Source organism: Rhodococcus koreensis, from assembly GCF_017068375.1.
Lineage (GTDB): Bacteria > Actinomycetota > Actinomycetes > Mycobacteriales > Mycobacteriaceae > Rhodococcus_F > Rhodococcus_F koreensis.
The window spans coordinates 1,094,226-1,208,610 of the sequence record NZ_CP070610.1; the positions used below are offsets into that span (position 1 = coordinate 1,094,226).

The 114,385-nt window shown below is 64.4% G+C and carries 104 protein-coding genes and 19 pseudogenes (2 of these 123 only partly in view); 73 read left to right on the forward strand and 50 right to left on the reverse strand.

Going from position 1 to position 114,385, the window contains the following annotated elements; genetic code table 11:
• Positions 1–77: pseudogene (gene recD2, locus JWS14_RS45890) on the reverse strand (SF1B family DNA helicase RecD2); it reaches 2,169 nt to the left of the window's first position.
• 268 nt (positions 78–345) lie between these two features.
• Between recD2 and JWS14_RS45895 the strand changes: the two are divergent.
• Positions 346–618, forward strand: coding sequence for a hypothetical protein (locus JWS14_RS45895; protein ID WP_206016994.1), 273 nt, complete (start codon positions 346–348; stop codon positions 616–618).
• Between the two features lie 662 nt (positions 619–1,280).
• Here the strand turns inward: JWS14_RS45895 and JWS14_RS45900 are convergent.
• Both JWS14_RS45900 and JWS14_RS45905 read right to left on the reverse strand, forming a co-directional pair.
• On the reverse strand, positions 1,281–2,618 hold the full coding sequence (locus tag JWS14_RS45900) for a DUF1254 domain-containing protein (RefSeq protein WP_206016813.1): 1,338 nt from the start codon (positions 2,616–2,618) through the stop codon (positions 1,281–1,283).
• A gap of 189 nt (positions 2,619–2,807) precedes the next feature.
• Positions 2,808–3,194 carry a hypothetical protein gene (locus JWS14_RS45905; protein ID WP_206016814.1) on the reverse strand — a complete coding sequence of 129 codons (387 nt, stop codon included), beginning with the start codon at positions 3,192–3,194 and terminating at the stop codon, positions 2,808–2,810.
• Between JWS14_RS45905 and JWS14_RS45910 the strand changes: the two genes are divergently transcribed.
• A complete protein-coding gene (locus JWS14_RS45910; protein ID WP_206016815.1) occupies positions 3,179–3,538 on the forward strand; it encodes a cysteine hydrolase family protein in 360 nt (119 codons plus the stop codon). The genes JWS14_RS45905 and JWS14_RS45910 overlap by 16 nt on opposite strands.
• A gap of 187 nt (positions 3,539–3,725) precedes the next feature.
• Here the strand turns inward: JWS14_RS45910 and JWS14_RS45915 are convergent, their stop codons facing one another.
• Positions 3,726–4,646, reverse strand: a complete 921-nt coding sequence (locus tag JWS14_RS45915; protein ID WP_206016816.1) for a LysR family transcriptional regulator — start codon at positions 4,644–4,646, stop codon at positions 3,726–3,728.
• A 236-nt stretch (positions 4,647–4,882) separates the two neighbouring features.
• On the opposite strand from JWS14_RS45915, the gene JWS14_RS45920 reads away from it, so the two are divergent.
• The 12 genes from JWS14_RS45920 to JWS14_RS45975 all read left to right on the forward strand — a co-directional run bounded on the left by JWS14_RS45920 (position 4,883) and on the right by JWS14_RS45975 (position 17,403).
• Positions 4,883–5,896, forward strand: coding sequence for an LLM class flavin-dependent oxidoreductase (locus JWS14_RS45920; RefSeq protein ID WP_206016817.1), 1,014 nt, complete (start codon positions 4,883–4,885; stop codon positions 5,894–5,896).
• 106 nt (positions 5,897–6,002) lie between these two features.
• Positions 6,003–7,205 (forward strand): homogentisate 1,2-dioxygenase, encoded by a 1,203-nt coding sequence (locus JWS14_RS45925; protein ID WP_206016818.1) that lies wholly within the window; start codon positions 6,003–6,005, stop codon positions 7,203–7,205.
• A complete protein-coding gene (locus JWS14_RS45930; protein ID WP_241031826.1) occupies positions 7,198–8,322 on the forward strand; it encodes an alpha/beta hydrolase family protein in 1,125 nt (374 codons plus the stop codon). Before JWS14_RS45925 ends, JWS14_RS45930 begins: the two co-directional genes overlap by 8 nt.
• A 31-nt stretch (positions 8,323–8,353) precedes the next feature.
• The gene (locus JWS14_RS45935; RefSeq protein WP_206016820.1) at positions 8,354–8,974 is read left to right on the forward strand and encodes a cysteine hydrolase family protein; all 621 of its coding nucleotides are present in this window, start codon (positions 8,354–8,356) and stop codon (positions 8,972–8,974) included.
• 55 nt (positions 8,975–9,029) lie between these two features.
• Positions 9,030–10,721 carry an FAD-dependent monooxygenase gene (locus JWS14_RS45940; protein ID WP_206016821.1) on the forward strand — a complete coding sequence of 564 codons (1,692 nt, stop codon included), beginning with the start codon at positions 9,030–9,032 and terminating at the stop codon, positions 10,719–10,721.
• 176 nt (positions 10,722–10,897) lie between these two features.
• Positions 10,898–12,394 carry a 3-oxoacid CoA-transferase gene (locus tag JWS14_RS45945; protein ID WP_206016822.1) on the forward strand — a complete coding sequence of 499 codons (1,497 nt, stop codon included), beginning with the start codon at positions 10,898–10,900 and terminating at the stop codon, positions 12,392–12,394.
• 139 nt (positions 12,395–12,533) lie between these two features.
• Positions 12,534–13,643 carry an alcohol dehydrogenase catalytic domain-containing protein gene (locus JWS14_RS45950; RefSeq protein ID WP_206016823.1) on the forward strand — a complete coding sequence of 370 codons (1,110 nt, stop codon included), beginning with the start codon at positions 12,534–12,536 and terminating at the stop codon, positions 13,641–13,643.
• Positions 13,644–13,724: 81 nt separating this feature from the next.
• On the forward strand, positions 13,725–14,039 hold the full coding sequence (locus tag JWS14_RS45955; protein WP_206016979.1) for a WhiB family transcriptional regulator: 315 nt from the start codon (positions 13,725–13,727) through the stop codon (positions 14,037–14,039).
• A 146-nt stretch (positions 14,040–14,185) separates the two neighbouring features.
• Positions 14,186–14,824: a 3-isopropylmalate dehydratase small subunit gene (leuD, locus tag JWS14_RS45960; protein WP_206016824.1), complete on the forward strand. Its 639-nt coding sequence runs from the start codon at positions 14,186–14,188 to the stop codon at positions 14,822–14,824.
• Between the two features lie 137 nt (positions 14,825–14,961).
• Positions 14,962–16,308 carry an MFS transporter gene (locus tag JWS14_RS45965; protein WP_206016825.1) on the forward strand — a complete coding sequence of 449 codons (1,347 nt, stop codon included), beginning with the start codon at positions 14,962–14,964 and terminating at the stop codon, positions 16,306–16,308.
• 36 nt (positions 16,309–16,344) lie between these two features.
• Entirely contained in the window at positions 16,345–17,082 is a 738-nt protein-coding gene (locus tag JWS14_RS45970; protein ID WP_206016826.1) for an SDR family NAD(P)-dependent oxidoreductase, read from the forward strand.
• A 75-nt stretch (positions 17,083–17,157) separates the two neighbouring features.
• Positions 17,158–17,403, forward strand: coding sequence for a hypothetical protein (locus JWS14_RS45975; protein WP_206016827.1), 246 nt, complete (start codon positions 17,158–17,160; stop codon positions 17,401–17,403).
• A gap of 85 nt (positions 17,404–17,488) precedes the next feature.
• On the opposite strand, the gene JWS14_RS45980 is transcribed toward JWS14_RS45975, so the two are convergent.
• Positions 17,489–17,923 (reverse strand): hypothetical protein, encoded by a 435-nt coding sequence (locus JWS14_RS45980; RefSeq protein WP_206016828.1) that lies wholly within the window; start codon positions 17,921–17,923, stop codon positions 17,489–17,491.
• Between the two features lie 266 nt (positions 17,924–18,189).
• On the opposite strand from JWS14_RS45980, the pseudogene JWS14_RS45985 reads away from it, so the two are divergent.
• Positions 18,190–18,932 (forward strand): annotated as a pseudogene (locus tag JWS14_RS45985) (IS256 family transposase); the annotation flags it as partial.
• A gap of 36 nt (positions 18,933–18,968) precedes the next feature.
• Here JWS14_RS45985 and JWS14_RS52275 read toward each other — a convergent pair.
• Positions 18,969–19,755: pseudogene (locus tag JWS14_RS52275) on the reverse strand (IS110 family transposase); the annotation flags it as partial.
• Positions 19,756–20,134: 379 nt separating this feature from the next.
• Between JWS14_RS52275 and JWS14_RS45995 the strand changes: the two are divergent.
• From JWS14_RS45995 to JWS14_RS46005, 3 genes are all read left to right on the forward strand, one after another.
• Positions 20,135–20,560 carry an RrF2 family transcriptional regulator gene (locus JWS14_RS45995; RefSeq protein ID WP_206016830.1) on the forward strand — a complete coding sequence of 142 codons (426 nt, stop codon included), beginning with the start codon at positions 20,135–20,137 and terminating at the stop codon, positions 20,558–20,560.
• 39 nt (positions 20,561–20,599) lie between these two features.
• A complete protein-coding gene (locus JWS14_RS46000) occupies positions 20,600–21,406 on the forward strand; it encodes an SDR family NAD(P)-dependent oxidoreductase (RefSeq protein WP_206016831.1) in 807 nt (268 codons plus the stop codon).
• Positions 21,407–21,560: 154 nt separating this feature from the next.
• The gene (locus tag JWS14_RS46005; RefSeq protein WP_206016832.1) at positions 21,561–21,776 is read left to right on the forward strand and encodes a hypothetical protein; all 216 of its coding nucleotides are present in this window, start codon (positions 21,561–21,563) and stop codon (positions 21,774–21,776) included.
• Between the two features lie 547 nt (positions 21,777–22,323).
• On the opposite strand, the gene JWS14_RS52280 is transcribed toward JWS14_RS46005, so the two are convergent.
• Entirely contained in the window at positions 22,324–23,064 is a 741-nt protein-coding gene (locus tag JWS14_RS52280) for a ParB/RepB/Spo0J family partition protein (RefSeq protein WP_476748566.1), read from the reverse strand.
• Positions 23,065–24,291: 1,227 nt separating this feature from the next.
• A complete protein-coding gene (locus tag JWS14_RS46015; RefSeq protein WP_420855170.1) occupies positions 24,292–25,779 on the reverse strand; it encodes an MFS transporter in 1,488 nt (495 codons plus the stop codon).
• A 433-nt stretch (positions 25,780–26,212) separates the two neighbouring features.
• Between JWS14_RS46015 and JWS14_RS46020 the strand changes: the two genes are divergently transcribed.
• Positions 26,213–26,650 (forward strand): nitroreductase family deazaflavin-dependent oxidoreductase, encoded by a 438-nt coding sequence (locus JWS14_RS46020; RefSeq protein WP_206016833.1) that lies wholly within the window; start codon positions 26,213–26,215, stop codon positions 26,648–26,650.
• 643 nt (positions 26,651–27,293) lie between these two features.
• Here the strand turns inward: JWS14_RS46020 and JWS14_RS46025 are convergent.
• From JWS14_RS46025 to JWS14_RS46060, 8 genes and pseudogenes are all read right to left on the reverse strand, one after another.
• Positions 27,294–27,470: a hypothetical protein gene (locus JWS14_RS46025; RefSeq protein WP_206016834.1), complete on the reverse strand. Its 177-nt coding sequence runs from the start codon at positions 27,468–27,470 to the stop codon at positions 27,294–27,296.
• Between the two features lie 93 nt (positions 27,471–27,563).
• Positions 27,564–28,022, reverse strand: coding sequence for an acyl-CoA thioesterase (locus tag JWS14_RS46030; protein WP_420855171.1), 459 nt, complete (start codon positions 28,020–28,022; stop codon positions 27,564–27,566).
• A gap of 14 nt (positions 28,023–28,036) precedes the next feature.
• Positions 28,037–28,342: a hypothetical protein gene (locus JWS14_RS46035; protein WP_206016835.1), complete on the reverse strand. Its 306-nt coding sequence runs from the start codon at positions 28,340–28,342 to the stop codon at positions 28,037–28,039.
• Between the two features lie 92 nt (positions 28,343–28,434).
• Positions 28,435–28,890, reverse strand: coding sequence for a MaoC family dehydratase (locus JWS14_RS46040; RefSeq protein ID WP_206016836.1), 456 nt, complete (start codon positions 28,888–28,890; stop codon positions 28,435–28,437).
• A 43-nt stretch (positions 28,891–28,933) separates the two neighbouring features.
• Positions 28,934–29,356: pseudogene (locus JWS14_RS46045) on the reverse strand (SDR family oxidoreductase).
• Positions 29,357–29,371: 15 nt separating this feature from the next.
• Complete coding sequence (locus JWS14_RS46050) at positions 29,372–31,168, reverse strand: acyl-CoA dehydrogenase (RefSeq protein WP_206016837.1); 1,797 nt, start codon at positions 31,166–31,168, stop codon at positions 29,372–29,374.
• A 32-nt stretch (positions 31,169–31,200) separates the two neighbouring features.
• Positions 31,201–31,932: an SDR family NAD(P)-dependent oxidoreductase gene (locus tag JWS14_RS46055; RefSeq protein WP_206016838.1), complete on the reverse strand. Its 732-nt coding sequence runs from the start codon at positions 31,930–31,932 to the stop codon at positions 31,201–31,203.
• A 20-nt stretch (positions 31,933–31,952) separates the two neighbouring features.
• Positions 31,953–33,170, reverse strand: a complete 1,218-nt coding sequence (locus tag JWS14_RS46060; protein WP_206016839.1) for an acetyl-CoA C-acetyltransferase — start codon at positions 33,168–33,170, stop codon at positions 31,953–31,955.
• Positions 33,171–33,347: 177 nt separating this feature from the next.
• Between JWS14_RS46060 and JWS14_RS46065 the strand changes: the two genes are divergently transcribed.
• The 4 genes from JWS14_RS46065 (at position 33,348) to JWS14_RS46080 (ending at position 37,617) form a co-directional block, all read left to right on the forward strand.
• Positions 33,348–33,983, forward strand: coding sequence for a TetR/AcrR family transcriptional regulator (locus JWS14_RS46065; RefSeq protein ID WP_206016840.1), 636 nt, complete (start codon positions 33,348–33,350; stop codon positions 33,981–33,983).
• Positions 33,984–34,312: 329 nt separating this feature from the next.
• Entirely contained in the window at positions 34,313–34,738 is a 426-nt protein-coding gene (locus JWS14_RS46070; RefSeq protein ID WP_206016841.1) for a nuclear transport factor 2 family protein, read from the forward strand.
• Complete coding sequence (locus JWS14_RS46075; protein WP_206016842.1) at positions 34,735–35,745, forward strand: NADP-dependent oxidoreductase; 1,011 nt, start codon at positions 34,735–34,737, stop codon at positions 35,743–35,745. The genes JWS14_RS46070 and JWS14_RS46075 overlap by 4 nt, the downstream gene beginning before the upstream one ends.
• An 831-nt stretch (positions 35,746–36,576) precedes the next feature.
• Positions 36,577–37,617, forward strand: a complete 1,041-nt coding sequence (locus JWS14_RS46080; protein ID WP_206016843.1) for an NAD(P)-dependent alcohol dehydrogenase — start codon at positions 36,577–36,579, stop codon at positions 37,615–37,617.
• A gap of 34 nt (positions 37,618–37,651) precedes the next feature.
• Here JWS14_RS46080 and JWS14_RS52065 read toward each other — a convergent pair whose 3' ends face one another.
• A complete protein-coding gene (locus JWS14_RS52065; RefSeq protein ID WP_206016844.1) occupies positions 37,652–38,278 on the reverse strand; it encodes an integrase core domain-containing protein in 627 nt (208 codons plus the stop codon).
• Positions 38,279–38,346: 68 nt separating this feature from the next.
• Here JWS14_RS52065 and JWS14_RS46090 point away from each other — a divergent pair, with 68 nt between their 5' ends.
• The gene (locus JWS14_RS46090; protein WP_206016845.1) at positions 38,347–38,538 is read left to right on the forward strand and encodes a hypothetical protein; all 192 of its coding nucleotides are present in this window, start codon (positions 38,347–38,349) and stop codon (positions 38,536–38,538) included.
• Positions 38,539–38,836: 298 nt separating this feature from the next.
• On the opposite strand, the gene JWS14_RS46095 is transcribed toward JWS14_RS46090, so the two are convergent.
• Positions 38,837–39,115 carry a transposase gene (locus JWS14_RS46095; RefSeq protein ID WP_206016846.1) on the reverse strand — a complete coding sequence of 93 codons (279 nt, stop codon included), beginning with the start codon at positions 39,113–39,115 and terminating at the stop codon, positions 38,837–38,839.
• A gap of 150 nt (positions 39,116–39,265) precedes the next feature.
• Between JWS14_RS46095 and JWS14_RS46100 the strand changes: the two genes are divergently transcribed.
• Positions 39,266–39,958 carry a VOC family protein gene (locus JWS14_RS46100; protein ID WP_206016847.1) on the forward strand — a complete coding sequence of 231 codons (693 nt, stop codon included), beginning with the start codon at positions 39,266–39,268 and terminating at the stop codon, positions 39,956–39,958.
• A 210-nt stretch (positions 39,959–40,168) separates the two neighbouring features.
• Here JWS14_RS46100 and JWS14_RS46105 read toward each other — a convergent pair.
• Positions 40,169–40,327 (reverse strand): annotated as a pseudogene (locus tag JWS14_RS46105) (helix-turn-helix domain-containing protein); the annotation flags it as partial.
• 56 nt (positions 40,328–40,383) lie between these two features.
• On the opposite strand from JWS14_RS46105, the pseudogene JWS14_RS46110 reads away from it, so the two are divergent.
• From JWS14_RS46110 to pntB, 9 genes and pseudogenes are all read left to right on the forward strand, one after another.
• A pseudogene (locus tag JWS14_RS46110) lies at positions 40,384–40,572 on the forward strand (acetyl-CoA acetyltransferase); the annotation flags it as partial.
• A gap of 12 nt (positions 40,573–40,584) precedes the next feature.
• Entirely contained in the window at positions 40,585–41,343 is a 759-nt protein-coding gene (locus JWS14_RS46115) for an SDR family oxidoreductase (protein ID WP_206016848.1), read from the forward strand.
• Positions 41,309–42,007, forward strand: a complete 699-nt coding sequence (locus JWS14_RS46120) for an HAD family hydrolase (protein ID WP_206016849.1) — start codon at positions 41,309–41,311, stop codon at positions 42,005–42,007. Before JWS14_RS46115 ends, JWS14_RS46120 begins: the two co-directional genes overlap by 35 nt.
• The gene (locus JWS14_RS46125; protein ID WP_206016850.1) at positions 42,004–42,768 is read left to right on the forward strand and encodes an SDR family oxidoreductase; all 765 of its coding nucleotides are present in this window, start codon (positions 42,004–42,006) and stop codon (positions 42,766–42,768) included. The genes JWS14_RS46120 and JWS14_RS46125 overlap by 4 nt, the downstream gene beginning before the upstream one ends.
• 37 nt (positions 42,769–42,805) lie before the next feature.
• Positions 42,806–43,834 (forward strand): phosphotransferase family protein, encoded by a 1,029-nt coding sequence (locus tag JWS14_RS46130; RefSeq protein WP_206016851.1) that lies wholly within the window; start codon positions 42,806–42,808, stop codon positions 43,832–43,834.
• Entirely contained in the window at positions 43,834–45,069 is a 1,236-nt protein-coding gene (locus tag JWS14_RS46135) for an acyl-CoA dehydrogenase family protein (protein WP_206016852.1), read from the forward strand. The genes JWS14_RS46130 and JWS14_RS46135 overlap by 1 nt, the downstream gene beginning before the upstream one ends.
• A gap of 5 nt (positions 45,070–45,074) precedes the next feature.
• Positions 45,075–45,206 (forward strand): hypothetical protein, encoded by a 132-nt coding sequence (locus JWS14_RS51345; RefSeq protein WP_259376155.1) that lies wholly within the window; start codon positions 45,075–45,077, stop codon positions 45,204–45,206.
• Entirely contained in the window at positions 45,203–46,723 is a 1,521-nt protein-coding gene (locus tag JWS14_RS46140; RefSeq protein ID WP_206016853.1) for a Re/Si-specific NAD(P)(+) transhydrogenase subunit alpha, read from the forward strand. The genes JWS14_RS51345 and JWS14_RS46140 overlap by 4 nt, the downstream gene beginning before the upstream one ends.
• Positions 46,724–46,728: 5 nt before the next feature.
• Positions 46,729–48,147 (forward strand): Re/Si-specific NAD(P)(+) transhydrogenase subunit beta, encoded by a 1,419-nt coding sequence (gene pntB / locus JWS14_RS46145; protein ID WP_206016854.1) that lies wholly within the window; start codon positions 46,729–46,731, stop codon positions 48,145–48,147.
• A gap of 142 nt (positions 48,148–48,289) precedes the next feature.
• Here pntB and JWS14_RS46150 read toward each other — a convergent pair.
• Positions 48,290–48,676 (reverse strand): annotated as a pseudogene (locus tag JWS14_RS46150) (MBL fold metallo-hydrolase); the annotation flags it as partial.
• Between the two features lie 188 nt (positions 48,677–48,864).
• On the opposite strand from JWS14_RS46150, the gene JWS14_RS46155 reads away from it, so the two are divergent.
• The gene (locus JWS14_RS46155) at positions 48,865–49,482 is read left to right on the forward strand and encodes a TetR/AcrR family transcriptional regulator (protein WP_206016855.1); all 618 of its coding nucleotides are present in this window, start codon (positions 48,865–48,867) and stop codon (positions 49,480–49,482) included.
• A gap of 297 nt (positions 49,483–49,779) precedes the next feature.
• Here the strand turns inward: JWS14_RS46155 and JWS14_RS46160 are convergent, their stop codons facing one another.
• The 12 genes and pseudogenes from JWS14_RS46160 to JWS14_RS46205 all read right to left on the reverse strand — a co-directional run bounded on the left by JWS14_RS46160 (position 49,780) and on the right by JWS14_RS46205 (position 58,357).
• Complete coding sequence (locus JWS14_RS46160; protein WP_206016856.1) at positions 49,780–50,697, reverse strand: alpha/beta hydrolase; 918 nt, start codon at positions 50,695–50,697, stop codon at positions 49,780–49,782.
• Between the two features lie 266 nt (positions 50,698–50,963).
• Positions 50,964–51,389, reverse strand: a complete 426-nt coding sequence (locus JWS14_RS52070; protein WP_206016857.1) for an enoyl-CoA hydratase-related protein — start codon at positions 51,387–51,389, stop codon at positions 50,964–50,966.
• 17 nt (positions 51,390–51,406) lie between these two features.
• Positions 51,407–51,634 (reverse strand): annotated as a pseudogene (locus JWS14_RS52075) (enoyl-CoA hydratase-related protein); the annotation flags it as partial.
• 15 nt (positions 51,635–51,649) lie between these two features.
• Positions 51,650–51,841, reverse strand: coding sequence for a hypothetical protein (locus JWS14_RS46170; protein WP_206016858.1), 192 nt, complete (start codon positions 51,839–51,841; stop codon positions 51,650–51,652).
• Positions 51,838–52,659, reverse strand: a complete 822-nt coding sequence (locus JWS14_RS46175; protein WP_206016859.1) for an MBL fold metallo-hydrolase — start codon at positions 52,657–52,659, stop codon at positions 51,838–51,840. Before JWS14_RS46175 ends, JWS14_RS46170 begins: the two co-directional genes overlap by 4 nt.
• Before the next feature lie 467 nt (positions 52,660–53,126).
• Positions 53,127–53,574 (reverse strand): annotated as a pseudogene (locus tag JWS14_RS52080) (MBL fold metallo-hydrolase); the annotation flags it as partial.
• Between the two features lie 204 nt (positions 53,575–53,778).
• Positions 53,779–55,563 carry an AMP-dependent synthetase/ligase gene (locus JWS14_RS46180; RefSeq protein ID WP_206016981.1) on the reverse strand — a complete coding sequence of 595 codons (1,785 nt, stop codon included), beginning with the start codon at positions 55,561–55,563 and terminating at the stop codon, positions 53,779–53,781.
• 73 nt (positions 55,564–55,636) lie between these two features.
• Positions 55,637–55,873: a hypothetical protein gene (locus JWS14_RS46185; RefSeq protein ID WP_206016860.1), complete on the reverse strand. Its 237-nt coding sequence runs from the start codon at positions 55,871–55,873 to the stop codon at positions 55,637–55,639.
• Between the two features lie 112 nt (positions 55,874–55,985).
• On the reverse strand, positions 55,986–56,471 hold the full coding sequence (locus tag JWS14_RS46190) for a tautomerase family protein (RefSeq protein ID WP_206016861.1): 486 nt from the start codon (positions 56,469–56,471) through the stop codon (positions 55,986–55,988).
• A gap of 2 nt (positions 56,472–56,473) precedes the next feature.
• A pseudogene (locus JWS14_RS46195) lies at positions 56,474–56,758 on the reverse strand (tautomerase family protein); the annotation flags it as partial.
• A 54-nt stretch (positions 56,759–56,812) separates the two neighbouring features.
• The gene (locus tag JWS14_RS46200) at positions 56,813–57,730 is read right to left on the reverse strand and encodes an alpha/beta hydrolase (protein ID WP_206016863.1); all 918 of its coding nucleotides are present in this window, start codon (positions 57,728–57,730) and stop codon (positions 56,813–56,815) included.
• A gap of 111 nt (positions 57,731–57,841) precedes the next feature.
• Positions 57,842–58,357, reverse strand: a complete 516-nt coding sequence (locus tag JWS14_RS46205) for a tautomerase family protein (protein ID WP_206016864.1) — start codon at positions 58,355–58,357, stop codon at positions 57,842–57,844.
• Positions 58,358–58,688: 331 nt separating this feature from the next.
• On the opposite strand from JWS14_RS46205, the gene JWS14_RS46210 reads away from it, so the two are divergent.
• The gene (locus JWS14_RS46210) at positions 58,689–59,048 is read left to right on the forward strand and encodes a hypothetical protein (protein WP_206016865.1); all 360 of its coding nucleotides are present in this window, start codon (positions 58,689–58,691) and stop codon (positions 59,046–59,048) included.
• Positions 59,049–59,480: 432 nt separating this feature from the next.
• Here JWS14_RS46210 and JWS14_RS46215 read toward each other — a convergent pair whose 3' ends face one another.
• From JWS14_RS46215 to JWS14_RS46230, 4 genes and pseudogenes are all read right to left on the reverse strand, one after another.
• Positions 59,481–60,140, reverse strand: coding sequence for a TetR/AcrR family transcriptional regulator (locus JWS14_RS46215; protein ID WP_206016866.1), 660 nt, complete (start codon positions 60,138–60,140; stop codon positions 59,481–59,483).
• A gap of 520 nt (positions 60,141–60,660) precedes the next feature.
• Positions 60,661–62,448, reverse strand: coding sequence for an AMP-dependent synthetase/ligase (locus JWS14_RS46220; protein WP_206016867.1), 1,788 nt, complete (start codon positions 62,446–62,448; stop codon positions 60,661–60,663).
• Between the two features lie 368 nt (positions 62,449–62,816).
• Positions 62,817–63,704: pseudogene (locus JWS14_RS46225) on the reverse strand (crotonase/enoyl-CoA hydratase family protein).
• A pseudogene (locus tag JWS14_RS46230) lies at positions 63,637–64,696 on the reverse strand (NAD(P)H-dependent flavin oxidoreductase). The pseudogenes JWS14_RS46225 and JWS14_RS46230 overlap by 68 nt, the downstream one beginning before the upstream one ends.
• 306 nt (positions 64,697–65,002) lie before the next feature.
• Here JWS14_RS46230 and JWS14_RS46235 point away from each other — a divergent pair.
• The 5 genes from JWS14_RS46235 (at position 65,003) to JWS14_RS46255 (ending at position 69,634) form a co-directional block, all read left to right on the forward strand.
• On the forward strand, positions 65,003–65,929 hold the full coding sequence (locus JWS14_RS46235; RefSeq protein WP_206016868.1) for an MBL fold metallo-hydrolase: 927 nt from the start codon (positions 65,003–65,005) through the stop codon (positions 65,927–65,929).
• 139 nt (positions 65,930–66,068) lie between these two features.
• On the forward strand, positions 66,069–67,184 hold the full coding sequence (locus tag JWS14_RS46240; RefSeq protein ID WP_206016869.1) for an alcohol dehydrogenase catalytic domain-containing protein: 1,116 nt from the start codon (positions 66,069–66,071) through the stop codon (positions 67,182–67,184).
• Positions 67,185–67,192: 8 nt separating this feature from the next.
• Positions 67,193–68,671, forward strand: a complete 1,479-nt coding sequence (locus tag JWS14_RS46245) for an NAD-dependent succinate-semialdehyde dehydrogenase (RefSeq protein WP_206016870.1) — start codon at positions 67,193–67,195, stop codon at positions 68,669–68,671.
• Between the two features lie 291 nt (positions 68,672–68,962).
• A complete protein-coding gene (locus JWS14_RS46250) occupies positions 68,963–69,109 on the forward strand; it encodes a hypothetical protein (protein WP_206016871.1) in 147 nt (48 codons plus the stop codon).
• An 81-nt stretch (positions 69,110–69,190) separates the two neighbouring features.
• Positions 69,191–69,634, forward strand: coding sequence for a hypothetical protein (locus tag JWS14_RS46255; RefSeq protein ID WP_241031830.1), 444 nt, complete (start codon positions 69,191–69,193; stop codon positions 69,632–69,634).
• A gap of 460 nt (positions 69,635–70,094) precedes the next feature.
• Here the strand turns inward: JWS14_RS46255 and JWS14_RS50855 are convergent, their stop codons facing one another.
• From JWS14_RS50855 to JWS14_RS46270, 4 genes are all read right to left on the reverse strand, one after another.
• Complete coding sequence (locus tag JWS14_RS50855; RefSeq protein ID WP_241031831.1) at positions 70,095–70,307, reverse strand: hypothetical protein; 213 nt, start codon at positions 70,305–70,307, stop codon at positions 70,095–70,097.
• A gap of 119 nt (positions 70,308–70,426) precedes the next feature.
• Positions 70,427–71,170, reverse strand: a complete 744-nt coding sequence (locus tag JWS14_RS50860) for an MFS transporter (protein WP_241031832.1) — start codon at positions 71,168–71,170, stop codon at positions 70,427–70,429.
• 531 nt (positions 71,171–71,701) lie between these two features.
• Positions 71,702–71,977, reverse strand: coding sequence for a hypothetical protein (locus tag JWS14_RS46265; RefSeq protein WP_206016872.1), 276 nt, complete (start codon positions 71,975–71,977; stop codon positions 71,702–71,704).
• Positions 71,974–72,777 (reverse strand): MBL fold metallo-hydrolase, encoded by an 804-nt coding sequence (locus tag JWS14_RS46270; RefSeq protein WP_241031833.1) that lies wholly within the window; start codon positions 72,775–72,777, stop codon positions 71,974–71,976. Before JWS14_RS46270 ends, JWS14_RS46265 begins: the two co-directional genes overlap by 4 nt.
• 390 nt (positions 72,778–73,167) lie before the next feature.
• Here JWS14_RS46270 and JWS14_RS46275 point away from each other — a divergent pair, with 390 nt between their 5' ends.
• Positions 73,168–73,785: a TetR/AcrR family transcriptional regulator gene (locus JWS14_RS46275; RefSeq protein WP_206016874.1), complete on the forward strand. Its 618-nt coding sequence runs from the start codon at positions 73,168–73,170 to the stop codon at positions 73,783–73,785.
• A 157-nt stretch (positions 73,786–73,942) separates the two neighbouring features.
• On the opposite strand, the gene JWS14_RS46280 is transcribed toward JWS14_RS46275, so the two are convergent.
• Positions 73,943–74,221, reverse strand: a complete 279-nt coding sequence (locus tag JWS14_RS46280) for an alpha/beta hydrolase (protein ID WP_241031834.1) — start codon at positions 74,219–74,221, stop codon at positions 73,943–73,945.
• 630 nt (positions 74,222–74,851) lie between these two features.
• On the opposite strand from JWS14_RS46280, the gene JWS14_RS46285 reads away from it, so the two are divergent.
• A complete protein-coding gene (locus tag JWS14_RS46285) occupies positions 74,852–78,331 on the forward strand; it encodes a serine/threonine-protein kinase (protein ID WP_206016875.1) in 3,480 nt (1,159 codons plus the stop codon).
• A gap of 289 nt (positions 78,332–78,620) precedes the next feature.
• On the opposite strand, the pseudogene JWS14_RS46290 reads toward JWS14_RS46285, so the two are convergent.
• Positions 78,621–79,473 (reverse strand): annotated as a pseudogene (locus JWS14_RS46290) (ParB/RepB/Spo0J family partition protein).
• Positions 79,473–80,186: a ParA family protein gene (locus JWS14_RS46295; RefSeq protein ID WP_206016876.1), complete on the reverse strand. Its 714-nt coding sequence runs from the start codon at positions 80,184–80,186 to the stop codon at positions 79,473–79,475. The pseudogene JWS14_RS46290 and the gene JWS14_RS46295 overlap by 1 nt, the downstream one beginning before the upstream one ends.
• 14 nt (positions 80,187–80,200) lie before the next feature.
• Here JWS14_RS46295 and JWS14_RS46300 point away from each other — a divergent pair, with 14 nt between their 5' ends.
• Complete coding sequence (locus JWS14_RS46300) at positions 80,201–80,818, forward strand: hypothetical protein (protein WP_241031835.1); 618 nt, start codon at positions 80,201–80,203, stop codon at positions 80,816–80,818.
• 45 nt (positions 80,819–80,863) lie between these two features.
• Complete coding sequence (locus JWS14_RS46305; RefSeq protein WP_206016877.1) at positions 80,864–81,313, forward strand: hypothetical protein; 450 nt, start codon at positions 80,864–80,866, stop codon at positions 81,311–81,313.
• 99 nt (positions 81,314–81,412) lie between these two features.
• Here JWS14_RS46305 and JWS14_RS46310 read toward each other — a convergent pair whose 3' ends face one another.
• On the reverse strand, positions 81,413–82,009 hold the full coding sequence (locus JWS14_RS46310) for an Rv1733c family protein (RefSeq protein WP_206016878.1): 597 nt from the start codon (positions 82,007–82,009) through the stop codon (positions 81,413–81,415).
• A gap of 295 nt (positions 82,010–82,304) precedes the next feature.
• On the opposite strand from JWS14_RS46310, the gene JWS14_RS46315 reads away from it, so the two are divergent.
• Positions 82,305–82,499, forward strand: a complete 195-nt coding sequence (locus JWS14_RS46315) for a hypothetical protein (protein WP_206016995.1) — start codon at positions 82,305–82,307, stop codon at positions 82,497–82,499.
• Between the two features lie 107 nt (positions 82,500–82,606).
• Here JWS14_RS46315 and JWS14_RS46320 read toward each other — a convergent pair whose 3' ends face one another.
• Both JWS14_RS46320 and JWS14_RS46325 read right to left on the reverse strand, forming a co-directional pair.
• Positions 82,607–83,098, reverse strand: a complete 492-nt coding sequence (locus tag JWS14_RS46320; RefSeq protein ID WP_206016879.1) for a hypothetical protein — start codon at positions 83,096–83,098, stop codon at positions 82,607–82,609.
• Between the two features lie 229 nt (positions 83,099–83,327).
• Positions 83,328–84,272: a phospholipase D family protein gene (locus tag JWS14_RS46325; RefSeq protein ID WP_206016880.1), complete on the reverse strand. Its 945-nt coding sequence runs from the start codon at positions 84,270–84,272 to the stop codon at positions 83,328–83,330.
• Positions 84,273–84,533: 261 nt separating this feature from the next.
• Here JWS14_RS46325 and JWS14_RS46330 point away from each other — a divergent pair, with 261 nt between their 5' ends.
• The 5 genes from JWS14_RS46330 (at position 84,534) to JWS14_RS46350 (ending at position 88,438) form a co-directional block, all read left to right on the forward strand.
• A complete protein-coding gene (locus JWS14_RS46330) occupies positions 84,534–84,764 on the forward strand; it encodes a hypothetical protein (protein ID WP_241031836.1) in 231 nt (76 codons plus the stop codon).
• Positions 84,765–84,896: 132 nt separating this feature from the next.
• The gene (locus JWS14_RS46335) at positions 84,897–85,067 is read left to right on the forward strand and encodes a hypothetical protein (RefSeq protein WP_206016881.1); all 171 of its coding nucleotides are present in this window, start codon (positions 84,897–84,899) and stop codon (positions 85,065–85,067) included.
• A 241-nt stretch (positions 85,068–85,308) separates the two neighbouring features.
• A complete protein-coding gene (locus tag JWS14_RS46340; protein ID WP_206016882.1) occupies positions 85,309–85,653 on the forward strand; it encodes a hypothetical protein in 345 nt (114 codons plus the stop codon).
• Positions 85,650–87,641, forward strand: coding sequence for a hypothetical protein (locus JWS14_RS46345; RefSeq protein WP_206016883.1), 1,992 nt, complete (start codon positions 85,650–85,652; stop codon positions 87,639–87,641). Before JWS14_RS46340 ends, JWS14_RS46345 begins: the two co-directional genes overlap by 4 nt.
• Positions 87,641–88,438, forward strand: a complete 798-nt coding sequence (locus JWS14_RS46350) for a hypothetical protein (protein WP_206016884.1) — start codon at positions 87,641–87,643, stop codon at positions 88,436–88,438. The genes JWS14_RS46345 and JWS14_RS46350 overlap by 1 nt, the downstream gene beginning before the upstream one ends.
• A 197-nt stretch (positions 88,439–88,635) precedes the next feature.
• On the opposite strand, the pseudogene JWS14_RS46355 reads toward JWS14_RS46350, so the two are convergent.
• The 4 genes and pseudogenes from JWS14_RS46355 to JWS14_RS46365 form a co-directional block, all read right to left on the reverse strand.
• Positions 88,636–89,024: pseudogene (locus JWS14_RS46355) on the reverse strand (helicase associated domain-containing protein); the annotation flags it as partial.
• A gap of 59 nt (positions 89,025–89,083) precedes the next feature.
• Positions 89,084–89,179: pseudogene (locus JWS14_RS50865) on the reverse strand (phosphatidylserine/phosphatidylglycerophosphate/cardiolipin synthase family protein); the annotation flags it as partial.
• A 19-nt stretch (positions 89,180–89,198) separates the two neighbouring features.
• Positions 89,199–89,354, reverse strand: a pseudogene (locus tag JWS14_RS46360) (IS6 family transposase); the annotation flags it as partial.
• A gap of 72 nt (positions 89,355–89,426) precedes the next feature.
• A complete protein-coding gene (locus tag JWS14_RS46365; protein WP_206016885.1) occupies positions 89,427–90,614 on the reverse strand; it encodes an NAD(P)/FAD-dependent oxidoreductase in 1,188 nt (395 codons plus the stop codon).
• Between the two features lie 1,029 nt (positions 90,615–91,643).
• On the opposite strand from JWS14_RS46365, the gene JWS14_RS46370 reads away from it, so the two are divergent.
• The 22 genes and pseudogenes from JWS14_RS46370 to JWS14_RS46470 form a co-directional block, all read left to right on the forward strand.
• A complete protein-coding gene (locus tag JWS14_RS46370; RefSeq protein ID WP_105424010.1) occupies positions 91,644–92,096 on the forward strand; it encodes a MaoC family dehydratase in 453 nt (150 codons plus the stop codon).
• 1,993 nt (positions 92,097–94,089) lie between these two features.
• A complete protein-coding gene (locus tag JWS14_RS46375; RefSeq protein WP_206016886.1) occupies positions 94,090–95,157 on the forward strand; it encodes an ABC transporter ATP-binding protein in 1,068 nt (355 codons plus the stop codon).
• A 407-nt stretch (positions 95,158–95,564) separates the two neighbouring features.
• Positions 95,565–96,482: an MlaE family ABC transporter permease gene (locus tag JWS14_RS46380; protein ID WP_206016887.1), complete on the forward strand. Its 918-nt coding sequence runs from the start codon at positions 95,565–95,567 to the stop codon at positions 96,480–96,482.
• Between the two features lie 43 nt (positions 96,483–96,525).
• Positions 96,526–97,356: an MlaE family ABC transporter permease gene (locus tag JWS14_RS46385; protein ID WP_206016983.1), complete on the forward strand. Its 831-nt coding sequence runs from the start codon at positions 96,526–96,528 to the stop codon at positions 97,354–97,356.
• Positions 97,357–97,360: 4 nt separating this feature from the next.
• A complete protein-coding gene (locus JWS14_RS46390) occupies positions 97,361–98,452 on the forward strand; it encodes an MlaD family protein (protein WP_206016888.1) in 1,092 nt (363 codons plus the stop codon).
• Entirely contained in the window at positions 98,449–99,462 is a 1,014-nt protein-coding gene (locus JWS14_RS46395) for an MlaD family protein (protein ID WP_206016889.1), read from the forward strand. Before JWS14_RS46390 ends, JWS14_RS46395 begins: the two co-directional genes overlap by 4 nt.
• On the forward strand, positions 99,459–100,460 hold the full coding sequence (locus tag JWS14_RS46400) for an MlaD family protein (protein ID WP_206016890.1): 1,002 nt from the start codon (positions 99,459–99,461) through the stop codon (positions 100,458–100,460). The genes JWS14_RS46395 and JWS14_RS46400 overlap by 4 nt, the downstream gene beginning before the upstream one ends.
• A gap of 1 nt (position 100,461) precedes the next feature.
• Positions 100,462–101,493, forward strand: coding sequence for an MlaD family protein (locus JWS14_RS46405; protein ID WP_206016891.1), 1,032 nt, complete (start codon positions 100,462–100,464; stop codon positions 101,491–101,493).
• Complete coding sequence (locus JWS14_RS46410; RefSeq protein WP_206016892.1) at positions 101,490–102,509, forward strand: MlaD family protein; 1,020 nt, start codon at positions 101,490–101,492, stop codon at positions 102,507–102,509. Before JWS14_RS46405 ends, JWS14_RS46410 begins: the two co-directional genes overlap by 4 nt.
• The gene (locus JWS14_RS46415) at positions 102,506–103,471 is read left to right on the forward strand and encodes an MlaD family protein (RefSeq protein ID WP_241031837.1); all 966 of its coding nucleotides are present in this window, start codon (positions 102,506–102,508) and stop codon (positions 103,469–103,471) included. The genes JWS14_RS46410 and JWS14_RS46415 overlap by 4 nt, the downstream gene beginning before the upstream one ends.
• Positions 103,472–103,537: 66 nt before the next feature.
• On the forward strand, positions 103,538–104,263 hold the full coding sequence (locus tag JWS14_RS46420) for a hypothetical protein (protein ID WP_206016893.1): 726 nt from the start codon (positions 103,538–103,540) through the stop codon (positions 104,261–104,263).
• A gap of 734 nt (positions 104,264–104,997) precedes the next feature.
• Positions 104,998–105,855: an SDR family NAD(P)-dependent oxidoreductase gene (locus tag JWS14_RS46425; RefSeq protein WP_206016894.1), complete on the forward strand. Its 858-nt coding sequence runs from the start codon at positions 104,998–105,000 to the stop codon at positions 105,853–105,855.
• 439 nt (positions 105,856–106,294) lie between these two features.
• Positions 106,295–107,117, forward strand: a pseudogene (locus JWS14_RS46430) (IS701 family transposase); the annotation flags it as partial.
• A 526-nt stretch (positions 107,118–107,643) separates the two neighbouring features.
• Positions 107,644–107,853, forward strand: a complete 210-nt coding sequence (locus JWS14_RS46435) for an SDR family NAD(P)-dependent oxidoreductase (protein ID WP_241031838.1) — start codon at positions 107,644–107,646, stop codon at positions 107,851–107,853.
• Positions 107,843–108,628 (forward strand): hypothetical protein, encoded by a 786-nt coding sequence (locus tag JWS14_RS46440; protein WP_206016896.1) that lies wholly within the window; start codon positions 107,843–107,845, stop codon positions 108,626–108,628. Before JWS14_RS46435 ends, JWS14_RS46440 begins: the two co-directional genes overlap by 11 nt.
• A 111-nt stretch (positions 108,629–108,739) precedes the next feature.
• Entirely contained in the window at positions 108,740–108,910 is a 171-nt protein-coding gene (locus JWS14_RS46445) for a hypothetical protein (protein ID WP_206016897.1), read from the forward strand.
• A 105-nt stretch (positions 108,911–109,015) separates the two neighbouring features.
• Positions 109,016–109,324, forward strand: a pseudogene (locus JWS14_RS46450) (IS701 family transposase); the annotation flags it as partial.
• A gap of 164 nt (positions 109,325–109,488) precedes the next feature.
• A pseudogene (locus tag JWS14_RS50870) lies at positions 109,489–109,934 on the forward strand (DDE-type integrase/transposase/recombinase); the annotation flags it as partial.
• 441 nt (positions 109,935–110,375) lie between these two features.
• Entirely contained in the window at positions 110,376–111,140 is a 765-nt protein-coding gene (locus JWS14_RS46455) for an SDR family NAD(P)-dependent oxidoreductase (RefSeq protein ID WP_164065114.1), read from the forward strand.
• 55 nt (positions 111,141–111,195) lie between these two features.
• Entirely contained in the window at positions 111,196–112,347 is a 1,152-nt protein-coding gene (locus JWS14_RS46460) for an acyl-CoA dehydrogenase family protein (RefSeq protein WP_105417938.1), read from the forward strand.
• A gap of 25 nt (positions 112,348–112,372) precedes the next feature.
• On the forward strand, positions 112,373–113,161 hold the full coding sequence (locus JWS14_RS46465) for a crotonase/enoyl-CoA hydratase family protein (protein WP_206016898.1): 789 nt from the start codon (positions 112,373–112,375) through the stop codon (positions 113,159–113,161).
• 81 nt (positions 113,162–113,242) lie between these two features.
• On the forward strand, positions 113,243–114,385 hold the 5' portion of the coding sequence (locus tag JWS14_RS46470) for a thiolase family protein (protein WP_164065116.1). 27 nt of this gene lie beyond the right edge of the window; 1,143 of the gene's 1,170 nt are visible here — the first part of the coding sequence; it begins with the start codon at positions 113,243–113,245; the stop codon falls past the right edge of the window.

The window sequence follows — 114,385 nt, forward strand, 5'->3', positions numbered from 1 at the left end:
GCGTAGGTGATCCGCTCCAGCACCCCCTCCAGCACCGCCTGGGGTGCGGCATCGGGCGAAGATCGCGCAACGGTCATGGTCATCATTGTGCCGAGCGCAACCGACACGATCAGCCGTGGCGCCCGGCCCGCCAGGGCTCCCAGATCCCGGCCGGAGCTCGCCCCTGCACCGAAGAAGTCCCACGCCGAGACCCACGAGCGTGCCGTACGGATACCTCGGGACCGGATCCGCCAGCACGCACGCCCGAAGATCGCAGCCCCTCGCTCTGACGAGAGAGCTCGCCACTGGCACCGCCGCCACTGGCACCGCCGCCACTGTCGGCGGCGAAACGGTTCCTCGGCGCAGGTGGTCTCCGTCTACACGCACCGCGACTACCGCCGCCCCGAGCCGGGCGTGCACCGCTCGAAACAGCGGTCGCACAAAGGCGGCCGACCCCTCGACTGCTTCGACACCCTCCTCCCCGACCTGGACAGCAAGGCCGGATTCGTCGCGGTCGCCCGATTGGGCTGGAACGACGAGTACGCACCCGACGGCTGGGACTACACCACTTTCCGGCAATTCAACGACGGACGGCCGGACGTGGTGTGCATGTGTCCTGTGCCAGCGAATCGTCCTTGAAGCCGGCGCCTGGACCTGGGGTGAGGAATCTTGAGTGGCGAACTGGCCGTGGTCAACGCCCTTGTTGGACCGGGGGACCCGGAGGATTTCGCCATTGGATCTTGCTTGAACTGGCGTTCTCAGCGGTCAGTTATTCGGGCATCCTGATTAAACGCAGAGAGGCCGATCGAGCCAGGTGGGCGGCGCTCTTGACGAGAGCGCCCTGGCCGCCAGGGTCCCTCTAGCAGATGAGATGATCTCGAACCGAGCAAATTGCACTGGCGAGACGTGCCTGGATAAGCAAGATTCAGTGGCGAAAAGGAAGATCGGCTGTCACCGGACAGCATGGCCTACGACCGAAAGACGGTCGACTCGACCTGCCCTGTAGTTTCCACTGTTCGGTGTCACTCCTCTGCGGATCTGACCTGCGGATTCTCGACGGCGTGTCAGTGCCGGATTCTCACGAACTTGTCGGGATCCTCAGCCCGGTCGCTTTCCTCTGGCGGTGAACGGGCGGTGTGCGGTCTGGGGCTATGGCCAGGCGGCGACGCGGCCCTCATGCCATCCTCGGGGATGGCAGGAACGTGGTTGTCGGTGACGGTGGAACGGCTCGGCGGGCGCGGCGAGGACCGGGCGGGTCGCGGATTGTCGGACTTGCCGCAGGCCCTGGTCGTGGTTGGGTTCTAGTCGTCGATTCGGGTGATGGCCGGGACGGCGTATGTCCCATCGAGGACCGCTGGTGCCGGTTCGTACATTCGGAGCACGGGCCGGAATGCGCCAGCCGGGGCGGGCAGCCAATTCGCCCGCGCGGTGGGGTCGTCGGGCTCGGTATGGCTGATGGTGATGGTGATGCCCCCGGTGTCGTCGTGGACGATTCCGGGGGTGCGGTCGCCGAGCGAGTACCGGTCGATCGGGTTGTCGACGAGGTAGAAATCGGGCACCGAGTACATCGTCAGGGACCAGAAGGCGCCGACCGGCGGGGTGGGGGCCAGCCGCAACGTGTAGCTCGATTCCCCGGTCAGTTGCCGGCCCTGGTCGTCGACGTAGGTCATGATGTACGCCGCCTCGTAGGGGTGATTGCCCCACAGGCCGCCGCGGGCGGCCGCGGCCCGTTCGATGATCCGCAACCGCGGATCGGCGATCTTGAATCGGGGATCGTCGAGGGTGCCGACCTCGAAGAAGTCGAGGTTGTAATCGAACGCGTGGAAGGTCAGTTTCCAGCCGTCGACCTCCGGGCTCGACCCCTTGGTCAGTGCCCGCTCCAACATGTCCTGCCCTCGCAGCAGGCCTTTGCGCAGCGCGTCCGCCAGCGGCCCATCCGAGGAGTAGGGGGTGGCCGGTCCGGGCGTGCCGATGCCCAGGGGTGCGAAGGATTCCTGCAGTGCCCGGTCTCGGTGGGCGGGTGGGAACGCCTGTGACCAGAGGCGGAGCTTGTCGTAGAACAGCAGATCGTCTGCGACGGCTGGGTCCGGTGACGGGATCCCGGGTGGGGTGGCGGTCGGGTCGAGGACCTGCAACGTCGTCGCGTCCTGCAATGCGTGCACCGCGGTGAGGTCGTCGTCTCCCGAGCAGGCCCACCGGCCGACGATGGACCCGATTGTGGTGGGGAATCGGATCACCGTCGTACCCGCCGGCGCGGTGGCGTCCCAGTCCGCGGGAACCAGCAGGAAATCGCCGGCACCGGTGCCGGTCGCGCGGTGCCCGACGTAGGCGAAGTTGTCGGTCCACGCGTCCACGAACTGGAGGACGTAGTAGCGGCCGCCGGTGTCGGGCACGTGCAACAGGATCGGGCCGGCGGACAGATCGATCTGGCCCATCGAGTACAGGGTGTCGTTGTTGATGGTGACGAAGGTGTCCGCCGGTCCGGTCAGGGTGCGGGCGTGGCTGAAGGTGTTGAACGGGGCCGCCGGGTTGGCTCCGACGCCTTCCTCGACATACCTGCGGACCTGGTCCAGGTTGAACACCAGCGGGAAACCGTAGATGTAGGCCTGTGCAGCGAGATCGGACAGTTCCTCGTTCATACGCGTTCCCCTTCTGCCTGCAAGCAGGCGGTTTCCGGCGTCCGCCTGCCTGCGGAGACCTATCGACCCGGCCGCAACCCAGCGTGCCCTAGCTGCTCCGGCCGAGCCTCATCCGCCAGGGGTGAGGCTCCGGCGCCCGACAGTGGAAAATGCCGACAGTGAGCGAAAGCCCTATCGAGGCCGTATTCGTCAGGGCCTGTCGGCGAAGAGAAGTCGCGCCGCTGTGGCGATGGTGTCGCGGATCTGCGCGAGGTCACCGGATCCCGAGGTCAGGTCGAGCAAACAGGTGGTCAGCACGTGCCCGAGCACCAGCGCTCGCTGCTCGGCGTCCTCCCAGCCCGGGTCCGCCAGTGCCGAACGAACAAGCTCGACGAACAGGGGCCGCCACAGCCCAATTCCCATGCCCGCGGTGTTGCTGTGGATCGAACTCATTCCGGCGTCGAGGAGGTTGCGGTCCTCTGCCGCCCAATCGATGAGCCCGGCGAAGGCGGTGGCTATCCGCTCTGCATCGGTAAGTTCGGCGTCGAGTTCGAGCGTGCGCAGGCGTGCGATCGTCTCGAGTGCCCACTCGGCCATCAAGTGCTGAGCCAGTCCGTCTTTCGATCCGAAGTACCTCGGCGTTCCCGAACACGGCGCTCGACGCCATCCTGCGCCGCCGCCAGATCGACACCGTCCTCTTCACCGGCGTCGCCACCAATGTGACCGTCGAGTGCACCGCACGAGACGCAGTGAACCTGGGCTACAACGTCATCCTGGTATCGGATGCCTGCGCGGCAGCCACCGACGAAGCGCACGACGCGACGCTCGTCACCTTCTCATTGCTCGGAAAGGTCACCTCCGCCCGCGACATCCAACGGGCGCTGCAACGACACGAAACCGGACAGGACGCAGCGCTGACAGGGTCGCCCGCCCTGGCCTAGCCGGCACAGTCCACAGACGGATCCGGCAACAACGCCACTCGGCCGGGACGGTGATCGCCGTCCCGGCCGATCTGTGTCGGTGACAGTCTCGCCCCCGGCCCTTCGGCCCGGACGTGGGTCGCTGCGCCGCTTCGCAACGCGGACCCGGGCGCAGCCTGTCCGCCGGGGCGTGCGGGTCGCCGGTCGTTTAGAACACCAGGTCGGGCGGGTCGTCGAGGAACGTGAGCCGGCAGAAGTCGATCAGTGCGTGAGCGCGTCTGGTCAGCCGCGTGTCGGACATCCAGGCGAGGACGACTTCGCGTTCGGTGGTGGCGTCCTCGATGGGGCGCGCTGCAACCGGTCGGCCCTCGTAGCTGACGTCGATCGGCCACTGCTGGACCAGGATCGAATATCCGATACCTCGGGCGACGAGGCTGCGGACGACCTCGATGTTGGAACTGAAGTGGCGGATCCGGGCCGTGAGCCCGACCGATTCGAGTAGCTGGGCTGCGTTGCGTGCGCTGGGAACGTCGAACATGATCAACGGCTCGTCCGCCAGGTCGGCGAGCTTGACCTCACGCTGCACGGCGAGCGGATGATTTTCGGCGAGAATGACATACGGCTTGCTCGTGCGGATGACGGCGCACTCGAGCCCCGGGGGTAGGTCTTGTTTGTAGAGGAAGCCGATCTCGCATCGTCCGTCGCCGATCGCGTCGAGCACGACATCGGCCGAGCCCTCGATCATCTGCACCGTCAGGGCGGGATATTGTCCGGCGAATTCGTCGAGGACGGGCGGGATCAGAAACGGCGCGAGGGTGGAGTAGCACCCCACCGACAACGTGCCCGCGACGTCGTTCTGCGTCGTGCTCGCGCTGCCTTGTAGTTCCTCGGCGGCCGCCAGGATGCGCCGGGCATCGGCGAGTGCCCGGTTGCCCGCCGCGGTCAGGGTGATCGCCTTGGCCTTGCGGCGGATGAACAGCTGGACGCCGAGGCGCTGCTCGAGTTCCTTGAGTGCCATCGACACGGCGCCGGCGGTGGCATGGGCGCGGGTGGCTGCCGCACTGATCGAGCCCTCGTCCGCCACTGCAATGAGGTATTCGAGCTGGTGGAGCGTAAATCGCAGAGACATCAATTTTCCTGAAGGCAGAGGTCGATCTTTTTAGATTTACACACTTTGAGGGCTGTGTCACTGTCGTAATGCCAGCTAAACCAGTGGCGACCGTCACAACCCCAACGGATGTGCGTGGCACCTCACCCCCGCTGCTTGGCAGCGCCCCGAGATGCCACTCCACTCGCTCGACACCGCTCCCGCACGGGGCGTTGCCGTCCGTGCCGAGGCCACCTACCTCACGAGGAGCATGATTAATGGAGATTAACTGCGTCTTCGCGCCGGCCATCTCGACGCCGGAGCACATCGTCCTGGCCGAAGAGCTGGGCTACACCCGGGCATGGGTGTACGACGTCCCCGTCTCGTACGCGGACACCGGCATCACGCTCGGCGCCGCGGCGGCACGCACCAGTACGATCCGGCTGGGCGTCGCGGTGTTCACCCCGCACCTGCGGCACCTGACCATGAACGCAGCCCTCATCGCACACCTGGCAACCGTGGCGCCGGGCCGCTTCGATGCCGGTGTCGGAGCCGGATTCACCAGCTCGACCTACCTGAACCGCAAACCCTCCCGGTGGGCGGACGTCGAGGCCTACATCGTCGCGTTGCGCGAACTGCTGGCCGGTCGCGAGGTCGAGTGGGAGAACGCGATCGTCAGCCTCATGCACAGCCCCGCGTCCGGCATCACTTATCCCATCGACGTGCCCATGTGGGTCGCGGCGCACGGGCCGAAGGGCTTCGGTGTCGCGAAGCGACTCGGCGCCGGTGTCGTCACCAACCCCACGCACGGGGACCATCCGGTTCCGGTGGACGGGCCATGCCAGCTGCTCCATTACGGCACCGTCCTCGACGACGGCGAGGCCATCGACTCCCCGCGCGCCATGGACGCCGCCGGCCCCGGGGCATCGCTAGCCCTGCACATGGGGCAGCACGGACCGCTCGCCGGAATGCCCGAGGCGCAGGGGTACGAGGCCGCGATCGCCGCGATCGACGAGCGCCACCGCCATCTCGAGCTCTACCGCGGACATTTGATGGCACCGAATGCGACGGACCTGAAGTTCATCAATGCTGCGGTCATCGAGCGTGGCACGACGACCGGGACCCGCGAACACATGGCACGTCACCTCCGCCGACTCGAGGACGCCGGCGCCACGGCCATCCTCTACCAACCTGCCGGCTCCGACATCCCACGCGAACTCAGGGCGTTCAAGGAAGCGGCCGAGATGCGCCACGAGAGCACCCTCGATACACCCGAGACACAACCGGTCTGAGACCTGGCATCGGCGGACTGTGTCATCCCGCCGTCTTCGACCGCCGCACCGTCACCGCGACACCACTCCGGCTCCGTCCGGACCGACAGAAAGAGCAACCACCCTCATGCCTTACTTCACCCAAGTCGGTCACGTTCCGCGCAAGCGCCATGTCGCATTCCGCCAACCGGACGGCTCACTGTATTGGGAGGAGCTGATCGGGGAAGACGGCTTCGTCGGCGACACCTCGCTGCTGTACCACCGCAATCCGCCGAGTGCGCTGACTGCGATCGAGACCGTCGAAACCGCAGACGAGGGCCTGCACCCGAACCAGCCGCTCTCACCGATCCACCTGACCCCGCACAGCCTGCCGATCAAGGGCGACGCGGTCCTGGACCGAGTGTTGTTGCTGTCCAACGACGATGTGCGCATCTCCTATGCCGTCGCGACCGAAGACAGCAGCCTGTACAAGAACAGCACCGGTGACGAACTGGCCTATGTCGAAAGCGGCAGCGGCGCCCTCGAAAGCACCTTCGGGCGGATCGAGATCGTCGAAGGCGACTACGTCATCGTCCCGACCTCCACCATCCATCGGTGGACCGTCCGCGGCGATGACGAACTTCGGTTGCTGTTCGTCGAAGCGCGCGGGCACATCGATCCGCCGAAGCGCTACCTGTCCGAGCGTGGGCAGTTCATCGAGGGCACCCCCTACTGCGAACTCGACATCCGACGCCCCACCGAGCTGCTCGACGAGTCCGGCTCGGATGTGCCCGTCATCGTCCGGACCCGCACCGGGCTGACCCGCAACGTCCACAAACACCATCCCTTCGACGTGGTCGGATGGCACGGCGGCATGTACCCGTGGAGCTTCAGCATCCACGACTTCGAACCGATCACCGGCAGCCTGCACCAGCCGCCGCCGATGCATCAGATCCTCGAAGCCCCCGGCTTCGTCATGTGCAACTTCGTCCCGCGGCTGCTCGACTACAACCCGAACGCGGTACCGATCCCGCCGTTCCACTCCAACGTCGACAGCGACGAAGTCCTCTTCTACGCGAAGGGACAGGCCAAGACCCGGCAGGGCACCGGCGTCGGGCTCGGATCGATCACGGTCCACCCGGCCGGCTTCATCCACGGCCCGCACCCGGGCAACGTCGAACGAGCGCTCGGCGCCGCCCGCGCCGACGAATACCAAGTCATGGTCGACACCCACCGGCCCCTGCAGCTGTCCGCCGCTCTCAAGGACTGTGTCGATCCGGAATACCCATTCACCTGGGCAAACCTGGAAGAATCCAACGCAGGCGCACGGAAGGTGCCCAGTGATGCGTGAGCTGCTCCCAGTTCCGATGCAGGCCGCGATGGGCGGCGACGTCTACTCCGGCATCGCCCGCGCCTCCGGCACACTCTGGTGCGGCCGCGAGCGCGCGACCGAGGGCCGGCGTTCGGACACCGTGCTGGTGTTCTGCCATCCGAGCTCGAATTTCGTCGGCCACTACGCCCTGGCACCCTGCGCGGAACTCGGGATGGATGCGGTCGGAGTCGTCACCCGCTACGCCGGCAACGACACCCAGGTCATCCTCGAAAACTGTGTGGCCGACCTGGGTTCGATCATCAAGCACCTCCGCGAGACCGAGGGTTACGAGCGCATCGTGCTCGTCGGCAACTCCGGTGGTGGCGGTTTGGCCGCCCTGTACCAGGCCGAGGCCGAGAACCCGAGCATCCGCGACGCCCCCGGCGGCGGAGGCACCGACCTCACCCGCGCCGAACTACCGCCGGTCGATGCCCTGGTGATGCTCAATGCACACGCGGGCCGCGCCGACCTGATCCAGGGCTGGCTCGACCCCGCGATCATCAGCGAAGACGACCCCTTCCGGCGAGATCCGGAGCTGGACCTGTTCTCCGGTCGCACTGTCCCCCTCGATCCGGAGTGGGTGGCCACCTACCGGGACGCCCAGGCCCGCCGGATGACGCGCATCACCGACTGGGTCAAAGCGCAGCTGACCGAGCTGACCGAACGCTACGGCACCGACGTCCCGGATCTGCCGTTCCGCGTCCACGGGACGTGCGCGGATCCACGATTCGTCGATGTCACCCTCGACGCCTCCGATCGTGAGCCCGGGTCCCTGTGGGGCGATCCGATGTCGGCGAATCTTCGACCGGTCACCCTGGGAAGCTTCAGCACCCTGCGATCCTGGCTGTCCCAGTGGAGTGTCGCTGACACGAACGGATATGGCCCCACCTGCCTCGAGCGGGTGAGTGTGCCCGTTTTCGTCGCCTATGGAACCGCAGACCGCGGATGCTTCCCATCCATGGCGTCCGCTCTCTATGCGGGTGCACCGCATCCCCGCAAGGAACTGCTCGCTGTCACCGGCGCCGGACACTACTTCGATGGCCGACCCGACCTGGTGTCCGACACGCTCGCTTCGATCATCAAGTGGCTCGACTGATTCGTCGAGAACCAAAGGTAGGAGAAAATTCATGGAACTACAGGCAGCCTCCACCGCCGTGATCGCCGTGCATCTGCAGGGTGACATCGTCTCCGCGGACGGCGCTTTCGGAGACTTCTTCGCCGCCGCCGCCGCCTCACGCGATGTCGTGGGTGTCAACAACGCTCTGATTGCCGACGTCCGGGCGGCGGGCGGCACCGTGATCTACACCCGCGTCGCCTTCCGTCCCGATTTCAGCGATCTCGTCGTGAATTCGCCCTTGCTGGGTCTGGTTGCGCAGACCAAGTGCCTTGTCGACGGCAGCGAGAAGGCGGAGATCTTGCCGGAGATGACATTCGCGGACGGCGACTTCGTCGTCACTCACCAGCGGTTGGGGGGATTCTCCGACAGCGGGCTCGACCTACTGCTCCGCAGCCGAGGAATTACCACGGTGCTGTTGACCGGCGTCGCGACGAACATGTCCGTTGAGAGCACGGCGCGGCAGGCCTCCGATCTCGGGTACCGAACAGTCGTCGTATCCGACGCGTGCAGCGCCTCCGACGACGACACCCACCTGGCCGCACTGAATAGCCTCGGACTTCTCGGTGAAGTCGTGACGAGCGCCGACGTACGCGAGGCCCTGCACGTCGCCGAGGCAACATCGACCGCGTGACCGAAGAGCTGCCACGCACCGTCCCGGCCCAGCCACTTTCGATAGCGAGAGAACAATGAGCATTCCGTCCACCCCTTCACATTTCGACGTTGTCATCGTCGGAGCAGGACCAACCGGCGCTGCCCTGGCGGGCGACCTCGGTCAGCGAGGTGATTCGGTCCTCCTGCTCGAGCAGGGCGACGGTGTCGTGCACGATGCACGCCTGCACGCGATCAGCATCCGCACCATGGAACTCGCACGACGCTGGGGCATCGAGGACGAGTTGCGGCACTGCGGATGGCCGCTCGAACACCCCCAGGACGTGGTGTGGGGCACCAGCCTTTCCGACCCTGAGCTCGCCCGCATCCACTGGCCGGCCATCGCCGACATGGTGCCCCCGTCGACGAGCCCGACCTTCGCGCAACGTTGTCCGCAGAGGTGGTTCAACGAGATCCTGCTGCGGTTCGCCCAGCGCCAGCCCAGCGTCACCACGCACCTGCAGACCCGCGTCACCGAAGTCACCCAGACCGCCGACACAGTCACGGTGACGGCCGAGGGCGACGACGGGCAGGCCACGTCCTTCACCGCCGTCTACCTCGTCGCCTGCGACGGCGCCCGCAGCAATATCCGCCGGGGACTGGGCATCGACACCGTCAAGTCCTCGGTGTGGGGCACCTCCGCCGAAGCCATCATCCGCAGCCCGCAGATCAAAGCCCTTCCCCTGGCACAAACCTTGGGCCGGTTCACCGTGGTCGAACCCACGGGGATGTCGATCTCCCTGCTTCCCTTCGACGGCCTCGACCAGTACCGCATCACCGTGATGGTGGGAGACGGGGAGATCACCAAGACGGATATACGTGAAGCGGCACGCAACATCGCGGGGACCGACGTCGAGATCGACTTCGTGACCGACATCCTGCCGTGGTCGAACCGCGAAACGGTCGCAACCCGATTCCGGGACGGCCGGGTCTTCCTCGCCGGCGATGCCGCGCACACGATGCCCACGACCGGCGGTCTGGGGATGAACACCGGCATCCAGGACTCGTTCGACCTGGCATGGAAACTCGACGCCGTCCTGCAGGGGTGGGCCGATGACCGGCTGCTCGACAGCTACGACCCGGAACGCCGCGCGTGCGTCGCACAGTCGTCCTCCCTCGCCAGCAGCATCTACCAGGACTGGGTCCACACCCGCACGGGCCACCAACAGTTCTGGGACCGCATCAGTGTGGGCGGTCCCGACGCCGAACTCGCCCGACAGCAATTCGGCGAGAGCGTGGTACACACTTTCCGGCGGGAGTTCAACAACATCCCGGCATCGCTGGGATACCGCTACGAGGGATCGCCGGTCTGCATTCCGGATGGGACGCCCGCACCACCGCTCAACTTCGACGAGTACACGCCCACCGCACGACCCGGTCACCGGGCACCTCACGTGTGGCTCGCGCCGAACGTATCCACCCTCGATCGCTTCGGCCCGACCTTCACCCTGCTGATCATCGGGCGCAATGCCAGCGCCGCTGATGCGATGGCCATCGCCGCCAGTGAACGCTCCATCCCACTGTCCGTCGTTGCCGTCACCGAGCCCGAGGTCGTCACTGCTCTGCGGGACGCCTACGAGCAGAACTTCGTCCTGGTCCGCCCCGACGGACACGTGGCCTGGCGCGGCGACGCACTCACGCCGGAGCCCGGACGCATCCTCGACATCGTGCGGGGTGCCGCAACGGTCGAGACCATCCCTGCTGACCAGAACGACTACGTCAGCCGCTGATCGACGCACACTCACTCGCTGGCGTCGGCGTCGACGGGCTGATGCCCAGCCAGCACGGTGACCGAGGCGCCGCCTCCTGCCATGCCCAATGTGCGGAACACCGCGTCCGATCCCTCCCGTAATTCTCACACCACGCTCCCGCACCGGGGCGCCCCGAACAGAAGAGGTCGTTTGCTATGGACAAGGTCGTCCGCACCGCACAGGAAGCAATCGAGGGAATCGGTAGCGGTGATTCCCTGTCGGTCGGGGGATTCGGGCTGTGCGGAATTCCCAGCGTCTTGATCGACGCGCTCCTGACGACGGGCGTCGACAACCTCGAAGTCGTCTCGAACAACTGCGGTGTCGACGACTGGGGGCTGGGGCTACTGCTCAACGAAGGACGCATCCGGCGGATGGTCGCCTCCTACGTCGGCGAGAATAAGGAGTTCGAACGGCAGTACCTGCAAGGCGAACTCGAGGTCGAACTCGTCCCCCAGGGCACCCTCGCCGAGAAACTCCGGGCCGGCGGCTCCGGTATCCCCGCATTCTTCACCGCAACCGGGGTCGGCAGCCAGGTCGCCGAAGGCGGGCTGCCCCGGCTGTACAACCCGCAGGGCCAGGTTGTGCAACAGAGCCCGCTGAAGACGGTCCAGCAGTTCAATTTCGGCGGACGGACCCGCCCGTACGTGCTCGAGGAAGCCATCACCTGCGACTTCGGACTCGTCCGAGCATGGAAGGGCGATAGGCACGGCAACCTTGTCTTCCGTAAGTCTGCCCGCAACTTCAACCCCTTGGCCGCGATGGCCGGACAGATCACCATCGCCGAGGTCGAAATCCTCGTCGACGCCGGCGAACTCGACCCCGACGAAATCCACCTTCCCGGAATCTATGTCCACCGGGTTCTCCCTCTCACCGAGGACCAGGCGGCCGACAAGCGGATCGAAAAGCGCACCACACGCCCACGGCCGAGCAACGGACCCGTCACCGGAGCAGGTGATACCACAGGGACAACCGCGGTCTCGCCGACGAACGATGCCGCCCTGCCCGGCCTCACCCGTGAACAGATGGCGGCCCGGGCGGCCTCGGAGTTGTCCGACGGGGACTACGTCAACCTCGGCATCGGCCTGCCGACCCTGGTTCCGAACTACGTACCCGACGAGGTCGAACTGGTACTGCAGTCGGAGAACGGGGTCCTGGGAACCGGGCAATACCCGGACGACGGCGACGAAGACGCCGACCTGGTCAATGCCGGCAAGGCCACCGTCACCCTGCGCGACGGGGCATCGATCTTCGACTCCGCGACCAGCTTCGGCATGATCCGCGGCGGCAAGATCGACGCAGCCATCCTCGGCGCGATGCAGGTATCGGCCACCGGCGACATCGCCAACTGGATGATCCCCGGCAAGATGGTCAAAGGCATGGGCGGCGGCATGGATCTCGTCGGCGGCGCCAAGAAGGTCGTCGTCCTCATGGAGCACCTCGCCAAGGACGGATCCTTCAAAGTCGTGCAATCGTGCACCCTGCCGATCACCGGCCTGGCAGTAGTCGAACGCCTCATCACCAACCTGTGCGTCTTCGACATCACCGACCACGGCCTCGTCCTACGAGAGCTGGCTCCGGGAATCACCGTCGACGACGTGCGCGCCGCCACAGAACCCGAATTCACCATCGACCTGCACACCCCGCCAGCGTGACACCGCTCGCCGCAGAACTCCACACACCCGCGGCGATGACGAGCACCCGGCCCCCGCCGCCTAAACCACCCCAGCGCTACACCGCCTGCACCACATCCGCCGAACCTCAGCCCCTCACCCACGACCAGGAGACCGTCCGATGAAAACGACCATGCGAGTCGCCCGCCTTCACGAGATCAACCAGCCGATGGCCATCGAGGAGCTGCCCACCCCGCAACCGCGGGCCACCGATGTCCTGGTGGAAGTGAAAGCCTGCAACATCGTTCCCAACCTCCCCAACGTGCTCGCCTCATACAGCCAGTGGTTTCCGCAACTACCGCTGCCGAAGTTGCCGGCCGTCTTCGGACTCGACACGACCGGCGTCGTCGCCGCGGTCGGGAGCCACGTCACCGACGTGGCGGTCGGCGACCGCGTCTATGTCAATCCCGGCCTCTCCTGCGGGGCGTGCCGCGCCTGCCGCCGGGGTGAGGACCAGAACTGCAACTCCTACACGTTCATGGGGTATTTCGCGTTCGGCCCGGACGGGCAACGACGGTACGACGCCTACCCCTACGGCGGTCTCGGCGAATACCTCACTGCACCGCAACGCAATCTGGTGAAACTGCCCGACACCGTCAGCTTCGAGGAAGGTGCTCGCTTCGGTTACCTCGGCACCGGCTATTCCGCGTTGCGCCGCGCCGGCGTCGGACCCGGGTCGACCGTGTTGATCGACGGCATCTCCGGAACCCTCGGTCTGGGCACCTGCCTGAGTGCGCTGGCGATGGGCGCGACCCGCGTGTTCGGCACCGGCCGCAACGCCGACCTCCTCGAGGACGTCAGGGCCATCGCCCCCGACCGCATCCACGTGCTCGCTGCCGGATCCGGGGACCTACGCAGCTGGACCCGCGAGCACAACAACGGCGAAGGCGTCGACGTCGTGATCGATGCTCTCGGCCCCGGAGCCCCCGCCGAGGCATACCTCGACGCCCTGGGCACTCTACGACGCGGCGGCATCGCAGTTGACGTGGGCGGCATGATGGAGCGCCCGCAGATCGACATGATCTCGGTGATGTGCAATCAGCTCACCATTCTTGGGAGTCTGTGGTTTTCGACTGCCGACGCGCAGGACATGGCCGACCTCGTCGGCACCGGTCAACTCGACCTCTCCATCCTCGAACACCACACGTTCCCGCTGGAGAAGATCAACGAGGCCCTCGACAATCTCCCCGCTCGCCATGGAGGCTTCTCCAACTTCATCAGCATCCCCTGACCTCGCAGGTACCCCGTGCCGCCACGGGGTGTCTGCGCCAACGAACACCGCACCGCGGAAGGAGTTCGCACCGTGCCGGCCTTGCCGACAGCGAAACACCAAGCGTCGACCACAGCCGAGGGCCGGGATTGGCGAAGGCAGGCAGGCTGCTGCACCGCCGACCTGACCCTGTTCTTCCACCCCGTCAACGAACGGGGACCCCAGCGGCAACGGCGCATTGCACGGGCCAAACGGGTCTGCGCCCACTGCCCGGTCCTCGTGCAATGCCGCACACACGCCCTGACCGCGCGAGAACCGTTCGGCATCTGGGGTGGCACGAGCGAAGAAGAACGCAACACCATCCTGGGGCGGGGACGATCCCGGCTTCAGGCGGCGGCCTCACACTGCAGCGCCTGACACCGCAGGTGGTCCCCACACCTCCGCAGAACCGCTTCAGCGACAGCTCCGACGTCATCTGCGCCGCCGATCGGACCTCCGCCTCGGGCTCGCACGGACGATCGGCGGTGCGGGCACGAGCCGACACACCGACACAGGGCAACCACATGGACAAATTCGACACATGCAGGGGCATCGCCGTTCCCTTGCGGCGGGCCGGGATCGATACCGACCAAATCTGTCCCGCCACCTACATGAAGCGGATTACCCGCACCGGCTACGAGGACGCCCTCTTCGCTACCTGGCGAAGCGACCCTGACTTCATCCTGAACACACCCCCGTACCGGACCGGAAATATCCTCGTCGCCGGCCCGGACTTCGGTATCGGATCCTCACGTGAGCACGCGGTTTGGGCGCTGCGGGACTACGGATTTCGCGTCGTACTCTCCCCGCGATTCGCCGACATCTTCCGCGGCAACGCCGGCAAGAACGGCCTGCTCGCCGGTCAGGTCGAACAAGGCGACATCGAGGCGCTGTGGACTGTTCTGGAGGAAGAACCGCACACCGAAACCGTCGTGGACCTCGAAACCTGCACGGTCACCGCCGGAGCACTCACGGTCGACTTCACCATCGACCAGGACAGCCGGTGGCGGCTTCGCGCCGGCCTCGACGACATCGACATCGCCCTGCAACACACCGACCGGATCCGCGCATTCGAAGCGACCCGCCCCTGGTGGCTTCCCCGCACCACCGTTGAAACCACCGACGAGGACCCCACCGTCAGCAACACCAGGCCGGCAACCTGATCCGGTTCCCTCCCCTCCCGTCCCGTCCCGTCCCGTCCGGATCCGGCTGCCACTGCCGATCATCGTCGATCCACTCCACTACCCCGACCGACACCGACAAGCACCTCGCCGACCCTTCTCGCCGCAGAGGATTCCCCATGAACCCAGAATTGACCGCGACCGCCTACCGATCAGGCACCAGAAAAGTCTGGGTCACGCTGATGCCGGTGCTGATCGCCGCATTCATCCTCAACACGCTCGACCGGACCAACATCGGCTTGGCGAAAACCCACCTCGAAGCCGATCTCGGCATCTCCGCGGCCGCATACGGTTTCGGAGCGGGGTTGTTCTTCATCGCGTACTGCACCATGGAGATCCCCAGCAACCTGCTGCTGCACCGCATGGGTGCGCGCACCTGGATCAGTAGAATCGTCATCACCTGGGGACTGGTCTCGACATTGACCACCTTCGTCCAGAACGAGACCGGCTTCTACATCATGCGCTTCCTGCTCGGGCTCACCGAAGCCGGCTTCTACCCGGGCATGTTGTTCTACTTCACCCTTTGGTTCGCACCACGAGACCGTGCCATCGCCATCGGCACCCTGCTGATCGCACCACAGCTCGCGTTGATTTTCGGCTCACCACTCGGTGGTGCGCTGATGCAACTCGACGGCACCTGGGGCCTGCACGGATGGCAGTGGATGCTTCTGCTCGAGGGCATCCCCACCGTGTTGTTCGGATTCTTTCTCTACCGATTCCTTCCCAACGGCCCACGCGAGGCGAAGTGGCTCACACCGGATGAGAAGACCGCCATCATCGCCCACACCTCCGCCGATGAAGCCGAGGAACACTCCGTGTGGAGCGCCGTGAAGGCGGTGTTCTCGAGCGGCCTCCTCTTGACGATCGCCGCAATCTACTTCGTCACCCAACTCGCGATCTGGGGCATCGTCTTCTTCCTGCCCTCGATCGTCGAAAGCTTCGGAATCACCCACTCGGCAGTGATCGGCGCGATCGCCGGCATTCCCGCGATCGGCGCCCTGATCGGCGTGCTGGCCTACCCGAGGCTCTTCCGCACCTACGGCCATCCGATCCTCTTCATCGCCGTCGCCCTCGCGAGCGCAGGCCTTGCCGGGTACTTCGGCGCCCACAGCGGCCCCGTGGGCACCCTCGCCGCGTTCGCGGTCCTGCAGCTGTTCGCCGTGGGTGTGGGCCCCGTGCTGTGGTCCACCGCAATGGACACCATGCACGGCCGAAAGTCCGCGGCCGGACTGGCGATGATCAACTCCATCGGACTGCTCGGCGGCTTCTTCGGACCCAGCATCTTCGGACTCGTCGAAACCTCGAGCGGAACCGCAACCGGCGCGGGCGTCTTCCTCTCCTATCTCTTCATCGCAGCGCTCGTGCTCACCGCAGTCCTGTACGTCCTACTCCGGAACGCGAAAACGCAACGCCGCAACCTCACCCAGCCGGCACCCGAGTACACCCCAGCAGCATCAGACCTCTGACCATCGAGCCGACGCGGCTACACAAGGAGAAGATCAATGAGCAAGAGCGCACTTGTGACCGGTGCCTCGCGCGGGATCGGGCTGGGCATCGCGACCCGCCTCGCCGCACAGGGATACGGGCTGACGATCAGCGCCCGTGACCCCGAGCGCCTCGAGGCGGTCGCGGCGGACCTGAGCGGCGCGGGCGCGAAAGAGGTCGTGGTCGCCGCCGCAGACATGGCCGACCCCGAGTCCGCGGACCGGATCGTCAACGCGCATGCCGAGCGGTTCGGGACCCTGCACGCCCTGATCCTCAACGCCGGCGTCGGTACCGCCGGGACCATCGGGGAGTTCCCGATGCGCCGGTTCGACAAGACCGTCGACGTCAACGTCAAGACGCCGTTCGCGCTGCTGCAGCGGGCCCTCCCACTGCTGCGCGCGGTGGCCTCCGATGACCCCGGTCGCGGCGCGAAAGTGGTGGCGCTGGCCTCGATCACCGGGGTGTACGCCGAATCGGGCCTCGCCGTGTACGGGGCGACGAAGGCTGCGCTGATCTCGCTGGTCGAGACGCTGAACGCCGAAGAGTCGGGCAACGGGATTACCGCCGCCGCCATCGCTCCGGCCTACGTGAACACCGACATGGCCGCATGGATCCACGACCGCATTCCGCCGGAGTCGATGATCGAGGTAGCCGACCTAGTCGAACTCGTTGACGCCCTCCTGAAGATGTCGTCGAAGGCTGTCGTCCCGAAACTCGTCGTCAGCCGAGCGGCTACCGACGGCTACCGAGCCTAGACCGCCATGGCAGTTCGTTGGTGGCGCGGCACAGGCGAACCCGACCGCAGAGACGACGCGACTGAAAGGACACGCGTGAACGCACACGAGCGCGCCATGGTGAACTTCGCCGTGCGGTGGAGCCCGTTCGGAGGTGGCGAACAGTACATCTTCGCCGAGTTCGGCGTTTCGGCGCCAACCTTCTACCGCCGGGTCCTAAAGCTGGTCGAGAGTAGAACGACCACCTACCTCGACTTCGCAGTCAAGGAAGACCTCCGCGCCTATTGCAAGGACAAGCTCTCCCACTACGGGACCTTGCCAGCCCGCAACACGACTGACTGAGCGGTATCGGGGCAATGCAGCGCCGGGCCCCGATTGGATAAGGGCCTTGTCAACTTCTGTCGAGATCTCCTGAACGGGGACTCGCTCATCGTTTCGGGCGCTTGATCGCGGGGTAGCTTCCCATTGGGATTGCCGCGCGGGCGGCGTGGATGTTCATGGTGTTGGGGGTGTAGCCGAGTAGGGCGGCGAGGGATGCGGCGTCGATTTCCTTGCTGAGGTCGTGCAGTGCGGCGTTGCGGGCGGCTCGGATGTCGATGCCGAGTTTTCGGAGTCGCTGCATCAGGGTCTGTTCGGTGAGGTGATGTCCGGCGCGGGTCCCGGGGAAAAGCCAGCGTGATTCGTGGTTGGTCGTTTTCTGGTTTGCGTGGCTGTCGAGGTGTTGTTGTAGGAGGGGAAGCAGGGGTTCGGGCAGTGGGGCCGGGAGGGTGCCGATCCTGACGGTGGGTCCGGGCGGGGTGGTGGTGGTGATGTCGTCGAGAGTGAGTTCGGCGATCCTGCGGACGGGGATGCCGTAGAGCAACAGTAGGAGTGCGGCGATGCGGGTGGACAGGGTGACGTGGTCGGCTTCGATGGTGGTGCGGATAAGTTCGAGTCGCGTGGTGGAGGCGGCCAGCGGGGTGGTCCGCGCTGCGCGGTATCGGATGGTGAATCGTGCTGCGATGCCCGTGCGATGGCGCCACTGAATGAAGCTGCGGATGGTGCGGCGGGTGGTGGTGCCTTCACTGAGGTAGGCGTCGAGGTGTGCTTGCCGCAGGTGGGCGATGGTGGTGTGGTGTTCGGTGCGCAGCCTTGATGATCGACGGCGTCCACTTCGCCGAATCCTGCTGCATCGTGGCCCTCGGGATCGACCTCGACGGGCACAAGCACCCGCTCGCGCTGGTCGAAGGTGCCACCGAGAACGCCACCGTCGTCACCGACCTGCTCGTCGACCTGCGGGAACGGGGCCTCGATGTCACCCGCCCGATGCTGGTCGGCCTCGACGGGTCCAAGGCGCTGCGCAAGGCAGTGCTCGACGTACTCGACCGGCCGGTCATCCAACGCTGCCACTGCACAAGATCCGAAACGTGAAAGTGCATCTGCCACAACGCCTTCGCGGTAGTGTCGGTCGCAGGATGACCGACGCCTACCACGCCGCGTCGGCACTCGAGGCCGAGGCCGCCCTGCGGGCCCTGGCCAAAGAACTCGACCGCACCCATCCCGGGGCGGCGGCCATCCTGCGTGAGGGCCTGGACGAGACGCTCACCGTGCTGCGGTTGGGTGTGCCGCCCACCCTTGCCCGCACACTGCGCTCGACCAACGCGATCGAGTCGATGATCTCGGTATGCCGCGAGCACGCCGCCAACGTCAAGCGGTGGCGGGGCGGTCAGATGGCGCTGCGTTGGTGCGCGGCCGGGATGATCGAGGCCGGCAAGCAGTTCCGCCGCGTCAACGGCCACCTGCACCTGGCGACACTCCGCGCCGCGCTCGAGGCCGAGTTCGCCGAAATTGTCGCACCCGTCATGCACAATGATCAGGAGAACGCAGCCTGATGCTCACCGGGCCGCCACCGAAGTTCCACGGAACTCGGGACATCCTCCGGAACGGACACGGCCCGGATGAGACCAGGCGATGAGCACCGAAGCCGCGACCACCAATCCGACGCCGGGTAACTCCGGCAGTTCCGGTGCGACCGAGCCCACGGCAGAGTCGAGTGCCTTCCTGTTGTCGATCAACTCGGTATCCAGGGCGGATTCGCTTCGCCAGTCGTACCGCCTCCTGCCGGCACGTTTGCATGGTGAGGTCCTCCGACCGAGAACGCCAGGTAGATATCGCATCAATCTGTTTGCGCGTCAGAGCTTTGCGCGCATCGATACCGAGGTCGGTGATCCGGAGCGGGACGGTGAGCGCATTGACTGCTCGGGTCCGCTCGCCGGCCATTTGTTCTCTGGCCACGACCAGGACCCGAAGAGCGGCGCGGGGACCCTCGGCGCGCGGCAGCGGAGCCGGGAGATGTCGACCGCGAGCACCGACCGGGCGATCCGGACGGCGTCGAGTGAGTCGGTCTTGCCGATTCCGCGTCGGTGCGCCGCCGGCATCGCGGCGGGTTCGACGACGGCCAATCCGGAACCGAGGACCCGCTCGGCGAGACCGGCTCCGTAGGAACCGACGCCTTCGATGACCACCAGAGTCGCGTGCTCGCCCACGCGACGACTGATCCATGTCACCGCTCGCTCGAGCCCGGATGGGTTCGTAGGAAACATTGATTTGGTCGACGACTGCACCGGTCGCGGCGGTGACAACCGACAGCGAGTGGGTAGCGGCGTGGGTATCGACCCCGATGACGAACTCGTACTGATCTGCAACGATAGGCATTGCGACGGATCTCCTTCCGAAAGGGTGACGTCGTGTCGGCGTCGGCCCGGGAAGAACACTTCGAGGCAGGCCTGTAACGGGCCACGACCCGCGTACACGGGTCGGGCAGGCTTCTGATCAAGCCACCGAAGCGAGACCGGGTCGGCGTCGCCGTCTCGACCGAGTGGACGGATCCTGGAAAGTGCACCCCGAAAGGGCCATGCGGTTCAGGGGTCACACCCAGTCGCGACGACGACACCGATCCTGCGAGCCGGCCGGCCCCGGGCCAGCCACTACAAACACTTACAGGCGGTTCAGTTTTCCCGCCGCAAAGCCAGACGTGAACTCATCTCTGCATTTTGCTCTGCAGCCAAGACGGATACTGTTATAGTATCCAAAGATGCCCGCTGCCAACACTCAGTTTTCGATCGCCATCCACGTGCTGGCAGCGCTCGCACACTACGAGGGATTTTTCACGTCGGAGCACCTTGCAGGCAGCGTGAACGCGAACCCCATCTTCGTCAAAAGGATCCTCGTCAAGCTCTCGAAGGCGAATCTGGTCGACTCCGCTGTTGGCAAGTCGGGCGGGTACGCCTTGGCGCGAAGTCCAGAAAGCATCTCCCTCCTCGACATCTTTTCTGCGGTCGACCCTCCAAGCACTCCGGCCGTCCATGCCTATCCCATCAACGTGGACTGCGTCATCAGTTCCAACATCAAGGACGTCATGGCCGACGTACTCACTGACATCCAGAAGGCGGTCGAGAGGGAGCTGCGGGAGACGACGTTGGCGAACGTCGTGTCCAGGATCAAGGCCAAGGCCGAGTAATTTTTGACCATGAATAGATACCGATATAGTATCTAAAACATGACTCATTCTATTGAAAAGACTCCCACCGCTGTTCTCATCGGGGTTACTGGAGGATTCGGTCACCCGCTGGCCAAGCTGCTCGCGGACGAAGGCTACCGGCTGGTGCTCGCGGCGCGGCGCGAGTACGACGCCGCAGCGCTGACCGGCCGCAGCGACGAGTCAGCGATCTACGTGCGTGCTGACGTCGCCGATCCTGCGAGCCTCGAGAAGCTGGCGGCGGCGGCATTCGAGCACCTCGGCCGGATCGATGTGGTGGTCAACCTCGCAGGCATCTCGCCGCGCAAAGCCATCGAGGAATACACGCCGGCCGACGTCGACTCAATGCTCGACGTCAACGTCAAGGGGCCCATCTTCGTGACGCAGGCATTCCTGCCGGGGCTCCTCAAGCAAGCCGGCGGCGGCATGGTCGTCCACGTCGGCGGCGCCATGGACGGCCGGGTTGGGCTCCCATACATGAGCGCGTATGCAGCAACCCGCGGCGCGCTGGCGAGCTACGTCCAAGCCTCCAACCGCGAGCTCGCCGGGACCAACGTGACCCTCTCATTCTTCGGACCCGCGCCCGCCAACACCGAGTCGGAGTCCGCATTCTTCGATATGTGGCGCAAGCTGGGCGTCACCCTCGCCGAGCCCGAAGCGGTCGCACGCGAGATCCTCGACACCATCCGCAAGCGACGTCGGGTCCACGTCATGGGCGGAGGACTCCTCAGGATGATGTCGGCCGTCAATGCCGTATCGCCGTCCGCTGCAGACGCGATCGGTCTGCGGCGGATGACCAAGCTCATCAAGCAGCACCATCCACGCTGACCTTGGGTGCGACAGCTGGGACTGCCCCCCCGTTTTGGTTGACGCTTAGGGGTTGCGGTGTTCAGGCCGCTTCTGCGGTCGTGAAGATCATCTTAAATTCGACCGGGGTGAGTTACCCGAGGGCCTGGGGATTGAGGGGACGGGCGAGCAACCGTTGACGATCCTGGCCAAAGACACCATGGGCTTCACCTACGACGGCGTTTCGGTCCCTCTGCATCGCTACGCGCCGGTCGAGACCACTGCAAACGCAACAGAGCCTGCGGCGGACTTCCACTGGCACGTTGACGACTTCGCTCAGGACTGTGTGAATCAGGGCGGCATCTCGAACGTGCTGATGATCCGGCCGCCTGCCCGCGACGAGTCCGCCTAGCCGATCTCACCGCAAGCGACTTCTGCGTCGTCCGTCAGGCGACGCCGGTTACGCGCACGAGCTCCAGAGCACAGTCTGGTGCACCATCGGGTTTCCTTTACGCCTCATATCCAACCATCACAGTGGCGGCTGCGACGGACCATGCAGTGCACTTCTGCACGGAAAAAGTCAGAAGACGACTGCACTCGCGCACAAAACGCCAGCTCGATGTGCAGTCCACTCCTGAAACTGACAAGGTTCGCCGTGGAGCGCCGTTTTCTGGTGTACTGGTATGTCCTTGGCCAAAACGGACCCTGTGACCGCAGAATCGCGCTCAGCCCGTTTTACCTTGTCAGTTGGACTTGGTAGCAGCTAACGAAGCGGATGTTCGCGACCGTTAGCTACTGCTCGCCCTAGAAATAGGTAGACGCAGGCATAGTCGACGAAACGCGCGGACGTCGTCGGAAGCGTTAGGTCGTCGCGCTTTGTGCCGACCGTGGCGTAGCAAAGGATTTCGGTGCTGGGGCTCTTCACCACGCGGTGAAGAGCCCCAGCATCGCGTCCCGAGTCAGTGTCGATCGGTGAGTGCCTGGATGAGTGCGTGCAGTCCGTCGGCGTCGAGACGCCGGAAGATGCGGGTGACCTTCGCGGCGGTTACCGGCACTCGTACCGCTGGCTTATGGCCGTTGTCAGTGGGCGCCGAATCTTGTTCAGTGTCTTGATGTTTTCGCTGGCGTTCGGAGTTCCAGGCCTGGACTTGCTCCTCGGGCGGGACCTGGGCGAGTGAGCGGGCGGTGCGAATAGCGATTTCTCCGTTACGGAGGGCGGTTTGGAGTTCGGGGGTAAGTTGCAGCAGGGCACGTCGCTGGGAAATCCAGCCCTTGGACTTCGCGAGCTTCATAGCCGCCTTCTCGACGGTTCCGCACTCGCCGACCAGGAGTTCGACGGCCTTGGCTTCTTCGATGACGTCGAAGTCGCGGCGGCCGACGTTCTCGATGACCGCCGGCGGCGGAAGGCACCAGCAAATCCCATCAGCAGCAGGGCGGTGTCGCGGCGTTCGAGCACCTCCGACGCCCACCCGGTAACAGCCTGGCGGGCGGCGGCGACGATGGTGACGAGGTCGTCGACCAGGAGCGGGGCACTCTGGCGGCGCGGCCGGTCGCCGTTGGTGGCATAGTCCCGGCGGATCCCGGACAGGGTGGCCGCGACGATCTCGTTGCCCCCGGGGCGGAGTGCCCGCCGCGGCGGTGGTGATGCCCAATCGCGGCGACCCAGCGCGACAGGGTGGCAGGGGAGTAGGCCCGCTCACCGTCCTGGGTGTAGGTGTCGCCGGCGTCGATCAGATACGCGGCCACCACCATCGGATGCGCCGGCAGGGGAGCGTGCCCGTGGGAGAAACACCACGTGACGAAACGCTCCCAGTCCGAGGTGTAGGCGCGGCGGGTGTTCTCCGCCCGCGACCGCTGCATGGTGCCGGCGATCCGCGCCGCCACCTCCTCAGGCAGCACGGGCCCCGCGGGTGCTGTTACCGGCCCGCTCAGGGCCTCGCACCGGTTCGATCGTCACCGACGCAGGCTACCGGGGTGCACCGACACGCTGCAGAGCAAAAACGCGCTGACGTCGGGTTTTGTGCGGATAGCTGCGATAATTGAAATTATCGCAGCCCAGTGCGCACAAATCATGAGTGACACGGAGTGTGCCGTGGAGAGGTGTAGGTTTCCCGAGGTGTGATTCGTCATCGGAATGTCAGATGCTCGACCTGCGAACTCGTCGCGAACTCACGGAGACCTGCCAGGGTCGCGAAATAGCCTGTGGCACTGCCCTCCGGGCGCAAATCCACTCGCGAACCGGACTACTGACATCGCCGTGGCGAACCACCACTGACATTTCGGTGGCGACTCACACATTCCGTTGGTGGTTGTGAGAGGCCGCGCGAAATTGCCAGCAGGTTGACCTGGCGAAACGTCACTCGATGTCAGCGACAGGCCGCACGGAATTTCAGCAGGGGTCGGGCAGGATACGGTCGTTTGAGCTGGGGAGACGTCGAATATGTCCAGCACTGACATTTCGGTGGCGACTCACAGCGCCGGACCACCGACGGCGTCGGAACCGCCTTGATCGTCGGTCCGAGAATGGTCATCCGTGGGATCTGCCAGACCTGGAACTCTTCTCTAACCCCTTCGGGGGTAGGGATTCACCGCAACTGCCGTACACATATCATCTGGCACCTCCCGGCCTGAGTGAAACGGTCTGTCCCGCCGGGCGCGGACACCCCGGCGCACTTGCACACCACGATCGACCGACTTATCGTCCGCCGCGACATCGGAATCCGCGGGCACCCATACTGCGCGGCTTCTCCGAAGAATCGGTTGCCGGTGACGATCCTCGCTGACGCCTCGTCCGAACCCGAGGCTTCACGCGTACCCGGCGACATATTGTGTGGTGAGCCGCAGGAACTGCACATGCCCAACGAAATCCGGATGCCGTAGGCCGGCCATCGCACGCTTTCCTCGGAAGAATCGGGCGACTTCGCCGCTTACTTGTCAGATTGTGCGCACATATCAGGTGACTGCGACGCTTGGGTGGGAAACGCCCTTTCGCCGTCGGGATACACCCTTTCGCGCCGCGGCAGGAACCAGGCGATGGCGAGTGCTCCCAACGCCGCGAGCCCGGCCGCCGCGAAAGCAAGCCGCAAACCAGTTGCGGTGGTGTACTCGTGGCCGCCCGACGCCACCACATTCTGCGCGAGGAGCACGGCGGCGACAGCACTGGCGGTGGAGGTACCGATCGACCGCATCAAGGTGTTCAAGCCGTTGGCGGCACCCGTCTCATGCTCTGGAACCGAGTGGATGATCAGTGTCGGCAGCGCCGCATACGCGAAACCGATCCCGACACCGATGAAGCAGCCGACGAGCACGATGTGCCACACCTGCGCCATCAACACCAGTGCCACACCATATCCGGCCGCGATTGTCGCAGCACCGATGATCAGACTGGTACGGGGCCCGCGGGCGGCGGAGACCCGTGCGGCGAGCGGCGAGACGGCCATCATGATCAGACCGGTCGGGACCATGCACAAGCTCGCCACCACCATCGACTGCCCCAGCCCGACCCCGGTGACAGCGGGCATCTCGAGCAGTTGCGGCAGCACCACCGACGACGCGAACAGGCCGAAACCGACAGCGACCGACGCGAGGTTCGTCAGCAGCACCGGACGACGGATGCTGACGCGTAGATCGACGAGCGGACTACGTGAGCGCCATTGGTAGCGTCCCCAGACCACCAGTACGAGTAGTCCTCCCACGGCGCAGACGAGGGTCGGCGCGGCGGCCCAGCCCCAATCACTGCCCTTGGAGACCGCCAGCAGCAGTCCCGTGAGCCCGACGGCCAACCCGAGTGCCCCCGCAACGTCGAAGCGCATGTCCCGATGCCGTGGACCCGCCGGCACGATCACCCACAGCGCCCCCGCACCGAGGACGCTGAGCGCTCCCGACATCCAGAACAACATGTGCCAGTTGTAATGCTGTGTAGCGAACGCCGACAGCGGCATTCCCACGGCCGCACCCACTCCCAGTGTGGAACTCATCAACGCAACGGACCGGCCCAGTCGCTCGGGCGGGACGGTATCGCGCAGCATGCCGATTCCCAGCGGGATCATGCCCAGGCCGGCACCCTGGAAGGCTCGACCCACGATCATCGGGATAAGGGTGGTAGTCACTGCGGCCAGGAGCGAGCCGACCAGGATCGCGCCGAGCAGGACGAGCGCCACCCTTTTCTTACCGAAGATGTCGCCGAGGCGTCCCGAGATCGGGGTGAATACGGCGCCCGCCAGGAGCGTGGCCGTAACGATCCACGACGCATTGGACGGGCTCGTCGAGAGCAACCGCGGAAGTTCGGGAACGAGTGGAATCATCAGCGTCTGCATGAACGAGCAGATCACGCCGCATCCGGCAAGCGTCGCGGTGATCAGAGCAGGGCTACGGGTACTACCGATGACTGAGGGAGCTAGGACGGTTGCGGACACCGATCACGACCATTCACTTTAATTACTTAGCATATGTATCTTTCTTCCGCTCGTCATGACCTGCCGTAATGACGGGGGCGTGGCACCCGGACCGGGCTCGCCGTTATAGCCACCGCCGCCACGGTAGAGAATGATCACTCTCAAGTCAATACGGTGTGGTGCATCGCGGTGACATGCGCTCTGGTCGCAGTCCACTCGGGAGATGAATAAGCGGTCATCCCTCGGCGCCGCGAATAGTTGACATGAAAGTTATCGCTCTCTATCGTTCGGGAAGCGGCCCTACGGCAGTTTGCTCAAGCAAATCCTGCGCGAGGAGTAGGTCGCCGACAACCAGTAACAATTAAAAATCTAGGCGGTGTCTCGGTCGGGCACGGTCAAGCGATAGGGGCGCAAGTCTTCACGCGAAGGCGCCAATGCAGTAAGGAGATCGACCGTGCCATTGAGCGGTGAGTACGAACCCAGTCCTTTCACCTGGTCACGGGAACAGGCGGAGCAGTATGAGACTTCGGGTGGGAGGGAGGCCGCACTATTTGAAGGGAAACCCATCGTTCTGGTGACTACTGTCGGTAATAAAACGGGCAAGTTGCGCAAGACCCCTATCATGCGTGTGGAGCACGACGGGAAATATGTGCTTGTCGCTTCAATGGGTGGCTCGCCCAAACACCCTGTTTGGTATTTCAACATTGCGGTGAATCCGCGCGTGGAGCTGCGGGACGGGGATGTCGTTCGCGATTATCTCGCCCGTGAGGTGACCGGAGATACAAAGGCGCAGTGGTGGGCGCGGGCTGTGGACGCTTTCCCGCCGTACGCCGACTACCAAGCCAAAACCGACCGAGAGATCCCGGTGTTTGTCCTGGAACCCATCGATTGACGGCCGCAAGCGTTCGGTCACAACGCTCCAGGAGCTACCGTGTGAATGTAGCCGTGGCATAGTTGCGATTGGCTTACGACTCTTTCGACCCGGCCAGTGTTGTGCGTGGACCAGCATCGTCGGGATCTCGGATACCGTGTAGCCGATCGTGTCCTGGTCGTAATTTGCGATTTCCCTTTTACCGCAGCGGCTTTGGTTTCGGCGAGCCAGGTGAGAGCGAGGATCGACAAAGTCTAGTCAATACGGCGTGGTGCCGATCGAGGCGACATGTGCCCTGGTCGAACCACTCGGGAGTCGACCGCGCGACCGGGCGACGGCGCGCTGTGAGCGCCGGCGGTGGGCATGGTCATCTCGGTCTCGATGAACCTGGGCGCAATGGCGTTAACGGTGCACCGAGTTGCGTGCCTAGCCAGGCGCCAACTGATTACGCGCACAGCTCGCCGGATGCGGAAGGCAGACACACCGAAGGATAGACCGACGCACTCGGTCCCTGAGAGAATGCCGGACGGCCCTTGGGTCCGAGAGGCCGGCATCCTCGTGTCCCTGGCAGTAGCGGCGTCCCCGTAGGGAATTCCACGTCAGTCAGGATCCCTCACCGGCTGCAGAGCCAAGCGCTGGGGCGGCCCTCCGGAGCCGCCGCCGCTCATGCTACCCATGACATCGAGCGGTTGACCTCGTCGATGGTCTTGGGACGCTGGGATGCGCCGATGGAGCCGTTCGCGAGAGTGCGGAGTCTGTCCGACGGTGTCAATCCTGACCGGAACTTCGCGGACACCGTTGCGTCGACGGGATCAGGAAGGCACGATCGCTGTTCACTCATTTTTTCTACAACACCTTTGATTCCCCCTGAGGTCAGGGTTTCGTGGCTGCGGCAATCGCCGTGGCCACGAAACCATTCCTGGGATCGCCGCGGCTATCCGGTGGCCGATTCGAACAGTCGCCGCAGCCCGTCAGGGATCGGCACCGGGCGCCTGGTGTCACGGTCGACATAGACGTGCACCCACCGGCCCCGCGCGGCGACCGCCGCCGTCTCGGGCAGCCCGGCAGGATAGAGCCCGAGGTCATAGGTGACGCTGGTACGGCCCAGCCTGACGACACGGATGCCCACCTCCAGGGCCTGCGGGAACTGCAGCTGCTCGAAATACCGGCATCCGGACTCGGCGACGACGCCTACGGCCGGAGCCGCGACCGGGTCGAGGCCGGAGTGCTCGATGATCCAGCCGTTGATCGCTGCATCGAAGAGTTGGTAATACACGGCATTGTTCAGATGGCCGTACATGTCGTTGTCGGACCACCGTGTGGTAGCCACACGGCGCACCGTGAAATCTGCCACGGTAGGGGTTTCGCGCATATCGACCGCCTCAGCGCTCATCTTCATTTCTCCTGTCATGGCGGTCCGCACGAGTTGCGGACGGGTGGGGGTTCTTCCGCGCCGAGCCCGACCTGGGAGCGCACACGCAGTTCGGTGAAGACGTTGCCCTGACAGGGGTCGGGTTTGCCGATCATGGTCCCGATCCAGCAGCCCAGGAATCCGACAGGGATCGATACCAGCACCGGGAAGGTCAGCGGGAAGGGGCATTTCCGCGCCGCCGGCCACACCTGCGGGCCGAGGATGATCAGGGTGACGGTGGTGACCAGGCCGGTCCGGTGCCGATTCCGGTCACCGCGCCGAGGGTGTTGACGCGTTTCCACCCCAGACTGAGCGCTAGAGCCGGGAATTCGCGCTCGCTGCGATCGAGAACGCCAATCCGACGAGCAGCGCGACGTTGATTCCCGATCCGAGCTTAACGGTAATATCGGAAGAGCGGTTCGGCGACGCAGACGGGTTTGTCGGTGGCGCTGCATTCCACGGTCACTGCGGACACGATCTGGACGCCGCCGCTGATGTCCTCGGCCGAGATTATCTCGGCCTCGAGCCGGACCTTCGATCCCGCGGGGACGGGGGCCGGAAACCGGACCTTGTTCAGGCCGTAGTTCACCGCCAGGGACGTGCCCTGAACTTCGAGAACCTGCGCGAACATGACGCTGAGCAATGACAGGGTGAGGTAACCGTGGGCGATGGTACGGCGAAACGGACTTTCCGTGCGGGCCCGTTCCGGGTCGATATGGATCCATTGGTGATCGTCGGTGGCGTCGGCGAAGGTGGCGATTCGGTCTTGGGTGATCTCGAACCAGTCACTGGGGTCCAGTGTGGTGCCGACGAGGCTCTTCAACCCGTCGACGTTGGTGGTGGTGGGCATGGCGGCTACTTCCGGCGCTATTGGCTTGCGGGGTGTGGTGCGGTCAGGTGATGGTGATGCCGCCATGGACGGCGAGTGGTTGTCCGGTGACGTACCCGGCGGCGTCGGAGGCGAGCCGGATAAGGGTGCTGCGAGTTCGGCAGCATCGCCGGTGCGTCCGAGCACCATCCGTGGCGCGAGGCTGTCGAGGTAGCCGTCGTGATACTGGTCGGTCATCTCTGAGGCGAAGAAGCCCGGGCGAACGCGTTGACGCGAATTCCCTTGGGCGAACCCCACTGTTGGGCGAGCCCACGATGCCGGCCTTACTGGCACTGTAGGCGGACTGGGCCGGACCGGCGGTGGTGAGCCCGAGGATGCTGGAAAGGTTGACGATGGAACTCTGAGCGAAGGCCACACCGAGGCCGGACGAGGCGCCGGTGACAATGGCGATGCGGCCGTCGAGGCGGAACTTGTCGAGCACACTCATGTGATGCCTCCCGGGTCAGAACCAGCTGGGGTTCATGTCGAGAGTGGTCTGGTCTCCGCTGGCCAGCAGATCGAGTTGCGGTCCGACCTTGGGTAGCTCGTGGGTGTAGAAGTAGCGGGCTGCCATGCGCTTTCCGTCGTAGAAGTCGCCACTCTTACCCTCGGTGGCGATGAGCTGTTCGAGCCACATCCATGCGATGACCGTGTGCCCGAACGCTTCCAGATAGACGGACGAGTTCGCCAGCGCGGCCGCCGCGTCACCGGCCGCCCACAAGGCGGCGGTGATGTCGACGACCCGGTTCCAGACGGTGTCGAGGGCGTCGGCGTAACCGGTGGCGTCGCCACCGAGAGACCGAGCCCGCGCGATGGTGGCGGCGATCTTCGATCCGAGTAACCGCAGCCCGGCACCGTCGTGCATGATGACCTTGCGGCCCAGCAGATCCAGCCCCTGGATCCCGTGCGTGCCCTCGTGGATCGGATTCAATCGGTTGTCGCGGTAGTACTGTTCGACGTCGTAGTCGCGGGTGTAGCCGTAACCGCCGTGCACCTGGATCGCGAGGCTGTTCGCCTCGAGGCACCACTGCGATGGCCAGCTCTTTGCGATCGGAGTCAGCACGTCGAGGAGCAACGTCGACTGGTCGCCGGTGGCCGCATCGTCGGCCGTGTCGTGTTCGTCCACCAACCGCGAGCAGTAGAGGCCGAGTGCGAGCGCGCCCTCGACGTAGGACTTTTGGGCCAGCAGCATGCGGCGGACATCGGCGTGTTCGATGATCGGCACCGGCGGCGAGGAGGGGTCCTTGGCTCCGAGAGGGCGGCCCTGGGTCCGCACCGTCGCGTAGTCGAGCGACTTGCGGTATCCCACGTAGCCGAGGGCGATCGCGAGGAACCCGACACCGATCCGGGCTTCGTTCATCATGTGGAACATGTAGGACAGGCCGCGGTGTTCCTCGCCGACCAGGAAACCGACAGCACCCGATTTCCCACCGGGGGTGTGGGTGCCGTCGCCGAAAGCGAGCAGGGTGTTGGTGGTGCCGCGGTTGCCCATCTTGTGGTTGAGGCCCACCAAGGTGACGTCGTTGCGTTCGCCGGCGGCACCGTCGGCGCCGGGAAGGTATTTCGGGACGATGAACAGCGAGATGCCCTTGACACCCGGGCCGCCACCCGGTGTCTTCGCCAGCACCAGGTGCACAATGTTCTCGGTGAGTTCGTGGTCGCCTCCGGAGATCCACATCTTGGTTCCGGTGACCCGGTAGCTGCCGTCTTCCTGCGGTACCGCGCGGGTGGTGATGTCCGCCAGCGAGGATCCGGCCTGCGGCTCGGACAGGCACATGGTGCCGGACCAGCGGCCCTCGAGCATCGGACGGACGTAGTCGTCGATCTGCTGCTCGGTGCCGTACTCGGCGAGCAGATTCGCGTTGGCGATCGTCAGGAACGGATAGGACGAGGTGCTGGCGTTAGCCGCCTGAAACCAGGCCATCGCCGCCCGCGCCACCGTGGTGGGCAGTTGCATCCCGCCGACGCTCTCGTCGAATGACCCGGCGATCAAACCGGCCGCCGCGTAAGCGTCGAGCGCCGTCTTGACCTCCGGAATCATCTCGACGGTGCCGTCCGGGCGCATGGTCGGCTCGTTCGCGTCGGCCTTCTTGTTATGGGTGGCGAAATGCTTGTGCGCAAGGTCCGCACTGAGGTCGAGCACCGCGTCGAAGGTGTCCTTCGAATGTTCGGCGAAGCGTTTACGCGAGGTCAGCGCGACCACGTCGAGCCACTCGTAGAGCAGGAAATCGAGATCGCGGCGAGAAAGTACATCAGTCATGAGAATCAGTTCCGTTCGAAAGGTGAGCTCGCTCAGATGGAGATGCCGCCGTCGACCGGAAGGACGACGCCGGTGACGTAGCCGGCTTCCTCGGACGCGAGGAAGCAGATGGCGTCGGCCATCTCGGCGGGGTCGGCGAACCGCGAGATCGGACCGGTGACCTCGGCGATCTTCTCCTTCGGAATGGAGGCGGTCATCCGGGTCGCAGCGTTCGGGGAGATCGCATTCACGGTGACCCCGAAAGCGGCAAGCTCTTTCGCGGCGGTCTTGGTGAACCCGATGATCCCGGCCTTCGCGGTGGCGTAGTTGGCCTGCCCGCGGTTGCCGTGCAGCCCGGTGTAGGAGGTGATGTTGACGACCCGCCCGAATTCCTGGCTCCGGAAATGCGGAACACAGGCGCGGGTGAACCGAAACGTGCCGCCCGCGTGGACATTCAGGACCTGGTCCCAGTCCTCGTCGGTCAGCTTCCACAGCACCTTGTCGCGCAGGATCCCGGCATTGTTGATCAGGATGTCGATCCGCCCGGTCTCGGCGATCACGGTAGAGACAACGTTCTCGACGTCACCGGTGTCGCTGACGTCGGCGGGGATGCCGATGGCTCCGATTTCGCGGGCGGCCTTGTCGAGTTCGTCCTTGTCGAAGTCCACCATGAACACTGTCGCCTTGGCCTCGGCGAAGTGGCGGGCCAGGGCCTGGCCGATGCCGCGGGCGGCGCCGGTGACGATGACGGATTTGCCGGTGAAGTCGTACGTGATGTTGCCCATCGTGTTTCCTGTCCTTCTTCTCAGCTGAGGCGTTCGAGGACCATGGCCATGCCCATACCGCCGCCGACGCACATGGTTTCGACGCCGAACTGCTTGTCGCTGGACTGCAGGTTGTTGAGCAGGGTCGCGGTGATCCGGGCACCGGTCATGCCGAAGGGGTGGCCGAGGGCGATCGCACCACCGGAGACGTTCAGCTTGTCCTCGTCGATGTTCAACTCCCGCGCCGACCCGATCACCTGCACCGCGAACGCCTCGTTGATCTCGAACAGGTCGATGTCGGAGATACCCATCCCGGCGATGGCGAGGGCGCGCTTGGTGGCCTCGATCGGGCCCAGTCCCATGATTTCCGGCGAGAGCCCGGACACCCCGGTGGACACGATCCGGGCGAGCGGGGCCAACCCCAGCTCCTTGGCCTTGGTGTCGGACATGACCACCAGGGCGGCGGCGCCGTCGTTGAGCGGGCACGCGTTGCCGGCGGTGACGGTGCCGTCCGGCCGGAAGACGGGCTTGAGTTGGCTGACCGCCTCGTAGGTGGTGCCGGCGCGGGGGCAGTCGTCGGTGGACACGACGGTGCCGTCGGGCAGCGTGACCGGGGTGATCTCGCGGGCGAAGAAGCCGGCGCCTATGGCCTGCTCCGCGCGGTTCTGCGAGCGCACCGCCCACCGGTCCTGCTCCTCGCGGGTGATGCCGGTGATCTGGGCGACGTTCTCGGCGGTCTGGCCCATCGCGATGTAGGTGTCGGGGACCAGGCCCTCCTCGCGGGGGTCGACCCACTGCTGGCCGCCCTGGGCGAGCTTCTCGGTGCGGGTCTGGGCGTCGGCGTACAGCGGGTTCTGGGTGTCGGGCAGCGAGTCGGAGCTGCCCTTGACGAAGCGGGACACGGTCTCGACACCGGCGGAGATGAACACATCGCCCTCACCGGCCTTGATCGCGTGCAGGGCCATGCGGGTGGTCTGCAGCGAGGAGGAACAGTAGCGGGTGATGGTGGTGCCGGGAATGAAGTCGTAGCCCAACTGCACGGCGACGTTGCGGCCCATGTTGAACCCCTGCTCACCGCCGGGCAGCCCGCAACCCAGGATCAGGTCGTTGATGTCGGTGGGATCGAGCGCGGGCACCTTGTCCAGGGCCGCCCGCACCATCTGCGCGGCCAGGTCGTCCGGGCGCATGCCCTTGAGTGATCCCTTCATGGCGCGGCCGATCGGGGAACGGGCGATGGAAACGATGACAGCTTCGGGCATGAGCACTCCTGATGGGGTGGCGGCGCGGGTATGCGAAATCCCTTGCGGGGAGAGCGGAGAGGCGCGGGGTTACAGCGCAGATAAGATATGCAACAGCATAGTTTCTATGCGCTTGCATATACTGGCGCGATTACAGGACGCCTGTCAACCCCAGTTCCCGAGAGGCCATCAATGCCAATGAGCACACCCCCAGGCCGTGCCATCGATGGTGTGGGAACATCGAAGGCGGCGGCGCGGATTCGCGCGGCCGCCATCGAGGTGTTCGCCGCCAAGGGGTACGGCGCCGCCACTACCCGTGAGATCGCCGCCAGCCTCGACATGAGCCCAGGAGCCGTATACCCGCACTACAAGACCAAGGAATCCCTTCTCTACGCCATCAGCCTCGAGGGCCACCATTCGGTACTGGCGGCCATCACCGCCGCTGATAGTCCCGACGTCGCGGCGCCCGACCGGCTCACGTCCACCGTGACGGCCTACGTGATCTGGCACGCCGACAACCGCGCGAGCGCCCGGGTCGCGCAGTACGAACTACGTTCGCTCTCGCCTGTGCACTTCGCAATCATTGCGGACATCCGCCGGTCCACCACGAAGGTGTTCAAGCGGATCATCGAAGCCGGCGCAACGTCAGGCGACTTTCACCCCTTCGACATCGAGGCCGCCGCGCTGGCGATCACGTCCCTCGGTGTCGATGTCAGCAGGTGGTTCCCCTCCCGCGCCTACTCCGACCCACACATTATCGCGGCTCGCTACGTCGAACTTGCCCTTCGAATGGTCGGGTGTGCCGACCGGCAACCCCTCGACGAACCTTCTTGACATGTGCTGCTGGACTGCAGGATTCGAGAACGGCTGTCGCCGAAGCTGGCGAGACCTGCGCCGGAGAGCAGCCCGGCGTTGGCGTCCGCCTGGATCTCGCGGTGCTCGCCGTAGTCGGTGTCGTCGACCGGGCCAGCCACCACGCCGAACCCGCCGGCGATCACCGAGATGAAGGAGCCGTTCATCCCTCGGCGCCGCGGATCATTGACATGAAAGTGATCACTCTCTATCGTCGAGAAGCGGCCCTACCGCAGTTTGCTCGAGCGCATCCTGCGCGAGGAATACCTCGCCGGCCCGCGAATCGAGCCTCGTTTGAAGGAGAGCACCACATGAATACGCTTGCAGGAGAACTGGCGCGCGCGTTGGGCGATGTCGACGCGATGCAGCAGCTGTACGCCGACGACATCAGCTGGACACTACCTGTCACCCTGGGCCGGATCGGCGGTACCAACGAGGGCAAGGACGCCGTCATCAAGCTCAACAAAATCTCGTTCGGGCCCTACAGCAAGTCCGCGGGCTTCAAGGTCGACATCCATCACGAGTTCGGTGACGACGAATACAGCGTGGCCCGCTTCACCTGCAGCGCGACCGTCTCGGCGACCGATGAGGCATACGTGAACGAGTACTCGCTCTTCGTACGGGGGCGTGACGGCAAGATCACCGAGGTCGTCGAGCACCTCGACACGCTCAAAGTCATGCACTACGAGGGTCTGCGAACCTTCCTTCCGCGCATCTCTGGGGTCGTCGTCTCATGAGCGAGCTGAACCGGCGGTGGCGTGTCGCGGCGATGCCGAGTGAGCGGCTCGAGACTTCGCACTTCGAGCTGGAGACTTCAGACCTTCCCGAGGTGCCCGACGGACAGGTCAAATGCCGAGTGCTGTGGATCTCCATCGACGCGGCACAGCGAGCATGGTTCCAGGGGGCCACGTACCGCGCCGCCATCCAGATCGGCGATACGATGCCCGCGTTCTGCATCGGGCAAGTGGTGCAGAGCCGCTGCGACGACTTCGCGGCCGGCGACATCGTGACCGGACATCTAGGCTGGCAGGACTACTCCGTCGTCGACCCGCACGACCTGCAACGGCTCGTTCCCGCAGCGCCGCTTTCGAATTACCTCAGCGTGTTGGGCATCACCGGCCTGACCGCATACTTCGGTCTGCTCGAGGTCGGTGAGGCGAAGGCCGGAGAGACCGTCGTCGTCTCGGGCGCGGCCGGTGCGACGGGCAGCCTCGTCGGGCAGATCGCAAAGAAGCAGGGGTGTCGTGTGGTCGGCATCTGCGGCAGTCCCGAGAAGCAGAAGTGGCTCACGTCCGAACTCGGATTCGACGCAGCGGTCAACTACCGTGACGATGCGTTTCGGCAGCAGTTGAAAGAGGCTTGCCCCGACGGTATCGACGTCTTCTTCGACAACGTTGGCGGCGCAGCGCTGGACAACGCCCTCAGCATCATGGCGCACCGCGGGCGCGTCGTGTGCTGCGGCGTGGTCTCGCAGTACGACACGAGCACGCCTGTGCGAGGTGCGCGCGGTGTCCCTGGGCTGCTGATCGTCAAGAGCGTCACGATGCGGGGCTTCTTGTACACCGACTACTCCGAGCGGTGGGACGAGGCGCTGCAAGTAATTCAAGGGTGGCTTCAGGATGGCTCTTTGAAGGTGGCCGAGGATGTCCTCGAGGGACTCGAGAAGGCGCCGGAGGGCCTCATCGGAGTTCTCAACGGGAGCAATGTCGGCAAACGCATGATTCACGTGGCCGACCCGGCCTGACTTCGAGCAGACGGATCGGCGAGACGATCGAGCCGTGGTCGAGCGCCTGAGCTTCGCCGAAAACACCGCTGCGGGCTGGCGTCAGAAGCAAGCCAGCCCCGCAGCAGTGTCTCCGCCCCGCTCGTCGTCGGCGCCGAACGGCTCGTCACCGCTGGTGCGCCGTACGGAAAGTAATTCGACGCTCAGCGCAGAGAGAAGGGTTCTCCGCCTTCACACCTCAGGGCGGCGCGACCACCAATGATGAGAAGGCCTCCTGCGGCCCGAGTAGATGGTTTACATTCATGAATTCACACGAGCATCGCAGATGGCGTCAAAGGCGACGCGCCGCATGGGTCGAGGTCGACCGTAAGCGCAAGCATCGCGACACCGAGGCGGAGTTCCTCATCGAGTTCGCCAGTAAGTGGGCACCATATGGGGGCGCTCATGACGAAGAGATCCTCGTTCATTTCGGACTTACAAGGCCCCGCTTCATCGAGCGTTTGTGGCACATCATTCCTGAATCCCACTGCAGCCCCGAGGAGATACTCAGTCTAGCGAACGCGTACCCGCGTCGACGTCACCTGCGAACAAACACTCGTTCACGCTGAGTGCTACCTAGTGCTCGTAACGCTGGGCCGCCGGAATGGCTGGCAAAGGCACCGGCCGACATCGGTCCGGGCCGCGTGACTGGGGCGACCTTGACCGCCAGCGAGCCGACGACGCTGGCGAGCATCTGGCAGTCCTTCTCGGCCCTGCACGCCCGGTGCTCGCCCATCGACGGATGCGCCACCGGTGACGCGACCCTGCCCTACTCACTACCGAACCGACCATCGAAGAAGAAGGAAGATTGCCATGCGTGTTCACGCGTACGCCGCTCCCGCCGCGGGCCAGCCGCTGGTTCCCACGACCATCGAGCGCCGCGACGTCGGCTCCCACGACGTCCTTATCGAGATTCAGTACGCCGGGATCTGTCACTCCGACATCCATACCGTCAACGGCGACTGGGGCGCGCAACCGTTCCCGGTCGTGCCCGGCCATGAGATCGTCGGCGTCGTCGCCGAGGTCGGCACCGATGTCACACGCCACAAGGTGGGTGACCGTGTCGGCGTCGGCTGCATGGTCAACTCCTGCGGCCAGTGCATCAACTGCCGCAACGGCGACGAGCAGTACTGCAGTGACGGCCACGTCCCGACCTACGCCGGCGTAGACCGTGACGGAACCACCACCCAGGGCGGCTACTCCACCCACGTCGTCGTCGATGCCGACTACGTCCTCTCCGTGCCGCAGAGCCTGGACCCGGCCGCCGCAGCTCCCCTTCTGTGCGCCGGCATCACCACCTACGCCCCGCTGCGCCGCTGGGGTGCCGGTCCCGGGAAGAAGGTCGCCATCGTCGGCCTCGGCGGGCTCGGGCACATGGCCGTCAAGATCGCCCACGCCCTCGGCGCCGAGGTCACCGTGCTGTCCCAGTCGCTGAAGAAGCAGGAGGACGGACTCCGCCTCGGCGCCGACGCGTACTACGCAACCTCCGACCGCACCACCTTCAAGCAGCTCGCCGGCCGGTTCGACCTCATCGTCAACACCGTCAGCGCCGCCATCAACCTCAATGCCTACCTCGGACTCCTCGCCGTCGACGGCACCCTGGTCAACGTCGGCGTCCCCGCCGAGCCGCTCAGCCTCAGAGTGATGTCGCTGATCGGCGGACGCCGCAACTTCGCCGGATCGCTGATCGGCGGCATCGCCCTGACCCAGGAAATGCTCGACTTCTGCGCCGAACACGGCATCGGATCCGAAATCGAGGTCATCCCCGCCGACCGGGTCAACGAGGCATACGAACGGGTCCTCGCCTCCGACGTCCGATACCGGTTCGTCATCGACACCGCCACCCTCAACTGACCCAACGTGAACGCCCGCCGGACAACGCGGGCGTTCACCCACACATCACACACCGTACGGAGGGAACCTCTTCTGTCCGCGGCGACACTGGTATCCGCACACGATCCTCGGGGCATGGCACGAACGTGGTGGCTGCATCGACCACCAACTGGGTCACGCCCGCGAGTTCCTCGCAGACAAGGACATTCGCGTGGGCCGACGGGAACCCGACATGGTTTGCCAATCGTCGACTTGGGCGCTGTCGTGCCGATCCCGACGGGTCGAGCCGGGCGCACCTCGGCCTCGTCGGAACCCGGTCTGGCATGTCCCCGATAGTCGGATCACGTCGTTCTAGAGTGACGATTGTGTGAGTTTCAGTCGATCTCGCACCCGTCCACCGGTTGGTGGGTGTGGGTGCAGTGGGGGGCAGCGTACGCCCCGCAAGCGGGAGGGACTCCCAGGCCGGCGTCAGGTAGCCCAGCGACGAGCGCCGGTGCCGATGATTATGGTCGTCCTTGAAGTCCTCGACCACCACCCGAGCTTCGAGCAGGCTCGTCCAGTGGTTCCGGTTCAGGCATTCCTTCCGCAGATTATTGAACGATTCGATGTGCCCGCTGTTCCACGGCGTCCCGGGCGGAATGTACGAAATTCCTACCCGAGCCCTGCAGAACTGCTGCAGCACAGTCGAAACAACTCCGGTCCATTGTCCATCCGCGCACCTGCGGCGGTCCGCCCCACACCGCGAAAGCCTTGTCCAGCTCGTCGGTCAACCGCTGCGCCGTGATCGAACGCTCCACGATGTTCAGCAGCGACTGCCCCGTGTGCTCGTCGATCATCGAGGCGATCTTGATCGCCTTTCCCGTCGATGGTGGAGGCGAACTGGAAATCCACAGCCCACACCGCATGCGGGGTGTCGGCTTCGATCTGCGGGCACGCAGCTGACACCGGACCGTGTGCCTGAGGCGCGAACCCGAAGGCCTTCTTCCTTCCACTGCCGGTGGACCTTCTTCTCGTTCACCACAGCGCGTTGATCGTGCCTCAGGTGCGACGAAAACCATGTAACGGATGCGTGTGGGCGTATTCGCGCAGCGTCGCTCTCGAAGCGGCATCGGCGTCTGCTGGTGTCTGAGCGAGGTGTTCGGGCGTAGGTGGATCGGGCGAGCCCAACCGCACTGCACGCCAATCGCTTCGACATGCTCATCGTGGAGTATGGCGACAGCGCGGCGCTTGGCGGCTGGGCTCAGAATTTTCCCTTCGCTACCTCCCGCAGCGGGTCCTTCTTCAGCTCTGTCTCGGCGAGCAGCCGCTCGAGCTTGTTGTTCTGCTCGCGCAGCTCCTCGAGTTCCTTCGCTGCGTCGGTGTCCATCCCGCCGTACTGGCGGCGCATGTTGTACGGCGTCGCTGCCGACACCTCGAGCTCCGCGGCGATCTCCTCCTGCGTGTTACCTGCAGCAGGAGCTCGTCGGCACGGCGGCTTGCGCACGATGTCCACTGCGGAGTTCCGCTTCCGTCCAGCCATGTTCTCCATCGTCCTATCCGCCAAGTTCACGGGCACAAAGACTCTCAAACAGGGTGGGCCCGCTCACCGGGGACACGCCAGGTCCGTCGCGCGGCGATGAGGGGCCGACAACCCCTTCCGTTGATAGAGAGCGCTTGCTATAGTTCGATTATGACAACTTCCTCCCTGCCCCGAATCCGTCAAGCCGTACTTGCTGCCCACGACCGCGAAGCTGCCGTCAAGGCGCTGCGGGCTCAGCTCCCACTCGGTGACCCCTTCAACGATCCCGAGGTCGCACAGTTCGGAATTACCAACGCGGTCATGCCGCTCGGTGACACGTTCATCGAGGTGATCTCGCCGTCCGAGGAGGGGTCCGCCACCGGCCGCCATCTCGAGCGCCTCGGCGGTGACGGCTTCTACATGGTCATGTTCCAGGTCGACGACATCGCCGCCGCCCGCACGCGAATCGACCAGCTCGGCTTGCGCACCGTCTACGACCTGGAACGCGACGGGGACCACGACATTCATCTCCACCCCGGCGACTTGCCGGGCGCGATCGTGGCGATCGACTCGATGAAGCTGCCGGAGTCGTGGCGCTGGGCCGGCCCGAAATGGATCGCAACGGCACCGGCCGAGCTCGGTCCGGGCCGCGTGACCGGAGCGACCTTGACCGCCCGCGAGCCCGCTGCGCTGGCGAAGACATGGGCAACCGCCCTCGGTGTGGATGCCGATGGTGACCGGATCGCGCTCGACGGCGGCGAGCTCCGCTTCGTCCCGGGCGAGCGCGACGGTATCGCCGCCTTCCACATCGCCGGAGTAACTGCCGACGCCTCGATCGGCGACTTCCACTTCGTGTACGTGTGAACCCGGACACGGCCGGGCCGGCAGCGACATCGGGTCGCGCCGGCACGGCCACGTCGGGTGCATGGCCCGAATGATCGGACTACCCGGCGGCAACGGGCCCGATGGCGCAGCGGACCGGTCGGGACTCGCCGCCATCGACCCCGCGCGCGACAAGAGCGCGGATCTCGTCGTCGATCTCTCGCCGCAGTCGGCGGATCACCGCGAGGCGTCGTCGTGTCCCTCCTTGGAGATCAGGTAGAGCAACTCCTCTTTCGACTTGTGGTGCACGTAGAGCGCCGCCGGGCTCATGCCGGACGCCGAAGCGATGTCACGGGGCGTGGTTCCGTGAAAACCCTTCTCGGCGAACGCGGTGACCGCGGCCTCGAGCAAGCGGGCGCGCGACGTTTCGGCGCGGGAGGGAGCTGTCCCGGCTGCCTCCGCAACGTATCCCGCTGGAAAAGCTCAACGTCAACGGCGGCGCAATCGCCGTCGGCCACCCGTTCGGTATGACCGGAGCCCGCATCGCCACCACGCTCATCAATTCCCTGCAGTGGCACGACAAGCGCTTCGGTGTCGAGTCCCTGTGTGTCGGTGGCGGTATGGGCATGGCCATGGTCATCGAACGTCTGAAGTGAGAGGAAACTGACATGAACAAGCGTTTCGAGGGTAAGACCGCGCTCGTCACCGGAGCGAGCCGTGGTATCGGGCTCGCCATCGCCGATCGGCTGGTCGCCGACGGCGCCCGCGTCGTCATCACGGCGCGCAAGAAAGAGGCACTGGACGAGGCCGTGACCCACCTCGGCGGTCCGGACGTCGCGCTCGCCGTCGCGGGCCGCGCCGACGACGCGGACCACCAGGGCGACGCGGTGCGGCAGGCGGTCGAGACCTTCGGCAGCATCGACTTCCTGGTCAACAACACCGGGATCAACCCCGTCTACGGTTCGCTCGTCGACCTCGACCTGGCGGCTGCCCGGAAGATCGTCGAGGTCAACTGCATCGCCGCGGTTTCCTGGGTCCAGCAGGTGCACAAGGCCTGGATGAAGGACCACGGCGGTGCGATCGTCAACGTGTCGTCGCTCTCCAGCATTCGTACGTCGCCCGGGATCGGATTCTATGGCGCCAGCAAGGCCATGCTGAACTCGCTCACCGAATTGATGGCAGTTGAACTCGGGCCGGACATCCGGATCAACGGCGTCGCTCCGGGCGTGGTGAAGACTCGCTTCGCCACCAAGCTGTACGAGGGCCGCGAGGACGCGGTCACCGAGGGGTACCCGCTCAAGCGACTCGGCGTGCCCGAAGACATCGGCAGCGCCGTCGCCTTCCTGCTCTCCGGTGACGCCGCCTGGCTCACCGGGCAGACCGTCGTGATCGATGGCGGTCTCAGTCTCGCGAGTGTCGGTGAGTAAGCCGGCCCGAGGAGTCGATGCGGTCCTCTTCGATTACGGCGGCGTACTCACCGGTCCGGTGCGGGACTCGATTGCGGCCTGGCTGGCCGCGGACGGAATCGAGCCCGAGTCGTTCTCACGTACGTTGCGCGCCTGCATGTCCCGCGATGCCGCAGACGGCACGCCGGTCCATCGGCTGGAGACCGGTGTGCTCCCGGTCGCGGCTTTCGAGGCGCTGCTCGCGGCAGAACTGCAGACCACAGACGGGCGCGTAGTCACGCCGGACGGGATGCTCAGCCGGCTCTTCGCGGGCATGCAGGCCGACTCGGCGATGTTCGAATTGGTCGAAACCCTGCGCGAAGCCGGTCTCGAGGTCGGCCTTCTCTCCAACAGTTGGGGCAACACCTACCCGCGCGCACGGATCGACGAACTGTTCGATCCGGTCGTGATTTCCTGCGAGGTGGGACTGCGCAAACCCCACGCCGCCATCTACGAACTGGCCCTCGACGAACTCGGCGTACCCGCCGACCGGGTGCTCTTCATCGATGACGCCGAGCCCAACCTGGTCGGTGCGCGAGCAGCCGGCCTCCAATCCTTGCTGCACATCGACCACGCGTCGACGCGCGCCGCCCTGGCCGAACTGGTGCCAAGCCTCAATCCCCACCCCACAGGAGTGCCCGCATGACCACACCCACCACGACCCGGACCGCCATCGTGACCGGAGCGGCCCGCGGCATCGGAGCCGGTGTCGCACAGCGCCTCGCCGCCGACGGCCTCGCCGTTGCCGTCCTCGACCTCGACGAGACCGCCTGTAAAACCGTTGTGGCGGAAATCGAGACGGCCGGGGGCCGGGCACTTGCGGTCGGCGTCGACGTCGCCGACGAGGCGGCGGTGCAGGCCGGGGTCGAGCGGGTCGCCGACGAGCTGGGCGAACCGACCGTCCTGGTCAACAACGCCGGCATCATCCGCGACAACTTCCTGTTCAAGATGACCGCGACCGAGTGGGACTCGGTGATCAGCGTGCATCTGCGTGGCGCTTTCCTCATGACCCGTGCCGTGCAGGGTTACATGACCAAGGCGAACTGGGGCCGCGTGGTCAACCTGTCCAGCACCTCCGCACTCGGCAACCGCGGGCAGGTCAACTACGCCGCAGCGAAGGCGGGGATCCAGGGCTTCACCAAGACGGTGGCCCTCGAGCTCGGCAAGTTCGGCGTGACCGCGAATGCCATCGCGCCAGGGTTCATCGAGACCGAGATGACCAAGGCCACCGCGGAGCGGATGGGCCTGTCGTTCGACGACTTCAGAGCGTTCGCGGTGAAGGAGATCCCCGTCGGGCGCGGCGGCTTACCGGCCGACATCGCGCACGCGGTGTCGTTCTTCGCCAGCGAGGGCGCCGGTTTCGTCTCCGGTCAGGTGCTCTACATCGCGGGAGGGCCGAAAGCATGAAGGTCTTCAACGGCGTCCTCGCACTGGTGGCACCGTGATGGCGACCGCACAGACGCCCCTCGGCCTCGATCTCGACGTCCTCGGCGCGTGGTTCGCGTCCGAGATCCCGGGCTCCGGCAGCGAGCTGCGGGCGACCCTGATCGCCGGTGGGAGGTCGAATCTGACCTACATCGTGACCGACGGCCGGCAGGAGTGGATCGTCCGTCGGCCACCGCTCGGTCATGTGCTCGCGACCGCACACGACATGAACCGCGAGTACCGGGTCATGTCGGCGCTCCAGAACACCGGGGTACCGGTCCCACGGACCTTCGCGTTGTGCACCGATCCTGCGGTGCTCGGCGCGGATTTCTATGTCATGGAGCGGTGCGCCGGTACGCCGTACCGGACCGCGTCCGAGCTCGAACTGCTCGGCCCCGAGCGGACCCGCACGATTTCCGAACGCCTGGTGGACTCGCTCGCCGCGCTGCACGCGGTCGAGCCGGCGTCGGTCGGTCTCGGTGACTTCGGCCGCCCTGAGGGTTTCCTCGGTCGCCAGGTTGCCCGCTGGAAGAAACAGCTCGACGCGTCCTACATCCGTGACCTGCCCGCCGCCGACGAGCTCTATCGCAGACTCGCGGAGACGGTGCCGGCCGAGTCCGCCGCCGGCATTGTGCACGGGGATTTCCGGCTCGACAACGTCCTGGTCGACGACGCCGACCAGGTGGTCGCCGTCCTCGACTGGGAGATGGCCACGCTCGGTGACCCGCTGACAGATCTGGCGTTGATGCTCGTCTACTTCCGACTCGATGCAGACGCCGACAGCGACTCGGCGGGCAATGTGTCGACTGCGCCCGGGTTCCTCGACGAGCGTGCGGTGATCGAGCGGTACTCGCGCGGCAGCGACCGCGACCTCTCCGGGTTCGGCTTCTACCTCGGCCTCGCGGCCTTCAAGCTCGCCGCGATCCTCGAGGGCATCCACTACCGCCACCTCCATGGCCAGACCGTCGGCGACGGCTTCGACCGGATCGGCGAATCGGTCCACCTGCTGCTCGACGCAGGCCTCAACGCACTGAAGGAAAACACCTGATGGAATTCGAATACGACGGACGTACGCGAGAGCTGCGTGAGAACCTGCTCGATTTCATGGACACCCACATCGAACCCGCCGAGGCGGTCTTCCACGGACAGCTGGACGGTCTCGACAACAAGTGGGCGTGGGATTCGGTCCCCGTTCTCAAGGAATTGCGGGACGCGGCCCGAGCCCGTGGGTTGTGGAACCTCTTCCTGCCCGGCGCGGACGGCGCGGGTCTGACGAACCTGCAGTATGCCCCGCTCGCGGAGATCTCCGGTCGGGGCTTGCAACTCGCGCCTGCGGTGATGAACTGTTCGGCGCCGGACACCGGCAATATGGAGGTGCTCCACATGTTCGGCACGGCCGAGCAGAAGGAGCGCTGGTTGCGGCCGCTCATGGACGGCGACATCCGGTCGAGTTTCGCGATGACCGAACCGAACGTCGCCTCCTCCGATGCCACCAACGTCGGTACGTCGATCGTCCGTGATGGTGACGAATATGTCATCAACGGGAGCAAGTGGTGGATCACCGGGGCCATGAACCCGAATGCGCGGATCTTCATCGTGATGGGAAAGACCGACCCGACGGCGCCCCGGCATCAACAGCAGTCGATGCTGTTGGTCGAGCGGGACACCCCGGGCTTCGAGATCCTTCGCGGGATGCACGTCATGGGTTACGACGACCACGAACACGGCGGCCACGCCGAACTCTCCTTCACCGATGTCCGCGTCCCGGCGACGAACCTGATCGGCGGCGAAGGCCAGGGGTTCGCCGTTGCGCAGGCGCGGCTGGGCCCCGGCCGGATCCACCACTGCATGCGGTCGATCGGCATCGCCGAGCGCGCCATCGAGCTCATGTGCGAGCGCGCCGAGGGACGCGTCGCTTTCGGCAAGCCGCTCTCGGACCAGGGCGTGATCCGGGACTGGATCGCCGAATCCCGGGTACGCATCGAGCAATTGCGCCTTCTGGTTCTCAAGACCGCCTGGCTGATGGACACCGTCGGCAACAAGGGCGCGCACACCGAGATCCAGGCGATCAAGATCGCCACCCCGACCACCGTGCAGTGGATCCTCGACAAGGCGATCCAGGTGCACGGCGCCGGCGGGCTCTCGCAGGACTTCCCTCTGGCCGCCATGTACGCAAGCATCCGCACGCTGCGGTTCGCCGACGGGCCCGACGAGGTCCACAAGAACGCCTTGGCGAAGAGCGAAATCCGGCGCCAGTCGGCGAGCCGAGAGGCACGGTCATAGTCGGCATGCGGCAGCAAGTGGAAGAGTTCCTCGCCGAGCACGACCCAGCCGCGGAGGAACCACTGGACTTGCTGCGGTCCCGGTCCGACGCCGCGCTCGTCGGCCTCGTCGACCTCACGGTGGGGGAGACGCGATGATCGTCGGAGTGCTGAAGGAGGCGCGTGCCGGGGAGACTCGGGTCGCGGCAACGCCGACCACTGTCGCCGCGCTGCAGAAGCTCGGCTACCAGGTGGTGGTCGAGCCCGGTGCCGGCGAACCTGCCGGTTTCGCCGACGGCGCCTACGCCGGGGCGGGCGCCGAGCTGAGGGATCCGCTCGCGGCCGACGTGGTCATCGGGGTGAACCCACCGACGCTCGCGCAGCGGGACCGGTTGCAGCCGGGAGCCACGCTGATCGCGATGCTCAACCCGCGGCTGGACGACGAAATCGTCGCGGACCTGGCGCAGCGCCCGATCACGGCGCTGTCGATGGACGCCGTGCCGCGGATCTCACGCGCACAGTCGATGGACGTGCTGTCCTCGATGGCGAACGTCGCGGGCTACCGCGCCGTGGTGGAGGCCGCCCACGAGTTCGGCCGGATGTTCACCGGGCAGGTCACCGCGGCAGGCAAGATTCCGCCCGCGCGGGTCTTCGTCGTCGGAGCGGGCGTCGCCGGACTCGCCGCGATCGGTGCGGCGTCCGCCATGGGCGCGATCGTGCGTGCTTTCGACGTGCGCCCCGAGGTGGCCGAGCAGGTCGCGTCGATGGGCGCGGAGTTCGTCGAGATCGACTTCGAGGCCGAGGTCAGCGCCGACGGTTACGCCAAGGAGATGACCGTCGAGCAGGAGATCGCCACCGCGGCGATGTACGACGAGGAGGCGCGTGCGGCAGACATCGTCATCACCACCGCGCTGATCCCGGGTCGCCCCGCCCCGAAATTGATCACCGAGGAGACCATCGCCGCCATGCGCAACGGCTCGGTGATCGTCGACATGGCTGCGGCCAACGGCGGCAACGTCGCGTTGACGAAGACCGATGAGCGCGTCGTCACCGACAACGGCGTGAGGATCCTCGGCTACACCGATTTGGCAGGCCGGCTCGCCGCCCAGGCGTCACAGTTGTACGGCACCAACATCGTCAACCTGCTCAAGCTGCTCACGCCCGATAAGGACGGGGAGCTCGTCCTCGACTTCGATGACGTCGTGCAGCGTGGCATCACCGTCGTGCGGGACGGCGAGTCGACCTGGCCGCCGCCGCCCGTGCAGGTCTCGGCCTCACCCCGCACGCCCGCCGCGGCAACTGTCCCCGCCGCCGAACCGAAGGCGCCGATGAGCTCGGGCAAGCGGCTCGGCGTCGTCGCGGCCGCGGCTGCGGTCCTGTTCCTGCTGATCGGCGTCGCACCGGCGCAGCTCCAGCTGAACCTGACTGTGTTCGCGCTGGCCATCGTGATCGGCTACTACGTGATCGGGCACGTGCACCACGCGCTGCACACCCCGCTCATGTCGGTGACCAACGCGATCTCCGGGATCATCGTCGTCGGCGCTCTGCTGCAGATCGGCAAGGGTGATACCGCGATCACGGTGATCTCGTTCGTAGCAGTCCTGCTGGCCTGCATCAACATCTTCGGCGGGTTCGCGGTCACGCGTCGCATGCTCGCCATGTTTTCTAGGAGCTGACCGGCATGGACATATCTTCTGCATCCGTGGCGGCCTTTCTCGTCGCCGCCCTCCTCTTCGTGCTTACGCTCGCGGGGCTCGCTCGGCACGAGTCCGCCAAGCTCGGCAACTATTTCGGCACCCTCGGCATGGCGGTCGCGCTGGTCGCGACCACCGCGCTGGCCTTCGATGGCGGTGTCGACGGCCTCGGTGCCGTCCTGCTCGTGGTCGCGGTCATCCTCGGCGCCACCATCGGCATCACGTTGGCCCGCAGGGTCGAGATGACGGGCATGCCGGAGCTGATCGCGCTGTTGCACAGTTTCGTCGGCCTGGCCGCCGTGCTCGTCGGCTGGAACGGCTACCTGCACGTCGAGAACCACCCCGGCGGCCACGAGTCGGCGGTGCTCGAGGCCGCCGGACTGCTCGGCATCCACAGTGCCGAGGTCTTCATCGGCGTGTTCATCGGCGCGGTCACCTTCACGGGCTCGATCGTCGCCTACCTCAAGCTTTCGGCGAGGATCAAGTCGGCGCCGCTGGTATTGCCGGGCAAGAATGTGATCAACCTCGGCGCGCTCGTGGTCTTCGCGGCCCTGACCGTGCGGTTCGTCATCGACCCGCAGCTGTGGCTTCTGATCGTGATCACGCTCCTCGCGCTTGCCCTGGGCTGGCACCTGGTCGCGTCCATCGGCGGCGGCGACATGCCGGTCGTCGTCTCGATGCTCAACAGCTACTCCGGCTGGGCGGCAGCGGCTTCCGGCTTCCTGCTCAACAACAACCTGCTGATCATCGTCGGCGCACTGGTCGGCTCCTCCGGTGCCTACCTGTCCTACATCATGTGCAAGGCGATGAACCGTTCCTTCATCTCGGTGATCGCCGGCGGGTTCGGCGTGGTGGCCGGACCGGCGGACGACGTCGACTACGGCGAGCACCGCGAGATCCAGGCGGACGCCGTGGCGGAGCTGCTCGCCGGCGCGAAGTCGGTCGTGATCACCCCGGGCTACGGCATGGCGGTCGCGCAGGCGCAGTACCCGGTCGCCGATCTCACCGCGAAGTTGCGGGCGAGGGGTGTCGATGTGCGCTTCGGCATCCACCCGGTCGCCGGGCGCCTACCCGGCCACATGAACGTACTGCTCGCCGAGGCGAAGGTGCCTTACGACATCGTCCTGGAGATGGACGAAATCAACGACGACTTCCCCGACACCGACGTCGTTCTCGTCATCGGCGCCAACGACACCGTCAACCCGTCCGCGGCCGAGGACCCGTCGTCACCCATCGCCGGGATGCCGGTGCTCGAGGTGTGGAATGCCAACGATGTCATCGTGTTCAAGCGCTCGATGGCCGCCGGTTACGCCGGGGTGCAGAACCCCCTGTTCTTCCGCGACAACAGCCAGATGCTGTTCGGTGATGCGAAGCAGCGGGTCGACGACATCCTCAGCGTGTTGTGACCTTCGGGGACGTGTGACGCCGCCGAACCGATCGGGTGAATGGGGGCCCTGCAATGGGCGCTCACGCTCGAGTCCATCAGCTGCATCGGGACGTTTGTGTCGGGCGGACTCGGAGTTCCGTTCGGCGTCGATCACGTCGATGGCGGTGGCCGGCCACGATCATCCGAGGGTTGAGGTTCTCTACGAGGTCCACGGTCTCGAGCTAGTCCTGCCACGCCTTGGGCGTCGCCAGGCCGAGCATCTGGTGGATCTCGTTGTAGATGGCGTCACCGGCCACCACGACATCGATCGCCGGGATGTGCACGATCGTGGTCGGGTGGATGTCGGCCTGCTTGACCTCGATGATCTTCAGTGGTGAACCGTCGACGTACAACGTGTCACCCTCGATCGGGTCGGGGAGCGCATCGCTGAAGACGCAGGCGTCGCCGAACAGCATCGCCCACTGCTGTCGGTGTTCCTCCATGTTTTCCATCAGGGCCTCGACGACATGGGGCAGCGCGACACACTTCGCATCCGGGAACCGGTCCATGGGGGAGAGTAGTCTCTATCACAGGCTGGGCAAGGGTGCGGGGTGACTGCCCGATCCGTCAGCCGGAGCGCCCGGGGCGGTCCGGCCCCATACGGCAACGGGCCCCGCACGTGCGGCTGACACATTCGATATGTGATATAGCGCTCTCTTTACTGTGTGAGATAGTGCTCGCTCGCTAAGATGGTGGCATGACAGCAACGAAAATCTCCCCGCGAGATCGCCTCCTGAAGGCCGCGGATGATCTCTTCTTCAAGGAGGGCATCCGCGCTGTGGGGATCAACCGCATCCTGGACGAGGCGCAGACGCCGATCATGACGCTCTACCGCCACTTCGGCTCGAAGGATGGGCTGGCCGCGGCATACCTCGAGCATCGCGGCGAGCGTAATGCCGAGGAGGTCGCCAGCGAGCTCGCGCGACGTGCGTCCTCGCCGCGGGAGAAGATGCTGGCGACCTTCGACATCATCGTCGAAGGGCTCGAAAAGGGAGAGTTCCGGGGCTGTCCCTTCATCAACGCGACCGTCGAGATGGCGTCACCGGACCATGAGGTCACGAAGATCGCGCGCCGCTACAAGGATGCGGGACGGCAAATGTTCGCCGAATTCGCGGCCGAGGCCGGGGTGCCTGATCCGGCGGGACTCGCTATCCAGCTGACGGTGCTGCTGGACGGTGCGGCCGCGGCCGCGGCCCTGTATCAAGATTCCTCGGGCGCCACGTACGCCCGTTCGGCTGCCGAGGCCCTGATCGACGCCGCGCTGGCGGCCGCCTCGACCGGCGACGACGTACGCGACTCTGCGGTAGCGGACTGATCCGAAGCAGGAGGTAGTCGCCGGGCGCTTCGGACTGTCCCGTACCGGCGCGTCTGGAGCGGGGCACGTCGCCCTCGCGGCGTACGGCCCCGGTCGGGCAGGGATGTTTGCAGGCCTGCCACGACGGGTTGGGTCCGTGCTGGACAATCGATCCGGCACCGACGGCGACGACGAGCGAGCCATAGATTACGGTCGGCGCACGGTTCCGACGCGGCGCGAGCATCGCGGCGACCTCTCCTCGTGCCCGCGCCTTGCTGGGGGAACGAAGTGAGGCCGCCGCGATTATAGACACTGATCTCAGACTGGTGCCGGGACCACCTTCTGCGCCAGGTGTTCGAGGAACCAGTCGCGTGCCGCGCCCGACGAGAGCTCGAAGGGGTGACCGGTGTATGCGTCGAAGTGGCCGCCGGGGATCGTGACGAGGCGTTTGGGTTCTGCCGCGGTCTCGTAGGCTTCTTTTGCCCACTCGGCCGGCGTCACAACGTTGTCGTCTTCGGCAACCACCATCAGTAGCGGGGTAGGAGCGACGAACTTGAGGAACTGGCCTGCCTCGTAGTTCAGCTCCAACGAGCGCATCGTCACCTCGTTGCGCCACGCGGTCCCCTCGTAGGCAGAGAAGAACTCGTAGGCATCGGGCGTCGGCAGGGCTGCCGGCTGCGTCGGGTCCGCGGTGACCACCGGAATCATCGCCGGTGCCTCTCCTCGGGCTCGCGCCAGGCGATCGGCGGCCTGCCCGTCCCATGCCGCCTGCCAGAACTCCTCGGGCACGTTCGCCTCGAATGTGCGCCGCATAGAGACCCCAGGCACCTGACCGCATACGGCTTTCACGCGGCGGTCGATCGCCGCGACCACGAACGCGTTGCCGCCCGCGTAGCTGGAACCCCACACGCCGATCCGCGAGGCGTCGACCTCGGGCCGGCCCTGCGCGTAGGTGATCGCGTGCTGGCAGTCGTGGATCTGATCCCACGGGTCGATCTCCTGCCGCGGCTTGCCCGGTGCCGTGCCCGAGGCACCGAACCCCCGGTGGTCATAGACCACGCAGGCGAACCCCGCGGCGGTGAACGCCTCGGCGAAGGGTTCGAGACCCATCTCCTTGGTACACGAAAATCCGTGCGTCAAGATGATGCAGGGCACTTCGCGGGACGCGTCGTCAGGCTTGTAGAACCAGCCGCGCAGCGTCACGCCTTCAGCGTCGAACTCGATATCTTCACGCATCGGCTTCTCCCTCAGTAACTGTCATGTGGATTGCTTGGTCAGAACCGGGGTGCGTGCCGCGGCACGCACCCCGGTTCTTGGTCAGGTTTGGTGGGTGAGACGCGGCCTGTTTCAGGCAGTCGCGACCCGCGGGTCGTTGTTCAGTTCTTTGGCGTCGTAGGGCGAGCTCCGGTTCTCCTCGAACCAGCGCCGCTCAGCGGCCGACTCCGGGGGCGGCCGGCCATCCAGTACCGTCAGTCGGCGGAGAAGCAGCGCATCATGCTGCGCTAGGAGCCACTCATATCCCCGTATAGCGTGCGGGGCGTCGTTCGAACGATGCAATGCCTTCTGCGGCGTCCAGCTGACCGCATGATCTCCGATCGGCATCGCGCTTGCTCTTCGAATGCGGCAGTTGCTCCTTCGTAGACGGCGCGGCGTCCAACGGCCAAGGTGCTGCGCACCCCCAGCGGTGCCGAAGATGCGATCACCGTGGCCAGTACAGCGGCACGGTCCCGTGCGGCACCTCGAGGAACGACCTCCTGCACTAATCCGATCCGCCATGCTTCGCGCGCGTCGAGAAGATCGCCGGTGAGCAAGTACCGCTGGGCGTTGCCCCATCCGACGCGAAGCGGCCACCGTACCGAGCCGCCACCGAAGGCGAAGATTCCGCGTTGCGCTTCGGGTTGCCCCAGCTTCGTAGCTTGTTCCGCCACGATGAGTCGCCGGCGAGCGCCAGTTCCAAACCCGAACCAACACAGGCCCCGTGGGCGGCTACGACCAACGGCTTGGACAATGTCGGTCCAGCCAACTGGAAGGGATCCATTCGATCACTGCTGGCGTCAGCGATGTCCACGGTGTCTTTGATTTCATTGCGGTCAGCGCCCGCGCAGAACGCCTTTCCGTGCCCGAACAAGTCGGCGCATCGCAGCGCGTCGCTCGACTCGTAATATGAGTACACCTCACCCAGGCGTGCTCACAGACCCGGTGTCAGCGCATTCCGTTTAGCCGGCCGGTCGATGCCGATGAGTAGGACGCCCCCGTCCTTCTCCACGGTGATTGCGCCGTCGCCGGCATCAAGGGGCCGCTCTGCGTGCGCAGTGCTCATCGTGGATGCGTCCATGACGCGTTGGCCGGACCCGTCCGCAGCGACCGGCGCCGTGGTCACCGAACGGTTTCTGCCTCTGAGCTATTCGCGTTGCGCAGCTCGAAGACATTGAAGGCGGAGAACCACAGAGTCCAAACTTGGCCGTGGTACGGGAACTTCTCCATCATGATTGCAATCAGATCCTCGGCGTCCTTCGCAACCTCGTACGCGGCTGCGAATTGCTGGATGTAGGCGCGGGTCTGCGCGATCATCGTCTCGACCGCGTAATCGTCGCCGTCGGGCCGGCGGTGGCCGGCCACGATCATCCGAGGGTTGAGCTTCTCTACGAGGTCCACGGTCTCGAGCCACTCCTGCCACTCGTCGGGCGTCGACAGGCCCAGCATCTGGTGGATCTCGTTGTAGATGGCGTCACCGGCCACGACAGCATCGATCGCCGGGATGTGGACGATCGTGGTCGGGCTGGTATCGGCCTGCTTGACCTCGATGATCTTCAGTGGGGAGCCGTCGACGTAGAACGTGTCGTCCTCGATCGGTTCGGGAAGCGCGCCGTCGGCGACGCTGGAGTCGCCGAACATCGATTCCCATAGCTCGGCATTCTCGACCCTGGACTCCTTGATCGCCTCGATGACATGCGGCAGCGCAACGCACTTCGCCTCGGGGAACCGCTCCTTCAAGGGACCAATACCGAGATAGTGATCAGGGTGCCCATGCGTGACGTAAATCGTGGTGAGGGTCTTGCCTGTGCGCTCGATGAGGTCGCCGAGGTCTCGGACGTCGTCCTTGAGGTACTGGGCGTCGATGAGAACTGCTTCGGTCGGGCCGCTGACGATGGTGGAGGTGGCGGGCGGAAAGGTCCCGGTCTCTATTCCGGGAAACATAGGCGGGATCTCGGGCCAGCGACCGGCGTACACCGTTGCGCGGATCGGGGGCACGGCTGGCGTCGATTCCGAACTTGCGTCCGGCGATTTAGCGTCAATATCCACGAGATTCCTCCAGGTTGCGGGTTGGGCGGCGCTCTACCGAGTCAGGCCGCCGGGCATCTCATACCACGAGAGAGAATACTCGCTACCATAATGCGGCGCAAGGGTCGGGCTGGGCCGAACCGATCGGCAGCCGCGTACGTTGAGGGCGCCGCATGCCACCAAGCCAACGGCCGTAGTCAGATACCTTGCGCCGGCAGTACTCGAGCACCTCGGGATGTCGAGGATCAAGAACGTTTCCTCTTCGATCGCCGCTAGCGCAATCCGCGACATCTCGGGGTTGCAAGACCTTTCCGGCTTACCCACCACCTTCGCCCCGAGCTGCGACGCCTCGTCCGATGCACCGAGTGCCCTGTTGTGGATGTCGGTATTGACCCCCCATCGGGCAAATGCAGCTCACCCGTACGCCCCGGTCTCCGTAGATGACCGACAGCCACTCGCTGAAGCCGACGGCAGCATGCTCGGTAGGATGGATCTCGTTATAGATCGCGTCGCCGGCCACAACAGCGGCGATGGCCGTATGTGCACGATCGTAGTAGGACTGATGTCGGCTTGTTCCACCCCGATGATCTTCAGTGGTGACCCGTCGACGAAGAAGGTGTCACCGTCGAACGGTCGGGAAGTGCGGCACCTGTCACGCTCGTGTCGCCGAACATCTGTGCCCACTGTTCGGCGTGGTTGTCGCGACCTCCTGCAACGCCTGACGTCTCGTCCGAGTCTCTTTATTGCCTCCACGATGTGCGACAGCCCAATGCATTTCCCTTCGGGAAACCGTTCCATCAGAGGACCGATCCCGAGGCTGAAATGACCATGGCATGCGCGCCGGAGAAGCTCGTACCCCATAAGCCTATTCGTGATGTTGCGTCACAGTGCCCGTCGGACGGAATGGTGACAAGTCACCGAAGGTGGAGCGGCAGAATGAAACTGCCCTTCTCAGGTTGGAAGTCACCACCGGCACGACTCGTTCGTCGACGGGTGTTCGTGCGTTCAGCGTCGCCCCCCTCGTGCCGGGCACGTCTATGTCGAGTAGAGGTCGTCGATCTGAGCGGCGTACCTTGTCGCGACATTCCTGCGTTTGATCTTCATCGTGGGTGTGAGCACGTCACTTCCGGGCAGCCAGTAATCCTCGACCACCGCGAACTTCTTGATCTGCTCCACCCTGGAAAGTTGAGAGTTTGCAAGATCGACCCCGGCTGCAACCTCGGCGATAACGGCGGGATCGCTTGCCGATCTCCCGGCAGCTGCGTCGGGGTCGATGGTGATCAACGCGACGTTGTACAGCCGTCCGTCACCGATACAGGCGACCTGCCCGATCAACGGGCTGCTCGACCGCAACCGTGACTCGATATTCGCCGGGGACATGTTCTTACCGGCCGCATTGATGATGATCTCCTTCTTGCGATCGACGATTCGCACGTAGCCGTCCTCGTCGATCGTCCCGATGTCACCGGTATGGAGCCACCCGTCTTTATCGATCGCCTCGGCGGTCTGGTCGGGCTTGTTGCGGTAGCCACGCATGACTGTCGCCCCACGGACGAGCAGCTCCCCGTCCTCGGCGACTTTCACCTCGATTCCGGGCAGGGGTAGCCCCACCGTGCCCTCCCGGATGGCGTCGCGCGGACTGATGGTTATGGCAAGCGACGTTTCGCTCATGCCCCACACTTCGCAGATGGGAATACCGATTGCCGAGAAGAAGTCGAACACGTCGCGGGGAGTCGGGGCCGATCCAGACAGGACCCAGTCTATTTTCTCCAAGCCCAGCATTCGACGAAACCTGTCACCGATCAGCGCGGCCGCGACCGATGCCTGTATGTCGAAGATATTGCCGAGAGAACGGTTGTCGCGTGCGGCCTGTGCCTTCTTGATCCCGATGTCGATGGCCCAGCGCAGCAGTGCGCGCCGTGCCCAGTTGGGGTCGGCCTTGAGCTGAGCCTCCACTTTGGCCTTGGCCTTCTCCCAGATACGGGGCACCGGCTGGAACACCGTCGGACGCAGCTGCTCCACGACGTCCAGTATCTCGCCGCCGACCGGATGTGGCGTGACTGTGAATCCCCAGATCATCAGAGCGCAATAGTGCGCACCCCACCGATCACCGATGTGCGCGGAGGGAAGGAAGGAGACGAAGCGACCGCCCGGTGTGGTGGGCATTGCTTCTTGAAGCGCGCGAACTTGACTCATCAGGTTGTGGTGAGTGAGTTCTACACCCTTGGGTGGGCCTGTGGTGCCTGAGGTGTAGATGAGTGTCAGGAGGTCATCAGGACCGACCGCCGACCACGCTGCGTCGAAATCGAAGTCCGGGTCGCCCTGAGCTTCCACGTCCTCGAGGCTGAGCGTCCCCTCCGGTGCGCCGTCGACCACGACGATCGTGTCGAGCGGAGTGCCACCATCGCGCACGGCCACGAGACGGTCGACGAACGCTCGCTCGGTGATCACAACCCGGTTTCCGGCATCACTGAACAGATACTCGATCTGATTGGGTGCCGAGGTGTTGTAGATCGAGAACGGCAGGGCACCGAGGTGCATCGCGGCCAGGTCGACAATATGGAATTCCGGCCGATTCGTGAGCATGATTGCCACGGTGTCCCCAGGGCGAACACCCAGCGCCGCCAAGCCGGCCGCCAGGCGACGGACTCGCTCCGAAAGTGCGGCGAACGTCAGTGAGACGCCTCCGTCGACAGTGCGAAGAGCGACTTGGTCGGCCCGCGCAGCGGCAGTGATCTGGAACGCCTCGCAGAGGGTCGTGGCCTGTAGCGCCCGAGTAAACGCCTCGCCGGGATCGTTGGCGACTTCGAGTACGTGCATGTGTGATTTCTGCCTCTCCATGTGATCACCTTTACAGTAGAGAACGATCCCTATCATTTCAATGCCGACTGTGTCATGACCCCGCCAGCGCAAACGTCCGGGCTACCGACCACGCGATGTCCGACGAGCGGTCCGAGTCGAGCCTGCGCGGAGCCGGGAAAGTCATGATCGGTCCAACTTTCGCCTCACACTCGAACATCGGCCACGACCAATCAAGCGCACCCAGACTTACGGGCAGGTCGGCATCCTTGGTGGTCTCGAACGTGAGCAGTTGCCTACCGGTGGACGGGTTGAAGGGGACGTAGGGCATTGGTTTTCGCCTTCCGAGCTGCTCGAACGGACCGAGGGCCCGGGTCTCTGGGTGGCACAGAGACCCGGGCCGGGATTACGGAGCGTTGGTCAGACTGTGGGTCGCTAGGTATTCAGCCCCTGGGATCGACCAACCCCACGATCTGGCCATCCGCGTTAAGACCGACCGTTTCGGTCCAGTCGTACGGGGATGATTTGTTGTCCTTCATCCACCGCTTCTCCGCCGGTGAGCGGAACGGCGGCGGGGTGAGCCCGTCGACCCTCCACAGCTCGGCCGGCATCTCCCCGATGCTTATTTCCCAATCGTGTCCCCGGCCGTCGAGCCAAGGCCTGATGGTCTCGGTCAGCATGTCCATGATGAACTCCTGCATCACCTTGCCGTCTATCGCTCGTGCGATGTGTTCCACCTGGATGCGAACAAAGTTGCCGTCGGCCTCGCCACCCCTGAACGCGTTCCTTTTCTCCACCTCGTAGAAGAACACGTCGCAGTAGAAGGCCGGCATTTCTGCCGCGTAGCGAGCTGTAATGGCCTTCGCGAAGTCCTCCTTGTCCTGGTCGGTGTAGGCCCCAACGGGGTGGTGGATTCTCCAAAACGGCATGACTATTTCTCCTTTTGATTGTGAAACGAGTGCTCACCCTTGTGGTGGCCACGCCCAGATCGGACGAAACCTTGTAATTCAGGATGCCGACCGCGCTCGCCGCGACATCGCAAGACGCTGGGCATCTTGTCGAGGGCCTCATGCACCGATGTAGTTGCCGTCGCAGCGCTCGGGTTGTTGTCCTGCCGCCACCGCCTCTCCGCCGGCGAGCGGAACGGTGGCGGGGAGAACCCGTCGATCTTCCACAGATCGGCCGGCAACTCGCTGATGATCATTTCCCAGCCGTAGTCCCGCTCCGTACCCGCTTATTGACAGGACCGCAGCGGGGGAGGCCCTAGATGTCAGACCGATGCCGGGGCGACCTTCTGCGCCAGGTGTTCGAGGAACCAGTCGCGTGCCGCGCCCGACGAGAGCTCGAAGGGGTGACCGGTGTATGCGTCGAAGTGGCCGCCGGGGATCGTGACGAGGCGTTTGGGTTCTGCCGCGGTCTCGTAGGCTTCTTTTGCCCACTCGGCCGGCGTCACAACGTTGTCGTCTTCGGCAACCACCATCAGTAGCGGGGTAGGAGCGACGAACTTGAGGAACTGGCCTGCCTCGTAGTTCAGCTCCAACGAGCGCATCGTCACCTCGTTGCGCCACGCGGTCCCCTCGTAGGCAGAGAAGAACTCGTAGGCATCGGGCGTCGGCAGGGCTGCCGGCTGCGTCGGGTCCGCGGTGACCACCGGAATCATCGCCGGTGCCTCTCCTCGGGCTCGCGCCAGGCGATCGGCGGCCTGCCCGTCCCATGCCGCCTGCCAGAACTCCTCGGGCACGTTCGCCTCGAATGTGCGCCGCATAGAGACCCCAGGCACCTGACCGCATACGGCTTTCACGCGGCGGTCGATCGCCGCGACCACGAACGCGTTGCCGCCCGCGTAGCTGGAACCCCACACGCCGATCCGCGAGGCGTCGACCTCGGGCCGGCCCTGCGCGTAGGTGATCGCGTGCTGGCAGTCGTGGATCTGATCCCACGGGTCGATCTCCTGCCGCGGCTTGCCCGGTGCCGTGCCCGAGGCACCGAACCCCCGGTGGTCATAGACCACGCAGGCGAACCCCGCGGCGGTGAACGCCTCGGCGAAGGGTTCGAGACCCATCTCCTTGGTACACGAAAATCCGTGCGTCAAGATGATGCAGGGCACTTCGCGGGACGCGTCGTCAGGCTTGTAGAACCAGCCGCGCAGCGTCACGCCTTCAGCGTCGAACTCGATATCTTCACGCATCGGCTTCTCCCTCAGTAACTGTCATGTGGATTGCTTGGTCAGAACCGGGGTACGTGCCGCGGCACGCACCCCGGTTCTTGGTCAGGTTTGGTGGGTGAGACGCGGCCTGTTTCAGGCAGTCGCGACCCGCGGGTCGTTGTTCAGTTCTTTGGCGTCGTAGGGCGAGCTCCGGTTCTCCTCGAACCAGCGCCGCTCAGCGGCCGACTCCGGGGGCGGCGGCGTCATGCCGTCGATTTTCCAGGTCTCGAACGGCGCCGTCTCGATGTGGAACTCCACCTCGTATCCACGGTCCTCGATGTACGGCTTGAGCACCTCGCTGACCGACCCGAAGTAGTTCGCAAGGATTTCCTCAACGGAGATCCCCATGAGCGCCGCGGCCCCCTCGTTGGTGCGGGCGATGTGGACGACCTCAACCTGGACGAACTTCTGATGGGACTTGCCGCCGACGAAGAAGGAGTCCGCGTCGATCTCGTGGAAGACCACCGTGGTGTAGAACCGCGGCAGCTCGAAACCGAGGGTCCCCTTCGCCCGAGGGCCGGAGTAGATATCGGAGATCCGTTGGGCGAGATCGCTCTTTTCTTCGGATGTGAACGCATTCTTCGGGGTGAACAGCTGCCAGAGCGGCATGGGGGTGCTCCTTCTACTTGATGGGCGGGTAAATGCAAAACGGCATATCGCCGGCGCGTCTGAAACGCTCGGCGGGAATGAATTCGTCTCGCGGATTCCGCCATGGTGCGCTTGTGCTGAGCTGATGATCGGGGGCCGGTCAGCTCCCTGCAGCACGCTCTCAACGGTAGAGTGAGCAATCTCTCTTGTCAATGGTGTGCGTTGACTTCATCACACAAAGCCGGTGTCACTACCCGCAGGGTGCAGGGGAGTCCGGTGCTGGCGGAGGAAATCGTCACACCCCCGACCGGCCCGCGCATCCTGGTACGGACCGAAAGGAATTGCGGCACTGATGTTCCAGTGGACGGTGTCGGGTACGTTCGCCGGCAAGGGGCCAGCCTCGATTCTGCCCGAACTTGTGGCGATCCTGCGGTTCCACGAACTCGCATCGATAACGACACCGCCGCGCTGCGGTGAGACACCTCGGCGGCCACCAGCGACCGCCGTGGCCGCCGTGGCCGCCGAATGCAGGAAGCCTCAGCGCGAGGGCGTTTGGTGCACAGAGTCGAGCGAACTGCGGAAAAGCAATGTGCCGGTGTCGAATTGGCTGGCCGAAGGACGCGGCGTCGAGATTCTTCGGGACCGACCGGTGTCCACGACGACGGCAACCCGCCGGGATCGCCTGGGCCATGGGCGCTGCAGTCGTTTCTGACGAACTACTTTCACCCACAGGAGAAGCTGATCTCCAACGCCTGGGTCGGGACGCCACAGCTCCCCCACGGCGAAGCACGCTCCCCCTCGAGCGTCGCTCGTCCGATGGTTATTTTGCGTAGAGTTCTTCGATCTGTGGGGCGTACTTGGTGGCGACGTTTCTGCGTTTGATCTTCATGGTGGGGGTGAGTTCGTCGCTTCCGGGCATCCATTGCTCGTCAACTACCTTGAACTTTTTGAGCTATTGGACGCGTGAATGGTGACTGTGGCGATTTCCACACCGGCGGCAATTTCTGCCCTCTCGCGATCACGGCAGCAACGCGCCGCTGCAAGTGCTCAAGCCGTACCCTAATGTGACCGCGGCCTCTGCGTGCCGTGTAGAAGTGGGTGGACGTGGCGCGGCGACTGTCACAGGCCGCCATGCCTCACATGGTCAGACGCCAGCTCTGCAGAGGTGATCCGCGATGCGCAATCCATTGCACCACAACCGAGTTGTTGTGTAGACGAGCACTTCGAAGTCGACTTTCTCGTTGAGCACGAAGGTGGAGAACGCAATCCGGCTCGTCATACCAGAAAGCGTGCGCGAGGCCATCACGGGATCGAGTTCGGGATCGGCGAGACCTCGCTGCTGGAGATCCTTGATCCCAGAAGCGTTGCGCTCGACGAAGACCTGGCTGCGAGACTGTCGTAATTCCCGGACATCTGGATCGATACTTGCCACCTGCTCGAGCAGCTGCATGAGCTTTGCGTTACGGCGGTAACTCTCGAAGTAGGCACGATTGCTCGCCTCGATTATCGCGGACGGGTCATCGATCTCATCGACGTGTTCCATCCCGGGGTCGAGCATCTCGTTTTTCGTTGCTTCCATGACGGCGGCGAAAATCTCCTCCTTGTCATTGAAGTACGTGTAGAAAGTCCCGATGGAACAGTCGGCCTCGGCAGTGATATCGGTGAGCCGTGCGGCGAGGTAGCCGTCGCGCTCGAACACGACGCGCGCGGCGTTGACAAGGACTCCGCGGGTGCGGATGCCCCGGCGTGTTAGCGGTGGCCTACGAGCAGTGCATTCGGTCACAGGCACCCTCTCCCTTTTCATGGTTGGCCAGATGGCGCCCAGTGCATCTCATGCATGCCGAGAGAGCAATGGGTCTGATCACTGCGGTCAAGCGCGCCGTCGCCTCAACACCCGCCTTCCTGCCAAGCGCACGGGACATGATGAAGGTGTCTGTCAATCCATGGATTGAACTTTTTGTGACCGAGGGTGATCGGCAGTCGCGGGTTGCCGCCCGGTTCGGAACGACCACGCTAAACCTTTGAGATTTAGTTATTAACGCGGCTACGACGTGTTCGATGTACTTGCTCGCGATGTTCCCATCGTATCGACGAGAACTCTGTGGTCGGCACCGAGCTTGCGCGGGGTCGAGCGGATTTAAACAGCAGACCGCCGACCTCGGGCGGTTGCCCACCGCACCGCTCTCACTGTCGTGCACAAACAAGTCTAGATTCGACTCTCATTGGTCACTGCTTCCCGACGGATGCTAAGAAGCCAGCGGAGACGACTTTATGCTCGACTCTCGCTCTGGGGCCAGTTGATCCACGGCCCCAGGTTCCCATTCTTATTTTGCGTAGAGTTCTTCGATCTGTGGGGCGTACTTGGTGGCGACGTTTCTGCGTTTGATCTTCATGGTGGGGGTGAGTTCGTCGCTGCCGGGTAGCCAGTATTCGTCGATGATTGTGAACTTCTTGATCTGTTCGACGCGGGAGAGGTGGCTGTTGGCGAGTTCCACACCGGCCGCGACCTCGGCGATGGTGGTGGGGTCGTCTGCTGCTTTCCCGGCGGCGCCGTCGGGGTCGAGCGTGATCAGGGCGACGTTGTACGGCTTGCCGTCGCCGATGCACGCTGCCTGGCCGATCAGGGGGCTCGAGGATCTGAGCCAGGTCTCGATGTTCGCGGGCGACATGTTCTTACCGGCCGCGTTGATGATGATGTCTTTCTTGCGGTCCACCAGCCGAACGTAGCCGTCGTCGTCGATCGTCCCGATGTCGCCGGTGTGCAGCCACCCCTCGGAATCGATGGCCTCGGCGGTCTGTTCGGGCTTGTTGCGGTAGCCCTTCATGACGGTCTGGCTGCGCACGAGGAGCTCTCCGTCGGGAGCGAGCTTGACCTCGAGTCCGGGGATCGGTACTCCGACCGTGCCCACCCGGTTGCGGTCCGTCGGGTTGACGGTCATGACGCATGAGGTCTCGCTCATGGCCCACAGTTCGCAGATCTGGATTCCGATGGCTGCGAAGAATTCGAACACGTCGCGCGGCGTGGGTGCGGATCCGGTGAGGAACCATTCGGACTGGTCCAGCCCGAGCTTGCGGCGGATCCTCGAGCCGACGAGCGTGTCGGCGATTTTCGCCTGCAGGTCGAGTAACGGGCGGGCGGCCCGGCCATCCTGCTCGGCGCGGGCTTTCTTGATCCCAGTATCGATGGCCCAGCGCGTCAGCGTGCGGCGCGCTACGTTGGGGTCGGCGTCGATTTCCGCCTCCACGGCCGCCTTCGCCTTCTCCCACATGCGCGGTACCAGTAGGAACGCCGTCGGGTGAATCCGCTGCACGATCTCCATCACCTTGCGCGCGTCCGCGCACGTCGTGACCGTGAAGCCCCACACTGCCAGGGGTGAATAGTGTCCGCTCCACCGGTCGCCGATGTGCGCGCCGGGCAGGAACGAGATGGTGCGGCCACCCGGCGTGACGGGCAATATCTGCTGTAGAGCGCGGATCTTGGTCATCATGTTGTGGTGGGTGAGCTCCACGCCCTTGGGCGGACCCGTGGTGCCGGAGGTGTAGATCAGGGTGAGGAGGTCGTCGGGGCCGACCACCGACCAGGTCGCCTCGAAGTCGAATTGCGGGTCGCCGCCGGTCTCCACCTCCTCGAGGCTGAGTGTGCCGTCCGGTGCGCCGTCGACGACGATGATGTGATCGATCGGTGTGCCGCCGTCCCGGACGGCGGTCAGGCGGTCGACGAACGCACGCTCGGTGATGACGATGCGGTTGCCGGCGTCGGCGAAGAGGTACTCGATCTGATCGCGCGCCGAGGTGTTGTAGATCGAGAATGCAATGGCGCCGAGGTGCATGGCAGCGAGGTCCACGATGTGGAACTCCGGCCGGTTGGTGAGCATGATGCCCAACGTGTCCCCGCGTTTGAGGCCGAGGGCCGCGAGACCGGCCGCGACCCGACGCACCCGCTCGGCGAGATTGCCGTAAGTCATCGAGACACTGCCTTCGGCGGTGCGCACGGCAACCTGGTCGGCGTAGGCGGCCGCGGTGATCTGGAACGCCTCGCACAGCGTGTGCGCGTGCAGCGCGCGTTCGAATGCCTCACCGGTAGGTGTGTTGGCGGTGCTGGTTGCCTGCATGTGTGATGTCTGCCTCTCGCTTATTGCCACGGCCGTTACGATAGAGAGCGATCACTACCGCGTCAATACCGTGAGTGGTAGGGGGAGTGAGGGCACCGTGGGCGCTCTTCCTTCGCGGTCGAGAGCAGGGCCGTACCGGACGAAGTCGTGCGGGAAGGGTGGTGCGCGCCCGGCGCGGACCGGGTGTGCTCACATGTCGAGAATCGGAGGTTCACCGGTGAGTCATCAGGCGATGAACCTGCCACCGTGTCTTGGGTGCAGACCTTTTCGATGATCTAGGGACCTCGTTGTCCGCGCCGATCCTCGATCATCACGCCACCCATGCGGACGCGTGGGAGTGTCAGTTCGGTGTCGCGGGCGTTCGGGGGTCAGGGTTGGTCGGCGATCCAGTCGTTGTAGAAGTCGGGCATTGTGGAGGCGCGCCCGTGGAAGTGGAAGTCGGGTTTTCGTTTCTCGAGGAAGGCGGCGACGCCTTCCTTGCCGTCGCCGACGCTGGTCCAGAACATGGCGAGTGAGTCGATTTGGTGCGCCTGGCTCGGGTGCGTCAGGGTGGCGTTGCGTCGCACCATTTGCAGGCTCAGGGCCACGGCGACGGGGGAACGGTCCCGGGTCCAGGAGTCCGCGACCGCGACTGCCTGGGTCAGCAGGTCCTCGCCGGGGTGGATTTTCGTCGACGAGTCCGACCGCCAGCGCGGCTTCGGCGCCGAGGATGTCGGCCCGCAGAACCAGATCGAGCGCCGCTGACGGGCCCACCAGCCGGGGTAGGTACCACGTCGAGCAGGCCTCCGGCACGATGCCGATGCGGCCGAAGACGAGCCCGATGCGGACGGACGTGGACATCAGGCGGTGGTCCATCGCCAGTGTTATCGTGGCGCCGATGTCCACGGCTGCACCGTTGAAGGCGGCGATCACGGGTTTGCGGCAGTCGTGGATCGCCAGTGTGCAGCGTCCCCGGTGTCGCGGACCGCGGCGATGGCCGGATCGTCGAGGTCGTCCATGTCACCCAGGCCTGGCGTGCGTTGCTCGTCGAGGCCGAACACGTTGCCCTCGCGGCTGAGGTTCATGCCGGCGCAGAACGCACGACCCGCTCCAGTGACGATCACGGCGCGGATGGAGTCGTCATCGTTGACGGCGCGGAACGAGTGCTCGAGTTCCTCGGCCATCGTGACCGTGAAGGCGTTGAGGTGGTCAGGTCGGTTCAGGGTGATCGTCAGGATGCCATCGCTGACGTCGTGCCGGATTGTCTGGAAGCCCATGGTCAGACCGCCTGGGATGCAGTCGAGCCGACTGCCGAAAAGGAGCGGCCGAGGCCGGCGACGATGCCATCGGCTCGTCGATGATGCCCTGGCATCTCTGGACAGAGTCGATGAGACCCTGGGCTTGCCCGGCCCACCACATGCCGTCGTGCATGTCTCCGTGGGTGAGTACGCGATCACGTCCACGTGCACCTGACGCGAGGTCTGCCACGTCGACGAAGGTGGCGCCGGGTACGGCGGAGCGACGGGCGATTTTCTCCGAGACAGTGTTGCGGGCCACCCGGGCGGTGTTGTTGAACTCACGGAACACCAGTTGGGTCGGTCGCTCGTCGTTGGCGACTATCTGGTCCTTGACGTTCTGGTGGACGGGGGCTTCGGTGGAGGCAACGAAGCGGGCGCCCATGTTGACCGCGGATGCGCCCAGGCGAAGGCGGCGACAAGGCCGCTGCCGGTGGCGAAGCCGTCGCTGGCGACCAGGGGGATCCGAACCTTGCGCGCGGCTGCGGGGATGAGAACGAGCCCGGGGATGTCGTCGCTCCCCGGGTGGCCGGCGCACTCGAAGCCGTCGATGCTGATCGCGTCGACGCCGAGCCCTTGGGCCTTCAGGGCGTACCGCACGGCCACGGCCTTGTGCATGACCTTGATGCCCGCCTTCTTGAACGCTGCGACATGCTCGGCCGGATTGGACCCGGCCGTCTCGACGATGGTGACGCCGCAGTCGATGATCGCTTCCCGGTACTCGTCGTAGGGCGCGGGGGTGAGCATCGGAAGGATCGCGAGGTTGACGCCGAACGGGCGGTCGGTCATGGACCGGCATCGCTCGATCTCCTTGGCCAGGGCTTCGGGAGTCGCCTGGGTGAGCGCCGAGAGGAACCCGAGGGCTCCCGCGTTGGCCACCGGCGCGATCAGGTCGGCGGTGCCGACGGCGTTCATCCCACCGCACACGATGGGGTGCTCGATCCCAAACTCTCGGTGAACCGTGTCGAAAGCATCCGCGTCCTTTCGCTGGTGACGAGCCCGGCCGGGCACGTGCGTTTTCATGCCAAAGAACTGATCAGCCCACCCGGCGGGCCACCCGAGAATTCGATACATCGAGAGGTGCAGTGCGGGAAGGGTTTGCGAGACACGCTGGAACCGACCGCGCAATTGACGTAAAAGGTGGTCCGATTGATGGATCGGGCAGTCGCTCCACGCTCTTGCCCTGCTCTGTGATAGAGACTACTCTCTCCAAGTGGACTGTCGCCGCCCCCATGCCCCGCAAAGAAGCGCTGGCCAACCCGCAACCCTGGAGGTACTACGTGACCATCGACGCTCACTCACTTAGCGCAGGCTCAGAATCGTCGCCGGCTGCGCCGCCGATCCGCGCGACTTCCTACGTCGGCCGCTGGCCCCAGGTCCCGCACAACTGGCCCGAAATGCCCACCGGGACTTTCTCGCCGACCACCTCCACCATCGTGAGTGGCCCGACCGAGGCAGTTCTCATCGACGCCCAGTACCTGAAGGACGACGTCCGGGATCTCGGAGACCTGATCGAACGCACCGGGAAGACACTCACCACGATCTACGTCACGCATGCGCACGCCGATCACTACATGGGCATCGGTCCCCTGATGGAGCGGTTCCCGGAGGCGAAGTGTGTCGCGCTGCCCCATGTCGTCGAGGCCATGAAGGAAAACATGGAGGAACACCGTCAGCAGTGGGCGATGCTGTTCGGCGACGCCTGCGTCGTCAGCGATGCGCTCCCCGACCCGATCGAGGCCGACACGTTCTACGTCGACGGCTCACCGCTGAAGATCATCGAGGTCAAGCAGGCCGACATCCACCCGACCTCGATCGTGCACATCCCGTCGATCGATGTCGTGGTGGCCGGTGACGCCATCTACAACGAGATCCACCCGATGCTCGGCCTGGCGACGCCCGAGGAGTGGCAGGACTGGCTCGAGACCGTGGACCTCGTAGAGAAGCTCAACCCTCGGATGATCGTGGCCGGCCACCGCCGGCCCGACGGCGACGATTACGCGGTCGAGACGATGATCGCGCAGACCCGCGCCTACATCCAGGACTTCGCGGCCGCCTACGAGACCGCGAAGGGCGCTGAAGACCTCATCGACGCCATGTCGGCCAAGTACCCGCACCACGGCAATCTTTGGTCGCTCGAGTTCTCCGCCATAAGTGTCATCGCGCTTCGCGACGCGCAGAGCTCCGCGGCCGACCTCGTCCCGTGACGAATCATGCTCTCCTGACCGGCTGCACCGTCCAAAAGCAGTCGTCGCCGAATAGTCCCGTTCATTCCGCATCCGCGTTGTCGTTAGAGCGGTCCGCAGCCAGTGCTGCGAGACGCCGCAGAAGGGAAACACACACACGATGAAAATTCGCGGAGCCGTTCTCGAGGCGAGCGGCCGTCCACGGCCGTACGCGGACTCCACACCGCTCTCGATCACCGAGCTCGAACTCGATCCGCCGGGACCCGGCGAGGTCCTCGTCCGGATCGAAGCGGCCGGAATTTGCCATTCCGACCTGTCCGTCGTCGACGGTAACCGTCCGCGGCCGATCCCGATGCTGCTCGGCCACGAGGCGGCAGGCCGGGTCGAACAGCTCGGCGACGGTGTATCCGAGTTGGTCGTCGGGCAGCGCGTCGTCATGGCCTTCCTGCCTCGCTGCAACAACTGCGGCGAATGCCGAACCGACGGCAAACTGCCCTGCTCCCCGGGCAGCGCAGCGAACAACGCGGGCACCCTCCTCGGCGGTGGTATCCGCCTGCACCGCGACGATACTGACATCAAACATCACCTCGGCGTCTCCGGGTTCGCCACGCACGCCGTCGTCGACCAGCATTCGGTCGTACCCGTCGGGGACGACGTCCCACCCGACATCGCCGCCGTACTCGGGTGCGCCGTCCTCACCGGTGGCGGCGCGGTCATCAACGCCGGTCGCCCGACCCCGGGCCAAGCGGTCATGGTCGTCGGGCTCGGTGGTGTCGGCATGGCGGCGCTGATCACCGCGTTATCCCTCGGGGAGGGCGAGGTGATCGGTGTCGACTCGAATCCCGACAAGCTCACCCAGGCAACAAAGTTCGGTGCGTCCGCGACCTACACTCCCCAAGATGTCGCCGAGCTGAACATTCAGGCGCCGATCGTCATCGAGGCGGCAGGGCACCCGCGCGCCTTCGAGACCGCCGTCGCGGCCACCGCCCCCGGCGGCACCACCGTCACCGTCGGGCTTCCGGCCCCGGACGCCCGCTCTTCGATCTCGCCGCTTGCTCTGGTGGCCGGCGCGCGGACCATCATCGGCAGCTACCTCGGCTCCGCGGTACCGGCCCGCGATATCCCGGTGTACGCGCAGCTGTGGCGCGACGGAAAACTCCCGGTCGAGAAGTTGATCTCGTCCCGAATCGCACTGTCGGACATCAACTCCGCCATGGACCAACTCGCCGACGGCAACGCCATCCGGCAAGTCATCATCTTCGACGACGAGAAGTGAGGAAGCACTTGACCACTACCCAGACACCCCAGCAGGCGCTACTCGAAGCGGTCCCGACCGGACTGTTCATCGGCGGGCAGTGGCGTCCCTCCGACTCGGGGAACACGTTCCCGGTGCACGATCCGGCGACCGGTCGGGAGCTCGCCGTCGTAGCCGACGCCACCGTCGCCGACGGAGCCGCCGCCCTCGACGCCGCGGCCACCGCCCAGAAGGCATGGGCACGAACAGCTCCCCGCGAGCGCGCCGAACTACTGCGCGCAGCGTTCGACGCCGTCATCGCCCGATCCGACGACTTCGCGATGCTGATGACCCTGGAAATGGGCAAACCGCTCGCCGAGGCGCGCGGCGAGGTGACCTACGGCGCCGAGTTCCTCCGGTGGTTCTCCGAAGAGGCCGTCCGCGTGTCGGGCCGATACGCGGCGGCACCGGACGGGAAGACCCGGCTGCTGGTCCACAAACGGCCCGTAGGCCCCTGCCTGTTCATCACACCGTGGAACTTCCCGCTGGCCATGGCGACCCGCAAGATCGCCCCCGCGATCGCCGCCGGCTGCACCATGGTGGTCAAACCCGCCACGCTCACGCCCCTGACCACCCTGCTGTTCGCGCAGGTCCTCGAAGAGGTCGGGCTGCCGGCCGGCGTGCTGAACGTCATCCCTACCTCGCGCGCCGGAGCGGTCACCGGCCCGCTCATCGCCGACCCCCGGCTGCGAAAGCTCTCGTTCACCGGATCGACCGAAGTCGGCCGGCGGCTGCTCGCGGACTCGGCACAGCAGGTGCTGCGGACCTCCATGGAGCTCGGCGGCAACGCGCCCTTCCTCGTGTTCGCCGACGCCGACATCGACGCAGCCGTCGACGGCGCCATGATCGCCAAGCTGCGCAACATGGGGGAAGCCTGCACGGCGGCGAATCGGTTCCTCGTGCACGAAACCGTCGCGGACGAGTTCGCGACCAAGCTCGCCGACAAGATGGCACGCCTGGTCGTCGGACCCGGTATCGAGGCGGACTCCCAGCTCGGCCCGCTGATCGACGAGGAGTCCCGGATCAAGGTTCACGCCCTGGTCCAGGACGCCGTCGCACACGGCGCCGCGATCGTCACCGGCGGTCGGCCGGTGCCGGGCGACGGCTACTTCTACTCCCCGACGGTGCTGACCGGCGTCACCACCGATGCGCGCATCCTCCGCGAAGAGGTCTTCGGACCCGTGGCCCCGATCACGACCTTCCGGGACGAGGAGCACGCCGTCCAGGTCGCCAACGACACCGAATACGGACTCGTCGCCTACGTTTACACCCGCGATACCGCGCGCACCCTCCGCATGAGCGAGGAACTCGAATCCGGGATGCTGGGAATCAACGTCGGCGTCGTGTCCAACCCGGCCGCACCCTTCGGCGGAGTCAAACAGTCGGGTCTCGGCCGCGAAGGCGGCTTCGAAGGAATCGACGAATACCTCGACATCCGATACGTCGGGCTCGCAGACCCCTACGCCTGACCAGGTGCGACATCGGAAGCCGGTCGCCATCGAACCGGTCAGCGTGCGGCGGCCGCCTTCCGTGCTCGACCGCGGCGAGTAGCCGACGCCCGTTTGGCGCCGACCATGCTCGAGGCGTACTCACTGTATTGCCGGGCTACCTCCTCGGCGGTCAGCCCCCGCCCTCATGGAACCAGCGGGCGATGCGGCACACATCTCATGAATCGCGAACGACCCGAGCTTGGGAGTTTCGACGACGACGACAGGATGTTCTTTCGCAAGCTGCTCAAAAGGGTTCGGGGTACGTGCGGGGTGATCGTCACCGACAAACTCGGCAGTCACCAGGTCACACACCGCGAGATGATCGCATGCCTCAATCATCGCCACTCGAAGTATTTGAACAACCGGATCGAAAAACTCCGCGTTCACCGCATTTCCGGCTCGGCCGGCATCGGCTGACAGCACTCGAATGACGGACCGAGATGCCGACCGTTTCGCGGTCTGGCGGGAAGCCGCTGCGGCCGACTTCGGCTCCCGAAGGTGAATCTTCCAAGACTGTTTCATAGAGAATGCTCCAGAACAGATCGCGTCGCTCCACTTTTCAATCAACGCGAGGCTTCCTTCATCTCCTACATCGCCGACTACGACGATCCGGAGTTGAAGAAGAAGCAGATCTACCTGCGCCATCTCGACACGGTCATCCAGCCTGACAACTACACCGCACCAATTGACTTGTCCGACGTGGTCCTGCAGCGCGTCAAGCAGGTCGACCAGGGCAAGAGTGGCATCGGCCTCGGCGCCGGAGTCGGGCTTTCGGGTGGGACAGCGGCCAGCTCAGGAGGAAAGCGTAACCCGACGATGGTCACCTTCCGGCAGGAGCTCGACCGCCTCAACGACCTGTTCGGGTCTGAAAACTCCACCAAGTCTCAGAAAATTTCGTTCCTCGAGGCGCTGCTGCGGACCCTGCTCGACGACATTTGCTAGGCCGCAAGCAAAAATCAACTCCACCAAGCAGTTCGCCGGATCTTTGGTCAGTGGTGAAAGTAGCGGCACAGGCGCGTCTGCATGTTTGATGCTCGCGGAGGCGGCAACGCGAAAGGCGTCGCCAAGCTCATCGCCTCCTGGAACGAGCTCCTCGACACAGTTGGTGCCACGCTCGACGCAGCCCGCTGACCGTGCTCGACCAGCCGTTGGCTGTCCCCCTCGCCAGCCAGACGATGTAGGACCCCAGGAACTCGTCGACCGGATGTCCTATCTGAACGGCGGTCGACGCGGTTGGGGGCCTGCAGCACGACCGGACCCAAGGCGGACAGCGATCAGACCTTCGCCCCGCGCCGAATCCTTCTTTCGCTCCGGCGCGGCTGTAGTCGTGCGCCCACCCATTCCCCGCGGCGACGTTCGCCGGTCACGGGGTCGATATCAACCGGTGATTGGAACTGACGCCTCATAGCCTCAGCGTGTGCTCGTATTTTCCGGTGGAGTTTGCGGCCCTCTTGATCGAGAGCAGTGCGCAGAGGCCGATGAGGCACGCCACCGTGACGAAGAATCCCGGTGATACCGCGCTACCGGTTTCCCGGATCAGCCACGTGGACACATAAGCTGCTGTTCCGCCGGTCAAGACTATTGCAAAGTTGTTTCCCATAGCGACACCGGTCACGCGCGTACGCGAGTCGAACAGGGAGGGTAGGAAAGCCGCGCATGCTACGGGCACTACGGCCATCGCCAATCCGAATACCAAGAACGAGCCGATCGCAATCGTTCGGCAGCCTGTCGCAGTTAGCTAAAGAACCGGGAAATCAAAACCGTGCATGTTGCTGTTCCGCAGGTATAAGACCTGAGTGCCCCGAAACGATCGATGATCATCCCGTATAACGGCATCAAGAGCGTAATGCACCCGATCACGCCGGCGGAGATCCACGCAACGTCGGTGCCACTCAGATCATTCTGCTTGACGAGATGGATGCCAATGTAGGTGAACACCATGTATAGGCAGGCGCTGGCGGGGCTCGAGAGTCCGATGCCGCGGAGGATCGAAGAAGATTGCGTCCTCAACAACGTCCGGAGAGGGGAATTCTCCACCGAGCCATCCTGCACGGATTTATCATGCTCGGGGGTATCGGCAACCTTACTTCTGGTCCAGAGGCATATCACGAGAAGGGGAACGCCCACCAAGAACGGAACTCGCCACCCCCAGGAAGTCATCTGTGCCTCGGACAGGAGGCTCGACACCGCACCGACACAGATGGCCGCCAGCGCGAAACCGCCTGTGGTGCCCAGAAAAACGGAAGACGACGCCAGTCCTCGCCGTTTCGGCCCGGCAATCTCGTATGCGAAGGTCAGGGCACCACCGAACTCGCTGCCGGCCGAGAAACCCTGTGCGAGTCGGGCAATCACGAGCAGGATGGGTGCGACGATTCCAGCCGTCTCATATGTTGGAAGGAATGCCATGAGGAGGCTCGAGAAGCCCATGAGCAACACGGACAGGAGCAGTACCATCTTTCGTCCGCTCCGGTCACCCACGCGACCGAAGAATATCCCCCGAGCGGACGCATGAGATAAGCCGACGCAAAGACCGCCAGACTGGCCAGCAGGGCGGCGGTCGGGTCGCTTCCAGGGAAGAACAGCGGAGCTACCACCACCGCGAGATACGCGTAGACCGTGAAGTCGTAATATTCGACTATCGTTCCCGCCGACGCGGCCAAGAGTCCTTTCCGCAGTGTTCTTCGTCTCGCCGTCTCGTCTCCGGCGGGTAGAACATGCTGATCGGTCATTAGTTCATTTCTCACTTTCGAGCGCGTCTGAATTTGGGTATTCGACTGTCCTGATCGCTGTATCCGGCGGCAATTCGGTCTGCTGGCCGTGTGACGGTCGAACCTGTGCCGCCAACCCCGCGATTCCGGTGCGAGACCGATCAAGGCGTCGAACCAGCCCGGAGACCACCGTGGTGGGGGAGCTCCGAGCTGGTTCGCCTTCAGGCGCAGGTCACGGGTGACAGCGCGAAATCCTTTGTCGATGACCTTGTTCGAAGTCTGGCATTGCCGGTTCGGCGGGTCACGCCGACTTCGATTCGGGCCTCCCATGTATCGGTTGCGCGCCCTGCGAGTGGCTGCTGTCGATGGCGGCGAGGCGGCCGGCCGCGACATCGTCAATGGCTTGACCCATGGGGTGGTTCATCAACTCCGGTGAACCCGCGAGAAGCTGTCGCAGGCGGGCGAAGAACACCGCGTCGGTGACCCCGAATTCCACCATGATGTCTTCGTGATTCCCGCCGCCGAAGCGGTACCACCGCTCCGCGAACGCCATCATTCGGGTTCGCTCGTCACTCACCGATTTGTCTTGTCGCCGAAGGCGTTACGAGCCTCGATGGCATTGAAAGCCGAGAACCACAGCGTCCAGAGATTGCCGTGATAGGGGAACTTCTCCTGCATGGTCGCGATGAGTTCTTGCGCGTCTTTTGCGTCGACGTACGCGGCGGCGAACTGTTTGATGTAGGCGCGGGTCTGGGCGATCATCGTCTCGACCGCGTAATCGTCGCCGTCGGGCCGGCGGTGGCCGGCGACGATAATCCGAGGGTTGAGCTCCTCCACCAGGTTCACGGTGTCGAGCCAGTCCTGCCACTCGTCGGGCGTCGCCAGGCCGAGCATCGGGTGGATCTCGTTGTAGATGGCGTCACCGGCCACGACGGCATCGATCGACGGGATGTGGACGATCGTGGTCGGGTGGATGTCGGCCTGCTTGACCTCGATGATCTTCAGCGGTGAGCCGTCGACGTAGAATGTGTCGCCCGCGATCGGTTCGGGGAGCGCGTCGCCGGAAACGCTGGAGTCGCCGAACATCAGCTTCCACTGCTCAGCGTACTCGTCCCTGGTCTCCTTGATGGCCTCGACGACATGGGGCAGCGCGACGCACTTTGCCTCGGGGAACCGCTTCATCAGGGGACCGATGCCGAGATAGTGGTCGGGGTGCGCATGCGTGACGTAGATCGTGGTGAGGGTCTTTCCCGTGCGCTCGATGAGGTCGCCGAGGTCTCGGACGTCGTCCTCGAGGTACTGGGCGTCGATGAGAACTGCCTCGGTCGGGCCACTCACGATGGTGGAGGTGGTGGGCGAGAAAGTTCCGGTCTCCATTCCGGGGAAAGGAGTCGGGATCTCGGGCCAGCGACCGACGTAGACCGTCGCGCGGATCGGCGGTGTAACCGGTGTCGATTCCGAACAGACGCCGACGGAGTGAGTATCGATGGACACGTGGTACCTCCAGGTTTGCGGGTAGAAGAGCGTTGGCGCGGCCCGATGTGGCCGACGGAAGGACTGTGGAGAGAGTACTTTCTATCATACTTCGGGGCAAGGTATTAAGTAGATATTCGACCACCCGGATCTTGCAGAAGGGCCTGAACAGGCCAGTCTGGCGGCTGCCCTGCAGGCCGCCCGAATATGAGGGTCCGGCCAGAGGGCCGTGACTCCCGAATCGCATCTCTTCACCATGTGACAGTGTGAGATAGTGCTCGCTATGCTAGGTCCATGACTGCAAAGAAAGTCCCGCCGCGTGATCGTCTCCTGGCGGCCGCGGATGACCTCTTCTTCAAGGAGGGCATCCGCGCTGTTGGGATCAATCGGGTGCTCGAAGAGGCGCGAACGCCGATCATGACGCTCTACCGCAACTTCGGTTCGAAGGACGGGCTGGCAGCGGCTTACCTGGAGCGTCGCGGCGAGCGTGTTCGCGAGGACGTCGTCGACGAGGTCGGGCGACGTGCGTCCTCGCCGCGCGAGGCGATCCTGATGACCTTCGACATCATCCTTGAAGGGCTCGAAAAGGGAGATTTCCGGGGCTGCCCGTTCATCAATGCAACCGTCGAGATGGCGTCCCCGGACCATGAGGTCACGAAAATCGCGCAGCGAATCAAGGGCGCCGGGCGAGCGTACTTCGCTGAACTCGCCGCCGAGATGGGCGTTCCCGATCCGGTAGGCCTCGCCATCCAGCTCACCGTATTGCTGGACGGGGCCACCGCGTCCGCTGTGCTGTTCCGAGATTCCTCCGGCGCCGCGAGCGCCCGTGCGGCGGCCGAGATCTTGCTCGACGCCGCGATGGCTGCCGTCCCGGCAGGTGAAACCACGCCTTCGTCTCAATTACGCTCCTGAGGTTGCACGGACGCCAGTGCCGCTGCGTTTCGTCGAATCCCCTTGATTCTGAACAGATAGCGACAAACTCGATAGTTGGCGTCCGACCGACGCTTCGCGACCGAGCGACTGGCGAAGCGGAGTCGCTATTGGTGTTGGCCCCGCTTCGACCTCGACTTCAGGCCAACGCGACTTTCTTCTGCGCCAGGTGTTCAAGGAACCAGTCGCGCGCCGCGCCCTTCGAGAGCTCAAAGCTGTGACCGGTGTATGCGTCGAAGTGGCCGCCGGGGATCGTGACGAGACGCTTGGGGTCCGCCGCGGTCTCGTACGCCTCATCGGCCCACTCGCCCGGCATCACGACGTCGTTTTCGGCGATCACCATGAGCAGCGGGGTAGGAGCGACGAACTCTAGGAACTCGCCTGCCTCGTAGCCCAGCTCCGTCGAGCGCAGCGTCACCTCGTTGGGCCACGCCGTCCCCTCGTAGGCGAGAAGAACTCGTAGGCATCGGGCGTCGGCAGGACTGCCGGCGCCGTCGGATCCGCGGTGACCACCGGGATCATCGCCGGTGCCTCTCTTCGGGCTCGCGCCAGGCGATCGGCTGCCGGCGGCAGTGGCCGGAGCCTCACCGCGGGTGGTAGTGGGGCGTCGGCGGCTTGCAGTGCGGTCGACAGGGCTCCCAGCTGGTCACCGAGGGAGCCCAAGGCGGCGTCCGTGCGGGTCAGCACAAGGTGGCGTCCGCGCGGGTCAGCACAAGCGCTGGTCGCCGCCGGGCAGGGCGACACCCAGATCGCGCAGCAGCTCGAGACGGTGGCTCCACACTGCAGGGTTCGGCGGCGGCGCTGCACGAGATCTCTGGTGCGGGCACCGCGTCGATGCGGAACGCGGCCGCGCGGTGTTCCTCCCGGTCCGGCGGCGGCGCGCATATTGCGGCGTCGCCATCTCTCGCCATCACCAGCGTTTTCGGCACCAGCGAGTCGGCGGTATCTAGAATGGAATAGGCGCATCGCGAGGAGACCCCATGGGCAGGAGTTGGTGGGCCCGGGTGTGGAGAATCGGCGAACCGGTCCCGGCGCTCCGAGACTTGCCATGACGGACGACGCCACCGAGAGCACGCAACGACAGGTCGATGCCGACGTCGTCGCGGAGTTGGCGGCTGAAGGTTTCGAAGACGCGTGCATCGTCGGCCGCGGCGGTTTCGGCATCGTGTACCGGTGCCGGCAACCGACGCTCGACCGGGTAGTTGCCGTCAAAGTTCTGAGTCCGGATCCGGACCATATGGATCGTGCGCGTTTTTTGCGTGAGCAGCAGGCGATGGGGCGGTTGTCCGGGCACCCGAACATCGTCCATGTGCTGCAAGCGGGAATCACCTACACCGGTCGCCCCTACATTGTGATGCCGTTTCATCGCCGTGACTCTCTCGACTCCTGGATCACCCACCACGGTGCCTTGACGGCCGCCGAGGCACTGGCCGTCGGTGTCAAACTCGCCGGTGCTCTGGAGACCGCGCACCGCGCGGGAGTGCTGCATCGCGACATCAAACCGGGCAACATCCTGTTGACCGAGTACGGCGAGCCGCAGTTGACCGACTTCGGCATCGCCCGCATCACCGGAGGCGAGGAGACCACCCGGGGTCTGGTGGCCGGGTCCCCCGCGTACACCGCCCCGGAACTGCTCAGCGGCGTCGACGCGTCGGTGGTCACGGATGTCTACGGACTCGGGGCGACACTGTTCACCGCACTGGCGGGCCGACCGGCGTTTGCCCGTCGCCGCGGCGAGCAGGTCTTCGCCCAGCTGATGCGCATCGGCACGGAGCCGCTGCCCGATCTACGAGACGTGAAAGTTCCGGAGGCGGTGTGCACGGTGATCGAGTCGGCCATGGCCCGGGACCCAGCGGAGCGCCCCACCACTGCTGCAGACCTGGGCGCCGCGCTGCGAGACGCGGGCGAACACATCGGTCTCGCACTGGCGGATATCCCGCTTCCGATCGTCGGTGACGACGACCGCCTCTTCCGACCCACGGACGAGGTCAGGGTGGGCGTGTCGGAATATCTTCGATACCGACGCGGCAACGGGACCCGGCTGGATCAACCCCCGCCACCGAGTGCGTCCACCAAGTACCGCCCACCGGTCACACCGGGAGCGACGGTGGCACGCACGCACCTGCTCGAACGCCTGCGCCGGAGCGGTCGCCGGCGCCTGGTGCTGATTCACGCACCCGCGGGGTTCGGTAAGAGCACACTGGCCGCCCAACGCCTCGCGGCCCTGCGGGAGGAAGAGGTGGCCACTGCGTGGCTGACCATCGACAACGACGACAACACACTCATCTGGTTCCTCACCCACCTGATCGAGTCGATTGCGATGGCGCAACCAGCTTTCGGCCGAGAGCTGGTTCGTGAACTCGAAGTCCACGGCGCGGACCGCGAAAGGTACGTTCTCACCTCGCTGATCGACCAGCTTCATTCGTCCGACCACCACGTCGCCCTGGTCATCGACGACTGGCACCGCGTGAGCAACGAGGACACCCGGTCGGCGCTGGCATTCCTCCTCGAGCACGGCTGCCACCACCTGCACCTGATCGTCACCAGCCGCACCCGGCTCGGCCTCCCGCTCAGCAGAATGAGTGTGGGCAACGAACTCATCGAAATAGACTCCACAGCATTGCGTTTCGACGTCCAGGAATCGACCCAGTTATTGGTCGACCGCTCCGGTCTCGAGCTGGACGCACCTGACATCGTCGAGCTCGAACAGTCGACGGATGGATGGGCGGCGGCACTGCAACTCGTCTCACTGGCGTTACGTGATCACCCGGAGCCGCGGAGGCTGATCGAGCATCTGTCCGGAGGGAATCGGGCCATCGGCGAGTATTTGGCCGAGAACGTCCTCGGCAGTCTCGATCGAGGCACCCTCGATTTCCTCCTCGCAACCTCGATCACCGAGAAGACGTGCGGCAGCTTGGCACGCGCGCTCACCGACAACCGGGAAGGGCAAGCGACGCTCGAGGACATCGAGTCCCGTGATCTGTTCCTGCGCCGGCTCGACGAGGAGGGGAGATGGTTCCGCTACCACCACCTGTTCGCCGAGTTCCTCCAGCACCGCCTCGAGCGTGACGATCCCGAGCGAATTGTCGAGCTTCATCGGCGAGCAGGCCAGTGGTTCGCGGACCGGCACCTTCTCAGTCAGGCGGTCGACCACTACCTTCTCGCCGGTCACGAGAGCGACGCTGTCACGCTCGTCGAGGACGCCGCGATGGATCTGCTCGAGCAGTCGCAGATGGGCACGCTTCTCGGCCTCGCCGCGAAACTGCCGGCGAGAAGGACTGCTGGCCGGGCCCGCCTTCAGATCGCTATCGCGTGGGCGCACACGTTGCTGCATCATCCGCGCGATGCCGAACAATATCTTTCCGTCGCGGAGTCAGCACTGGCCAGCGGCGATGACGACATGATTGTGGATATGCGCGTCGAGGCGAGGTTCATCCACGCCACGATCACCGCGTTCAACGACCTGATCGACGGGCTCGACGAGGCCGTCGAGCGGTGCATGGCCCGGGCGGACACACTGCGACCCTGGGTCATGTGCGGAGCAGCGGACGTCGCGTCTTTCCGCGCCATCTACCGATTCGATTTCGACGATGCCCGCCGATGGCAGAAGTGGGCGCTGCCCTTCCATCAACGTTCCACCGGGCCCTTCACCAGCATCTACGGATACTGCATGGCCGGGATCGCCGCACGGGAACAACTCGACCTGTCGGCGGCAGAGGCCAGCTTCCGGCACGCCATGGCACTGGCCACCGAGGCCGAAGAGGGGCTCGGCTATGGCACCCGGCTCACCGCAGCGTTACTTGGCGACCTGCTATACGAGCAGGGCAACCTCACCGAGGCGGATCAACTCCTCGACCGTAGCCACACCTTGGGTGCCGAGGGAGGCACTGTCGACTTCATGCTCGCCACCTACGGCACGGGCGCCCGACTGAAACACCTGCTCGGGCAGACGGATGCCGCGAAGACGCGGCTCGACGAGGGCGCCCGGCTGGCGCAGCAACTGCGCTTGCCCCGATTGGCGGCGCGAATCGCCAACGAACGAGTCCGAGCCGGAATCGGACATGCGGCCTCCGGGACCCCGGCTATCGACCCCGAGAGCCGACGTCAGTGCGATCGGAGCAATGGAATCGCCGTCGTCACCTTCGAAATGGAAGAGGACTCGGCGATTCGGGCCGCCCTGACCACCCAAAACGATGAGCAGAACCTCGCGCCCGTCTACGAGCGGGCACACGCCCTCGTCGCGTCAATCGACCCGCAGGCTCGCCCGCGGGCATTCCTCAACGCCGCCCTGCTGCAGGTGGAAGTGTTGGCCACCATGGGACAGCAAGATGCCGCGCTCACGGAACTGCTGCCGCTCGTCGAGCAGTGCGCCCGGCTCGGGCAGGTACGCCCGGTGCTCGATGCCGGACCCGCGGTGAACCGGTTGGCGCGGGGTCTCCGCACACACCTGCACGAGCGCGCGGACGACCCATCCGCGTCCACCGTCTTGAGCGAGTATCTCGACGACCTGGAGAAACAACCGACCTGACCAGTTGTCGCTCAGGTTGGCGCTGCAAGGGTCGAACCGTGATGTCCGACTTCGACGGTGCAACTCCACCGTCATGCGTGGACACATGAGCCCGGATACACCGATTCGGTTGGGGTGGTGAGCGGGTCGTAGTGACGAAATGCCCTGCCGTAGTAAAAATCGATCTTGTCTAGGGATCAGTTCACACCACACCGGAGCCCTAACGGAAGTCAGCCATCTTGTGCCTTCCCAACGAGCATTCCGGCATGGCGCTGTTCATCGCGGTGAGCAGCCCAGGGCGAATCCCAAATTAGCGTCGATCGGTCAGCGCCTGGATGAGTGTTCGCAATCCGTCCGCGTCGAGGTAATCGGCGAGCGTGGTCGGGTCGGCTTCCAGGCGACGGAAGGTGTGGGCGACCTTTGCTGCGGTGACGGGAGTTCTTGTTGGCATACGGTTTTCAGGCTCGGGTGTGGGATCCGGCTCGGGCTTCTTATGTTCTCGTTGTTGTTCGGTTGCCCAGGCTTGGACTTGGGCCTCGGGTGGGACCTGGGCGAGTGAGCGGGCGGTGCGGACGGCGAGCTCACCCTTGCGGAGTGCGGTTTGCAGCTCGGGGGCGAGCTTGAGCAGGGATCGGCGGTACGAGATCCACGCCTTGGACTTGTTGAGCTTGAGTGCCGCCTTGTCGACGGTTCCGCACTCGCTGATCAGGAGCTCGACGGCCTTGGCCTCTTCGATGACGTCGAAGTCGCGGCGGCCCACGTTCTCGATGACCGCCGCGGCGAGCAGGGTCTCCCGGTCCTTGGCGACCTCGTCCTTGACGACGATGTCGAGGTTGGGGCGACCGAAGTTCTCGGCGGCGGCCAGGCGCCGGCACCCGTTGATCACCACTCAGCGGGCGAGCCCGATCTTGGTGTCGTCTTCTGGATACAGCCGCATGTAGGCGTCCCGGGTGACTACCAGGGCGGGTTTGAGTTGGGTGCCGGTGATCGAGACCAGATCTGCGAGGTCGCCGAGTTCATCACGCGGATTGCGCGGGTTCGGTGCCAGCTCGCTCAGCGGCACGTTGGTCGGTGTCCCGCCGACTGCGGGCCGGTCGACGGGGGGAGTTCTCGCCGACGACTCCGGCCAGGGTCGCGAGGTTGGTGCGGGTGCCGCGGGCCATCACCGACCACTGTCGATGCGCAGTTCCAGTGCCAGCCGGTCGAAGTCCTCGCGGGCCTGCAGTGCCACCCGGTTGGCGGGGTATTCGGTGACGACCAGGCCGTCGGCGCTGGCCCGGGCATGCAGTTTGTAGTGCCGGATGACGGTCTTGGCGAGCGGCCACTTGTTCGCGCGGACGAAGTCTTTGGTTTCCTCGAGGTCGGACTTTCCGTCGCGGGGATCCCAGTTGTTGATCACCACGGTGTACGGAATGCCGCGCGGCTCGAGGATCTTTCGGATCGCCCGCGCGGTCGGGTCGAAGGACAGCGGTTCGGTCTCCATCGGCACGAGGACGTGATCGGCCACCTCGAGGACCGTCCGCAACGCGTCGGCGGCCGGTCCGCGACCGAGGGGGTCGGAGGTGTCGTCGGCGGCGTTGAGATCGATCCAGCCGGGAGTATCGACGTACACGTGTCGGATGCCGGGCAGCTGACCCAGCTGACGTAGCCCGTTGAGGTCGTCGTGGGCCTGCACGACGTGAAACGGCAGGTTGTCGAGTCGGTCGGCCCACCAGATCGCCGAACCCTGTGGGTCGACGGAGACCGCAGCGACCGGGGAGGTGGCATCTGGGTCGTCATCCTGGTTGAGAACGTCCGCGGTGACGGCGGCGAGATTGACGGCGACGGTGCTCTTGCCGACGCCGCCCTTCTGATTGAGAAGGACATGAATGGTCATGGGACCCTTTCCGTTTGCTTCACCACGTCGGCTCGCTCGACTTCACGGTGATCCGCCTCGGCGCCGCGGACCCGATCGCCCTGTGCCTGGACCAGTTCGACGGCGATCACGAGATGCTGGCGGGGTTGTTCGACGGTAATCAACTCGCCGAGCAGGTCGAGGAACAGTACGAGACTCTGACCGTCGTCACCGAGGCGGTCCTGATCCCGAACATCGCGTTCGTCACCGAACCGCTGCGGGGCCACGACCTGGGACTGTGGCTGGTGGCTGAGACTATTCATCGGATGCTGCCCACCGGGATCGTGCTGATGTGGCCCTACCCGGTGCTCACTACCGGCTCCATTCTCGGCACCGGCACCGACCCCGACCCCGACCCCGACCCCGACGCGGATCCGGACGCGGATCCGGTGCACATCGCCGCGCTCGACAGCGCCATCGGCCGGCTCTCGGACCACTTCGGGCGGTGTGGGCTGACCCCGGTCGAATCAGCGCCGTGGGCGCTGGGCATGTCGACCACCTTCGAGGCGCTCCCCGTGGCACGGTCCCACCTCGGTGCGGTCCGCCGCACCACGGTGTCACTCGCGCTCGATCAGCTTCGGGCCGCTTCCCCGCCACCGGCACCAGACGAGTAAAAGAAATCCCCGCATATCGTCTGCCCCACACAGAGGAGAACGCTGATGCGCACCTTCGTCCATCTGGTCCTGTTCGCGTGCGCCATTGCGGTCGCGATCGGTGCCTTCCTTCCCGTCGCCTGGGGCATTGCGCCGGGCGACGTCGCGGTGATCGATCTGCGTGACGGCTTTCCCACCGCAGTCACCGTCGAGCAGATCGAAAATCAGGTTGTGACCTTCTACAAGTCGATGATGATTTTGCTGCTCGGAGCTGCGGTATTGTTGCTGGTCGCCGCGCTGGTGGGTTCACGTGCGGCCGGGTGGCTGGGCGTGATCGTGGGGATCGGCACCCTCGCGGTGTTCTTCTGGCGGCTCAATGAGCGTGTCGGCGACTATCTCCGGGACAACTACGACATCGTGCTCACCGATCGCTGGGGGCTGTACCTCGCCGGCGGCGGCCTGATCATCGCCCTTCTTGCGCTGCTGGTTCCGAGGGAACGACTGACGGCGGCGTGATCGTCGTCGGCGCCGGACCTTCTCAACCGCGGGATGATTCCGTACGCGAGTTGGTAGGTGGTCAGGTGAGCGGGGACGATGCCGCGGCGGGACGGGCGGTTACTTCCCTCCGGTGGCGAATAGGCGGCACAAGGCTTCGTCCCAGTAGCGTTGACGGTGCCGGTCGAGTACGCGGGCGCACCAGGTGTGCAGGCCGGCGGTCAGGGCGGAGGCCACGACGACGGCGCCGATGACGGCTGCGACGGTGTTGCCGACGATCTCGGTGCTGTCGATCTTCGGGCCGGCCCAGGTGCCGGAGGAGTCGACAAGGATGCTGGTCCGAGAGTGTGCGGAGGCGCCCACCGGCAGTTCGATGAGGCCGGTGCGGGTGTCGCCGGCCCACTGCCAGGTCGCGGCGAGGGGCACGTTGCCGGTGCGAGGATCGAGACGGGCGCCCGGGCGTACGGGAGTACCGGTGCCGGTGCCGGTGGAGCCGGTGTCGGGGATGATCGTGGCTGTCACCGGATGGGTGCGGGCCTGCTGGTCGGCCGCGCCGGCACTTTCGGCGTCGTAGACCAGCACCGCGGTGCCGGCGGTGAGGACGAGCATCAGTGCGGCGACCGCCGCGCGCAGCAGGCGCAGTCGGGCGGCCAACCGGTCCACCGGACGGTGAAAGAGATGCCGATGATTCGGAGCGGGTGCGGCGCCCACGGACATGAGCGCACGTTGGCGGCGTCTGCATCCCATACCGATCGTCCCCTCCGTCCCTCCGCATGCACTGCACTGATGTGGACCCTCGCTCTGGTTGCCAGAGTGCCCCGACGCCGCCCGCTGCACACTGCCCGCATGGCCCCGGTGCCGGCTGGCGGACGACCAAGATCTCGCGGTTCGGTGCCCGCGCCGGCGGTGTGGGGTCGTGGATTCGTCAGGACCGGATTCCGTGCCCCTGCTTCGTCGGTCGGCTGTGCCATGCTGGTGCCAGGTTCGGTGACGTCGCGAGCGTGAGGGTGACATGACTGCGCAGGTGATCCAATCCAGAGGACATAATGGGTGGGCGGTGCGGTGCGATCTGTGTGAGCACCGATTCGAGGCCGCGGTCGCCGGGAAATCCGCGGCGGAGGTGTTCGCCCGGATCAACGGGTGGGTCGTCGGCGAGACCAGCCGGTGCCCGATGTGCGCGACCGCTCGCATCGCCCGTTTCGCCTGAGCGACGGACGCTCCTGTGGGGGTGTGCAACTCGGTTCGCCGGTAGCTAGCGGGTGACCGGGAATCGTCCACCGCCGCACCATCCAGCTCGTCGAGCAGCGTCTCCGGTCACCGCTGGGCACCGGACCCGAAGGTGGTGGGGAAGGGACTGGGCCCGAGTGCGAGCGTGAACGAGGTGCGGTGGAGTCCGACCTGCGTCCAGCTGGTGGTGACGGTCAGTGCCCCGGTGCTCGGGTAGGTGCCGATCCAGTACTGCGGCGTCGTTCGGTACGGCCCGGAGCCCTCTAACCCGGAATCGGGGACCGGGTGGAACGGATCGGCGAGGCCGCCGAGGTCGTCGACAAGGATGTTCACGGCCAGATAGGACCACTGCGCCGACCAATCGAGGGCGTCGGTCAGGGGCCGAGTTTCGTGACGCGCGAAGTCGGCGCGTACACCGGCGACCCAGAGCGCGAACCGCAGCAGCAGCCCGGATGCGAACGCGGTCACCGCGGATAATTCGAGGGTGAGGTCATTCTCGGCCACGATCGGCATGCCCGCGTGCACGGTGATCCCTCCGGTGGTGGGCGGCGCGAGGGCCGGCCAACGATGGCGGCGCATGCTTCGATCGTCGCATCACCCGGCCCGGTGGTGTCGGTGAATTTCCTGAGAATCCCTCTCCGCGGGAATGATTCGAACATGAGCCCTACACCCGGGTAGCTGAGATCAGCATGCCTACCCGCCGGTCACCGAGGAACGCGAGCGCTGGCGCGGATCCTCCAAGGCACGAGGAATGCACGACGCTCTGGTTTGCGGCGCTGACTCTCACACTGCCACAGCACGCTGACGGTCACAGGTCCCACAACCCCAGCAACGCGGCCCTAAGGTCAGGGGAGCGGACGTAGTGGTCGGTCCGCAGCCGTGACCCGGGGTGCCCGAGATCGGTCAGCGCCTTCTCGGCGTCTGGGAGGGGCAGGGGTGACAGCCCGGTGCGCAGGCGCAGGAAGTACAGAACCGCTCCACCGGACCGCGGGATCTTCATCGGGTCGGACACCACGACCGCCGGTGCGTAAATCCACGCGTCATCGGCGGAGACGAAGACGATCACGTCGCCCCGTCTCACACCGCTGGGCTTGTCGAGGCGAAGCGATTCGAGCTGGTACTTCGCTGCCGGGCCGCCGCGGCTGTGATGGCGGCCCCGCTGCTCATCGAGGACCTGTTGTTCGGTGCGGGTGGGTTCGTAGTCGACGGCGTGTTTGACGAACATCCGGGTCACCGGCGTCGGCAGGAAATCTGTTTCGGTGCGCACGCGGCCGGTGACCCCGGGCAGTGGGACCGCGCGGCCGATCTCCCACTCCCGGATCGCGTCGTCGAGGAACACCTGATCGACCTCGGTGATCTCGTCGAGGCCGTCGATGAACTTCCGCACGGAGGCGATGATCTCGGGGTCGTCGGTGATGACGACAGCGTCGTCGGCCAGGGTGGAGTTTTCCGATGCGTTCGCCGACCCGATCACCGCCCGGGCGTTGGTGACGATCACCTTGGCGTGCAGGGTGGGCGAGGACAGCACCCGCACCCCCTTGTTCAGGTAGTGGGCGAGGGCGGCGGGGGAGGTGGCGTGCGCCCGGATAGCGGCTTTTGAGGCGTTGACGACCAGGACGTCCCCGGCGCGCAGCGGGAGCAGGGCGGGTGCATCCTGTCCGAGGTAGCCGATCGCGGCGTACCGGGCGCCGCGGGTGCGGATGGCGCGGGTGATGTGCGGCCACGGGCTCGGCCCGTGGAAGGTGGTCCCCATACCGACAGACGGTAACCGGCCCGCCTTGCGTGTGGTGCCGGTCCCGGGCAACGCTAAAAGGAAGCTAAAGGGGGGCGCCGTCGGTTCGGCGCGCCCCGGCGAGGTCGACGGTGGCGCGGGTGAGGGGCTGACGGCGGTCGCCCGGGGTGCAGCGATCCGGTCGAATCTCGGTTGCGGACAACGTGTCGGCGTCGGCGTCGGCGCCGACCGTCGGCTCGGCGCTCTTACTCTTGTGAGCACCACGAGACTAGCGGGAGAAGGATGATGAGTTACGAAGCGATCTACGACGGGGTCCGTTACCCGCTCGCCGATGCGGCCGCCGCCCACGGCCTCGAGGACGACATCCGGGGCATCTTCGACGGCAACGGCAACGGCGGATTCGTCGGGTTCGTCAGCCAGAACACGACGGTTCGCCTGCTGATCACGCCGGCGACTCCGATCGCGATTCGAGGCAGCGACGAGCCGAACCCGACCGTCGTCCACCGCTGGTAACCCCACCCGCAGCAGCTACCTCCGCCGGGCCGCGACGGTGTGTCCGCCCTCGTGGAGGAGTCGGTGTCCGCGAGACTTCCGGCAACGATCCACCGCCAAGGCAGAAGGAGGGTACGGTGCCCAGCCTCATCTTTGGGTGGTGTCACCTACGGCATCAGCCGGACCCGATTCGAGGCCACCCGCGAGCTGCTCGCACGGTTCACCGAGGGACACACCCTGGGAGTGGCGATGTCGCTCACCCATGACGGCGCCCGGCACCACCTGTTCATCACCCCCGGGGTGCCGATCACGCTGGTGGAATGACGACTCCGCGGTTGTCGCATCATGACGGTTCCCTGCGGAGACACCGCCCGGGCAGTGTCTCCGGCGAGGCCGCCACCAGCGGCGTCAACCCCTCGGCGGGAGGTAACACCCCACCCCGTCACAGTTGGGCGCAACTCTGCGCGCAAACATGCCAGCGAAAATACCGGCAACAAGGCACGTAGTGGGTAGGGTGAGGTCCGCGCACGTACACGGGCGGCACACCGAACACGAGTGGGTGGGGATGGCGAAGGCAGGAAATTCCGAAGGCGGCGCCCGCCGCCGCCCGACCGGGGCGCGACGAGGCGCCGCGGGCTCGGGGAAACGCGCGTCCGGTGCGGGAGACGTCGGTGGTCCGGGAACGCCGAGTCCGGAATTGACGGCGAAGCTGGAACCGCGGAAGGGCCCGGCGAAGGTTCCGCTCAATACCCGGGTCCTGGCCTCGACGGAGGCCCGGTTGAACTGGCTGGTGAACGATCGCCAATCCACGGTGACCAACGTCGTGGACGTTGCCCTGCAGGAGTTCTTCGACCGCTACCGCGTCCCGCCGGCAGATCATGACGGCCGGATCACCGAGCAGGAGTCATGAGCGGTCCGTGGGAACAGATACCCCTGTTCGCACTGCCCGAGACAACCCCGACGACGACATCTCCCGCTTCCACCGATGACGTTCTCCCCGACGATGACGTTCTTCCTGACGATGACGTTCTTCCCGTCGACGACGCTGTCTCCGTCGACGACGCTGTCTCCGTCGACGACGCTGTCTCCGTCGACGACGCTGTCTCCGTCGATGCTGCTGTCTTCGTCGAAGCCGATCAGGCGGGCTCGGGGCCAGCCGTTGCCGGACACCGTGAATCGTCCGAGCAGCCGGATGTCGCCGACGCCGACGATGCCCCGACGTCGCCGTCTCCCGAGGTGGACAACGAGGCGGTGGACGGCGACGAGGCTGGCAGCGACACGACAACACCACCCGCACCGGTGTGGGAGTCGCTGCCGGCCGGAGAGGATGCCGATGGTCATGCGTTGATCGTGACCGCCGCGGGGACGTATACGCCGTCTGGGCGGGAGTTGACCGGTCCGGTGGATTCGGTGGAGAAGCTCGACAAACTGGTTCGCTGGGCCGCCCTGAAACCGCTGGGCGCGCCGCCGCAGGTGTGGATCGTCGGCCAGGGCGCGTGCGAGGCGTTGGGGTGGGTGATCGACCCGGGCAACGAAGAGGACTTCGACGACATGGAGGCACTGCGCACCCGCGCCGCGTCCGAGCTGACCGCGGTCCTGCAGGCCGCCCTCACCCCGATGCTCAGCGCCGGGTGGGAGTTGCGCGGCGATCCGGGACACGTGGTGCACCTGTCCCGCAGCATCGGCAAGTTCACCTCCATGGTCGATGTGGTCATCGAACCGTACGTGTGGACGTACTGGAACAAGGACTTCGGCTGGAACAACCGGGTCGGTGAGATGGGCATCCTCGGCTCACCCACCGCCGGAACGTATCTCCCCGACGACGACCTGCCGGCCGCGCGTGAACTCGGCCGACGGTTGGCGTGGTCCGCGAAACACCTCGGCGTACTGCCCGGGCCGACACCGGCCCGAACCGGCGCCGCGATCCTCGACAAGATCAAGCGCGAACGCACCCGATCGGGGAAGGGCATTGTGGTGGCGACCGCCGGCCCGGTACCACCGCTCGATGGTGCTCCCCGCAAGGAGCTCGAACCCGCGGTCGGCTGGGTCCGCGTGCCCGACGCGGAGGATCTCGACGGTGTACGCCGGTTGGTGTCCATCGACCAACGGGCCGCCTACCTGGCCTCGGCCGGGATGCTCGAATTCGGCTACGGGCAACCCACACATCTGACCGGTGCGGCGGCCGCTGCGGCGGCGGTGGGGGACAAGGGTGCCCCGTTCGGGCTGTGGCGGATCACCCTGCCCGCGGGGCAGACACTGTCGCTGCCCGAGAAGCTGCCGCCCCCGCACCCGCACATGCGGGCGGATCAGCCGGTGCAGACGTGGGTCACCTCGGTCAGCCTCGACGGGTTGTGTTCACCGGTCGCAGATGGGGGGATCGGCGCGGATCTCGACGACCTCGACATCACCGAGGCCTGGGTCTACCCGCAGCAGGGCCGCGTACTGGACAAGTGGGCGAAGATCCTCCGCGAGGCCCGCAAGACCGCGGTGGACACCGAGGACGCCGCAATGAAGAGCTTCATCGGCTCCTGCTACAAGGGCTACATCGGGCGGATGGTCAACCCGGACATGTGGACTGCCAAGCAGATGCAACACCACCACCAACCGCTGTGGCGTGCGGCGATCATCGCCCACTGCCGGTGGCGCGGCCGGCGGGTGGCGATGCGGATCGCCCGCGAGCACGGCCACTGGCCGGTCCGCACCATCACCGACTCCTGGGTGTACCTGCTCTCAGGCGGTGAGGACATCGCCGACGAGAGCGACGCTTTGGGGAAGATGTCGGTGGAGAAGGACACACTGCTCACCGACACACTTGTGTCTGACCTGGCGTCGGCGGAGGACATGCACGATGTGAAACTCACGATCAAAGCGGCATTCGCCGAGGAAGACGAGGACTGATGGCTCTGCATCTTCCCAAGCCCCGCACCACGAAGCCGCCGCAGCAGGCGGTCGGTCTCGATGGCCTCAAGGTTTCCGTCGCCAGCGCCGCGACCAGCGGTGTGGAGAAGTCGAAGCAGGTCAAAAGCGGGGGACTCGCGGGTCTGACCAGCAAGGTCTCGGTGAAACAGTTGCGTAAGGAACTCGGCAACGAGGGCCTGCGGCAGGCCGCAATCGATGCCGGCCGCACACCGCCGTCCGCCCGAACGTTGCGCCGGTGGGCCCAACTTGGCCGCATCCCCCACCCGGACGTCCTCGAGCGTGCCCAACGCCGTGCCGCGATCGAACGCCTCGGCGGCATCGACGCTGTGGCCACCAAGATCGGCCGATCCCGCTCCGCGGTCTCCCGATACAGGTCCGGTGAAACGAACGAGCTGCGCGCCGACGCCAGCAAGAAACTCCGCAACGTCAAAGCCGAGGACATCATGAAACGCGCCGGAGTGTTGCGTCCCGACGGAACACCCAAAAAGGCGGTCATCCGCGTCAAGGGCGGCGTCATGGTCCGCAACGGCGCCGACGAGGGCTACGACTACCGCATCCGCACCCTGGACTTCGCGAACTCCGACACCCCGTTCACCAGTGAAGAGTCCCGCGAACTCGCCGCCGCACTGGCCAATGACGATCACGCCCGCGTCGTCGCACTCCTGGAGCGGCATGCCACCCTCGACTACCCCGAAAACAAAGGCTTCGACACGTACAGCGACCAGTTCGGATTCCACTTCGACCACATCGACTCCGTCCACATCGACTGGATCTAAGAGTCCTCCGTGCCTCGGCTGGCGCGCCGGAGCAATCCACGGGGCCGCTAGATATTTCGGGACGCTGTGTCCCTCACCTCGATGTGGGCGTGGTCGGCCGGGACAGGAGTCCGCCCACCAAGTGGGTCAACTACCACTGTCCGCCGGATGGTGGGGCGAGCGACCAATTGTGCCCGTAGACAAGGGCGGTGAAATGTTTATCCCACAGGCTGTGCTGGCATTCTCGGCCCCCGTGGGCGTGGGCCGGGGGAGACCCCGAGGGCAGCAAGTGGTCGCCTCTCATCGTCGGGCAATGCGTTGGCTCGCCACTTCTTTACCGCCCGGTAGAGCCACTGGCCTACCTGTTCACCGTCGGCGGTACATAGTTCGCGGGAACGAGTGCGTCGCCGTGCTCTTCGCGGTAGGCGGCAATTTCGGTCAGCATCCGTCGCCGCTTGCCGTCGGCCGGTGACACGGCAGGAAGTGGAAGATCGTCATCACTCCACACGAACCCGGTCGCATCGAGTTGCGCAATGCGTTGGGGCGGAAGGGTGCCGAGCATACGGGCAACCCGCTGGCGGTCCTGCCAAAGTCCCAGTCGAAAACCTCGTGCCCGGCGGTGCCGCAGCTGGCTCGCCCAGTCCTGCCCGAACGCGATCGCTACCTCGGCGACGACAGCACCCTCACACCGGCGTCCACATAGTGCGTGAGCGCGAACGGGGAGGTGGCGTGGGCGCGAACCGCGGCCCGCGAGGAGATCACCGAGGTCGATCAGGTGTTACCGGATCGTCTCGTAGGACACCACGACACCGCGTTCGAGCATCACCTCCTCCACATCGCGGAAGCTGAGGCTGAAGCGGAAGTACAACCACACACAGCGCCGGATGATGTCGACCGGGAAGCGGTGACGCTTGTACGACGGCGCTGCGGTGTTCACCAAGCCGATCCTGCTAGCCGGACCCCACTACCGTTAACGTGACAATGCCCTCGAAGATGGGGACAACCCCGATCAGCAGGTCCCTGACGCGGCCTCGAGGACCTCGCCGATCGGAGTTCCCGCCGCGATCTTGGCCCGCATCTTCATGACGCCGCCCGCCATTCCACCGCCGACGACACCGGCCAGGATGCCGTCCCGTTCGTAGTAGGCGAGGAACTTGCGGCCGTCGTCCTTGATCACGTGAACCTCGTCGGTGGCCGCCACTGTGCCCAGTGCCTGGATCTTGACGTCATACTGGTCGCTCCAGAAGTACGGCACCTGCGCGGCGGGATTCTCGTCGCCGGTCCCGGTCAACGCCCCGGCGAGGATCTTGGCCTGCTCACCGGCATTGCTCCAGTGCTCGACGCGCTTGCGCCCGCCCACCTGCAACTGCCACGCGGCCACGTCGCCGACCGCCCACACGTGCGGGACCGCCGAGCGTCCCACGCCGTCGCACACCACACCGTTGTCCAGTTCGACACCCGAGCCGTCGAGCCACGCGGTGACCGGCACCGAGCCGACACCGATCGCCACCACGTCGACGTCCACCCCGCTTCCGTCACCGAGAACGGCCCCGGTGACCCGGTCCGTGCCCACCAGCGACGTGAGCCCGACACCGGCACGCAGGTCGACCCCCTCGCCGGTGTGCAGGCGGGCGACGAGTCCGCCGACCTTCTCGCCGAGCACCGACGCCAGCGGCGTCGGCTGCGGCTCCACCAGCACCACGTCGAGACCACCGGCCCGCATGCTCGCCGCCAGCTCGCAGCCGATGAAGCCCGCGCCGACGATCAGTGCCCGCTTGCCCTCGGCGAGGTCCGCGCGCAACGCCAGGCTCTCATCGATGGACCGGAGAACGTGGACGCCCGCGAGGTCGGGCAGACCCGGTATCCGCCGCGGCACGAGGCCGGTGGCGATCACCAGTTCGTCGTAGCCGAGTTCGGTGCCGTCGGCGAGTCTCAGGATGCGGGAACCGGTGTCCACCGAGGCCGCCTCGACCCCCAGACGCAATTCGATGTTCTTCTCGTCGAAGAACTCGCGCGGCTTGAGGGTGGTGTCGCTCTTCTCCCCGCGCATCACTTCCTTCGACAGCGGTGGACGGTCGTAGGGAAGGTGCGGTTCCCCGCCGAGAAGAACCAGGTCACCCTCGTATCCGGCCCGCCGCAGCTCCTCCGCGGTGCGCAGACCGGCCAGGCCCGCCCCGACGATCACAATTTTCTGCACTGTCCCGTACCAGCCCAATCTGCCCGTGCGACGGGCATGATCACCATCGCGTGTGTGCACAAGTCATATCAAACGGGGTGCTGCGAGGTCCATGCGGTCGCGGTGAATACGTCTCAGCGGTAATGAAATTCCGGGGTTGCGCCCATTACGATAGATATTCCTATTGCTGCCAAGCCGTCGGCGGCCAGAAATTGGAGGTGGACTGCTGCTCGCCGATCGTGTCGTCTACGTTGTCAATTTCCGCATGAAATCCGAGGTCACCTTCAAGGGCAACCTTAATGTTGAAGTCTTCCCACAGCGCGGACCATCAGTGAGGACACCGCGATTCCGTTGCCCGAGAGGGTGTCAGGCCGCCATCGCATGCGTCGGCGGCCTTGACTTTCCGTGTTTCACCGCGACGTGACATATCATCAGCGGACAGTTCCAATGCCACCCAAGTGTAGTCCAATTGTCGACGAACAGATCCCCTACGGTTCCGGCAAGACGCAATCGCCACATCGGGCTGGTGTCACTCGCATGACGCGACGTTGATGCATCGTCTCAAATCTCGTCTCGCGCGCCACCCTGCAAACGGTGGGCTGGTGAAGCCCGCGGTCTAAGGCGATTCGACGCCCCTGGCCGCAACCCGTTGATCCAGATCGATGCAGGTCGTGGCGTGGTTGACCCCGGTAGCCGCGCGAGCGCCGGGCAGTTCAGGCCGCCACAAAAGCGTGCCGACTGAGGGTATGACGCGCACGCTGCCTGCCGGGCCGGACCCCCGATGGGCAATCTGCAGCTGAGGTACTCGTCCTTGACGTCGAGTCGGAGACCGCCTATCTTTCTATTCACTATTAAATAACGAGGTGCTTTTCAGCTGATCAGCGTCGGGTATTCGCTTTGTACTCGCGGTAGCGTCGGACGGGTCTTTCCATGAGGCGGACAGTAGTGTTCGGGCGGTCAACTGCGGGCCATCCCGGCTCGTCGCTGCCCGACCATAGTTGAACTAGCTGCCATAACCGCTCCATAACCGGGCAGACACAAGGAGAGTCAATGCGCCTATTCCAGAAAATAGACGAGGTCGAGGCCGCCGTCGGCGATCACCTCGGCCACAGCGACTGGCTTGAGATCACGCAGGACCGCGTGAATGCGTTCGCCGACGCCACCGATGATCACCAGTGGATCCATGTCGACCCCGAGCGGGCGGCGCAGGGTCCGTTCGGTGGCCCGATCGCGCACGGCTACCTCACGCTTTCGCTGTTACCGAGGCTCAGTGCCGACCTGATGCGCGTCGATGGCGTGAAACTTGTCATCAACTACGGGCTGAACAAGTTGCGCTTCCCACAGCCAGTGAGGGTGGGGGCATCGATCCGGGTAGGCGGCGAGATCGCGTCGTTCGAGCACACCAGGCAGGGCTCGCGGGTGGTCGTGAAGTACACCATCGAGATCAAGGGTGAGGACAAGCCTGCGTGTGTTGCAGAGTCTGTTCGCGTCCTAGTGCCTTGAGGGGCAGAGCATCCGCAAGGGAGCACTGGTTAGCCAGACACCCCGATCGGCCGCTTTGGCGGCGGATGACGTGACGTGCCAGCCGAGTCCCTGGCAGCCGCGGTGATCAGAAGCGAACCGCCGAGTTGATGTGTGCCACGGGTCAGCAGCCTCGGCGTCGATCTTCCGATTCCATCGCAACCCGAGCGGTTGTGTATGAGCGCGCCGAGAGGTTACCTCTGCCGTCGTCACCGGGGGCATGCATATCCGTGTTTGCCGGAAAGGGCATCGCGTCCCCTTCGTCCCGAGGCAGAGCCTTCAGGCAGGCCCCTATCGGGTATCGCCGCGGAAGGAGAATCGTGCGGCCGCGAGCGAACCCGAAACCGCGCCTTGTTGTCCCTGGGGTAGGGAAGGCCACAAGAGGTGGAAGCCTAGCGTTGAGATTCTGGTCGACGGTCTCGGACAACGAACACGAGACAGATCCGAGATGAACTGAATCGGAACCCGCGGCCCGGTGACCGAGACCAAGCTGGCGGACAAGCCTGCCGCCTGTGTGGCCAGATCTAGACGACCAAACGCGATCACGATCCATCATCGCGAGCACGGGATGTGGACGAGTCGGTCGCACTCGACGCCTCTGCACCGCAGAGCGGCTGCAGCAGGCAGTCGACGCTTCTGCTCCCGAAGGATTCGGGCCGAGCGAACGACACCCCCCGCAACTCCGCTAGTGCCCTACCCGGGAACCTGTGCCTGTTCGGGTCGGCACGCCGTCCGGTGGCGGTGTAACGGGCACGGCACCGGTCATTTTGGTCGGGTGACAGAGTACGAGTGCACTCGCTCGACGATAACGAGGGGCAATCGACTGGTGCAGGCAATCTGTCGTGGCCTCCGGTCGGTATGACCTGGCAGCGCAGCCAGATACCCTACTGCCCATGCAGGGCATGCCGGTTCCGAAGATCGCCAAGTCCACCTCCACCGAGCACGATCTGCCGTATCGACCTGGAGCCTGACCAAGCTCGCCGAGTTCTTGGTCGCCGAGGTGGTCTGTCTCGACGAGTTCGAGCTGCTGAATCTGCAATCTGCAGCTGCATCCGGGCCGGCAGCGGGCCGAACGCGGCGGCAAGCACGCTGCACTCGGGCGGGAGTCGCGAGGACGTCGCGCGCTACCTACACCCGACTACACGGGGTGCGGCACCTGTTCGCCGCGTAACGGCTTGGGCGAGGACAAGTGTAGTTGTGCACGATCGACAGCCGAACGTCCGTCGGATACAGGCTGCGCAGGTACCGGAAGAACGAGAGACTTCGAGCGGTTCTCGGCGGCTTGAGGTGCCCGTCGAGGGCGAAGGCCCGCAGTGCCGGGAACTGCGCCTCGATCGGCATCGGTCACAAGGAGCAGAGCAGCATGATTCGCCGCTACATCATCTGGCGTAACGAGGATGCGGCAGACGAGAAGCCATGCGAGATCGCGAACAAGGAAGCACTGTCTGAGGCGGCCCTACCCGCTCCCTTCTGTCCACTTCCCGCAGCTTTCCGAGGGCTACATGGCGGGCCGTAGTGAGAACGATCCTTTTGCCGTGTTCGCGCGGTTCGATGGTCCCGGGTGCGCGGCCACCTTCCCCCATCTGATGTGAGCGTTGACACATAGTCGAATCTATTCTAAATTATGTTCGTTCGTCCGTGGCTCATATGCGATTTCGATTCGAGCATGGGGCGGCGACTATTTCACGAGGTAGATCACTCTGATCGTGGCGTATCGCCGACCTCTGACACATATGTAGGCGCCCGAGCGTGCCCGCAAAGTGGACCGGGTCCAAGGCCCGGGTGTTTTACACGGTGACCTAAGGGCGCCGGTGCGACCGTAATCAGAAGCCGAGGAAGGTAGTCCGATGAGAGACGCCGTCACTGCTGGTTCAGTAAGAAGCCCTGTAAGGACATGCGACAGTGCTGTGGCCGCGTCCATCCGGTCGACGTGTCCGCGTTGGTGCTCGGGGATGCCTGAAAAGACGCGGAGGTAATGGTGGGAGTCGAGGTATCCGTCGAGGGACTGACCAAGTCGTTCGGCTCGCAGAGGATCTGGCAGGACGTCACGTTGACCCTTCCCGCCGGTGAGGTCAGTGCGTTGCTCGGGCCGTCGGGTACGGGTAAGTCGGTGTTTCTGAAGTCGCTGATCGGTCTGCTCCGCCCGGAGCAGGGCTCGATCGTGATCGACGGCACCAACATTCTCGAGTGCTCGTCCAAGGAGCTCTACGAGATCCGCAAGCTGTTCGGTGTGCTGTTCCAGGACGGCGCCCTGTTCGGCTCGATGAACCTGTTCGACAACGTGGCGTTCCCGCTGCGCGAGCACACCAAGAAGTCCGAGTCCGAGATCCGCAAGATCGTCATGGAGAAGATGGAGCTCGTCGGCCTGCTCGGGGCCGAGGACAAGCTGCCCGGTGAGATCTCCGGTGGTATGCGCAAGCGTGCGGGCCTGGCCCGCGCCCTGGTGCTGGACCCGCAGATCATCCTCGTCGACGAGCCGGACTCCGGCCTGGACCCGGTGCGCACCACCTACATCTCCCAGACGTTGATCGACATCAACGCCGAGATCGACGCGACGATCCTGATCGTCTCGCACAACATCAATCTCGCGCGCACGGTGCCGGACAACATCGGCATGCTGTTCCGCCGACATCTGGTGATGTTCGGTCCGCGGGAGGTGCTGCTCACCAGTGAGGAGCCGGTGGTCAAGCAGTTCCTCAACGGCACCATGATCGGTCCGATCGGGATGTCGGAGGAGAAGGACGAGGCCACCATGGCGCAGGAGCAGGCGATGGTCGATGCCGGGCACCATGCCGGTGGTGTCGACGACGTCGAGGGCATCGTCCCGCAGATGAAGGCGACGCCGGGGATGCCGTTCCGGCAGGCCGTCGCCCGCCGTCAGGAACGCGTCCGGCACATCATGCACACGCTCCCTGAGACCGCGCAAATCGCGATTCAGCAAAGCTTCGACGAAACACTGTTTCCTGCCGATGATTTCAATACTGAGGTCATTCCCCTTCCATATGGGCGAGCTGAGGAGTCGCGACGGGTACTGAAGCCGTGACCCGACCTGTCCAATCCTCTCCGGCGCGTGACTGCACGTAGGAGCGTGGGGACGTTGGTCGGTCACAGATCGCAAATCCTCTCTCCCCTAACGAATTGCAGCGTTGCCGGAGACTAAGAGTACGAAATGCGATCTATTGCTCGGTTTCGCTTGCCAGTAGTCGGCAAACCTGGGTAGCATGATACGCAGAACGTTGCGTGTATCACAGTATCAATCGAAAGTGACGCTCGGCACTCAGGCCTGATCCAGCGAACGAAATCTTTGAGCCTGCCGGAGCCGGCAACAGCCTGCGCCGGCTCTTCCAGAAGTGCCGATGATGGGTCGAACCATAGGCGGGAAACAAGAGCCGAATTCGCCGATTCGAGGGCGACGGAATTGTCGTGCGCTTACACGCGAGGAGAGGATCGATGGGGACGCTGGCAACCACCGAGGTTCCGCTGGAGCATGATCAGCGAGGTTCGGCAAACGGGACATTCAAGGGCGGTCACACAGGCGCGAACGCTCGGCCTGCCCGGACGCAGCGGGCGGCCGGGTACCTTAACAAAAGTGCGCCAGTCCGGAGCCTGGAGACGTTGGGCAGGCTGGTACATCTGGTTACCGAAGTACTGCGGTACACCGTTGTTGACACGATCAAGCTGCGTCTGCCCGTGCATGAGATCGCGGATCAGATGTGGCTGCTGTTCAAGGTGACGGCGCTGCCCGCGTTGCTGATGGCTATCCCGATCGGCGCCGAGGTGTCGGTCCAGGTCGGTGGCATCATGAATCAGGTCGGTGCCAGTTCACTCGCGGGCGCGGCAAGCGGACTCGGTGTCGTAGGCCAGGGTGCACCGATGGCGGCGGGTCTGCTCATGAGTGGCGCGGCTGCCTCGGCAATCTCATCCGACTTGGGTGCACGGTCAATCCGCGAGGAAATCGACGCGATGCGGGTGATGGGCGTGGACCCGGTAGAACGTCTGGTGATGCCGCGATTTTTGGCGATGCTCCTAATCTCTCCCATCCTTTGCATCATCATCATCTCGACCGGTGTCGCTGCCGGCCTCATCATCTCTGTGAATGTCGCCGACGTCGTACCGGGCAGCTTCTGGCAGTCGTTCGGCGCATTTACCTCTCCCACCGATCTAGCGTTCTCGGTGTTGAAAGCGTTTCTGTTCGCCGCAATCGTCGTCTCCATAGCCAGTCTGCGAGGACTCGAGGCGAATGGCGGGCCCAAGGGGGTGGCGAACGCCGTCAACGCGTCGGTGGTGCTTAGTGTCTTCAGTATCTTTATCACAAATCTGTTGGTCAGCCAGCTGCAGCTGATGTTCTATCCGACCCGATTGGCCTGATGAAATGAATGCTTGCTCAAAATACAGCCCGGTTGCACCGGTCATGTTGCGGCCCTTCAGGGTGGTGGGGCGCGGCATATCAGGCATGGCCGGTGAGATCGGCCAGCTGGCGGTGTTCGTGTGGAAAGTCGTCATCTCCCTTCCCCGAACCGTCAAACACTACCGTCAGGCCACCTGGAAGACCATGAACGACATGGCTTGGGGCAGTGGTTCATTGGTTGTCGACGGCGGCGTAATCAGCCTAATGTTCTTTCTCGGTGTCGCGGTCGGCGCTGTGGTCGCCATCGAGGCGTTCCTAGCGCTCGACCTGCTCGGTTTCGGTCCCCTCACAGGCATCATCGGATCGTTCGGCAATATTCGCGTTATCGCGCCGATTATCACCGGAATCGGGTTTGCCGCACAGGCCGGCTGCCGCATGACAGCAGAAATTGGCGCCATGAGAATTTCGGAGGAGATCGACGCCACGGAAGCTATGGGCCTGCAATCAATTCCATTCGTCGTAGGCACCCGGCTCATTGGAGGTCTGTTGGTGGTCTTGCCCGGATACCTGATGGCGCTGGTGGTGAGCTTCTTCGTTGGCGGTGTAATCGTGAAGACTTTCGAAGGACAACCACACGGAACGTACGACCACTACTTCGCGCAATTCCTAAATTGGCCGGATCTGGGAGCATCGGTTTTCAAGACAATCACGTTCTGCGTCGTCGTTACAATCATCCATTGCTACTACGGATACTTTGCCAGCGGCGGGCCGGCCGGGGTCGGATTGGCATCAGGCAGGGCGATTCGGGCCAGCCTCGTATTGATCGTGGTACTGAACTTCTGCATGACGGTGGCGCTCTGGGGTCTGAGCCCGGTGTTGACCTTCAAAGGATAAGATAATGAGCAAACCGAGGAATCAGGATTTCATCCGAGGGTCCGACGAGCACCAAACCCGAATGGTCAACACTGCTGCCGGTCTCACCATCGTGCTGGTGGCGATCGTGCTTGTAACGGCTATCTGGATTCGTCCGCTTCTGACAAAACCCGACGGATTGCGCCTCACGGTCGAAACTCTTCAGGTCGGGCCTGGCGTGGCCGAAGGTACCAGGGTGATTTTGCGAGGTGCCGAAGTTGGTGAGGTGACGTCCGTCGAGAAGACGGATCAAGACATGGTACGCATCCAGTTGTCTCTGAAGCCTGATGAGGTCGAGGGGTTGACAGACTCGATGGATTTGGACTTCCGTCCGCTCAACTATTTTGGGGTCGCGGCCGTCGATCTGGTGGCCAAGGAGGGGGGTAACAACCTGGTCTCCGGGGCGGAACTCCAGCGCACAACGGTCGGTGACTACACGATGTCGACACTGCTCGAACAGGGGTCACACACTATCGATGGAACCCTTACAACGAGCATGATCACTACCTTGAACAAGGTCATCCGGTACAGCGACGGCATGACGCCGCTGATCCAGACCGGCATTGTCCTGGCTGACGAAGTGGCGAAAACGCAACAGGAGATACCGAGCGCGTTGCTGTCTCGGGTAAACGACGTCCTGGACGTGATGCCGGCCTTCAGCGACCAGACCATCCAGGCGTTCTACATCCTCTTCGACACCAAGTTCAACAAGAGACCCGATGGCTCGTTTGGTGTCAATGATCCCATGATGGACCGGGGTGCCGAAGGACTTGACCTGGCCGCGAAAAAGCTGTTTGGTTCGGCCGGCATTCTGCTGGCTTCACACGCGACAGAGTTGACACCGCTAACGGAGATCGCACGGGCGTTCGCCACCGCACTGCCGAACCTTCTCGACAATGGCACGGCGCTGGGCAAACTCGCGAGCCTGATCGATCGGTACAACAACGTTTTTACGACGAACGGCGACAAAAAGGTCCTCAACCTTCGCGTCGCGCTCGACGACCTTCCGTCCTTGGCAGCGCCACTCAGTGCGATGGCGGGGGCGACGGCGGCGCAGCAGGGAGAGATACCTCGATGAAGCCGCATATGAAACTTGGGCTTACGGCACTCAAATTGGGTGTGGTGGCGGTAGTCGCTGCACTGTTGTTCGTCATTGTGGTCAACGCGATGAAGAGCCCTGTCGAGGGTGATACACGGTCTTACACAGCGCAATTCACCGACGTATCTGGACTTCACGAGAATGGTGACGTTAGAACCAGAGGCGTGCAGATCGGCAAGGTGACTTCGGTTGAGCTCACAAGTCAGGACGGTCACACCCTCGCCCAGGTAGCATTCACACTGAAAGAACCGTACGAACTCACGAACACAACGGAGCTCGCGGTCAAGTATCAGAATCTCACCGGTGCCAGGTACGTCGAGCTGACGGTGCCTGAGAATCCAGGAACGCCGGTCGGTCATCTAACCACAGCCAATACCAAGCCGTCCTTCGACATCACGCAGCTGTTCAACGGCTTGCAACCCGTTTTGACCACGATGAGCACCGCCGAGATCAACGACTTCACTGAGAATGCGATTGCGCTATTGCAGGGTGACGGCGGGGGGCTCGCTCCGATGCTCGAAAGCGCGGACAAACTCGCCGCTATGGCACGCGACCGTCAACAAGTCCTCTCGACGCTGACCGCGAACATGGCGCGGATCGCCGACACAATGGGCAGCCGTTCGCCGCAGGTGATGGATTTCCTGGATTCGCTCAACTATTCGATTGAAGATGCGATGACAGTCCTCGACAAGTTCCAGAAGACAGCCGTGTTTGGGCCTCAGTTCATGCGGCCGCTATTCCGATTGATCGAGCAACTCGGTCTGACACATGAGATGGATGTTGACCAGATGCTGACAAACGCGTTCGAATCTCTACCGGCTGCGGCCGATGCGCTGCGCTTGCTCCCCGCGTCGATTGCGGGCCTGCAGTTACCGCAGGTGTCGGCGACCTCGGCCAACGTATCTTGCACCAACGGAGTCGCCACATTGCCGACGACAGTCCAGGTGCTTCTCAATGGCAGCGAGGTAGTTGTATGCAACGCACGATGACCGTTGTGGTCAGGGGATTGAGGCGGATCACCCAGGGGTACCGCAGTGAGCTGACGCTCGGCATCGCGGTCGTGGTCGTGATGGCCATCGCGTTGACGATCACAGTGATGGTGTACGTACAACCGCCAGGCCGCAAACAAATTTCGTTCGAAACGACAGACGCTGCAGCAATTGAAGTCGGTGACGACGTCCGTGTTGCCGGCATCAGCGTCGGCAAGGTCACTGCCCTGTCCATCGGGGATTCGTTCGTCCGGGTGACCGCCGAGATCAAAAGAGAGGTCTTTATCGGCTCCGACTCCCGAATTGACGTGCGAATGTTGACTCCGGTCGGCGGGTATGCAGTCTCGGTGCTTCCGTTGGGCAACAACGACCTTGGTTCGGCCGTTATACCAGTCGACCGCGTGAACGTCCCGTACTCTATCGCTGATGTGCTTCAGGCGGCGCCGATCGTCACCGACAGCGTGAATGGCGGCACGATCGACGCAAACATCGATCAGACAGCAGATGCCCTGCAACGAAATCCGGGTTCGCTCGCCACGATCATCTCGGGAATGGACAGCATCGGCACGGTGATGGACCACCAGCGTGAGCAGATTCGTGACATTGTGAATATGGCGGCACAATATCTACAGCAATTTAATCAACGGCGTGACTTCGTATTCGATTTGATCCGCCGAATCGAGGTGGTGCTGTCCACCTATCACAATACGAACGCCGGCTTCAACGAGGCCTATACGCTCCTCGGTGAGGTCTTGTACCGTGTCATTCCGCTCGAAAAATTCTATCTTGCCCACGAACCTGAAATGCGCCCGAAGATCGAGCAACTGCGCGATTCGATCGGTGCCTTCCAGCAGGACATGGGTCCCGCCATCGATCAACTCCAACAGCTCCGCGATCGCCTGGCTGCGTGGCTGACGCCGGCGGGAATCGCCCAGATCAGCGGAGGAACCATATTGGCCTCGACGGTCTGTGTTCCTGTTCCAGGAGGGACGTGCTGACATGTCACACATCAATCGGAAGCTCGCCGCAGCCGTGACCGGTGCTGTAGCGATTGCGCTTGTAGTAGCTGGAAGCCTGTACGTGGTACGCGGTGACTCGCACGGCAGCACGTCGGCATTCTGCGCAGAAATGCCAGACTCCCTCGGGTTGTACCCAGGCAATCCGGTGACCCAGATGGGCTATCGCGTGGGAAGAGTTGACAACGTCGAACCTGCAGGTGATCGCGTGATCGTGAGCTTCTCGCTAGACCCAGGGCGCGAATATCGTGCTGACGTGCAGGTTGTGACACGGTCGAAATCCTTGCTGGCTGACCGGAGCCTCGAACTAGTCGGCAACTACGATTCCGGCCCGCATCTCGAACCAGGGGAGTGTATCCCAATGAATCGCAGTTTCACGCCGAAGAGCATCTCCGAAATTGTCGGGTCGGCAGCAGACTTCGTAGATGCAATGACTCCGGCAGAGGGTGAAAAGAGCCTGGCTCACGCGATCGGAAGTCTCGATACGGAGTTACAGGGGCAGGGTGAGAACGCACGCGCGATGTTGGAGCACGCATCGGCTGCCGCAGAGAGTCCAGACCAACTGGTCTCCGATATCGGTTCGAGCGTTCTCAACATGGCGCCCTTGACAGAGGAAGCACTGCACAACTGGTCGACTGTCAGCTCGCTCCTGAATGAACTGCCGGATGTGGTTGCCGAGGGAATTGACCTGTGGCCAGGCGTCACGAAGCTGGTCGATGGCACCGGATACCTAATCGCGGTGTTGTACAGCATTCAAGATCATTACGGTGATCTGCTGTGGCCGACGATGCATGGGCCTGTCAGCGACGCGATTCACCTTGCCGCGACCCGGTCCAAAGATCTTGCAAGTCTGCTTGATTCCCTCCCTTCGGTGACGACCGTGCTACAGCAACAGTTCGGCCGTCCGGGTGGACCGACGATGAACTATCAGCCGATGACTGTCGACAATGGATCCGGTGAACCGGTTGTCCTGACTGGAAATCTCGACAGACTCTTAGTTGAGGGCGTTCGATGAGCCAAGCCAAACGATGGAAGCACGGTCTCGGCGCCATTTCGATGTGTTTCGTGGTCGCGTTGACCGCATCGTGTTCACTGGGGCCGAAGGACCTGCCATCGGTGCAAGGCAGTGTCCGAGACGGCTACGCCATCACGATTCAATTCGCGAGTGCGCTCAACCTTCCGGACGGCGCGCATGTAACGCTCAACGGGCTGAGAGTCGGACAGGTCACGGCCGTGGATGTGCAGGGGGCGGTGGTTGCGGTGACCGTTAACGTGGCAGGTGATGCCCGCATCCCCACCGACATACACGGGGTTATCCGCCAAGACACGCTTCTCGGCGATACGTATATCGCACTCGAAACAAATCAGAATTCGGCGCAGGTGGAGTATTTGAAGCCGGGCATGCTGATTACTGCCGCACAGACCACATCGCCTCCGCAATTGGAGGATACGATGGCGGTGCTCGCCTACTTCGTTAACGGCGGCAGCATCCAGAAGGTTCAAGACACAATGAAACGCCTCAACAACGTGATGCCGCAGGTCCAGGATGTGAGGGCGATCGCATCGACAGTCGCAGTCGATTTGCGCGACCTTTCGGACCACCTCAGCGAGATTGATCGGATGCTGGACGGCATGAATTCGACAGCCGTCGCGGTGGATGGCCAGTCTGATGCGCTCTCCATCATGTTCGAAGGCGACGAGAATCACACAGGCACGTACTACTGGCGGAGCTTGAATCAGAAATTCATCGGTCATCTGAGCGTCGTACTGCCCAACGTTGGCAGTGTCTTCGAGGGCGGAATGTGGCTGGTTCCGATGCTGAATTCTGTTGCCGATGCGGGGCAGTCTATTCGCTACATGTGGGACGAGGGGCCGACTTCGGGCGAGAAATTGGACAATTTTATTCGCACAACACTTGTTCCATTCGTAAAGGATCCTCAGGTTGATATTAAGTCGATCCAGGCAGCGAACGGAGATCAAGTTCTGGTTGATGTCGAGAACGTTCTGCGTATGCTCGGAGCAGTGAAATGATCTTCACAAAGACGCGCATCTCCGTCGTTGGGATGCTTGCGATGGCCGTGGCGTCGTTTGCCTACCTGGGGAATCTCGGGCTGAACGTCTCGCCTTTGCAGAAGGTTAACGAGGCCAGCATGACGGTGACCGACACGAATGGTTTGGTCGTCGGTTCCAGAGTGCTGCTACGCGGAGTGCAAATCGGTCATGTGACCGCATTGAATGCGTCTGCAGACGGTGTTGAACTCAAGTGGAACTATGACCGGAGCTACGAGATTCCGATCGAAAGCACCTTTCGCGTTGACAACATGTCGGCGCTCGGCGAGGGGTACATGGCTATCCAGAGCAGTTCTTCGGGAGGCCCCTTCCTCGAGAATCGTTCGGTCGTGGATTCTTCGCGGGTAAGTCAGCCAACTTCGCTCCAGGATTTCTCAAAGCGGCTCACCTTGATGTTGGAGCAGGTCGACCCCGACCGGGTACGGGAGGTCTTCGCCAGTGTTGATGTCGCGTTGCCCGAAGATGCCAGCGTGCTCAACAATTTGAATAGAGTCGGTGAACTTCTGGCGAACGAGATCATCACTCGGAGGGGTGATCTCAACAAGCTGTTGCAGGTAATACAACCGCTACTCCAACAAAGTGCGCCGGTGCCATACGCGCTCGATGGAGCAACGCCCAACATCGTAGAGTTCGGCCAAGGGTTCGCGAACGTCATCAACCGCTATTTCGACGTTGTCGGCCTGGCATCGCTTCCGGATGGCATTACCTACGGAGTGGAGCCCTTTCTCGCTGAATCGCAGGCGTTTCTCGACAAGAACGCGATGGATCTGCACGTGATCGGTGGCGATCTGCTTCCGAGCATGACTGCTGCAGCAGCGTCGCTTCGGACAATCCCGGTGTCAGATCTGCTTACGAATGCGCTCGCTGCGGCCGATGCGGGCGATGCGCTCACGCTGCATCTCCAAGGGTTGGGAGGAGGCTGAGTTTCATCCACCAAGTTACTACTCGGAGCGCCATCAAGAAAACCGATATTCAAAGGCATTGGGAACATGATCAGTAGAACTGAAGCTAGAACAACTAAACAGCAGGCTAATGAAGAGTCGGCGGTCGTCCAGAGCGGCGAAGGTGATGTCCGCCAGTACAAGACCGGGGCCGTTGCAGGCCGCCTGCGAAATGGTGACCGAGTCATCCGGGTCCGCTCGTTCATCGGCGCCCTCGTACTCCTTGCAATGATCGGATCGATCGGAATCCTCGGGTGGCAACTCCATGGGAAAACGGACGACCTGAACAGCATGCGTGACAATGCGGACGCCCGTTCGCATGCGGAGCAGGTGGCTCTCGACTACTCGACCGGCGCCGCGCAGATGGATTTTCGCGATCTCGCGTCCTGGCGTTCGCGCTTAACCAGTGGCACAAGCGATGAATTGGCGGATCGGCTGACACACGCAGCATCGTCGATGGAGCAGATCATCACGCCGCTGCAATGGGTGGCTACAGCGAAACCGGTGGCAGCAAAAGTAGTTTCCGAGAATAACGGTTCGTATACCGTGACTGCCTTCGTAAAGGTATTGACAACGAACAGTCAGGCGCCCGACGGAATCGATTCGACTGCCTCTTATCAGTTGACGGTCGACGGCCGCGACAATTGGAAGATTTCGGACATTGGGGGAGATGATGCGTCGCTCGGCGGTGCTGGCAATCCGCCGCCCTCTTCGTCGTCGACTGCCCCGCCATCTGTGGAGTCGCCGCCGGCGCCGGCGGTGCCTCCGCGGTAATCCGGTTCCAGTACTGCATGGCAGATCGGCTGCATATTCATTACACGGTGTCCAGCTCGACGGTCAACCGGCAAGCAGGCGCCCGTTTTTTGGCCGTGTCCACGCCTGCGGTGTGGTGCGTCGAGAATGGGATACAACGTCTCCGGTGCTGATGGATTCGATGCTCTATGAGGTGGAGCCAGAAATCGTCCAGCGTAGCCGACCGCGGAGATCATGAGAAGGTCGCTCATTTCGAGCGAACACGATCTGGACATTTTCTGCCTGGGCCCTGACCCAACTTGCCGATTCTTCCGGCCGGCGATGGGGTTGGCAGGTCCCCGATAGTGGAACCACGTCGGATCCTGCCCCGCGAGATCCACTGCGCCGATTCTCGCGTTCGACACCGGCAATTCCTCTCATCGCGAGAAGTCCAGCGCGGGATCTGCCGCTACATCATTTGGGAACAAGAAGGTCGCCACGAGCAGCAGTTTCGCGTCAACGAAGGCGCGCGATGCTGATTCGGGTATGGGCATGTCACCGAAGCCGCTGGAAATAGTGAACCGGACGGACGCCATCGTCACGCGCCGAGCCGCGCGGCTGACCGCAAAACGGCACGTGCTCTGCACAGACCTGGCCTGGGGCAGACAAAAACGATACTCTGATACACGGTACGTCAGGTGTATCGTTGCGCGGGTTGCGGGCCACATAACGCAGATCCGCAGTCAACAACGGAGCAGAACTTTTAGGAGACAGCCATGAACCAAGTTGCACTGAGCGGCAAAGTCGCCGTCGTCACCGGCGGAGGCCGAGGAATTGGAAGGGCGACGTGCGAGGCCCTCGCACGCGAGGGTGTACGAGTCGTCGTCGCAGACCTCGACGGGGCGGCTGCCGAGGCCGTCGCTACCGCCATCGGCAAGAACGCCATTAGTCGGTCACTCGATGTTTCCAACCGCGAGCAGTTCCGCTCGGTTCTCGATGCCGCCGAACAGCACTTCGGTCCGCTCGACATCCTCGTCAACAACGCCGGCATCATGCCGGTGGGCTACTTTATTGACGAAACCGACGAGATGACAGACCGCTTGGTCGACGTCAACTACCGCGGCACCCTCATCGGGATGAAGGAAGCCCTACGACGCATGAAGCCGCGAGGCGCCGGCCATATTGTCAACCTGGCATCGACCGGTGGGTGGTTGCCCGCCCCCGGCGTCGCCACATACGTCGGCACAAAGCACGCGATCGTTGGTCTCACCGATAGCGTGCGTCTCGAACTGACGGGCAGTGGTATTAATCTGTCGTCGGTGGGCCCCGGCATCGTCAAGACGGAACTGGCGGCGGGACTACAGGAGATGCGCGGGATGCGCGGCGTTACACCAGAAGAAGTCGCCGATGCAATCATCGAAGGCCTGAAGCGAAAGCGGCACGCTATCTTCTCGCCTGGTGTAGTCGGAATAGCCGCCCACGTCTACGGTGCGTTGCCGTACACACTCCGTTCGTTGCTGTTTCGGGTTACGAAGATCGACCGTCTAGGTCCCCAGATCGATCAAGGGACCCGGAAAGATTACGAGGCGCGCGTCGTGGCCAGCATCTCCCGCGCGACAGACGCCGAATCATAACAACCGGGTGTCTGAGGGTTTTCGCGCCGCAGGATTCGGCTTGTCCATCGAAACGATTGCTCGAGCCAATGGTCCGTCTGTGAAGTAGCAAGCGATTTCATGCTGCGTTCATGGTTGCCGTGACGTGGACGGTCAGTGGCGAATATCGGGCAGAGCTCGGGCGGACTGCTGGATCCACGCGCCGCCGCACCGACAGGTAGTCCAGGCGCGGGCATTGCTGCGGGCGGGCGACGGGGTAGCCGGTGCCGAGATCTCCCGGTAATGTAGCGAATTCGGAAGCCCTGCGGCGCTGGTGGTATCGCTCTTGATGTCGAGGTCCATTCCTGGGGGCGTGGTAGTCGCGAAGTGGCGCCGCAAACTGCGTCTTGCCGTCCGGCCCCGGAGGTGCCGCAGTTGGCATCAGAAGCATCCGACGTGGCTCGATGGCCGGTGATGCGGCCCGGAGGGCATGCAGCGGCTGCTGAACTTCTACTCCTGGGACTGTGAAGGGGCTCCGCGACGACGTGCGTGAGGTCGTGGTCGAGACGATCGGCGACGCTGACATGGGCGTATTGATCGTCGACGAGACAGAGTCTTGAAGAGGGCACCCGTCGGCCGGGGTGGCCCGGCAGTACTCCGGCACGGCCGGAGGATCGAGAACAGCCAGATCGGGGTGTTCCTCGCCTACGCGAGCGCGGCCCGGGCACGCGCTCATCGACCGGGAGCTGCACCTGCCCCGAATCGTGGACCGCCGATCGGGTCCGGTGCCGCGCCGCCGGCATCGGGGATGGGGTCGAGTTCGCGACCAAAACCCGTGCTGGCGCAGCACATGATCGAACCCGCTCTCGATGCGAAGGTGCCGTTCTCCTGACTCACCGCCGACGAAGCGTACGGGCAGGTGAAGTCCCTGCGGGTGTGGCTCGAGGAACGCGATGTGTCCTATGTGCTGGCCACCCGGCGCAACGACGACGTGTTCACCCCGGACCGGCGGGCGATATGATCGCCGCGGTCCCGCCGAGGCAGTGGCGCCGGATCTCGGCCGGCGACGGCGCACCCCGCCCGCGGGATACTCCTCGGTTCGGGTGCCGATCCGGAGCGCCTGTGCGCCCGGGCGGGGCACTGGCTGCTCGCCCGCCGGTCCCTCTCCGATCCGACCGAGATCGCCTACATCGGCGTCGGATCCCGGCGCACCACGCTCACCGAACTCGCAGTCGTCGCCGGATCGCGGTGGCGGGTCGAGGAGTGCTTCCAGCAGGCCAAGAAACGAGGCCGGCCTGGTCCAGTAACAGGGGCGTACCTACCGTGCATGGTATCCACACCACCTTGTCCATGCTCGCACACATCGCTTCCACCGCCCGGAGGGAAATCAGCCGATCATCACCTAACACCGATCACACATGCCACCCTGGATGCGAAAGGCTCAGTGAAACAACCCGACACACCAGGTCGGACGATCACCCACGTCCCCACAACCCGTTCCACACAACGGAATTCACGACGACAACATCAACGAATCGGTGCATTCGGGCTTGGTAGTCGATTAGGGAGCGCTGCTGGCATCGTTCGTCGCTGGGTGTGGCACAAACCCGATTCTTACTTCCCTTCTACGGTCGTGACTGCGACACCCTGGTTTTGTTGACGATCCCGGTCGCATGCACCTAATATTTTATCTGAATTAGATACTTCCGGGAATGTTGGTCCCCGTTCAGCTGGCCCGTAGCTGCGCCGTGAAGTCGTGATGACGCGCGGTCTGTTTCCTGTGCCGGACGATCCTCGAGTTTGGAGTGAGAAGAGAAGATGGTGGAATCGATGAGCTGGACGGTTGTCGGCGGGGCGTCCGGTGGTCTGGGTCGGGCCATCGCTCGTAACCTGGCGGAGGATGGCCATGACGTCGTCGTGGCGTATCGAGGCAATCGTGCGGGCGCCGACGAGACGGCGGAGCTCGTCCGTTCGAGTGGTCGAGGGGTCATGATCGAGCCGGTTGATTACGTAAGCGGGGTCCGGGCGCATGTTGGCTGAGACGCCGCTGGTGGTCCTTCGGCTCTACGAGTTCGCCCAAGTCCTGGGCACGGTGTTCGGTGGATACTTGGTGTTCCGGTTTGGTCGAACCCGATTTCTCGCCGGCCTCTACGTTGGATGTATATCGATTTTCTTCTGGGACTGGATCTTCACTGATCACTGGTTCCTCAATCTCACCTACGATGCTCGGTCGATCAACCTTTTCACGCTCGCCGGCCGGCCCGAGCCGCTGTGGTCGCCGTGCTCGTACGCGACGTTCTTCGGGATCACCACCCTGCTGATCCTGCGTTACCGTGACTGGCTCGACCGAAAACTGGGTCGCTGGCAGTACGTCGTGCTGCCGGTCTTCTTCGCGGTGCTCGATGTGAGTGTCGAGGGTCTGACGATTTACGCGTTGGACATCTACCGCTATGGCTACCGGGAGGAGTGGACGGTTCTCGGCGTCCCTTACACCAACCTGGTGTGGGTCAACATCATTCTGATGCTGATGGCGTGGACCGGCCGAGGGATCGTGCGGATGCAGCACGAGCGCGGGACGATGGCGGTGAACGGTCCTCCGGCGGTCGTCGATGCGGACCAGCGGGTCATCACTCCGGTTGGTGCCGGGGCGCGCCCGTCCGTCGCCGTGACCGAGGACAGCCCTCGCCTGCCCGGCCGGTCCTCAGCCGAGCCCTGGACGTTGTTCGCAATAGGCTTCGCAATCTGCCCGACCGCCTTCTATATCAGCATCGGCGTGATGGCCTTCGTGCTTGACCTAGTCCAACCATGGAGCTGACCCCGCGCGGAGGAGTCCCCCACCGGGCCGTCCGCTGGGGACTTGCGGCCGATCAACCGGATTGGTTACGGAGACGGGAAACATATCTGTCAGCGTGGTGTGTTCTGGCCGATGGCGTTCGAGGCGACGGTCCCCGAATGCCAGGCGATCGGGGAGATCCCCAAGGACGTGTTCGGTGGCTTCTACCGGAAACGGACCTGCCCAGCGGCCCCGCGCCAGGGCGTCGAGAGCGTGTTCACCACCGACGGGATGGTTCAGGTCGATGACCACCGGCATCGATGAGTTCGAACTGGGCGGCCGTCTAGGCGCCGGAGTGGTCGAGACCCAGAAGCCAGCGCGCCCAACGGCTACAAGCGCCGGCTGGGTTCGGGCGACTCCGAATGTGGCGAACGGGGTCGCGATCACCGGCTGCTGGCCCGCCGGTCGATCACTGACCCCGACGAGATGGCCTACTACATATGTTAAGGCCACGCCGAGACCGAACCCGCCGAGCTGGTCCGGGTGGCCGGTAGTCGCTGGGCGATCGAGGAGTGCTTTCAGACCACCAAGAACGAGACCGGGCTCGACCACTACCAGGTTCGCGGGTACCCGGCCTGGTACTTGCACATCACCTTGTCGATGGCCGCGGCCGCCTTCCTGACGATCCTGCGCCGCGGCGCTCAAAAACGGGATCTCCGGCTGGTAACCGAGATCTAATACCTCTGACAATCAACGAGATCCGGCGATTGTTCAACCGCGTCGCCTGTCCGGTCGAACACGCCCTCGTGCATGTCTGGCACTGGTCGAACTGGCGCCGCGCCAGCCAGGCCAGAGCGCGCGCCAGCCACTACAAACGTCGACGTCGCAAACTGTCGTTGCAGTACTTTGTGGCGGTCATCGACTGTTTCTCCCGCAAGGTGGTCGGGTGGTCGATCGCCCGATCACATGCGCACTGACTTGATCGCAGCCGAGCTGGCGAACGCGGCCTCGACGACCCTGATCGAGCCGGGGGCGGTCTTTCACTCCGGTCGTGGCCGCCCAGTACACCTCTGGCGCATTTCGGCGGCTCGTGGCCGGATTGGGAATTCGATCCTCGATGGGGCGTACCGGGGGTGTGCTGGGACAACAGTATGGCCGAAAGTTTCTTCGCAGCGCTAAAGAACGAATGTGTCTACCGCACGTTCTATGCAACGAAACAGCGAGCGCGACAGGACATCGTCAGGTGCATCGTAGGGTTCACAACTCGCGGCGCCGGGATTCTGCGCTCGGCTACCGGTACCCGGACGACGTCCACTGCAGTTACCAGCGGCCGACGATCGCGGCCTGAATCAATCCCCTTCAATGTCCGAAATTCTCGCAGTAGACCAAACTACCAGTGACTACCACATTATAGTATGAATCTACATTAGAAAACTGGTGTCGGCATAAAACTTCCGCGTCCACTTGGCAGCCAACGGACCGGGCAGTGTCCCAGCATGGGTCTGGGGTGCGCATACCGTGGGTAGAAATGCCCTGCGGACCGTTGTTTGGCCCGGGTAGTGCGAATGACGGCGTAACAGTGCTTGGGTGTCACCGCTCTGTGTCCATGCACTAGTTGGTCCTGGCGATCCGCACGGCAATCCCCCTTGACCCTGCTAGATTTAATCTAGTATAAAATCTATGTGAGCGGATCGGTGCACGACGATCGCTCTCGCCGACCGCGACGCGGCACGGGGTGGCTGAACTGCTGCCGCCAGTAGGTCGCACCTACATGTTTGGTGAGGGAGTTATGGATATCAACGGCAAGTCCACTCTGGTGACGGGCGGAGCCTCCGGACTGGGGCTCGCAACAGCTCGCCGACTGATCGACCTGGGTGCGTCGGTTGTCATCGCTGATCTTCCGTCCTCGCAGGGAAAGGAAGTCGCGGCATCGCTCGGTGAACGCGCACGATTCGTTCCTGCCGATGTGACTGACATCGGCGAAGTCGAGAACGCCGTTGCGGAGGCATCGCTCGGATCACCGCTCCGAGTGCTCGTGCACACAGCCGGCCGTGGAGGCTCGGTCCGGCTTGTGAACAAGGACGGCTCGCGGGGTGACGGTGACTTGTTTGCCACTATCGTGCGCACCAACCTCCTCGGGACTTTCAACGTGTCAAGTGTTGCCGCCGCAAACATGGCCGGAAACGAGCTGATCGCCGGCGAGCGTGGCGTGATGGTGTGGACCGCGTCCATCGCTGCCTTCGAGGGGCAGATCGGACAAGCCGGATACGCCGCATCCAAGGCAGGTGTCGCAGGCCTGACGATCTGCGCAGCGCGCGACCTTGCTACAAAGAACATCAGAGTGTGCACGATCGCGCCGGGCCTAATGGATACCCCGATGCTTGCAGGATTGCGTGACGACGTGCGCCAGTCCCTTACAAGTGGGGTTCCCCACCCGGCGCGACTCGGTGAACCGGACGAGTACGCCAAGCTGGCGTGCTCGATCATCGACAACGGCTACCTGAACGGTGAGACCCTCCGGCTCGACGGCGCCAACCGCATGGCACCGCGATAACTGAGGCTGGACCACCACGGCCACGACTACCCCTTCACTGATCAGGAAAGTCGAGATGAAACGCAAGGTTTTCACGGACGAACACGACGCATTCCGGCGGATGGTACGAGGGTTCCTCGAAAAGAATGTCGTACCCAACTTCGAGAAGTGGGAAGAGCAGGGCGCTCCGCCGCGCGAATTCTACAACGAGGTCGGCGAGCTCGGCATTCTCGGAATCCAGATCCCGCAAGAATACGGAGGAAGCGGCGAGCAGACCTACAAGTACAGCGCCGTCCTCACCGAGGAGACCCTGCGCGCGAAGCTCGGCCTGGGGTCGCTGCGAGTTCACATGGACATCGTGCTGCCGTACCTGCTGAAGTACGCCACTGCGGAACAAAAGCAACGATGGCTTCCCGGCGCCGCCAGCGGCGACCTGATCTCCGCAATCGCAATGACCGAACCGGGGACCGGATCGGACCTCGCAGGCATCAGCAGTACCGCCACCCGCGATGGCGACACCTACGTGCTGAACGGGTCGAAAACCTTCATCACCGGTGGCGTCAACGCAGACTTGATGCTCGTCGTCGCACGGACGGCACCGGTCGACCTGGACAACCGGCGCGCGGGCCTGAGCATCCTCGTCGTAGAAACCTCGAGCCCCGGATTCGGTGTGGTCCGCACCCTGTCCAAGCTGGGGATGAAGGCGCAGGACACCGTCGAACTGTACTTCGACAACGTGCGGGTGCCGGCTGCGAACCTGTTGGGCGAAGAAGGTCGTGCGTTCGACTACCTCGGCCACAATCTCGCCCAGGAACGGCTGTCGATCGCAGTGGGATCACAGGCTGCCGCAGTCGCCGCCTTAAACGAAACCACCACCTACGTCAAGGACCGCAACGTCTTCGGCAGGCCGCTGTCGAGCATGCAGAACACGAAATTCATTCTCGCCGAATGCGCGACGGAGATAGAGGCGGGGCAGATGCTCGTCGACAGGGCGCTCGACGACCACGACCAAGGCGAACTGAGCGCCGTCGACGCGGCCAAGGTCAAACTCTTCTGCACAGAGTTACAGGGCAGAGTGGTCGACAAGTGCCTGCAACTGTTCGGCGGATACGGATACATGCTCGAATATCCCATCGCCCGTCTCTACGCCGACGCACGGGTGACCCGAATCTACGGCGGAACCAGCGAAATCATGAAAACGATCATCAGCAAGTCGCTGGGCTTATGAATCGCACTGCCACAGGAGGATCGCGATGACAGCAGTTGAGCCAAAGACGCATGCCCCAGTCGTGCTCACCGAAGTCACAGATGGCGCACTGGTGATTGCCATCAATCGGCCCAGCGCACGGAACGCGGTAGATCTGGAAGTCGCAGAGCGAATCGAGTCGGCGCTCGCGGAACTGGACCGGCGGGACGATCTGGTCGTCGGCATCATTACCGGAGCCGGCGGCACTTTCAGCGCAGGAATGGACCTCAAGGCGTTCGTACAAGGAATCCGCCCGGCCACACCCCAGGGCGGCTTCGCAGGTTTCGTCGAGAACCCACCACAGAAGCCCCTGATCGCCGCAGTCGAGGGCTATGCCCTGGCAGGCGGCTTCGAAATCACACTTGCCTGCGATCTGGTCGTGGCCTCATCGGCCGCTGTCTTCGGCCTGCCAGAAACCAAACGGGGTCTGGTTGCCGCCGCCGGGGGACTGCTCCGGTTGCCCAGGCTGATCCCCGAACGAGTCGCACTCGAGTACGCCTTGACCGGTGAGCACCTCACCGCCGACCGCGCTCTCGAACTCGGACTGATCAATCGGGTAACCGAACCGGGCGAGGCGCTGGCCGGGGCATTCGAGTTGGCCGGACGGATCGTGGCCAACGGTCCGCTCGCCGTGCGCGCCACCAAGCAAGTGGTCGCGCAGGCGCGTGACTGGTCCACCACCGAGCAGTTCGATCGCCAACGAGACATCACCGGTCCTGTCTTCGCGTCCTCCGACGCACAAGAAGGTGCCCGGGCGTTCGCGGAGAAGCGGACGCCGAAGTGGACCGGATCCTGAAGACCCACAAATCGATCGACCCCCCACGACGGCCAGAGGGTGCCGTCGCGACCGTAGTCAGAAGCCGAGAAAGGTAGTCCGATGAGAGACGCCGTCATTGTCGATGCAGTACGAAGCCCCGTAGGGAAGCGCAACGGCGCCTTGGCCGGCGTCCACCCGGTTGACCTGTCCGCCATGGTGCTCGAGGCACTCGCGGCCCGCAACGACCTCGATCCCACCCTGGTCGAGGACGTGATCTGGGGCTGCGTGTCGCAGGTGGGTGAACAGAGCGGTAACCTGGGCCGCTTCGCCGTGCTCGGAGCCGGCTGGCCGGAGGACATCCCCGCGGTGACCATCGACCGTCAGTGTGGTTCGTCGCAGCAGGCAGTCCACTTCGCCGCCGCGGGTGTCATGTCGGGTCAGTACGACATCGCGGTCGCCGGCGGTGTCGAGCTGATGAGTCGCGTGCCGATGGGTTCACCGCGGCGGGCAGGGTTCGGGGAACCGTACGGACCCAAAGCTCTTGCTCGCTACGACGGAATCGAGTTCAACCAGGGAGTGAGCGCGGAGACCATCGCCCGCCGCTGGGGTTTCAGCCGCACCGATCTCGACCAGCATGCACTCGAGTCGCACGCCAAGACCGCCGAGGCGATCGATGCAGGCCGTTTCAAGAACGAAATCGCTCCCATCGAGGTGACGGGTGAGGACGGTACGTCATCGGTCGTCGACACCGATGAGGGTGTGCGGCGCGGCGGTTCGCTCGAGTCGTTGGCCAAGCTCAAGCCGGCATTCTCCGAGGACGGAGTCATCACGGCCGCGAACTCCTCGCAGATTTCCGACGGCGCTTCCGCACTGCTCATCACGACCAGTGAACGTGCACGTCAGCTGGGATGGAAGCCGCTCGCACGACTGCACAGCTTCGCGCTGGCCGGTGTCGACCCAGTGCTCATGCTGACCGGTCCGATTCCGGCGACGGAGAAGGTCCTCGGTAAGGCCGGGCTGGGCATCGCCGACATCGGTGCATTCGAGGTCAACGAGGCGTTCGCGAGCGTATCGATGGCCTGGCTGGCCGAGACCGGTGCCGACCCGACCCGTCTGAACCCGAATGGTGGCGCCATCGCCCTGGGCCATCCGCTCGGCGCCTCTGGTGGCCGCTTGATGACCACGCTCGTCCACCACATGAAGGCGAACGGAATCCGATACGGGCTCCAGACGATGTGCGAGGGTGGCGGCATGGCCAACGCC

Bases quoted from the DNA above. Each gene is read 5' to 3' on its own strand.
- JWS14_RS45900 (WP_206016813.1), bottom strand. From the start codon at position 2,618: ATGAACGAGGAACTGTCCGATCTCGCTGCACAGGCCTACATCTACGGT.
- JWS14_RS45905 (WP_206016814.1), bottom strand. From the start codon at position 3,194: ATGGCCGAGTGGGCACTCGAGACGATCGCACGCCTGCGCACGCTCGAA.
- JWS14_RS45915 (WP_206016816.1), bottom strand. From the start codon at position 4,646: ATGTCTCTGCGATTTACGCTCCACCAGCTCGAATACCTCATTGCAGTG.
- JWS14_RS45920 (WP_206016817.1), top strand. From the start codon at position 4,883: ATGGAGATTAACTGCGTCTTCGCGCCGGCCATCTCGACGCCGGAGCAC.
- JWS14_RS45925 (WP_206016818.1), top strand. From the start codon at position 6,003: ATGCCTTACTTCACCCAAGTCGGTCACGTTCCGCGCAAGCGCCATGTC.
- JWS14_RS45930 (WP_241031826.1), top strand. From the start codon at position 7,198: ATGCGTGAGCTGCTCCCAGTTCCGATGCAGGCCGCGATGGGCGGCGAC.
- JWS14_RS45935 (WP_206016820.1), top strand. From the start codon at position 8,354: ATGGAACTACAGGCAGCCTCCACCGCCGTGATCGCCGTGCATCTGCAG.
- JWS14_RS45940 (WP_206016821.1), top strand. From the start codon at position 9,030: ATGAGCATTCCGTCCACCCCTTCACATTTCGACGTTGTCATCGTCGGA.
- JWS14_RS45945 (WP_206016822.1), top strand. From the start codon at position 10,898: ATGGACAAGGTCGTCCGCACCGCACAGGAAGCAATCGAGGGAATCGGT.
- JWS14_RS45950 (WP_206016823.1), top strand. From the start codon at position 12,534: ATGAAAACGACCATGCGAGTCGCCCGCCTTCACGAGATCAACCAGCCG.
- leuD (WP_206016824.1), top strand. From the start codon at position 14,186: ATGGACAAATTCGACACATGCAGGGGCATCGCCGTTCCCTTGCGGCGG.
- JWS14_RS45965 (WP_206016825.1), top strand. From the start codon at position 14,962: ATGAACCCAGAATTGACCGCGACCGCCTACCGATCAGGCACCAGAAAA.
- JWS14_RS45970 (WP_206016826.1), top strand. From the start codon at position 16,345: ATGAGCAAGAGCGCACTTGTGACCGGTGCCTCGCGCGGGATCGGGCTG.
- JWS14_RS45995 (WP_206016830.1), top strand. From the start codon at position 20,135: ATGCCCGCTGCCAACACTCAGTTTTCGATCGCCATCCACGTGCTGGCA.
- JWS14_RS46000 (WP_206016831.1), top strand. From the start codon at position 20,600: ATGACTCATTCTATTGAAAAGACTCCCACCGCTGTTCTCATCGGGGTT.
- JWS14_RS46025 (WP_206016834.1), bottom strand. From the start codon at position 27,470: ATGAGTGAACAGCGATCGTGCCTTCCTGATCCCGTCGACGCAACGGTG.
- JWS14_RS46030 (WP_420855171.1), bottom strand. From the start codon at position 28,022: ATGAGCGCTGAGGCGGTCGATATGCGCGAAACCCCTACCGTGGCAGAT.
- JWS14_RS46040 (WP_206016836.1), bottom strand. From the start codon at position 28,890: ATGCCCACCACCACCAACGTCGACGGGTTGAAGAGCCTCGTCGGCACC.
- JWS14_RS46050 (WP_206016837.1), bottom strand. From the start codon at position 31,168: ATGACTGATGTACTTTCTCGCCGCGATCTCGATTTCCTGCTCTACGAG.
- JWS14_RS46055 (WP_206016838.1), bottom strand. From the start codon at position 31,932: ATGGGCAACATCACGTACGACTTCACCGGCAAATCCGTCATCGTCACC.
- JWS14_RS46060 (WP_206016839.1), bottom strand. From the start codon at position 33,170: ATGCCCGAAGCTGTCATCGTTTCCATCGCCCGTTCCCCGATCGGCCGC.
- JWS14_RS46065 (WP_206016840.1), top strand. From the start codon at position 33,348: ATGAGCACACCCCCAGGCCGTGCCATCGATGGTGTGGGAACATCGAAG.
- JWS14_RS46070 (WP_206016841.1), top strand. From the start codon at position 34,313: ATGAATACGCTTGCAGGAGAACTGGCGCGCGCGTTGGGCGATGTCGAC.
- JWS14_RS46075 (WP_206016842.1), top strand. From the start codon at position 34,735: ATGAGCGAGCTGAACCGGCGGTGGCGTGTCGCGGCGATGCCGAGTGAG.
- JWS14_RS46080 (WP_206016843.1), top strand. From the start codon at position 36,577: ATGCGTGTTCACGCGTACGCCGCTCCCGCCGCGGGCCAGCCGCTGGTT.
- JWS14_RS46095 (WP_206016846.1), bottom strand. From the start codon at position 39,115: ATGGCTGGACGGAAGCGGAACTCCGCAGTGGACATCGTGCGCAAGCCG.
- JWS14_RS46100 (WP_206016847.1), top strand. From the start codon at position 39,266: ATGACAACTTCCTCCCTGCCCCGAATCCGTCAAGCCGTACTTGCTGCC.
- JWS14_RS46115 (WP_206016848.1), top strand. From the start codon at position 40,585: ATGAACAAGCGTTTCGAGGGTAAGACCGCGCTCGTCACCGGAGCGAGC.
- JWS14_RS46120 (WP_206016849.1), top strand. From the start codon at position 41,309: ATGGCGGTCTCAGTCTCGCGAGTGTCGGTGAGTAAGCCGGCCCGAGGA.
- JWS14_RS46125 (WP_206016850.1), top strand. From the start codon at position 42,004: ATGACCACACCCACCACGACCCGGACCGCCATCGTGACCGGAGCGGCC.
- JWS14_RS46130 (WP_206016851.1), top strand. From the start codon at position 42,806: ATGGCGACCGCACAGACGCCCCTCGGCCTCGATCTCGACGTCCTCGGC.
- JWS14_RS46135 (WP_206016852.1), top strand. From the start codon at position 43,834: ATGGAATTCGAATACGACGGACGTACGCGAGAGCTGCGTGAGAACCTG.
- JWS14_RS51345 (WP_259376155.1), top strand. From the start codon at position 45,075: ATGCGGCAGCAAGTGGAAGAGTTCCTCGCCGAGCACGACCCAGCCGCG.
- JWS14_RS46140 (WP_206016853.1), top strand. From the start codon at position 45,203: ATGATCGTCGGAGTGCTGAAGGAGGCGCGTGCCGGGGAGACTCGGGTC.
- pntB (WP_206016854.1), top strand. From the start codon at position 46,729: ATGGACATATCTTCTGCATCCGTGGCGGCCTTTCTCGTCGCCGCCCTC.
- JWS14_RS46155 (WP_206016855.1), top strand. From the start codon at position 48,865: ATGACAGCAACGAAAATCTCCCCGCGAGATCGCCTCCTGAAGGCCGCG.
- JWS14_RS46160 (WP_206016856.1), bottom strand. From the start codon at position 50,697: ATGCGTGAAGATATCGAGTTCGACGCTGAAGGCGTGACGCTGCGCGGC.
- JWS14_RS46175 (WP_206016859.1), bottom strand. From the start codon at position 52,659: ATGTTTCCCGGAATAGAGACCGGGACCTTTCCGCCCGCCACCTCCACC.
- JWS14_RS46180 (WP_206016981.1), bottom strand. From the start codon at position 55,563: ATGCACGTACTCGAAGTCGCCAACGATCCCGGCGAGGCGTTTACTCGG.
- JWS14_RS46185 (WP_206016860.1), bottom strand. From the start codon at position 55,873: ATGCCCTACGTCCCCTTCAACCCGTCCACCGGTAGGCAACTGCTCACG.
- JWS14_RS46190 (WP_206016861.1), bottom strand. From the start codon at position 56,471: ATGCCGTTTTGGAGAATCCACCACCCCGTTGGGGCCTACACCGACCAG.
- JWS14_RS46200 (WP_206016863.1), bottom strand. From the start codon at position 57,730: ATGCGTGAAGATATCGAGTTCGACGCTGAAGGCGTGACGCTGCGCGGC.
- JWS14_RS46205 (WP_206016864.1), bottom strand. From the start codon at position 58,357: ATGCCGCTCTGGCAGCTGTTCACCCCGAAGAATGCGTTCACATCCGAA.
- JWS14_RS46210 (WP_206016865.1), top strand. From the start codon at position 58,689: ATGTTCCAGTGGACGGTGTCGGGTACGTTCGCCGGCAAGGGGCCAGCC.
- JWS14_RS46215 (WP_206016866.1), bottom strand. From the start codon at position 60,140: ATGAAAAGGGAGAGGGTGCCTGTGACCGAATGCACTGCTCGTAGGCCA.
- JWS14_RS46220 (WP_206016867.1), bottom strand. From the start codon at position 62,448: ATGCAGGCAACCAGCACCGCCAACACACCTACCGGTGAGGCATTCGAA.
- JWS14_RS46240 (WP_206016869.1), top strand. From the start codon at position 66,069: ATGAAAATTCGCGGAGCCGTTCTCGAGGCGAGCGGCCGTCCACGGCCG.
- JWS14_RS46270 (WP_241031833.1), bottom strand. From the start codon at position 72,777: ATGGAGACCGGAACTTTCTCGCCCACCACCTCCACCATCGTGAGTGGC.
- JWS14_RS46275 (WP_206016874.1), top strand. From the start codon at position 73,168: ATGACTGCAAAGAAAGTCCCGCCGCGTGATCGTCTCCTGGCGGCCGCG.
- JWS14_RS46285 (WP_206016875.1), top strand. From the start codon at position 74,852: ATGACGGACGACGCCACCGAGAGCACGCAACGACAGGTCGATGCCGAC.
- JWS14_RS46295 (WP_206016876.1), bottom strand. From the start codon at position 80,186: ATGACCATTCATGTCCTTCTCAATCAGAAGGGCGGCGTCGGCAAGAGC.
- JWS14_RS46305 (WP_206016877.1), top strand. From the start codon at position 80,864: ATGCGCACCTTCGTCCATCTGGTCCTGTTCGCGTGCGCCATTGCGGTC.
- JWS14_RS46310 (WP_206016878.1), bottom strand. From the start codon at position 82,009: ATGTCCGTGGGCGCCGCACCCGCTCCGAATCATCGGCATCTCTTTCAC.
- JWS14_RS46315 (WP_206016995.1), top strand. From the start codon at position 82,305: ATGACTGCGCAGGTGATCCAATCCAGAGGACATAATGGGTGGGCGGTG.
- JWS14_RS46320 (WP_206016879.1), bottom strand. From the start codon at position 83,098: ATGCGCCGCCATCGTTGGCCGGCCCTCGCGCCGCCCACCACCGGAGGG.
- JWS14_RS46325 (WP_206016880.1), bottom strand. From the start codon at position 84,272: ATGGGGACCACCTTCCACGGGCCGAGCCCGTGGCCGCACATCACCCGC.
- JWS14_RS46330 (WP_241031836.1), top strand. From the start codon at position 84,534: ATGATGAGTTACGAAGCGATCTACGACGGGGTCCGTTACCCGCTCGCC.
- JWS14_RS46340 (WP_206016882.1), top strand. From the start codon at position 85,309: ATGGCGAAGGCAGGAAATTCCGAAGGCGGCGCCCGCCGCCGCCCGACC.
- JWS14_RS46345 (WP_206016883.1), top strand. From the start codon at position 85,650: ATGAGCGGTCCGTGGGAACAGATACCCCTGTTCGCACTGCCCGAGACA.
- JWS14_RS46350 (WP_206016884.1), top strand. From the start codon at position 87,641: ATGGCTCTGCATCTTCCCAAGCCCCGCACCACGAAGCCGCCGCAGCAG.
- JWS14_RS46370 (WP_105424010.1), top strand. From the start codon at position 91,644: ATGCGCCTATTCCAGAAAATAGACGAGGTCGAGGCCGCCGTCGGCGAT.
- JWS14_RS46375 (WP_206016886.1), top strand. From the start codon at position 94,090: ATGGTGGGAGTCGAGGTATCCGTCGAGGGACTGACCAAGTCGTTCGGC.
- JWS14_RS46380 (WP_206016887.1), top strand. From the start codon at position 95,565: ATGGGGACGCTGGCAACCACCGAGGTTCCGCTGGAGCATGATCAGCGA.
- JWS14_RS46385 (WP_206016983.1), top strand. From the start codon at position 96,526: ATGTTGCGGCCCTTCAGGGTGGTGGGGCGCGGCATATCAGGCATGGCC.
- JWS14_RS46390 (WP_206016888.1), top strand. From the start codon at position 97,361: ATGAGCAAACCGAGGAATCAGGATTTCATCCGAGGGTCCGACGAGCAC.
- JWS14_RS46395 (WP_206016889.1), top strand. From the start codon at position 98,449: ATGAAGCCGCATATGAAACTTGGGCTTACGGCACTCAAATTGGGTGTG.
- JWS14_RS46400 (WP_206016890.1), top strand. From the start codon at position 99,459: ATGACCGTTGTGGTCAGGGGATTGAGGCGGATCACCCAGGGGTACCGC.
- JWS14_RS46405 (WP_206016891.1), top strand. From the start codon at position 100,462: ATGTCACACATCAATCGGAAGCTCGCCGCAGCCGTGACCGGTGCTGTA.
- JWS14_RS46410 (WP_206016892.1), top strand. From the start codon at position 101,490: ATGAGCCAAGCCAAACGATGGAAGCACGGTCTCGGCGCCATTTCGATG.
- JWS14_RS46415 (WP_241031837.1), top strand. From the start codon at position 102,506: ATGATCTTCACAAAGACGCGCATCTCCGTCGTTGGGATGCTTGCGATG.
- JWS14_RS46420 (WP_206016893.1), top strand. From the start codon at position 103,538: ATGATCAGTAGAACTGAAGCTAGAACAACTAAACAGCAGGCTAATGAA.
- JWS14_RS46425 (WP_206016894.1), top strand. From the start codon at position 104,998: ATGAACCAAGTTGCACTGAGCGGCAAAGTCGCCGTCGTCACCGGCGGA.
- JWS14_RS46435 (WP_241031838.1), top strand. From the start codon at position 107,644: ATGAGCTGGACGGTTGTCGGCGGGGCGTCCGGTGGTCTGGGTCGGGCC.
- JWS14_RS46440 (WP_206016896.1), top strand. From the start codon at position 107,843: ATGTTGGCTGAGACGCCGCTGGTGGTCCTTCGGCTCTACGAGTTCGCC.
- JWS14_RS46445 (WP_206016897.1), top strand. From the start codon at position 108,740: ATGGCGTTCGAGGCGACGGTCCCCGAATGCCAGGCGATCGGGGAGATC.
- JWS14_RS46455 (WP_164065114.1), top strand. From the start codon at position 110,376: ATGGATATCAACGGCAAGTCCACTCTGGTGACGGGCGGAGCCTCCGGA.
- JWS14_RS46460 (WP_105417938.1), top strand. From the start codon at position 111,196: ATGAAACGCAAGGTTTTCACGGACGAACACGACGCATTCCGGCGGATG.
- JWS14_RS46465 (WP_206016898.1), top strand. From the start codon at position 112,373: ATGACAGCAGTTGAGCCAAAGACGCATGCCCCAGTCGTGCTCACCGAA.